Here is a 115,343-nt window from a genome sequence, read left to right on the forward strand (position 1 = left end):
TGTGTAGGCAAATCCGCACATCGTAAGGCTGGGCTGTGATGGGGAGGGAAATTTAAGTACCGAAGGTCATGAGTTCACACTGCCAAGAAAAGCTTCTAGCCAGGCGAAGGTGCCCGTACCGCAAACCGACACAGGTGGGTGAGAAGAGAATTCTAAGGCGCGCGGAAGAACTCTCGTTAAGGAACTCGGCAAAATGACCCCGTAACTTCGGGAGAAGGGGTGCCTCGGTAGGGTGAATAGCCCGAGGGGGCCGCAGTGAAAAGGCCCAAGCGACTGTTTAGCAAAAACACAGGTCTGTGCGAAGCCGCAAGGCGAAGTATACGGGCTGACGCCTGCCCGGTGCTGGAAGGTTAAGAGGAGTGGTTAGGGGCAACCCGAAGCTATGAATTGAAGCCCCAGTAAACGGCGGCCGTAACTATAACGGTCCTAAGGTAGCGAAATTCCTTGTCAGGTAAATTCTGACCCGCACGAATGGCGTAACGACTTGGGCGCTGTCTCAACGAGAGATCCGGTGAAATTTTAATACCTGTGAAGATGCAGGTTACCCGCGACAAGACGGAAAGACCCCATGGAGCTTTACTGCAGCTTGATATTGGACTTTGGTACGATCTGTACAGGATAGGTGGGAGCCTTTGAAGCCTGAGCGCCAGCTTGGGTGGAGGCATCGTTGGGATACCACCCTGATCGTATCGGAGTTCTAACCTGGTACCGTGATCCGGTATGGGGACAGTGTCAGGTGGGCAGTTTGACTGGGGCGGTCGCCTCCTAAAATGTAACGGAGGCGTTTAAAGGTTCCCTCAGAATGGTTGGAAATCATTCGCAGAGTGCAAAGGCATAAGGGAGCTTGACTGCGAGACCTACAAGTCGAGCAGGGACGAAAGTCGGACTTAGTGATCCGGTGGTACCGAATGGAAGGGCCATCGCTCAACGGATAAAAGCTACCCTGGGGATAACAGGCTTATCTCCCCCAAGAGTCCACATCGACGGGGAGGTTTGGCACCTCGATGTCGGCTCATCGCATCCTGGGGCTGAAGTAGGTCCCAAGGGTTGGGCTGTTCGCCCATTAAAGCGGTACGCGAGCTGGGTTCAGAACGTCGTGAGACAGTTCGGTCCCTATCTGTCGCGGGCGTAGGAAATTTGAGAGGAGCTGTCCTTAGTACGAGAGGACCGGGATGGACGTACCGCTGGTGTACCAGTTGTCTCGCCAGAGGCATCGCTGGGTAGCTATGTACGGAGGGGATAAGCGCTGAAAGCATCTAAGCGCGAAGCCCCCCTCAAGATGAGATTTCCCAGTATGTAAGACCCCTTGTAGACGACGAGGTTGATAGGTTCGAGGTGGAAGTGCGGTAACGTATGCAGCTGACGAATACTAATCGGTCGAGGGCTTAACCAAAATAATCCCAACCAAGTGAAGATAAGCTTTGTAGCGAATTCCGAATACTTGATTGGGGCCCAGAAAACCTAAGCAATTCTAACTTTACGTGAAGTTTCGTATCTAGTTTTCAAGGCGCAAACAAAACGCTTTGACTGTTTGGTGATGATGGCGGAAGGGATCCACGCGTTCCCATCTCGAACACGACCGTTAAGCCTTCCAGCGTCGATGGTACTTGAACCGCAGGGTTCTGGGAGAGTAGAACGTTGCCAAGCAGTACCCACTTGTGGGTACTTTTTTTTGCCGGTTTTAAAGAACACTTTGGGGCCATAGCTCAGCTGGGAGAGCGCCTGCCTTGCAAGCAGGAGGTCAGCGGTTCGATCCCGCTTGGCTCCACCATTGTTCCCTGATAGCTCAGTTGGTAGAGCACTCGACTGTTAATCGAGTTGTCACAGGTTCGAGTCCTGTTCGGGGAGCCATTGTTTTCTAGGCCCGTTGGTCAAGTGGTTAAGACACCTCCCTTTCACGGAGGTAACAGGGGTTCGAGTCCCCTACGGGTCACCACCAATTTTCAAATCCCATGGAGGCTTAGCTCAGCTGGGAGAGCATCTGCCTTACAAGCAGAGGGTCGGCGGTTCGATCCCGTCAGCCTCCACCATTTTATGGGTAGGGAAAGAGATTTCGGCGCTATAGCCAAGTGGTAAGGCAGAGCTCTGCAAAAGCTTTACCCCCAGTTCGAATCTGGGTAGCGCCTTTATATATAAGCCGGAGTGGCGGAATCGGCAGACGCACAGGACTTAAAATCCTGCGGTAGGTGACTACCGTACCAGTTCAAGTCTGGTCTTCGGCATGTTTTAATTAGCAGTATGCGCCCTTAGCTCAGCTGGATAGAGTATTTGACTACGAATCAAAAGGTCGGGAGTTCGAATCTCTCAGGGCGCGCCATCATTATTTCAATTGCGCGGGCGTAGTTTAATGGTAGAACTTCAGCCTTCCAAGCTGATCGCGCGGGTTCGATTCCCGCCGCCCGCTTACAAAAAAAGGACCACCTTCGGGTGGTCTTTTTCTTTGTATAGGTAGGGAAGAGAGCCCGCAGAGGGGTTCGACCGTCCGTGAACACTTCGATGAATAGGCTGGTTAGGACGAGCGTCCAAATATACCACTAGTTGCTTCCGTAGGAAGCCTTAAAATCCGAATTTGGAGGATTCCCGCCGCCCGCTTACAAAAAAAAGGACCACCTTCGGGTGGTCTTTTTTTATCGTTGTATGTAGAGGGCAAACATTTCAATACCTTGATTTCATTTGTTATACTAATAATTAGTAGGTACGGCGTGTAACGGAGGGATATCATGCAAAAAGGAGAAAGAACTCGAAAGCATATCATCGCTCAAGCAGCGGAGCTTTTTAACCAGAAAGGGTATGCAGGTTCATCCTTGTCTGATATTACGGAGCTAACAGGCATTAAGAAAGGCGGTATTTATCGCCATTTTGCCAGTAAGGACGAAATTGCTCTGGAAGCTTATGACTATGCAGGCAGCGTAGTGGGCGGGAAAATTAACGATGCCATTGGTGAGCAAGAGACCGCTATTGGCAAGCTGCTAGCTTTTTTACATGTGTATGAAAATGTGGTTGATACGCCGCCATTTATCGGGGGATGCCCGCTGCTTAACTTAGCTACCGAGAGCGATGATAGTCATCCTATCTTACGAGAACGAGCTCAGCGTGGGATGAAGGGGACGTTGCACAACATGAAAGCGATTATTTCCGAAGGTGTTCAAAATGGCGAATTCAAAGCTGATCTCGATGTGGATGCTTTAGCAACCTTTACGCTTTCTATCATGGAAGGCGGCATTATGATGAGCAAGCTGGAAGGCGACAATCGACACATTCGTATGAATATTGAGAGTCTTTCCCTGTATCTAAAAGAAGTTTGCATGAGCTGAAAGAAAGATGAATGGGGATGAAGGAATGGCGCGGCAGCGATATAGCAATTTGGATCCAAATGCGAAAACGAAAACGTGGAAAGAAGTACGCCGCTGGCAGAAGGAGCGGAAAGGTAAGGTAAAAGATGTATCCTACCGGATCGGACAAGCGGAGCACAAGCAGCAGGAGTTGCTGAGAAATAATCAGCATGAAGTTACGATCACTTGGATCGGGCATGCAACCTTTTTGCTGCAAATAGGTGGTATGACGATTGTGACTGACCCCGTCTGGGCCACTCGAATGGGCTTCACTCAGAGGCTCGAAGCACCAGGTTTATCAATAGAAGAGCTCCCGCCAGTCGATGTTATCTTGCTGTCACATGCACATTATGATCACTTGCATGTGGGTTCGTTGAAAAAGCTGAGAGGTACGCCATTCGTGCTTGTTCCCGAAGGACTTGCCTCCAAGGTGCGGAAGCTGGGGTTCAGCACTGTTTATGAATTGCCATGGTGGGGAAGTCAAACCATCGGCCAGCTAGAGTTTCATTTCGTTCCTGCACAGCATTGGACAAGACGTACGCTAACCGATACGAATACCTCGCTATGGGGCGGATGGGTGATTAAGCAGGCTGCAGCGTCTAACCCAGTAGGAGAAAAGGAAAACGATACGATTTACTTCGCTGGCGATAGTGGTTATTTCGAGGGTTTCCGAGAGATCGGAGCGAGATTTCCTGGCATTCGCTACGCGTTGATGCCGATTGGCGCCTACGAGCCGGAGTGGTTTATGGGGATGCAGCACGTTTCCCCGGAGGAAGCGGTGCAGGCTTTCCTGGATGTCGGAGCGAAGCAGTTCATTCCGATGCATTATGGAGCATTCCGACTTGCCGATGATACGCCGAAAGAGGCGTTAGACCGTTTGCTGGCGGATTGGCAGCGGAGAGGGCTTGATCGAAGCCTGCTGCGTTTGTTGAAGCACGGGGAAACCTTGATAGCGGAGCGGACAGAGGAATAGAGTGTGAAATAGAGGTGCTTGATTTCTTGGATGGGATCCAGAAATTAAGCACCTCTATGTGTTTGATAGGGTACATTTAGCTGCGAGTAAATGCCGCTGTCACTTTCGTTTTGTTCCACATGACTTCGATGAGATAATCCCCTACAGGCAAATTCATAAAAGTCTTCGAATCCGTATAAGATTGCCCCGGCTCCAAGTCCAAATAATCCTTGATCGCAACGGCGCCTTGTTCGAATACCGTATGGTCTTTCAAAAGGGTATACTTTGCTCCGCCAATGACAGTGATCATTTCTTTAGACTGATTTGTGAACGTATAGGTTACTTTTGTCTCCTTGTCTCCGTTGCCTACCGTCGCAGAGCCAAGCATCGCTGTGACGATTTCTTCTTTTGGAGATGAAACCACTGACTTTGTTGAGCTTTCTGGTACAACCTCGGTCTTTGAGCATCCAGTTAGGAGCAGCGCAGCGCTTAGTGCACCAAGTAAGGCGTAGTGCGTTATTTTCATCCGTCGACCACCTTATCCAATAGATTCTGTATGACAAGACTGACGGAAAGTTTTTCATATAAGTTGCATGAGTGAGTGACGGAAGTTTGTATAGGACCCCTTGAAGGGAGCTCTATATAGTTTTATTTTAATAGAGAGTGACAAAAATTAAAAAATGTCATTTGATATTTGTCATTTATGTATTATAATAAAGTTAAAAGGTAGGCGGCGGACAAAACAGCCGGTTAATTCAACTCACTCGAAAGGTGGACTAGGAAATGGAACGTAAATTAGAAGGTAAAGTAGCTTTGGTAACGGGTGCATCCAGAGGCATCGGTCAGAAGATCGCGGAAGAGTTGGCGCTGCACGGGGCTAAGGTTGTTGTGAATTACGCAAGCAGTCCGGGCAAGGCGGAGGAGGTCGTTAACGGTATTAAGCAACAAGGCGGGGAAGCTGTCGCGATTCAAGCGGATATTAGCCAAGTGGCGCAAGTTGAGCTTTTGTTCCAGAAGACGTTGGAGGCGTATGGGCAGGTTGATATTTTGGTCAATAATGCGGGAATCATGATTACGAAACCGATACTCTCCATTACAGAAGAGGATTTCGATAAGCAGTTCAATATTAATGTGAAAGGGACGTTCTTTGCGATTCAACAAGCGGCGCTGCATATGAAGGAGAATGGTCGGATCATCAATTTCTCTACTTCGGTTAATGGGCAAATGTTCCCTGGATACAGCTCATATGCAGGTACGAAAGGCGCTGTTGAGCAGTTCACACGTCAGCTAGCCAAAGAATTAGGACACAAGGGCATTACGATTAATGCCGTTGCACCGGGACCGGTGAATACCGAATTGTTCACAGTGGGGAAATCAGAGGAACAAATCAAAGCCGTTGCAAATATGAATTCGTTCGGCCGTTTGGGTGAAGCGGAGGATATTTCGCGGGTTGTACTTTTCTTAGCGAGTGAGGAATCACAGTGGGTAACGGGACAAACACTTCGAGTGAATGGCGGTTTTGTGTAAAATGACGAAGAATGAGTTGCCACTATCGAAAGATGAGATTTTGGACGCAGCTGAGCAAGTACTGCGGCGGTATGGACCTGACAAAACATCTGTTGTGGACATTGCCAAGGTGCTGCAAGTGAGTCATGGGACATTGTATCGGCATTTTGAAAGCAAAGCCGCGCTAAGGGAGGCCGTGACATCGCGTTGGTTGCATATGAGCATCGCTGTTCCTTTGGAGGCTATTGCGAGTGAGACGGGCGGTAGCGCCGTTGAGCGGTTGCGATTGTGGTTAGAGACATTGATTCAAACCAAACGAAAATTCGCCGCCGAGGATACTGAAATGTTCTCTATGTATGCCAATGTTACGGTTATTGAAGTTGAAATGATTAGCACCCATATGTATCGCTTAATAAAGCAGCTAGTACAGATCCTTAAGCAGGGGATGGCGAGCAAAGAGTTGAAGCAAGGTGACTCGGAATCGCTTGCTAGAGCCATTTTCATAGCTACCTCACGTTTCCATCATCCATCGCATGCCGGGGAATGGGGAATGCGGAGTGATGAGGACTTCGAGAGTGTATGGCAGTTATTGCTAGGGGGGTTAACATGATCAAACCCAAACGATTAAAGTCGGGATCCAAAGTAGCCATTATCTCACCTTCCAGTGGATTACCGTATTTGTTCCCGGATATTTACGAGCTAGGCCTGAAGCAGCTTAAAGAGGTATTTGGTTGGGAAGTTGTTGAAATGCCAACAGCTAGGATGTCACCGGAAGAGTTGTATAAGTATCCGCAACTGCGTGCTCAGGACATTAACCATTGTTTCGAAAATGAAGAGATAGCTGGGATCATCACTTCAATTGGTGGCTATGAATCGGTGAGGATTCTACCTTTTTTGAATAAGGAAGTGATGATTAATAACCCTAAATTTATTATGGGCTTTTCGGATGCGACGACATTCTTAACGTACTTAAATAATTTGGGGATGGTAACGTTCTATGGGCCCTCTGTTATGGCAGGAATCGCGCAGTTAAGAAATCTACCTGAAGCCTATACGGAGCATCTCAAAGCGATATTGTTTGAAGAGCAGTTCCCTTATCGCTATGCGCCATATCAAGCATGGACGAATGGCTATAAAGACTGGAGCCAGTTAGAGACCCTAGGCGAGTGTCAGCCGTTTATGGCGAACGAGAATGGATGGACGTTTATACAGGGCGAAGCGATTGAACAGGGGTATTTGTGGGGCGGATGTATTGAAGTTCTAGAGTTTATGAAATCGACGATCTATTGGCCGAAGGATGATTTCTGGCAGGATAAGATCTTATTTTTCGAAACATCGGAAGAGAAACCCTCCCCTATGCAAGTGGGATACATGCTGCGGAATTATGGGATGCAGGGTATCTTTTCACGTGTTAGAGGCGTCATATTAGGTAGGGCGAAGGATTATAGCGCAGCTGAGAATCAAGAGCTTAGAGAGATCCTGGTGAATATTATTGCAAAAGAGTTTGGGGCTGGTCATGTGCCGATTGTTGTTGACTTTGACTTTGGGCATACGGATCCGAAATTGATCCTGCCTCTCGGTGGGCGAGTGGAGTTAAATCCGAGGACGAATGACGTTATTTTGTTGGAGAGTCCTTTTGAATGATTGAAAAGTAGGAGGATTTTCATAAGTGAGTAAAGTTGAATGTGGCATCTACACAATGTGTTTAGTCCAAGATGGGAACAAGGTGCTTCTAATAAACCGTCCAGCGACTAAAGGGTTTCCAGGATTCCTAGGTCCAGGCGGTAAGGTGGATTTGGCGGAGAGTTTCACGGAGGGAACCGTCCGAGAAGTGTGGGAAGAAACGGGACTCTTAGTGAAACCCGAAGACCTGATCTATAAGGGGGTCGATGAATATTTAGTTCCCGAAAAGAATTATAGATATATGGTATTTAATTATCTTACTCGGACATTTTCCGGGGAGCTGTTGTCCAATCCACCTGAAGGAGAATTAGCTTGGGTTGATATAGACGAGGCTTTGCAGTTGCCCATGCAAGAATGGTTTAAACGTAGGTTTCCTTTATTCTTTGAGTCGGGAACTTTTGAGATTTCGGTTGTGTGGGATGAGAGTAATCAATGTATAATTGAGGAAAAGGTTAGGAAATTGGGTTGATACAAGTATCTTAAAAACAACATGAGAGGGTAGCAGATTAATATGAGTGAAACGGTAAGTTTGAGTCTTGGAGGTTCGTACGTTGTGGCACCAGACAACCCTAGAAAGACTAAGAATCGTGGTCGAAAATGTATGATTCTTTCTTTCGAGCTTAACAACGAGGAACTAGACATTAGGGTTATCTATCTCGATACGAGTAGAGAAGTATTGCTTAAGTTCAGTGATTTGAAGCCAATTAAGAGTGATTCAAATTGATCGGAGGTATTCTCATGGCTTCCCCAATTGTAGTCGTTGCGTACGATCCGGAATGGGTTCTGATTTTCGAGAATATAAGAGACTTCGTACTTCCCGCTTTAAGCGATCTAGTGATCGGAATTGAACATGTCGGAAGTACCTCTGTTCCGGGTTTAGCAGCGAAGCCGATTGTCGATGTGGACGTGGTGGTTGCTAACCAAGAGGATGTGCGAATAGCTGTTCAAAGGCTCACTGCGTTAGGATACGTACATGAAGGTGATTTAGGAATTAGGGGGCGAGAGGCTTTTATTCCTCCCAAAAGCATGATTTGGCATCATCTTTACATAGTAGCTGTGGATAACTTGGAATTAAAACGGCATATCCTTTTTCGTGATTATTTGAAAAGCCATCCAGAGGATGCTAAACAATATGGGAATTTAAAGCTAGAGCTTGCTCGGCGATTCCAAGATGATCGGTCAGCTTATTCCGATGGCAAACGAGAGTTTGTAACAGGGATACTGCAACGTGCGGGATGGAACGGATAGGGAGGGGCGGCCAGTGAGAATACAGTGGTTTCTTTTTGTGATCATCATGGTCATCATTCTAATAGGTGTAGGGTGTGGAAAAGGCGAGGCTTCAGGCAAACCTAAGCTTTCAGCAAAGCAATTAGAAGAATTTTATCCAGGCGACATGTCAAACGTTGATCATATTGAGATTAGAAGCGGTTCAACGGGAGCGCTAAAAATAATTAATGATAAACAAGTAGCGCAAAATTGGCTCGCTAAAGTTCGTCGCATGAAGCTTACGCCAGACCCGAATCAAGAAGGTAGAGTAGGTTATTTATTCTATGTTGATCTATTTGAAGGTCAAGAAAAGAAACTGCGATTTCTCCCTAATGAGATTGCAGGAAATTATTATGTGTACTCGGAGGAATTGGCGAAGGAAATTAGCGAGCTTTTTCAATCCAAGTAGCCTCTGCCGATTTCGGCGAGTCCTGCAGTGATGAAAATTAAGGTAGCTAGTATCAAATGAGATGCCTCCTACTTAAACTTTTGTATAGATCTAAAATTAATTATATTTATAAAAGTATAGATGGTTCAGGAGCTACTTGAAAGTAGCTTTTTTGCATTTTCTTTCCCCAGCATCGTTTCCGATGGCAACTTTCCGTCAGTGCTCTACGTCAAATGGATATGGGAAATATTATAAAATTGAACAAGGATTGGTGTATGCGATGGTCAGAATAGTTGGTTTTGGATTTCTTTTATCCGTCATGCTGCTACTGAACGCGTGTGAAGATAATACCCAGGATTCTGCCGTATCTGTATCACCACCACAAGGCTCCCCAGAGGCTTCACCATGGATAACGACGGCCCCTGCTGCCTCCGTCACACCTGTGAGCTATGCATTCAGCCCAAGCGCAGGTCGCGATGTTCCGCATGTTTTAGTATGGGCACGGGAGTATGCATCTCGATTGCTCCTCCCGGAGGGGGAAAGTTCGGTGGAGTTAGTATTTACGGAAGAGATGCTGAAGAACTTGCCGACAACGAATGAGGGTGTGCCTTTAGCAGCCCAATGGATCGACGCTAAACATCTGTTGATCCAGCTGGACAATATGCGGGCAGGAGAACATGGGACGAAAGAGCTGTATGTGCGAATGGATAACTTAAGGGACGTAAGCGGTAATCGTTTGGGAGAGGGTCGTGAGAGTCTGTTGGTTCAATTAGTACCCAAACAGGCATGGCGCTATGTCCATTCAGGCGAGTTGGCTGGGGACGGTCTGAGGGATCACTTCTACGACCAATTGGTTTTATCTGACGATAAACAAAGCTATATCGGGATTGTTCGCCTTGGCGGGGCCATGGGGGATGGGGACGGAACCAGCTACGCTTTTATTTTGGAGCAAAAAGGGAAGGTCCCTGTTGTCATTGAGGATGTGTTCTATTCCACGATAGAGCCAGATCAACAGCCCATCCAATGGATGGATGACAAAACCCTCATATATGCGTCTTACTATGGCGTTTATGCCTATGATATTGAGAAATGTGAGAAGCGCATTCTTCATGAGGCTGATCCTCAAGAAGCTCATAATATCAATTACGCTTCGTATGATACGACGAGAGGATTGCTTCATCTTTTAACCTATGAGAACCGACATGAGACGAGTGTATTGGAAAGACTCACTTACTCATCAGGAGACCCCGTACCCCAAAGAACACAAGGTTACACAACAACTGTTCAGGTAGCCAAATACTCCGCATTGGATATGACGATTACCCCAACGCCGGATGGGACGTATTGGACACGAATACAAGATGACGTTCCCTACACGGATTTTGTAAGCAATTCAGGAGCAAATTTTACCGCCAAAGGGATTGCTCGGCTCGTCACGAAGCAAGGCGTCTACTTACAGCAGTTTGAAAAAGGGGAATTTCAGCTGCAAGCCTCAGGGTGGACATTATGGCAACCTGGCCAAACCGCCAAAGGTATCGCTTCGCTACCAGAGGACAGCTTTATCTTTGCTAGCGGAATGGATTTATTTTCAAGGCAGGGTGATAGGTATGTGATCTATGATCTTCCACGCAATAAATGGGTAACATGGCAGGCGCCACATGGGGAGAAAACTGCTGAGCCTGTTCGAGGTAAAGATGGATTGTACCGCGCCAGTGTGGAACCAATCGTGAAACAATGAACGAGGGGGAATCGTCACTGTTTAATCGACTGTATCGTACGCTGTTAGGCATCATCATCATGAGCGGACTCACCTTTATTATGTATCTGATAGTGGAATCCTTTATTTTCGAGAGAGAACGCGGAATTCGGGTGAATATCTCCCAGTTGAACGAGCACGACTATGGCGAGCACTGGCAAGAGATTGCAACCAAGCTGGAAATAGATGCACAAGCGAAGCTGGAAGATTTGCATCTGTTTTATAATCAGCAGGGGGAAGTTCAAAAGCTATCGTACGAAGTTGTCGGGCGTAGCAAGGATGATTTCATTTATTATTATGTTGATTATGACCTTGCAGCTAGTAAAGCGATTGTCAAAAAGCAAAAGATTGGGACGTCATGGTTGCAGTATGACCGTTCGATTGCAGTAAAGTATTTTTTTGAGCGATTGGACGAAATAGATTTGCTGGTAATAAGACCTAACAATAACGATCCGATACGCCAAATGAGGGTTCATGTGAGTGGAACTCGTGTTAATTATGCTATGAAAGACACGAAGAAATACCGCATAGACAAGGATCAGATTCAAGAAATCTCTGACGCACAGCTTCCCGTTGAAGGGTATTGGTTATCTGTATGCGGCATGTCGGAGGAGGGGGCACCAGAGTTCATTTCGTCTTGTGAGGATCGGATTGATTATATCTTGGATGCTCGTACGAGCGATAATAAGTAAAAGTAGGCTGCCGATACAATGGAATCGGCAGCCTTTTTTATCTAAAAGCAAGGATGAATATTGCATACATATTTTATTTCCTTCACAATTTGGACATAATATCCAGAAAAGGGTGTTATTATTTACTTCGGTGAGAAAGAGTCGTGTTCGACGAATTGTCATTTGAAAATTTGACACTTTTGTGTAATGAAGCGCAGTTAGGACAACTATTGGTTGTTAGATTTGGATTAACTTTCATAAAGTATGTTATCATGAGACTACAAGAAGAAAATGCGAAAAGGTAAGTATATACTTGGAGGTAATTACCATTAATACCGATACTCTGAATGATGCAATGACGATGTTGAAGCAAACGAGCCGAACCTTTTATATACCGATCAGCAACTTGGACTTCGGATTAAAAGAGGCTGTAACATCTGCCTACTTATGTATGCGGGCCATCGATGAAATCGAGGATCATGAGGAACTCGCTGATCCATTGAAAATAGAGCTTTTGTCTGGGGTATATGAAGCTTTTCAAACCTCAGATATTATTGGATCCCTACAGAATTTGCTAGCGCCTCATAAGGAGGTTTTGCCGGAAGTTTCGCTGCGGCTGGATGAGTGGTTGCTTCTGTGTCCGCCATCGGCAACGCCAATCATTAAGCAGTACATTGCCAAAATGTCACTGGAGATGTCCGAATGGGTCCAAAATGGTTGGAACATTCATACAGAAGAAGATTTGGACCGCTATACGTATAGCGTGGCTGGGATGGTTGGCGAGATGCTGTCCGAGCTGTGGCTATGGCATGATGGGACGCAGTCTGATCGCGATAAGGCCATTGCCTTTGGAAGAGGACTTCAGGCGGTTAATATTCTCCGCAATAAATTGGAGGATGCGAATCGCGGCGTGAATTTCTTCCCGGATGGTTGGGGATTCAAGGAGATGCAGCAATACACGCGTCGCAATTTGCAACTGGCGGATGCATATATCGCAGATCTGAAGCAGGGTCCAGCGTTGAAATTTTGCAAGGTCCCATTAGCTCTAGCGCATGCTACGGTTAATCTACTAGCTGCTGGCGGCAACAAGCTGACGCGAGATGCGGTTCTGAAAATTGTGAGTAAAGTGACGTAAGTAATTGATTTACATAGAGAGATTTGAAGAGAAGTCTGCAGCGGTGCTGTGGGCTTCTTTTTTGTTTACATTGGGGGATGAGGGGGAAATAGGACGAAATAGGACGAAATAGGACGAAATAGGGAAAAGGCTGCCCTTAAGCAGACGAATCTACTTGGGACAGCCTTGAGGCTCACTTCATTTTGGATAGATGCTTACAATGCCCGCTTAATCACCTTCCGATAATGCTGAACGGACAGCACCCCGAACACGGAGTAGAGTGCCGTGTACAGCCCCATAACGATCATCATCGGAGTCCACAGCTCGGTTCCGAAGAAGAACCATCCTGACTGGATTGCGAAGTAGCTGTGAGACAACCCGACAATTAAGGGGATACCGAAATTAAAAAGCTGTTTAACCTGAATTCCCTTTATTAGATCACTTTGGGTAAAACCGAGTTTTCGTAGAATGGTATACGATGATTTCTCATCTTCGCTCTCATCCATTTGCTTGAAATACAGAATGCAGCCTGAAGTGATCAGGAAGGTGAGTCCTAGGAACCCGACGATGAACATCGTCAATCCCATGCGATTTTTTGCTTCACTAGCCATATCTTGGCGAGAATCACGGGAAGCGCGCTCATCCCATTGGATTTCGTGAAAAAGTTGATTGGCTTTCTCGAGTTCCTTCCCATCCACGATATCAATACCGAAATATAGCGATGATGTTCCTTGAATACGAGGATCGAGATCTTGCTTTAAACGCTGAAAGACCGACTCGTCTACGACGGCCACAGGCAGGCTGCTCATCGAGAAGCGCCGAGAAATGAGGGATCGTTCCTCGATGCCGGTATACGTTAGCGGGAAGGTGTTATTTAGGGTGATTAGCCCGGCTTGGCTGTTCGTTTTGAACTGTAGAAATTTTTGCATTTCATCGTTAGCTCCGGTAAAAAAGGTTTGGTCCTCAGTTAAATCGATGCCTGCAGCGGTATCGCTAATAGCGGCCATCCGATTGACATCTTGTCCTATATATAGTTCATTTTTCGTTTCCATGACTTGGCTAAGATCAGCCTTGATTTGAATAACCTCAATAGTTGTATCACGGTGTTTAATGCCATCCTTATCTAAGGCTTGCGTAAAACTCTCCGCATAGTGACGTTCTGTCACTGAGAAGTGTGCAGGCAAGTTCCTTTCGGCTGTCTTTTCAACCGAATAGTACGTTATATAGCTCAAGGAAAGCAATCCAATGGCTAAGGCGGATACCGTCGTGATCACCATCAAAAGCAAGGCGTTGGATTTCATCCGATACATGATGGAAGCGAGGGAAAGTACCTCTTGTACTTTTAAATAGCCATTTTTCCTCTTTCGGATCACATTTAAAATTAAGCGGACAGACCCTTTATAGAACAGATAAGTACCTAAGATCACAGAAGTAAGAATGAAAAGCATGCCGCTCAATAATTCAGGTGCTGTCGAAATGCTGCCTGAAAACAACCTAGAGGATACATAGTAGCCTAATAAAACGAGACAAAGCCCAATAAATCCAAGGGTCGCTTCCGTCTTCGACATTTGCTTCACTTTGGCTTCAGTGGAGGTTGCGACATGGAACAATGAAAGAATCGTCTGCCTTTGAATAAACAAATAATTGACCAGTAGGATTAATAAGTAGACGGCACTGAAAACAACAATAGTTTGGATAAACGCTTGTACCGAAAAGTGGAGCGTTGCATTAGCCTTAACCCCTGTAATTTGCAATAAGACCATGAGAATGAGCTTAGACACGGAGAATCCGATAAACGTCCCAACGACTAGCGAACCGAAGTATAGGATGAAATTTTCGGTACTCAGGATGCGAAAGATTTTCCCCTTCGTCATGCCGATGAGTTGCAGAAGACCGATTTCTTTACTGCGTCTTTTCACGAAAATGTTATTCGCATATAAATTGAAGATAGCAACAATGGCGATAAGCAGGATCGATGCAGACTTCAGCGCAGCGGCCCCTTTAATAGTCCCCTTGGTCGCGTCTAAAGCGGGATCAAACTGTAACGTGACAAAAGCGAAATAGAGCGCAACACTAAACATTAAGGCAAACACATACAAGTAGTAGTGTTTGATATTGGCCTTCAGGTTTTGGAGGATGAGCTGATTAATACTCATATTGCACACCGCCAAGGACGCCTTGGGTCTTCATAATGTCTTGAAAGAAGGCTTGTCTCGTTTCTTGCCCTTTATAGATTTGGGAGTAAATCTGTCCGTCTTTGATGAAGATTACTCTACTGCTGTAGCTGGCGGCAACCGGGTCATGCGTGACCATCACAATGCTCGCTTGGCGACTAACATTCATTTCACTGAGCTTATTAAGCAAATCAGATGCAGATTTGGAATCGAGTGCACCCGTTGGTTCATCCGCGAAAATAATATCAGGATCATGAATAAACGCTCGAGCAGCGGACGTTCGCTGTTTCTGCCCACCGGATATTTCATTCGGATATTTATCCTTCAACTCATAAATGCCGAGCTCTGTCGCAAGATCATGAAACCTCTGATTAGCTTCTATCTTGGACATTTTCGTAATCGATAATGGAAGCAGGATATTTTCTTTCACAGTCAGTGTATCCAACAAATTATAATCCTGAAAAATAAACCCTAGATGATGCTTCCGAAACTCAGCCAATTGCTTTTCCTTCATGCTCGTCGTTTCTGCCTTGTTAATCTGAATGGAACCATGACTCACTTTGTCGATGGAAGAGAGCACGTTGAGCAGCGTCGTTTTCCCAGAGCCGGAAGGGCCCATGATGCTGACGAATTCCCCTTTTTCGATAGATATATCTAGACCTCTAAGCACTTCTTGTTTGTTATGTTTATTGCCGAAGCTTTTATGAATTTTAACGGCTTGTAAGATAGACATGAATCACACACTCCTTTATACGATTAGCTTTATTATAAAAAGCTGGACCGCATTTATCCTTCGATTGGACGAACAAAGAAGAAAAGCATGTGACATTATTGTCACATGCCTGTAATCCGCGCGAATTCATTGGGCTGTGGAAAAGCGAGCGTGAACGTAGTTCCAACGCCAACCTCCGAATGCACAGTGACCTGGATGTGCAGCGTGTCAGCTGCTTTGCGGGCTAGATATAAGCCCATACCCGTCGCGGCGCTGTCCTGATGCCAGGTCGTGGAGGTAAAGCCCTTATCGAAGATACGGGGAAGATCCTTGGCATCTATGCCGCGTCCAAAATCCGTGACTTCTAGGAAGGTACGCTCCTGTGCTAAGAAGCTCCTGACAATAATATCGGACGAGAAGCTGTCGCTGTATTTCACAGCATTCGTCAAGAGCTGGCGCAAGATGAAAGCGAGCCATTTGGCATCACTTAGGACTTGGGGGGCGTCCAAAAGAACGTCAAACCCCATGCCTTTTTGAATGCACCAAGATTGCAGTGATTTAATCTCCATATAGAGGAGATCTTCGATCTTTATTTTTTCAATGTAGAGATCATTTTCAATCAAGGGAAGTCGCAGTTGGTGAAGTTGCTGGTCAAGAAGATGATGAATACGCAGCCATTCAAAGGTTAGGGACGCTTTCATCGGATCGTTATCCAATCGGCCAATCATCAAATGCATGGCGGTGAGAGGTGTCTTCACTTCATGGATCCAGGATAATTGCTCATCTTTCTCCTGTTCCAGAGCGATTTGCTGCCGCGAGGCCTTCTGATGGAGCTGTTCAGTTTGATTGACCAAAGCTGCTTCCATGACTTTCTCAAAAGGACTTGCCGCATCAGCGACACCGGATACATCAAGACTGGTTTCCCAGTCATTCAATCGCTTGATAAAAGCTGTTTCTTTGTGATAGCGAAAGACCAAGAAGATCACGAATAGCATCGTGGATAAGAAAACAATATACAGAACGGATCGGAATGGAATCGAGTGGTCGAGATAAGCAATTAGCAGCAGGAGGGCTTGACTGCAGAGGAACATGAGGATCCAGCTTATTCGCTCTCTGAGATACGCCTTAATCATAATGTGCGATCTCTTCTGTTGCGATGTAACCTTGCCCGACTTTCGTTTCAATGAAACGGCCTAAATCAAGCTCGTCCAGCTTCTTTCTGAGCCGATTCACGTTCACCGTCAAGGTATTATCACTTACAAAACGCTGATCATTCCATAAGCTATTGATGATGTCTTCTCGGCTGACAATCGTATTTTTATGCTCGATGAGGAGCTTCAATATATAGATTTCATTCTTAGTCAGTTCAACGGAACCAGAAGCATGATGAACTATGTTTTTTTCAAAATCAACCGTCGCCCCGCACCATGTTTTCAACTTCATTTGCTCCGTATTGTAATTGTAGACGCGGCGGAGAATGGCATGGATTTTGGCGATCAGCACGTCAAAATGAAAAGGCTTTTGGATGAAGTCATCCGCCCCAAGCTGCATAGACATCACCATATCTGTAGGATGATCCCGCGAAGAGAGAAATACAATCGGCACATTGGAATGCGTCCGAATCATGCGGCACCAATGAAACCCATCGAATTTAGGCAGTTGAATATCAATAATGACTAAATCAGGCTTTAATAGAATAAATGACTCAAGTACTTTATTGAAATCAGCGATGCCATGAACCTCGTAGGACCATTGGGCCAAACGCTCTTTGATCTCTGCGAACAAGGTTGCATCATCTTCAATAAGCAAGATCTTAAACAAGGGAAATCACCCACTTCTGGTCATTCTTTGAGTTTTAAACTTATTGTATTGTAAACTGGTTAACAGAGCTAAAATGATTCTGAAATATAATGACGGCTAGTCCCAAAACGATGATACCAATGCCGACAGGGACGGGGATTTGTTTAACGGTTATTTTACTTTTTTCGAGAAGGAAGAGAGACAATCCAATCAGCAATCCATAGATAATGGATTTGATCGTCAGATCATGTACCCACTTGATGATATAGGCATCGGATAGATAGCTGATGACCGAGCTTATAGTGAAATATATCGGAAAGCGGAGCTTCATCAGGTAATCCCCTTTCGTTCGTCCATTTTAGCAAATCATAACATAAATTCAAATAAGGAGTCATGGATGCCATGAAACAGAATAAATACGATGAGCTTGGATTTTTTGAAAAGTATAGCGAGATGCCTCGTTCCATTGGCGGCCTCAACGCCGCAGGGGAATGGCCAGTACTACGTACGATGCTGCCCACGCTGGAAGGCAAACGTGTTCTTGACCTTGGATGCGGTTACGGTTGGCATTGCAAGTATGCACGCGAGCAAGGGGCTGCGTCCGTAGTTGGTGTAGATCTCTCAGAGAAAATGCTGGCGTATGCCAGCGCGAATCATAGCGATTCGGGGATCACGTATCAGAGAGTGGCGATTGAGGACATCGACTTCGCAGCGGGCGAGTTTGACGTTGTCATCAGCTCATTAGCCCTTCACTACGTTGAGCAATTTGATGCGATTTGTCGTAAGGTGCAGCACTGTCTAGCCGCTGGAGGCACCTTCGTTCTCTCTGTTGAGCATCCGGTCTTTACTGCACGTGCTGCACAAGACTGGCATTATGGCCCTGGAGGCGAGCGTATGCACTGGCCTGTCGATGACTATCAGAAGGAGGGACAGCGGGTAGCGAGATTTCTTGATCATGATGTGGTCAAATATCATCGAACGATCGCTTCCTATATGAATGCATTAATTGATGCGGGATTCCTTATTACGAAGCTCGCCGAGCCCCAACCAACGCAAGAGGCTTTGGAGAAGTTCCCCGAAATGAAAGACGAAACGCGTCGTCCAATCTTTCTATTGATTTCAGCGGTTAAGCATTCGTGAAACATTATTTGGAAATTATCGTCTGATAGGTAGGAGATGTTTCAATGAAAGGGTGAAATTATGAGGAAGTTTGTAATGGCTCTTTCATTTGTAATGCTGCTTAGCTGTATGAGCCTCATCCTGCCAAGTAAAAGCTATGCTTGTAGCTGCGTGCTGCAACCGGATCCCATCAAGGCAGTAGAACAAGCAAAAGCGGTATTTTCGGGTAAGGTTTTAGAAATCAAATCCCAGGTTCTAGATATCAATGGCATTCTCGATTATAAAATTGCTGTTCATTTCGATGTAGGGGAGACTTGGAAAGGGGTTACTCAGACGCAAGTCATTGTCCTCACAACCTTGGGTGAACCCGCATGTGGCTATGATTTTAAAGTCGGTGAATCCTATCTTGTTTTTGCTTATGACTATGATCATAAGGAGAATATGCTGCAAACGAGCACTTGTTCATTAACAAAGAAGCTTTCAAATGCAACTGCGGAGCTGAGTAAAATTGGGCCAGGTGTCAAGCCGACTGAGCATGTGAGTTTGGAAGCAACGATGGACAAGATGGCGTATACGAATAAGCTGGCCTATCTCCAAGCTGCGTATCATAGGTTGATTTCCTATCATTTAACAGAGTTGATTGTGCTGATACTGATAGCAGCGGGAGTAGGGTTGCTGGTGATCAGAGTGAAAAGAAAATCGTGAATTGGCGTATTTGCGAAGTTAACATGGGTAGCAGCATTGACAAAGTACCTTGATAAGGCTATGATATCTCTTGTTGATTTATAAATGTAACTGGAGGTGTTTTGACTATGGCAGTTCCTCAACGGAGAACGTCCAAAACACGTCGCGATAAGCGCCGTACTCACTTTAAACTGGCTGTGCCAGGAATGGTGAAGTGTGAACAATGTGCTGAACTTAAAAAAGCACATCATGTTTGCAAAAACTGCGGTTCATATAAGGGTAGAGAGATCGTACAAGCTCAATAATCATATGAATCTTGCAATGAAAATGACACTTCTAATAGAAGTGTCATTTTTTTTATGAGCATTTTAAAATTTAAAGCTCAGCGTGCTTAACGAACCATGCTCGATGGTGTCGTGCAGTACACGGATTTCTCGACCAGGGGTTCCGCTTCCAAGAGCAATGAGCAAAGGCACGAAGTGCTCGGCGCGTGGAACTCCCAATGCTGCATGCGGAGCTAGCGTTTCGTAGCGGCTTAAGGATTCAATATCTCGGGCGAGTACTTTGTCTCGCATCCAATCTCTGAATTGCACAGCCCATTCGCGAGGCAGAGCTTCCTTATCACGGTCAATTTCGTTGAAATTGTGAGTTAAGAAACCGCTCCCGATGATGAGAATGCCATCTTGTTCAAGTCCCTGCAACGCTTCGCCGATGGCAATCTGCTGCCTAGCCGGCAAGAAGGGATTGACGGAAACGGGAACGATAGGAATATCGGCTTCCGGATAAGCGTGCATCATGATAGGGAATACGCCATGATCAAGGCCGCGATACATTAGCCTAACGGGGATATTATTTCGGCGGAGACGTTCTTCCACCATAGAAGCAACGATGGCTGAGCCTCTTGCGGGATATTGAACCTGATAATACGATGAAGGAAATCCATAGTAATCATAAACCATTTCATGAACATCGTCTGTCGCGGCAATGGTTGTTACTTCACTTTCAAAGTGCGCAGAGAAGATGACAATAGCTTTTGGTCGATTTTCCTTGCCGAAGCGATTAAGAAACGCAGTGAATTCAGATTTTTCGAAAATGGTATAGGGTGAGCCGTGGGGCAAAAAGACGGGTGCTAGCAAAGTAAGTCCTCCTATCCTAATTCCGTATTGCTTAAGTACTTCACTTACCAACGTCCAATAGCTACAAATAGTAATATCGCCAAGAAAATGATGTTCATCCCAATGGCTTGGTTTTCTTTCCTCTTAGCGTGTAATACAACAGCAAGCACCATGATTAAACCTAGTGCAATAGCGGCTATTGGCGTCAATATAGGTGCAATTCCTGTAGCATAAGGCACAATCAAACCTAGTCCTCCAAGCAGTTCGGATACCCCGATGAAAGTTACCGAGCCTTTTGACGAATCTTTCACCCAAGGCATACTAGCTTTTGCTTTCTCATACTGAAAAGATTTCATAGAACCAGCCATAATAAATGCCAAAGCTAGAACTCCTTGCGCGATCCACAGTGCGATATTCATAAAATAAATTACCTCCTTGAAATAAGTAAGTGTATAGACGTATAATAATCCCTAGGATCGATACTGAGAAGTAGTTACTCAAAATAAACCTAGTATACAAAAAGATACCTTAATAAACTCGGGGAGTGGATTCAAATGGAGGCACCGCATTGTAAATTAGAAACTGTGTTAGAAATCCTTGTTGGCAAATGGAAGCCTGTCGTTTTGTTCCACCTTTTTTCAAATGGCACGATGCGATTTAGCGAACTTCAAAGAACGATTCCAGATATAACGAAAAAAATGCTTACCCAACAATTAAGGGAATTAGAATATCACGATATTGTTCATCGGGAGATTTATCATCAAATCCCGCCTAAAGTCGAATATTCAATCACAGAATACGGTAAAGGAATGGCTACTGTCTTACAGGCAATGAATGATTGGGGAATGGCTCATGTCAATCATTTGAATGAGTTGTATGGGGAAGAGCGAGCCGTGGAATCCTTCGAAAGTCGATTAGATGAAGTCACCAATTGATATGATAATGGCGGTTTATCCAGAAGAAGAAGCCTCTCTCGGGGCTTCTTCTTTTTTGTTTGTTCCTAGAATAAACCACTCTACTTCACGAAAGGAGTTTGCCGTATCATTTGAATCAGGTTCGCCGCGGCAGCAGATAAAGGTTCGTTTTTCCTTGTACAGATGGCAATCGTATTGTTTAAATGGACCCCCTCGACATAAACGCGGCACAACTCTCCACGTTCGACATGCTCACGTACAACTAAGGAGGAGACGAAGTTGGCGCCGTAGCCGGCAATTACGGCTGTGATCGCTTCGTGTAGCCCGTTAAATTGCAGAGAGATCATAGGCACAGATGAATTAAAGGTGCGACATAACGATAATAGTCGCTCCCGCGTAGAGCTGCCTTCCTCACGCATGACGAATGGTTCTTTCATCATTTCAGACAACGCCACGTGTTGGTTCGCATAGCGGTGATGAGGGGCTACGACGAACCAGAGTTCATCCTGAAACAACTCTTCCGTCATAATCGTATCCGGATATTCTTCGGCGATCCCGCCATATATAGCGATATCTACTTCCACATCTAAAAGCAGCTTCAAAGCATCAGTCGAGTTGGTTGTCGTAATTTTCATTTCAACTTGTTCATACTGTTGTTTGAACTTAGCGATCCATGCGGGGATTAGGAAATGTGAAGGTAAATAGGTAGCGGCCAATCGGATGTTCCCGTTCGTACCATTCCGATAATTGTGAGCGAATTGTTCGATTTGTTGTTCCACTGCGAAGAGCCGCTTCGCAAGTACAACAAGTTCCTCACCTGCATCAGTCAGCGTAATTCCTCTTCCTTGTGGCTTAAATAGGGTGAGCTGCAACTCTTTTTCGAATTTTTTAATCTGAGCCGTGATAGCTGGTTGGCTTATAAGTAACAACTCAGATGCACGTGTGACACTCCTCGTCGATGCGACCACATGAAATAAACGCAAGGCATGTAAATTCACGGATATCCTCCTTTGTTCAATTCATATATTTAAAGTATGGATAGGTAAAAACAATATATTATATTTATCATTATAACTCATTTATACTCAGGCTATAAGGAAGTAACGAAGAGGAGCCGTGATTATGATGAGCAAAACGAATACTTGGGAAATGGTCGATCAGTATATTACGGAGAAATTGATTCCACACGATCCTATCCTGGATAGCGTGTTGTCCGCCAACCAGAAGGCAGGATTGCCACCCTATGATGTGAGTCCAACGCAAGGGAAGTTATTGAACCTGTTGGTTCAAATGCATGGTGCAAAACGCGTCTTGGAAATCGGCACATTAGGTGGATACAGTACAATCTGGTTGGCAAGAGCGCTGCCGTCTGACGGGCAATTAGTCACATTGGAACTTGACCCGATTCATGCACAGGTAGCACAGGCGAACCTTTCGCTTGCTCAGATGGAGGGACTTGTAGAACTTCGAGTTGGCGATGCGCTTGAACAATTGGCTCAGATGGATGAGGAGGGTACAGAACCTTTTGACTTCATATTCATTGATGCTGACAAACCGAATAATCCAAACTATCTGAGATGGGCATTACATTTCTCGCGCCCAGGAACCGTTATAATTGGAGATAATGTCATTCGCGAAGGCGAGGTCATGAACGAGAATAGTCAAGATGCTCGTGTACAGGGAGTCAGGAAGTTTTATGACTTGTTAGCGGAGGAGAGCAGAATTACTGCAACGGCAATTCAGACTGTCGGTAGTAAAGGCTACGATGGATTTGTATTAGGTATTGTTCAGACGGGCTTATTTGGCTAAAACTCATAAAAAATGATCATCAACTGTGGTAAATACTTCAATTAATTGACGTAAACTAGGAGGCGAAAGCTTCTGGAATAGGTGTAACATAGGAGGAAAGGGGAAATGATTACGTTTTTGAAGTTTGGAGGCGAACACATGAAACTTATTAGGTTAATTCCGCTTTTGATAGGAACAATACTCCTAATACTCTCGGCAAGCCCTTTGTATACAGCGGGGAAGGAGATGATGATTGGGAGTCGTGTAAACCATGATTATAAATTTGATCATATTTATGTGAACTTCATGGAGTTAGGTAAGGTGGAGATTCTCGGAAGAGGTGCACCTATCCCAGTCGATCGTATATCGGTGGAAAACGAATTATCGGACGGTAACGAAACGAAGAAAGCCATTCAAACAATGGCAGACTACGTGAACATGAATCAGCAAGCCAATCCAAATCGACTAACGTACACGAGAACATATAAATGGGCAGGTCAGATCATTGAAATTGCAGATCAATTCCAATCAGGCGAATTTACCGAATCCACTCGCGAGCAATCGAATTTACAAATGACGATCAATCAGAAGGATTGGACTATGGAGGGGCCGGTCCTAGTTAGGCCTAATTTTTTGGATGATAATCGGTATCATGGGTACTTTGGCGTTATGACAGTTGAGGAGAAAGGGATAGAAAAGTTCGTAATCATTCAAAGAACCTCTGGAACTGCGTTCACCCCGGATAAAAACCTGTCATGGCGCATACTAACTGTCGATAGCCGCGGTCAGGTTCAAGAGGATCGATTCACATATGATGAGCTGGGAGAGGTTCCGTACAGGGTGAATATGATTAATCTGACGTCAACTTCACCTTCTGCCGTGGGATATCATAGTGACATTCTGCTCGGCTGGCCATCCCTCATTTTCCCGCTAGCGTACCCGTTCGGCACGGTCTTGTTAGGGCTTCTATTCGTTGTCGTCGGGCTAGTAATCGGATTTCGCACCTATCGGCAATAAGGAGATTGGTATATCCAGAGGTATAGCATAATAGCACCAAGTGATACGAATGCTGAAATAGGCGGTCGAAAGGAGCATATGTGCTTGAAGTTCATGTATTATTTCATGGTATTTACCTTCACGGTAGTTTTGTCTGTGTGCCAAACAATAGAGCCTACAACCGTTGTGCCGAGTGTGAAGGCAGATGAGACATTGGCTTCAATCGTCGTGAAAAAGGATAATGCAGCCCCAAAGCTTAACGAGGTTAAAGATGTAAAAGGTGTAAAAGAGGCAACATCGCTTATTCCTCAAGGGTGGCAGTTGCTAGTTCGACAGAGTGGCCCTGAGAAGGTAGAGGGTGACTTGAACAAAGACGGTATTCAAGACGTCGCCATGGTCATCGAAAAGATTGAAGCCAATAAAGATCAAGCACCTGAGAGGGCACTTCTGATTGCTTTTGGGCATATAGACAATACCTTTACACGCTCAATTATCGCAGATAAGGCGATTCTAAAAGCCGACGAAGGCGGGATATGGGGCGATCCACTCGCCGGTATTTATATCGATAGAGGCTCTATTATCGTCAGTTTCTATGGGGGAAGTAACTTCAGATGGTACGGGAATTACCGATTCAGATTTCAAAATGAGGACTGGTACCTGATAGGTGCTACCGTTGGATCCTATTTTTCTGGGACAATGACAGAAAAGACGGGTGACGAAGAGAACTATAACCTGCTTACAGGTGATTATGTCAAACGAATCGTCGACGATCCAAAGGCCGAGAAGCCTACTTCGCATACGATAACCGGCAACATAGGGAAGAAGAAGCTGCTGAGGCTGAGTGATTTTGTAGCGACGGGTTCGACGGATCAGTTTTTAAAATAAGGCGCGTTAGCGGCTGTGGGATGCATCAGTTGATGCTGATGCTTCTGGCTGTGTAAAGACTGCTGATTAGGAGCTACAGAATAGATGGATTTCCTCCGTATATTTTTGCCGCTAATAGCCCGAATCTCACTTTAGATGTATAAGCTACAGCTAATTGGTATCTATCCTCCTTTTTAGCCGAAAACAGCTAAATTTAACTGGAGTTTTTCCATCTAATGCGGTATTTCTTTGAAATCAATCGAAATTAGCGGGAGAAAATCCAGTTAGTTGGATTGACATGGCACGGAACCGGGGGAAATCCCTAACCTCCTTATCAGTCCTAGCATCCATTCTTCCTCTACACGAATTACCAATCCCCCTTTCACCCACCTCTCCTCTCTACTTGAATCACCATGCCAACCAATCCCATCTATCTACCCAGGCTCTCTCCCTCTTTTTGGCCCTCTTTTCGCCATCAAAAATCCCCAAAAGCATACTTATCCCCAAAGTTACCCACAGTATCAACATGTCCACAAATCAGACTGTGCATAAGATTCTAACATTCTTATACACATATCCACAGATGAACTTATCCACAAGTGGAGAGTGGTGTGCCACTTGGCCAAGATGCCAACTTGTATCGCTAATTGCTGCGCAGGGTGGTAGGAGGGATATTATCCTCCGTGAGTTCAAAGGATGTGCTTTTCCGCGTGTGATTTGGTATGCTGTATTATGTTGTAACATTTTCGTAATAATATTGTAATAATGAAACTAAACATTAGCTTCAGCTCTATATGCACCTAAGGATGTGGACAACTCCGCCTTTGGTCTAGGTTTTGTCACGACCTTTGGCTAACGAAAGACAGTACCTTGGTGCGTTCAGTAAATGGCCGTACTCCTTTATGATAGAGGTAACGTAGAGGAGAGCGAGGATTTGGCATGAGAACAAAAGCTTGGATGTCCTATTTGCTAGCGTGCAGCGGACTACTTTTGATCCCGTTAGTAGGGCTCATTTATATACATTTAAATCAAGATACAGGAACAGCGTACAGCTTAATGACAGATCTCGATCGACAGATACCTTTTATCAAAGGCTTTGTGGTCCCGTATTTAGCCTGGTATGGTTTTCTTGCTGTAGGATTCCTGTACTTAGCGTATCGAGATCGCTCGAACTATCTCCAAACACTCGTGGAATTTATCATAGGTTTGCTTTTGTGTTATGGCGTCTATGCTGTATATCAGACGACAGTTCCGCGGCCGGACATCGTAGGCAATGATTGGCTGCTGCAGACGGTGCAGTGGGTGTACAGATCAGATCAACCGTTTAACTGTTTTCCCAGCACACACGTGCTAACGGCCTATTTGATGATGAGAGCCTATCTCCGATCGGTACCAATTGCGATAAGCTTTAAAATCATAGCGGCGGGTATGGCCATTTTGATTATTGTGTCGACACTGTTCGTTAAACAGCATGTGCTAATGGATATTGTGGGTGCAGTAGTAGTGGCTGAAGGCGTCGTCTATGTAGTTAGTAGAAGTAGAAGAACGTGGTTGACAGGATCGATGGCTGCTGGTGCACGGCAAGATAAGCTCGAAAGGGGACTAAAGCAATGAGACGAAAAGGAAAGCTTTTGATACTGACGGGCAGTTTGGGCGATGGGCACAATAAAGCAGCACAAGCGATACTTGAAGCCGTGCGCATGTATAGGCCGGATATGGAAGTGAAAGTGGTCGATTATTTGGCGTGGACGCATCCCTATCTGCATGGTTTCGGGAAATACTGTTATATGCAATGGGTAAAAAGCTTGCCCTCCGTCTATGGCTTTCTATATCACAAGACCAGACATGATACCGCGTTATCCCATTTGTTCAAAAGAATGAAGTCCTTCAGCACCGACCGGATGCTGGATTTGTTAGAAGAGGAAGCGCCTACGGAAGTCGTGTGCACGTTCCCAGGTGCTGCGGCAGCAATGTCTTATCTAAAATGTAACGGCCTTACGATCGTGCCGACCGTGACGGTCATCACCGACTATACCGATCACAGCTACTGGATTCATCCGGGGACGGATAAGTATCTGGTAGGGGCGGAGCATGTGAAGCAGGCGCTTCTGAAGTATGCGATCCCTGAGCAGCGTATCGTCGTGACGGGGATTCCGATTCGGATGCCCTTCACACAAACGTACAATCGAGCCGAGCTTCGTGATAAATATGGCTTGCACCGTGACATGCCTACAGTCCTTGTGATGGGCGGGGGGCATGGCCTGATCGGAAAGTCGTTCAAATCCGTGCTGCAATCGGATGAACTGGCGGTGCCCGTGCAATTTGTTTTCGTCTGTGGTCGCAACGAGAAGCTGAAGCAGCATCTGGAAGAGGAGCTGGGCGGCTCGAATACGCATCATCATGTTATGGTGACAGGGTTCGTTGATCATGTTCATGAGCTGATGGCGCTGTCCGATTTGATCGTGACGAAGCCAGGTGGGCTCACCGTATCCGAAGCGCTTGCGCTGGAACTGCCCATGATGCTGTACAAGCCGATTCCTGGCCAAGAGCAGGCAAACGCCGCTTACCTCGTGGGGATTGGCGCAGCTGTTGAAGTCAAGAACGCCGCTGAGATGAAAAAACAACTGCTCGAGGTCATCGCGAATCAGTCTGTGTTGCTCAAGCTGAAAAAAAATGTACAGCAAAGTCATCGCCAGCCAGATGTGCTGCGCACGTTGGATGCGATTTTGGAAACAGAGCATCATTACCTTCCTGTTCAGGATGGCATGCAATTTTCTTATGCGAATGTTTAGAAAAAAGCTCGACCCTTACTCCTCCCTCTTTTTGGCGTGGAATAAGGGTATTTTTTTTGTCGCCACTCAACCTGATTCGATTTACTGAAAGAGGGAGTAGCAGCTGCTGCTACTTATCCTCTTGCATCGTCACAATGATATCCTGTGCATAGTTGCCGAATTGTTTGCCGAACAGCGTGACGCCGCCGCAATTCGTTGCCGTTTCTAAGGAGGCAAGACGAAAATGAATATCTTGCGAAAAAGAGATGTTCAGATCGTGAATCGTGGTCGTCGATATTAGCGTGCCATCCAGAAAAGAACCCTGCGGATTCACCGTAATTATTTTCAGAAGACCGTACTGCGTGTTACTATTTCCCCACCAATCGGGGGACAGCACACCTCTGTGCTTGCCGAAATCACCAGGGCAGGTCCACTGGCCAAGTAGCTTGTCGTTGATGGAAAAGGAAATATCCGAAGGCCAATTCTCGTTATAACCAGGAGCTTCCGAGCAGATTTCAAACGAAATCTCCAGCGTACGAAGCTTCTGGTTGCTGTGGAAAAAATTCGGGATACGGTACTCGACATAGCCGCTACCGAACCAGAGAATGCCAGCTTGTACATGCTGCGGGTCCGCAAAATACCGCGGATCATCCAGCACCCCAATCAGTTGGGTAGGGGAAGCCAAGCCACACGTCGGTTTCACATCGAAGGCCGAGTATTGGCCGATGGGGATCGCAACCGTCGTCGTCGGATGCTCGTAAGGCTTCTTCGATTTGAACTGAAGCGTGGCTTGTTCAAGCTGCAGGTAGCAGATCTTTTGGGTGCCGCGCACACCGGTCACGTTCTCCGAACGTACGATGCCAGCTTGCTCCAGCTTCTGAATATGTTTCGTCACGATCGCCGACGAAATCTCCAGTCGCTGGGACAGCTGTTTAATATTTAACGGCGCTTCGCCTAGTAGTTCAATCATCTTCACGCGAGTCTCCGAGGAGAAGCATTCCAGGAAGGGCATATTTTTGGATGAAACCTCAATTTGCATAGGGGGACCTCGACTTTGCTTGCATATTTTCTTTATTGTATAACCTGTAGGTTATTTAAACAACTTGTTTGTGAGTTTTGGGGAGACAGGTTGGAGCTTGAGGGTTGCACGAGTCAACAACCCACTAGCTAGTTGGGAAAATTGAGATTATTTGAGGTGGAATGTACTTATTGTTGGAGAAGGAGGAGGGTGTAAAGTAGTTAAACTGTTCCTTGGTAACATGGTGTTGCGACCCACCATCTAATAGTGAGACTTGTTATTACCACGAGAATCGTTAATACAGCTGTGAAGCATGCAAAAATGCATCCTTTTTTATCGAATTAACCTCTTAATCCGAAATGCGTGCAAATAAGCAACTATTTCTGCCGGCACTCATCATTTTGGCACCTTGTGGGTCATAAAGGTTGCACTTTCGCACTAATTTATCTATGTGTAGCCGTTTTCCTTGAAAACGAGTGTATTTTAGCATCTTTGCCCCCGCTGAAGCCACAATGAATGACCTTCATCTCTATCAAGCCAAAATAAAACTCGCTAACTCCGCTTCCTTTGCATCCGATAACGGCTCCGAATTATCCCAATAGCGGAGAGATGACGGCGCCATCTGCCAAGAAACCTCTCTGCGCTGCAGCGATGGGCGAAATTGCTGCCAATTGTCCAGCTTCCAAACATCCAAAGCCGATCCTCTTACGCGAATTCGCTCCTGGTAAGCGTCCTCACTCGGTAAATACACATAAATCACCTTAACGCTGACATCCTGTATCGTAGCGCCGATACGAGCCAACTCCCCTTCCAGCCACAGCGGATCCCCCTGCTCCTTAGTAAAAGGTCCAATCACGATGGCATCCTGATCAAGTGTGAGCTGTTCAAGCGCCGCATCCATCGTGATGCGATATCCCAAATCGCGGCAGTGTGCCTTGTAAAATGGCGAATCCCGATCGCTCGGATCTTGCCCGGCTAGGGTCATGATAGCTTCTGCGGCCGGACGCAGCAAGGTGTCCATATCCAAGAAAGCCCCGCCGTGTCGGCGCACCCAAGCCTTCGCTAGGGTTGTTTTGCCTGCACCTGCAGGACCGATAAAAAAGATTAATTTACGCATAGGTAACCTCCGATTAAATACTATATATATGACGTTCATAAGATTGTAACATAAGAGCGGTTACAACTCAGATTTTCAGGAAACTTTCAGCTAGTTTAAGCTTTCTTTAAGATTCCTACCACATTTGCTTCACACTTTTTCTGTATATTACAGAAAAAGAGGGAAAAACCAAACTGGAAGGATCGATTTTGTGTTAACAAATGTGATTAGTCAACTTCGAAGTAGTATTAGAGCAAGATCCCTTTCATCGGCTCAATGGGGGACGCATGGCTGGCCCATATCAACGCCTGAGGCACAAGGATTATACTCAGCTACATTAGCTAAGACTTTTGACGTTTTCCATAATCAAGGCGTGCACAGTATAGCGGTTATTCGGAACGGTGTATGGGTGGCAGATGCTTGTAAAGAAGGGATTCAACCTGGAATCCCGCAAGATATGAAATCTGTTACCAAAAGCGTGACATCAGCAGTAATCGGAATTGCTTTAGCAGAAGGAAAACTGAAGACAATTGAGCAGCGACTGGCTGCTTTTTTTCCAGAATTAGAAAAAGATCCCTTAAAATCCAAGATTCGTTTGAAGCACTTGCTTAGCATGACTTCAGGGCTTTCATGGGATAACGATGAGGAACAATCATCCACCGAAATGATGCATGCATCGGATTGGGTAGCGTATATTCTAAATCGCCCAGCCCAACATGAACCTGGTGAAGTGTTTAACTATTCCAACGGCGACGCTCATTTACTCTCGGCAATTATAGGGAAAGTAACAGGTATGTCCATGTTTGAGTATGCGAAGTCTCGGTTATTCGAACCGCTTGGTATTACGAATGTGAACTGGAATGATGATCACCAAGGCATTACAATTGGTGCGTGGGCATTGGCTTTAACACTGGAGGACATGGCGAAGCTAGGATTGCTTTATCTGAATGAAGGACAATGGGAAGGGAAGTCAATTATTCCCCCATCTTGGATTCATACATCATTAATGAAGCGAATTACTTTAAATTATAGTAATGGCACCCAAGGTTCTTTTGGCTATTATTGGTGGTCCAAATCCCTTGCAAAAGGTTTAAATAGAGGAAGTCGCAAGGAATTGGATATCTTCTATGCATCTGGTTCAGGGGGTAGACGCATCTTCGGCATTCCAGATTTGAATCTGATTGTTGCATTGACAGCGAATACGGGTGATGTGGATATGCCAGAAAGTCTGTTGCAACATGTGGTACAGGCTGTACGATCGAGCAAACAGCTTAGTGAGAACCCATTAGCCTTTGCGCAATTGCAGCAAGCAATTCAACTATTCGAAGCAACACCACAGATATAAACATAGTATAATAGAGGAAAGCTGCGTATCACGTGATACGCAGCTTTCCTTATGTTCATTTGCAAAAAGAAGATTTACTGGTTTTGGAACGAAATGAGTATGCTTAAAAATGGATGATATGTTTGCTGATTGAGGTGATCACCATCGCACATCTATATACTACCGACTTCAACGATTCCCCCAGAAGCCGTCGCTGAAGGACTAGGCTAAATTTCAGAAGAGAAGCGGGCACGTCTGCATCGCTTTCGTCACCGAGAGGACCTGATCCGAGGGAGGATTATGGGCGGATATGCTCCTGCGCAGCAGGAGCATAGAGGATCTTCACATGGACAATGCTCGCATCCAATTCGAGTTAAATGCCTATGGCAAACCGCGGCTCAGCGGGGTGAGCAACTACCATTTTAACGTGTCACATGCCGGGAATTGGGTGGTTTGTCTCGTAGACAGTGAACCCGTTGGCGTCGATGTAGAACGCGTGCAGTCATACGAAGGGGGGATTGCCCGATCCTTTTTTACAGAGGATGAGTACCGCTACGTGATGGAGGCCGCTCAAGGCAGGGAGCAGCAGCGTTTCTATCAGATTTGGACAGCCAAAGACAGCTATATTAAAGCTGTTGGCCGAGGGCTGTCACTGCCGATAACCGACTTCTCGGTCATGACCGCAGAAGGGGTGGAGGGGCATAAGTGGATAGGCGGTGAAGCGTGGCAGATGAAATCCTTTGAATTGAGCTCGCACTCAGGCTTGAACGAGACCACCTACTTCATAACGACCTGCTGCAAACGGTCCGCTGGTGTAAATGAGCCAGTATGTGCAGATGCAAACCATATTTTAACAAGTATAAGGTCTGCCAATCGTTGACAGGTTTTCACTTTGTGTGCTAAATTTGTATTGATAATGATTCTCATTTTCATATAAGAGAGGGGCCTGCTATCTTGTCTGAAGTATTTACTAAAGATGGAGACACGTTCCTTTGCCTTGATCATACATGGCTTAAATTCCGTACAGCCCAGCTCGTACAAGAGGGGAAATTGACGCAGCAGTTTATGTCTTCCTATTGCATGATGGTTGTCAAGCAAGGTGAAGGCCATTTGAGAATAGATTTGGAAACCTATCGAATGCAACCTGATACGGTACATGTCGTGGAGCCTGGACAAACCATAGGCTTTTGTGATGGCCAGAAGTCAGAGTTGTATTTAATTGCGTTTGATATTCAGGGTGATACTTCTCAGGATGAGGTCAATTTTCCACTTTTGGGTGAGCTCCCCGTCCATATGGAGAGTACGCTAAATCAGTTCTGTGAGCAGCTCTGTCTTTGCAGCCGAAGTGAAAGTGCCGTAGAACGATTTCGAGGACAGGCCGTTTTTCTAGAACTGATATATTGGGTGATGACGCATATTCGTCAGAATCCCAAATCGGATTCACGCGCCGCTATGGACCGTACCAAGAGCTATATAGAAAGCCATTTTCGGGAAAGTATGACGATTGAACAGCTCGCGCGCATGGCGGAGATTAGTCCGAAATATTACGTGAGTTTATTCAAAAAAACGTACGGCAAAACCGCCATCGACTATTTGACGCAAGTAAGGGTCAACATGGCGAAGCAGCTTATGCTGCAAACCGATGTGCGTTTAAAGGATGTCGCCTACCAAGTGGGTTACAATGATGAGTTTTATTTTAGCCGCATGTTTAAGAAAGAGGTTGGTGTCTCGCCGACTGTTTATTTGAAAAACCGAAGACAACGAATCGTTGCTTACTCTGTGGCGGTGCTTGGACAACTACTCGCGCTCAAAATCATGCCCTTCGCAGCCCCTTTACACCCGAAATGGAGTTCTTACTATTACAACAACTATCGCACAGATATCCCATTGCACTTGAGTGGGTATCGTTTTAATGAAGATTGGGAGACGAATGTGGACGCTCTGGCGAATAGTCAAGTGGATTACATCATTAGTACGGATCAACTGGAAGTACAGGAGAAGGAGCGCTTGTCGCAAATTGCCCCCGTTCATATCGTCCCTCTGTATGATAAAAGCTGGCAGGAACAGCTGCACGCAACAGCGCAGATTGTAGGTGCTTTAGATGAAGCCATCGTCTGGATAGATGGCTACAATCGCAAAGTAAAGCTCGTGCGAGAGCGACTGGAAGATGAGCTGCAGGATGATACCGTATTATTTGTCAGCCTATTAAGCGATAGCTTCTTCTTATTTCCGACACGCGGAATGAGAGATGTGTTTGAAGATCTGGCCTTGCAGTCACCAGCCGGACTAGAGCAATATGAGGCTAATCAAAGCTTGACGCTCGAAGAGCTGGCTCAGCTCGATACGGATCACTTGCTACTCAATATTCGGCAGGAATCCGAGACCTTGCAGCATTGGGAACGAATCAGAACCTCTATGCTATGGCAGGACTTGAAGGTTGTCCGTAGAAATTGCGTACATTTAATCTCATCGGATCCGTGGAGAGAGTACTCAGCTTATGCCATGGAGCGCATGGTCCAAGATATTCATGAGCTCTTATGTGACAATCGTACATGAGAACTTCCGTATATTGTCCATGTTCGGCATGGGCATCTTCTTTTATAATTTGATGAGAATGATTATCATTCGTAGCGGATAGAGAGGGGATTTAAGAAAAATGAAAAAGTTAGCAACAATCGGTATTACGACATTGGTTCTATTAGGGTTGACGGCATGTGGTGGAGGGAAAACAGAAACGGCTCCTGCAGCAGCAGGTACAACAGCTCCAACTGCCACAGTTGCACCTACGGCTGCTCCCGCAGCAACACCTCCAGGACCAAGAGTCATTAAATACGTTGGCAAAGAGTACACGGTTCCTGCGAAAACGGATAAACTCGTTATTACGGGTGCGCTTGAGTCCTTGGAAGATGCTTTGCTTCTAGATGTGAAGCCAGTTGGTGCACTAACGGTTGGTGGCAAATTCCCAGCTGTCTTTGCGCCAATCACGGATAAAGCAGAGGGCGTAGGCGAGAAAACACAGCCGAACCTCGAAACGATTTTGAAGCTGAAGCCGGATGTTATTCTCATGAGCACGAAATTCCCTGCAGAAACCATTGAGAAAATGACGAAAGTAGGCCCAACGATTCCGGTATCTCATATTGCAACAGACTGGGAAAATAACTTGAATTTGCTTGCAGAGCTGACTGGTAAGCAAGATAAAGCGAAGCAAGTACTGGATAAATACAAAACGGATTCAGCAGCGTTGAAAGCGAAAATCGGTCCTATTTTTAAAGACAAAAAAGTATTGGCACTTCGCGTACGTTCAGGCAGCTTATTCATCTATCCGGAGGATGTATTCTTTAATCCATCCATCTATGCCGAATTAGGTGCAACGGTTCCAGCGGAAGTAAAAGCAGCGAAAGCACAGGCCAATATATCACTTGAGAAGCTCTCTGAGATGAACCCGGATTACTTGATCGTGGAATTCTCTGAGGAAGAGAATAAGGATACACCGAAAGTGTTTGAAGATCTGAAGAACAACCCTATTTTCAAAAACATTAATGCCGTTAAGAATGGCCAATTGTATACGAATTTAGTAGATCCACTTTTACAAGGTGGTACAGCTTATAGCAAAATTAAATTCCTAGAAGCGATTAATGGCTCTAAATTAGTTGGAGCAAAGTGAGTGTAGAGCTATGAAATGGAGAGTACCCGCACCAACCCTCATCTTATTGGCAGCTCCTTTCGCGGTGTTTTTCACGATCGTGCTGTCCATTACGTATGGGGCAAAAAGCATTGATATTAGCCGAATTATCGAGGCTTTTGTTCATTTTGATCCGGATAATGTCGATCATCAAATTATTATGCATGCTAGACTACCCAGGGTTATTGGGGCGCTGCTTGTCGGTGCTTTCCTGGCGGTGCCGGGCGCTCTCATGCAGGGGATGACCAGGAATTATCTGGCATCCCCTTCAATCATGGGCATATCTGATGGCTCGGCATTCGCAGTAACTGTGTGTATGGTAATTGCACCCTATTCCTCTATGATGGCCATGATACTGGCTTCTTTTGCAGGCTCGGCGCTTAGCATCGTCATTGTATTCGGGCTAGCTTCGCTATTGCCGGGGGGATTGTCACCCGTAAGATTAGCGATTCTGGGGACGCTGATTGGAACGTTTCTGAGCAGTGTGTCTGCGGCGATTGCGATGTATTTTCAAGTTTCCCAAAATATTAGCTTCTGGTATAACGCACGTCTGCATCAATTGGACCCGCAGCTGATTATGCTGGCGGTTCCTTTTGCTGTTGTTGGCTTGGGGCTTGCCATATGGATGTCCAAGTCGGTGACGATCTTCTCATTAGGGGATGAAATCGCCGTATCATTAGGGCAGAAAACAACGCAAGTCAAACTATTAACGACATTAAGTGTCGTTTTGCTGACGGGGATTGCTGTGGCTATTGCCGGTAAAATTGGATTTGTAGGCTTACTGGTACCCCACATTACTCGTTTTCTAACGGGGCTCGATTACAAATGGATTATCCCATGCTCGGCTGTCATCGGTGCCGTATTCTTGGGGCTGTGCGATGTGCTGAGTCGATTCCTCAACTATCCGTTTGAGATGCCAATTGGTGTTGTCACCGCTATACTCGGCGTTCCGTTCTTCCTCTATCTCATACGTACGCGAGGAGGGGAGTCCCATCGATAAAAGAAGTGATCGATACTATGTGTTACAGGTATTGTTAGGGATAGGACTCCTGCTCTTGACGGCCTATATCTCGTTGACAAATGGAGCCTTCGACATCACGTTGAAGGATGTGTTTAAAACCCTATTGAGGATTGATCCGCAGCATGATTATGATCTGGTTATCTTAGAGTTCCGGCTCCCACGTATCGTCATCGCTATGTTGGTAGGGATGGGGTTAGGGATGGCTGGAACAGTTGTGCAGAGCCTGACAAGGAACAATTTGGCCGATCCTGGCATTTTGGGCATCAACGCGGGAGCGGGGATGGCGATGGTTATCTTCCTGTTTTTCTTTCAAGGGAAGGTGAAGGGAACGGGTTGGGCGGCGATTCTGGCGATGCCGGTCGTGGGTTTGGTCGGGGGGCTGGGCGCAGCGCTGCTGATCTATATCTTCTCCCAAAAGGACGGGAGGTTAGATTCGCAACGGCTGCTACTCACGGGTATCGCGATTGCATCAGGCTTATCCGCAGTGACGGTGTTCATTACGCTCAAAATGAATGCCAAAGATTTCGAGATGGCCGCCGTCTGGGTATCCGGCAGCATCTATAATGCGAACTGGAAGTACATCATCTCCATGCTGCCATGGTTGATTGTACTGACGCCAGTTCTTATCTGGCGATCCCTTGTGCTGGACGTGTTCCAGTTGGGTGAGGAGAGCGTCCGCGGGCTTGGCGCAGCCGTGGACAAAGAGAAAGCGATACTACTGCTGAGCAGCATCGGTATTGTTAGTGCCTGCGTGTCCGTCTCGGGCGGCATCGGCTTTATCGGCCTCATGGCGCCGCATATCGCTCGCCGACTCGTCGGCATAACGCATCGCCGGCTGCTGCCCGTTAGCGCGATGGTAGGCGCGCTGTTGGTGATGATCTCCGATTTCATCGCCAAGATGGCGTTCGCGCCGGTGGAGATGCCTGTCGGCGTTGTCATCGCCATTATCGGCGTGCCGTACTTCGTTTGGCTGCTCTATCGGAATAAGCATCGCCGATAATGGAGTGAAGCCGTCCCTGGGAGGGGGAGGTTTTTGAGTTGTTTGGGGATGTGAGGGCAAGGCATGGCGAGGTTAGGCATGAGGTGAGGTGAGGCGCGGTGAGGTGGGGCATGGCGAGGTTAGGTGAGGCGTGGTGGGGCAGAGTAGAGAGAGTAGAGCAAGGCAAGTCAGATGCGGTCAGAGCAAAGCAAGGCTGGGCGGTGCTGGGCAAGCCTAGATGCTGTGCGAATTGTCTCTCGCACCCACCTCTGAGCGGATTAGATGGATTTCCTACAGTTAATTTGGCGGAAAATCGCGCTTCCGAGCAAATAGATGGATTTCATGTGGCTAATTTCGGTTGGAATCACGGATATCAGTGAAATCGGCTGAAATAGCTGTAGGAAATCCAGTTAAACATGAATATCGAGTGATTCGAGAGAAATTAACTGGAGATTTTACAGTTAATTCGCCGACGGAAGGGGGGAGGGGTAATCAAACACAAATTAGTTACATAACCCCCTCGTCTCCACCAACATAGCAATCCTAACGCCCCCCATTCTCGGCTGCCCCCCACAAACTAGCTACTTAACCCCCTTGTTTCCACCAATATAGCATCCTAACGCACCCCATTCTCGCTACCCACCACAAACTAGCTACTTAACCCCTCGTTTCCACCAACATAGCATCCTAACGCACCCCATTCTCGCTGCCCACCACAAACTAGCTACTTAACCCCCTCGTTTCCACCAACATAGCATCCTAACGGACCCCATTCTCGGCTGCCCCCCACAAACTAGCTACTTAACCCCCTCGTCTCCACCAACATAGCAATCCTAACGCCAGCCACTTCTTCGATCTGAACATTCTCCATTTCAATATGTGGATATCGTTCATGGTCGATGTGTTTACCTTACCCTATAATCAATGATGAGAATTATTATCAATTGAATTATCGATTATCTATTTTCTATGATCCGTCATCCATCAATAACCACCCTAGATCCAGCCTTATCGTTGACTACGTGACGAAAGGAGAAGAGAGGAAACCAAATGACCCGTTTACCCCACTCATCCATCGAGACTACTACGCCTTCGAGGGAAGTAGTCCGACAAGCTTTTACCTTACCGAACACGGAGCAATATCTCCTGCATAGCCCAGCTAGAGAGCAGCCTTATCAAATTTACGTTTCCAAGCCTTCGAAGGAGGCGCCGCCGGAAGGATTTCCAGTCATTTATTTACTGGATGCGAATGCCCTCTTTGCCACGATGGTAGAAGCGCTGCGCGTACAATCCCGCGTTCCCGAGAAGACGGGTGTCTATCCGGCAATCGTTGTTGGTATCGGCTATCCGACGGAGGAGCCGTTCGATTCTTCGCGGTTTTATGATTTTACGATGCCGACGCCTAAAGAGGTGCTCGATGCTTTACCGGTGCGCAACAAAGACAACGTTAGGCCGCAAGTGGGAGGCGCAGATGCCTTCCGAGCTTTCATTGAACAGGAGCTTAAACCGCGCATCGAACGCGATTATTCGATTAATACGAAGCAGCAGGCAATTTTCGGTCATTCGCTGGGTGGACTTTTCGTGCTGCAAACCTTGTTCACACAGCCGCACACTTTTCAAACCTATATCGCGGGCAGTCCTTCCGTCCACTGGAACAAATCGATGCTACGCGAGCAGGAAGATCAGTATAAGGCTGATCCCCAGCAGGGGCAAAGTCATCATAAGCTGCTCATCACTATCGGTGAACTCGAAAGGAATCACCCGAGCAATATGAGCGAGAATGCCAAAGAGCTGTATGAGCGCTTAGCGCTTTTACCAAGTGAGAGGTTGGATGCTGACTTCTATGAGTTTGAAGGCGAGGGGCACGTTTCTGTGCTACCGGCACTGGTCAGTCGGGCAGTTCGCTTCCTGCGAAGGGGGTGAGATTGCTCATGAATCCGAACGAATTTAAGTGCAAAATCGTGCTCATAACCGGAGCGGCAGTCGCCCAAGCCTTCTCGGAGCAGGGCGCACGAGTCGCGCGGCCGGGTTCCTTTTGGTAGCGTGGGGATTCTCCCTCACGCTACGGGAGCAGGACACCGCGGGCGTGCAGTACAAGAAGCCCGCGGTGAGTAGCACTGGCAAAGAGAAACAAACGGTCAGCGTCTAGCATTGCCCCGCATGCGTTACAGCTGCGAGCTTGTCCTTATGCGTCACCACCCACGCCTCTCTACACAAAAAGCTCCTGAATTCCTACGTAGTTGCAGGAATTCAGGAGCTTTTTGAGCTATTCACAGGTGCAGCAATTCTACTCAGTGGTGTCAGTCCCCCTTCAGTCCCTGGGGGGAGGTTGGGGCATGGTGTGTACGGGTTGAGAGTTGGGCACGAAGGAAGGAGAGGTTTTTCAGCTACTTCCTCAATACCGGTATCCAAATCTCACTTCTAAACGTAGGAGAGGTCGTATCCTTATCGGCATTCCACAGCATCTCCGGCCCCGCGACTTGTTCATACCCGGAGGAGGGGAACCATTCGGAGTAGATTCGTCCCCATACATTTTGGAGTGTTTCAGGGAAAGGTCCGATGGCTTCGAAAACCGCCCACGTTGAAGCAGGTACGTCGAGTTGTGTGAGATTTTCAGGACACGGGTTCGTTGTGGCAACGCCAATATAGTGATCAAGCTCTCCTTTTTCCTCCATGCGGCCTTCTGAGAAGTTGGTAGAGGCACTGAGGAGTCCAATGGGCTCGACATTAGAAAGTTGTTTAAGGGTGTTAATTAAGTCCATATTTAAGCTTTGCCACATCGCGGCAATTTCAGGATTAACGCCATTAAAGATAATTGGCACTCGTTTGTGAATACCGACAATATGAAACGCTTCTTTTTCCTCAATCCGATAATTCATTTCATTTCCCCCTTGGATGGTAATTTGGAAGGTCATAGGTGGATAGGCTTTCAACGATTGCCCATTATTTCTGGCCTCTGACGGTGTAACCCCATGTAAATTGTGAAAAGACCGCGTAAATGAGTCGGGCGAGTTATACCCATATTTGATCGCAATATCAATGACCTTAACGTTGCTGTCTCTCAGCTCAAAAGCGGCAAGGCTTAGACGCCTGCGGCGGATATACTCCGAAAGGGGAATGCCTGTGAGAAAGGAAAACATTCGTTTGAAATGATATTCCGAGCATAAGGCTAGCCGCGCTACTTCTTTTGTGTCAATCGTATTCGTCAGGTTTTCTTCAATGTACTTGATCGCACTGTTCATGTTTTTAAGCAAATCCATCGTTCTGACCTCCTATATCCATAGAATAGCAGTAATCGCAGGAGAGTATCCGACATTTCGTGCACAAGTATGCAGGACTTTCAGGGGTGACGAAAAGGAAATACTGGTATATCATAGATAAAACTTAATTCACCCTATGAAGTAGAGGAGCAGATACGATGGAGATTACGTGGAAGCAATTTGTCATCAGCGATAATAAAGAACTGCTAGATTTAGATGTAATCAAAGGTTTCCTCTCACGAAGCTATTGGGCGAATAAACGACCGGAGGAGAGGACGTTGCGCGCGATCGAGAACTCTGTATGTTATGGCGTGTATGAGGGCCGTAAGCAAGTTGGCTTCGCTAGAGTCATAACTGACAACGCGACGATGTATTATTTATGCGATGTATTTATTGATGAAGACTACAGGGGAATGGGGATCGGCAAGAAGCTAGTTGATAGCTTGACTACTTCCGATGACTATAAAGATCTTGTAGGCTTGTTGGGGACAAAGGATGCGCACGAATTGTATAAGCAGTTTGATTTTGAGCACGATACGGAGCGATATATGCGAAGGATGCCTGATTATGTGAGGAACATGAAGCGGCATGAGTGAAACGACCACTATTTATATGATTAGACATGGCCAAACAACGTGGAACGTTGAGCGTCGCTTGCAAGGTCATCAAGATTCTCCACTAACGGAGTTAGGCATGAAGCAGGCTCAGTGGTTAAGTGATTCTCTGCAGAATGAAGAGATCGATATGATGTATGCAAGTTCAAGTCCCAGAGCGATCAAAACAGCAGAAATCGTTCGTGGTCATCGTAAGATTGCGATTATCGAGAGTGAAGCGTTGAAAGAAATTAACCTTGGCGACTGGGAAGGTAAACTGCAATCGGACGTGAAGGAAGGATACCCGGAGCAATTTGATCATTTTTGGAATCAACCAGATCGGTTCTATGTCCCTCATAGTGAAACTTTCGCCGAAGTGTCTGAACGGGCAATTGCCATGCTGCAACGAATCCAAGAAGCTCACGCGGGGAAATCAGTTGCCATTGTGACCCATACGGTAGTTGTGAAATTGATTATGGCATTTTATGAGCAACGGTTGATGAATGAGATCTGGCATCCACCGTATATACATCCCACTTGTTTGAGCAAAATTGTCATTACCGCAAAGGGTCCCCAGATTATGCTGCATGCAGATGTAAGTCATTATCAGGAAGCGCCAACGACCGACTAAGCAGATTGAATCATTCATTTCTCTATAGAAGGAGCTGAGCAGCGATGACCCTACCCATCAGAGAAGCAACCATTGATGAATCCGAACTCATATATCAGCTCATGATAGCATCTTTCAAAGAATACGACGGTAAGCTTAATCCACCCTCGGGTGCGCTTATGGAAACGGTAGACCGTACAGTCCATACGTTTAACATCGGTGGTGGAGCCGTACTTGCATGCGAAGGCGATAAGCTAGTCGGGTCAGCTAGGTATGAACCAGCAGCCGGTTATATGTATATTGGCAGGGTGTCCGTACTTCCTGAATTTCGGGGAAGGGGCATCTGCAAGGCGCTATTAACATTCGTGGAAAACAAAGCGCGAGATCAGGGACTTATGGAAACTCGTGTCGGAGTGCGACTATCCATCCCAGAGAATATTAGGGTGTACGAGCGGTTGCATTACGAAGTCATCGAGCACAAATTTTATCCGGATCGGACAGATAGTTGGTATGTCATGCGCAAAAAGCTATAAAGGTAAATGACTGCTAAGTTTATGCTAAAATAAGGTGGATCTTATTTTAGAATGAAGAGGGATTTCATGTATCGAATCATGATGGTTGAGGACGATGATAAAATTAGACGGATTGTCGCGGATACGTTGAAAAAGTGGCAATATGATGTGGTGGAAGTCACTCAATTTGACCAGGTTCTAAAGGATTTTCAGCAAACGGATCCGCATCTCATCCTTTTAGATATTAATCTTCCGGTGTTTGATGGATACTACTGGTGTCAGCAAATACGTGCGGTCTCAAAGGTGCCGATTATTTTCCTGTCATCCAGAAATCAGAATATGGACATTATTATGGCGATCAACATGGGTGGGGATGATTTTATCCAGAAGCCCTTTGATTTGGATATCCTAGTCGCCAAAGTCAGTGCGCTGATCCGCCGGAAATATACCTATCAGGAAGAGGAGAGCCTGCGATTCGTCCATCGGGGTTTGAAATTAAATGTCACCAATTCCACCATGGAATATAAAGGACAAGTGACGGAATTAAGCCGGAATGAATTCATTCTTTTACAGTTGATCATGCGGAATATTGGGAAAATTGTTTCACGTGAGGACCTCATGCAGGCACTATGGAATGAAGAGCAGTTCGTTGATGATAACACACTGACTGTGAACGTAAACCGGATGCGTAGGAAAATCGCTGCACTCGGACTGGAGGACTTCATCGTCACCCGGAAAGGAATGGGGTATTTGATCGAATGACCTTTCTGCGCTATCTTGCCTATGAAAAGTCTTATCTGTATCTCTATCTAGCTGGGTTCCTAATCCCAGCTGCTGTATTTTATACCGGTAGTCATGGTGAATGGGCATGGGGGACCTTCTTCTATGCCTTCGCTTTGTCCTCAATTGTTTTGCTGGGATTTTTATTATTTCGCTACCAACAGCATGTGCGTGTGATCCGACAAATGAAAAATGAGGATTACGAAAGCTTGTCGTTGGATGGAGAATTCGCCCGGCAACACATCGAGGAGATGAAAACACAGCACATCCATGAGTTGAATCGGATTCAGGAGAGGCAGCATGAGCATTATGATTTTATCGTTTCCTGGTTCCATGAGATCAAAACACCGATTGCGGTACTTCGTTTATTGCAGCAAACCGATATGGACGCTTCAAGTTTAAGGGAAGAGATCGCAAAGATCGAGAATTACGTCGATCAAGCGCTCTATTACGCCAAGCTGGATAGTTTTAACCAGGATTACGCGATTCAAAATTGTGATGTCATCCAGATATCGAAAGAGATCGTGAAGTCACATTCGAAAACCTTTTTCTCCAAAAAAATTCGCATTGGCCTACAAGCAGAAACGCTTGTGGTTCAAAGTGATCCGAAATGGCTGCAGTTTATCATTAATCAGCTTTTGACGAATAGTCTGAAATACACCGAACACGGCGGTGAGATTACGATATCCGTATTTGAAACGCCGCAAGAAAAACAGCTGCTGATTCGGGACAGCGGGATTGGCATTAGCCAAAAAGACCTTCCGCGAATCTTCAATCGCGGGTTTACGGGAGAAACAGGACGATCGCATCCAAAGTCGACCGGAATGGGTTTATATTTGGCTCAGCAATTATCGAACAAGCTCGGCCATTATATTGACTGCACGTCGGAGGCCTCTGTATATACCCAATTTATTGTTCATTTTCCGAAAGATGACGATCCGTACTTATCGCTGCAGCAAACAACGCAATGACTAGGTCATTGCGTTGTTGAACTTACAATTTTGTAGTAAATACTCGTAGAGGATAAATAAAACAACGTATAGATGGCGAAATACAGGATCAGGACCGCTGCAATAATCGATGTGATTTGCGGCATATCTTTGACTTCCGCCATGCTGGGATAAACTAAAAGAAACCAACTGTGCAGCATACCGAGGAGTACCGGAGGCAAGAACACAAATAACAGCTGCTTGCGAATGATCCCTTTTATTTCACTGTCATCGACGCCCATTTTTCGTAAAATGGCATATTGCCTTTGTTCTTCAGTCGCTTCTCGCAATTGCTTGAAATAGATGATGCTTCCTAAAGCGAATAAAGCGATAACCGCAAGAAATGCAATTGAAAATAGCAGCAAGGATGAACTTTCAATATCAATTGAATACATAACGACAAACGCTGCGTAGTAAGATCCAGGCATTTTTGAAACAAGGGCATACACTTTATCGGATAAAGCCATCGAATTTCTGGCATCTTTGATTTGATAGATGTCGAACGAGGCGAGGACTTCCCCTAACTTCAGTCTTGCGAATGCTTCATCGGAAATAATCATCATCGCAGGTTTCTTGCCTACATCGCTGTCTGCGTCCGTAGCCTTGCTTAGTAAAGCATAGTCTTTCAATTCAACGAGATTAAAAGTCGTTTCTTGCTTGAGTTTTACAGTGAATTTGGGTTGGTTGCCTTCGGTATACTTGATCGGATTAGGTACGCCTTGTGATAGGACAACCGCTTCTTGATCCTGTAAATTCACTTGGCTATTATCGCCGCGCAGGCTGACGACGTTATTAAATTGTGACTCTGGGACCAGAAGAATTTGTTCTGAGAAATTATTTAAATATCTGCGATCATAGGCGATTCCCCTGTCTGTAATCGGGCTTGCAGACAGCCCTTCGATCCGTTCATGATGGATGATAGGATGAGCTTCCTCGATGAGTTGTTCAATTTGCTTCTGGGTTTGTTCATCCTGCGATGTAAACGCAAGGTGGTTCGGAAATTCTCTCTCCGCCGAGTAAAAATGAGCTGTATAGTTAATCGAAACGAACCCAACCAAGAAAATGAGCAATGCACTAAATAATGAAATGAAGGTAAGATTCAACGTATTTCCACGAACTGAAAAACGCAGCGAGGAAATCCATAGCATCTTATTGCCTTCAACATATTTTTTCCTGAGGCTAATCTTCTCCAGCACCCAACCGAAAAATTGGCGGAAAAATAAATACGTCCCCCCGATCAATCCCACGGTTACGGCAATCATACTCATCAAGGTGTAATCCATCCAGAAAACTGAATCTCCCTTCCGAGTAATGAGAAAGAAGGCTGTTCCTAACAACAGGATGGATAATATGGCAAGCCATGCGGAAAACTTTAGCGGCTTCTCCATCTTTGCTTTGGCATGAAATAATTCCACCAGTTGGACCCGACGCACACTTACGTAGCTTTGGACACTAATAATGCCAATAAGGATTACGAATAAAAGAATAATCGATCCTACGGCCTCAATGGGGAAGGAAAAGGAAATGACCTCATCGTATTGCATCAGATTCATAAGCAGCATGCCAAAGAATTTGGACAGCAATCCCCCGATCAAAATCCCGCTGACGAGTGAAATCGCGCTTAGAAATAAAGTCTCTAGAAAGACCATCGAGGCAATTTGCCCTTCACTCATACCGTAAAGCAAATACATCCCAAATTCCTTTTTGCGCTGTTTCATAAAAAACGAGTTCGCATAAAGGATAAAGAAAATAATAAACAGGAATACGACAAAAGATGCAATGGACGCGCCAAGTTGGAAATTTTGTTTATGGTTAATGGCTGCTAGAATATCGTCGTTGAACATTAAGGATGAGAACGTAAAGTGAATAATAACCCCGATTAGCATGGAAATAAAATAGATCGCATACAGTCGGAAATCACGTTTAATGTTGCGCCATGACAGTTGAATTAAACTCATCGCCGGTCGCCCCCTATGGCGCTTTGAATCGTCAGGATTCGGTCGAAGAATTCTTTTTCTGATTGTTCTCCTTTGAACATTTCATTGACGACTTTGCCGTCACGGAGAAAAATGACGCGCCGGCAATAGCTCGCTGCATACGGATCGTGCGTAATCATCAGAACCGTTGCCTTAAAGGTTTGATTGAGCAATTGGATTTGTTCCAGCAGCTGGGTAGCGGACCGGGAATCCAGCGCACCCGTAGGCTCATCGGCAAACACAATCGCTGGATTGGTTATGATTGCGCGTGCGGCAGCCGTGCGCTGCTTTTGTCCACCGGAAATTTCAGACGGGTATTGCTGTAAAATCGATTCAATATTTAACGCTTCCATCAATTTCGCTAATCGCTGCTCCATTTCCGCGACAGGTGTTTTTTGCAACGAGAGGGGCAGCAGGATATTTTCTTTGACCGTTAAGGTATCCAGTAAGTTGTAATCTTGAAAAAGGAATCCCATTCGTTTTTGACGGAATTGTCTGAGGTCTTTCTTTTTCAAATCTAACAGTGATTTTCCCTCGATCCAAACTTCCCCGCCGGTAAAGGCGTCAATCGTGGAGAGCATATTCATTAATGTTGTTTTCCCAGAGCCAGATGGCCCCATTATTGCGGTGAATTCCCCTTGTTCAATCGTTAAATCAATATTTTTTAAAACTTGTGTTTTTCCATATGCTTTGGATAAGTTCTTAGTTTGAATGATCGTAGTCATGGTTTCGCCCTCCTTCACCACTTACTATACCGATTCATTTACTTGCTATCCATCGAACTACCAATCTCTAAGGTGACAATTTTGTCATATTGCAGGAAGACGTTCTGCAGAGCAGTATCATTTGTTGAATCGGGTCATAGGCCTAAAATAAGAAACGATTAACAAACCTACAGGTAAGAACAGCCCGATGGTTAGGGCAAACGGAGGCCATATGTTTGATGCGAAATCCCGGAAATAGACGATGTTAGGGTAAACGAGGAACGCGAGCGCAAACATCATAAGTGCACTCGGCACAATGAAAGGGCGATAGGTACGCAAGTTTAGAATCTGCGAAAGTCCAATCAGTGAACTGTAGAAGCACATAACGAGCTTGAAATAGATGGTGACAAACCAGATGACGGCGACCAATACTTCGATTCGTTGGATGAATCCTCCGACATGTATTTTTTTCGCTAATGTGTAACTGGGAAACGTATGACGTGATGTGAAATCCCAACCAAGTACGGCGATGCATAAAGTAGTAATGATAAGTATGAAAAGTCCACCCATAAGTCCTGCTTGGATAAATCCTTTGCTAGTCTTCAATTTGGTATGAATAGCTGGATAGATGACAAGAAAGACGACCATTTCCAAATAGGGAATAGAAAGAACGGACAAGCTTCCATGAATAATGGCTTTGGCGCTGGCTTCAAATAGAGGTGGCAAGCGCTCAATTTTAATTTGTGGAATCAGAAAGCAAATAAGCACACCGATAAACAGCAGTACCCATGGAAGAAACACTTCCCCAGCGCGTGCAAACACCTCTAAGCCCAGCCCTGCCCCCAACATAATAATCAACAGGAATACAAAGTGAATGACTTGGATCGGTGTCTCTGGCATGATGATAGTCGTAATAAAGTCACCGACATTGCGAAGAACCAATGAGGCTATGATGATGAAATAGAAATAGAAGATGATCCCGACACAAGTACCCAACCATTTTCCAAGAATGAGCTTACTGTACTCCATGATGGAATGATTCGGATACCGATTAGCTAAGACCATGTACAGGCACATCACCCCACATCCACTAACAATACCTAGAATGGCAGACATCCACCCATCTTGATGGGCATAAGCCGTAAGTACAGACGGCACGATTAGGATCGTACTTCCCAAGCTAAAAAGCAATACTAATATTTTAAATTGACGCAGACTAATTTTCTCATTATCGAACATCGCTGACTCCTTTGACTAACAACTACGTTAATAAAGCTGTGATCATTTTGCCCATGGGTCTGAATAGGTAGGTGATAACATCTAATGGATTGAGTACGGGCAATTGTAGATTCACTGCCATGCTGAATAGGGCAGAGGCACTGATGGATACAAGAAAGATCCAGAGCTCTTTATGCTGTTTCTTTTTTCTTAAACGAGGGACTTCAACCTTCAAAGCCCACAGCGAAACAAGCAAAATAATCAGACTCCATATCATGCGTTATCACTCCATTTGATTAAGAAAGGATTCAACAATCGAGCCAGTACGACGAATTCTGCTGTGTACAGTCACTTGCACGGGTAGATCCACAAAGGCTTGATCCCAGTTATCTTTGATGAGATTCCATTGCTTATAATTGGCACGATGGAGGGCGTTTCCGAATCCGAAAATATCTGATTTATAAGACTTCGCTTTGGCAACCGAGTCAAGGATCGTCTGCTTAATTTCTTCATTTAGCTGTTCTTCGATGGCTTGTATCGTATAGGTGGAATTTAAGTTCATTTTACAGGCTACCTCTCCGATATTCGCCTCGACTTGAACATTGACGAAGCCCTGAGGTTGATTATTTAGAAAGCTTGCTCTGAGTTTTGACCTCGTGCTCATCAGTTCTATGGACATTCGGCCTCCAGATTGACACGGAAGAGCAACAATCGTACTTTGAAGGTTACTCAGGGCATAGTTTAAGCCTTTGCTTTCTCTGTCCGTTAACCATCCAACAAACTGATCTTTATGGAATACACCTAGGCTTTTATACTCCAATGTTGCAGATGGGAGAACAGAATTTAAATTTTCGCGAGACTTTGCTAATTGCGGGTCCCCTTTGATATGAATACTAGAAAGGACGGGATCTTTCCCTTGATCCACTAAATCGAAAATAAGTTGATGCAAGTCAACATTTGTGGTAACTCCCCAATTTCTCTCGGAAGAGATGAGAGAAGAATAGAGCTTGTTAGCTGGAATTTTCTCAAGCGGTGTCAACACTTGTAAGATATCATTGGCTGTAGCATTTCTAGCTAGTAAAATATTGAAGTCCGAGCGCAGCTCATGATCTCTTGATAAGATATCCAGCACCTTGGAGATACCTTCTTCAGCCATTTCTTCTCCTAGGACAAGTATGCGCAGATGGGAAGAAAGGATTTTGCGCGGTGAGCTCATTGTCAGCTTACGAAATGACTCGAATATCGTATTTCCGCTACTCATCTGAAGTGTCACAACAGGCATTCGTTGCCCGGCGCCTCTATTTGACGCGATTTCTTCGGAGTTAAGTAATTGGACGGAAATACTATAATTATCCCCCTTTTTATCAATACCAAGGGCTGTTGCTATGGAAATCTGGTCAAGTTCCTTGCGATTCCAACACCCCGTTACGATCAGCATGATGAGGATAATAAGTACAGCTCGTTTACACATTCGTATCGATCACCTTCCCCAGATTTGGCTGTTCTCACTTAGGATTCTGGTTTCTGTGGGGGATTGTAGCTCTGTTTCTGCCTATTGTTTGGACTAATGAAATTAGGACGCTTCAATAAGGCCCATTGCGGGAGACGAATGACATTATCCTTCTGATCCTCTAAGTTGTAGGGAGCGAATGGAGCCAGATAGGGAACGCCAAAAGAACGCAAGCTGCATAAATGCAGGACCAAGGCAATGACGCCAATCAGGATCCCGAATAAGCCTAAAGAAGCAGCAAGCATCATAAGTGCAAAACGGATCATACGAATGGAAATCCCCAAGTTGAAGGAAGGGATAACGAAGGTGGAGATAGCTGTAATGGCAACAATAATGACCATCGCAGGACCTACTAATCCAGCTTCGACTGCAGCTTGTCCAATGACAAGCGCACCAACAATGGAAATCGCCTGCCCAATCGCTCGAGGCATTCTTATTCCTGCTTCGCGTAATATTTCGAACGTAACCTCCATGAGTAGTGCTTCTACAAACGCAGGAAAAGGGATCCCCTCTCGATGAGCGGCGATGTTTATTAGCAGCGTTGTCGGAATCATCTCTTGGTGAAAGGTCGTTACCGCAATATAGGCGGCAGGAGCCAGTAAAGCAATCAATAGGGAGAAATACCGGAGAATGCGGAGCAAGGAACTAATATCTGCCCGTTGGTAATAATCCTCTGCTGCTTGGAAAAAGTGTGTAAATACAGCAGGTACAAGGAGGACAAATGGTGTACCATCAACCAGAATGGCGACTCGCCCCTCGAGTAGTGCAGCTGCAACCACATCAGGCCGCTCTGTATTGAAAATAGTCGGGAATGGGCTGTAGGCTTCATCCTGGATAAGCTCTTCGATGTAGCCGCTCTCCAGGATTCCATCAATATCGATTCTAGCTAGGCGGGTACGTACTTCCTCGACAATCGTGTCCTCCACGATTCCCTTGATGTACATGATAGCAACATCGGTCTGGGTCACACGGCCAATCTGCCTGGTTTCCATCCATAGATGAGGATCTTTAATTTTCCTTCGAACCAATGCGGTGTTCGTGCGCAAGGTCTCAGAGAATCCCTCGCGAGGTCCTCTTACAACGGTTTGAGAGGAGGGCTCGGTGACCCCGCGATCTTTCCAGTCACGTGTACTCGCGCAGATCCCTTCGTTATAGCCATCCACTAAAATGACCGTATCGCCTGATAAAATCATATGATAGAGCGTTTTGAAGTCGGAAGTACTCGTGATTTCACCTATTTTTAATAAGTACTCTTTGATTAGAGGCAACGGGAGAATGTCGTCTAGCAAAGGAAGAACAATATCTCCTGACTTGTAATCACCCAAAAGAGAATCCAATATATCTCTGACATTCGCTAGTCCATTCATGTAAATAATGGCAGCCTTGCAAGAAGGGGTGGATGGAATCATCATTCTTCGAATAACAAGATCCGTGCTATGCCCCAAACCTTCACTTATCGTGAGCAGGCTCTCTTCAAGCTTATCAGGTATAGAGTGAATCATATTTACTGCGCTATTCGTTGCTGTATCTGGATGATGCTTTTGTTTCAGTAATTTTTGCATGAAGGTAAAGATGGAGTTCTTCATGAGCGAACCACCCTGATTTGTTTTTGTTACTATTACCGAATCTTGGGTATTTCACTCATGCCTTTTTTCTTTTCCGCCTCCAGATGTAGTAGAATAGAGCCACAGCAACAAGAAGGGGAGTCAAATCGTGACGACAAGAAGCTTTAACGATTATCAATTAAGTGAGGATATCACGCGTGCGCTAACCACATTAGGTTACACGCAGCCGACAGATGTACAGCATAAGGTGATTCCGATTGCGCTTCAGGAGCGGGACCTGACGGTCAAATCCCGCACGGGAAGCGGGAAAACCGCGGCTTTCGGCATACCGATCTGCGAGCTGGTGGAGTGGGAAGAGAATAGGCCGCAGGCACTCATCCTGACGCCAACCCGGGAGCTCGCCGATCAAGTGAAGCAGGATATGACGAACATCGGGCGCTTTAAGCGAATTAAGGCGGTGGCCTTGTATGGGAAGCAGCCATTTGCCAAACAGAAGATTGAGCTTCACCAGAAGTGCCACGTGGTTGTTGGTACACCAGGCCGCGTGTTGGACCATATCCAAAAAGGGACGCTGGACGTAGAGCGCCTGAAATATCTAGTTATTGATGAGGCGGATGAAATGCTGCGAATGGGCTTCATTGAGCAGGTAGGAGCGATCATTGATGAGCTGCCGACGGATCGGATGACGATGCTCTTCTCGGCAACTTTGCCCAAGGATGTGGAGCAGCTGTGCCATCAGTACCTGCGGGGGCCCATCGATATTGAGATCGAAACGCCGGAAGCGGCGAAGGTTCAGATTGAGCACTCTCTTATCACTGTCCGGGAGAACGAAAAGTGGCCATTGCTTCAGAATGTGCTCGTGATGGAGAATCCAGAGAACTGCATTATCTTCTGCCGGACACAAGAGCATGTCGATAAACTCTACACTCAGCTAGATCAGTTGGATTTCCCGTGTGATAAAATCCATGGCGGCATGGTTCAGGATGATCGTTTCCTCGTTATGAATGCATTCAAGCGCGGCGAGTTCCGATTCCTCGTGGCCACGGATGTCGCGGCGCGTGGGATCGATGTGGAGGACATCACGCATGTCATCAACTATGATCTTCCGATGGAGAAAGAGAGCTATGTCCACCGCATCGGAAGGACAGGGCGGGCAGGCAAGACGGGCAAGGCGATTACGTTCGTAACGCCGCATGAGGACAAGTTCCTGGCGGATATCGAGGGCTATCTTGGCTTCGAAATTCCAAGGAAGGATGCACCGGATTCCGAGGAGGTTGCCGCGAAGCAAGCTGCTTTCGATCAGAAGATGCAGGCGACGCCTGTCATCAAGCGGGACCGCAGCGACCAATTGAACAAGGGCATCATGAAGCTCTATTTTAACGGGGGCAAAAAGAAAAAGATTCGCGCTGTCGACTTTGTCGGCACCCTCGCTAAGATTGAAGGTGTCACCGCAGAAGATATCGGCATCATCACGATTCAGGATAATGTGTCGTACGTCGACATTTTGAATGGCAAAGGGCCGATGGTGCTCAAGATCATGAAGAACACAACCATCAAGGGGAAACTGCTGAAGGTGCATGAAGCGAATAAGTAGGGATGTGAACCAGAAGGCCTCATAGCTTTCTGGTTTTTTGTTGTGAGCTGTTACGTTGTTTTTCACGCCCACCTCGACATAGGAATCCCTGCCTAAGGTTAAAATATTACTCGAAAGGGTCAATTCTGTGACTTATCCATGAAACGCTCACAAGGTAGACTATAGAAAACACGACATGGGGTGAATTTCATGGCTAACCATATACAATCGCAAGCAGGTAGTATCCCAACAACTAAAGTGAAGCCGAAGCAGTCAAAGCAGCAAATTCGAGAGAATTTGGCCGGATATATTTTCGTTAGTCCCATGGTCATCGGCTTATTCGTTTTCACGTTATTTCCAATTATCGCTTCATTCTTCTTAGCCTTCACGGATTGGAACTTTGTTGCCGGGTTTTCGAAGGTGAAATTTCTCGGGTTGGACAACTTTACTAAACTAATTCACGATAGTGTATTTCTACTTTCACTCAAAAACAACATGATTCTGTTGGTCGTTGTTCCGCTAACACTCATCGTTTCACTGGTTTTAGCGGTGCTGATTGATAAACAAGTGTATTTCAAAGGTGTTTTCAAAGTTATTTACTTCATTCCATATATCTCCAGCGTAGTTGCTGTAGCGATCGTATTCCAAGTTCTCTTTCACCCAACGTACGGACCTATTAACCAAACATTAATCGATTGGGGAATTGCGAATCCGCCGAAATGGCTAGCTGATCCTGATTATGCATTGTACTGTGTAATGGGACTCATGGTTTGGATCAATATTGGGTACAACATGATTATTTTCATGGCAGGACTTCAATCCATTCCGAAAGATCTGTACGAAGCAGCTGATATTGACGGTGCATCGAAATGGAAGCAGTTCTACAGCATTACTGTGCCTTTATTATCACCAACTACGTTCTTCTTGCTCGTATCGGGCATTATTGGAACGTTCAAAGTATTCGATGTCATTTCCGTACTGACCAATGGTGGACCGGCTAACTCAACGAGTGTTGTCGTGTACCGCTTATACGAAACAGCTTTCGTGAATCTGCAATCTGGCTATGCTTCTGCTATGGCGATTGTGCTGCTGATTCTCGTTCTCTTAATTACGTTAATTCAATGGTTCGGCCAACGTAAATGGGTCAACTATTAAACTAGAATGGAGGTTAACACATGGATAACAATAAAAGTCTCAAAAAGATTATCGTAACGATTGTGATGGCCCTCTTCGGCATCCTGTTCATGACTCCATTTCTGTGGATGATATCAGCATCCATGAAGCCAGAAGCCGACGTATTCATCTTCCCGATACAGTGGATTCCTAAACATTTTAACCTGATTGAAAATTATAAAACGGTATGGACGACGAAATTCCCTTTATACTACTGGAACTCGATTAAGGTTTCTGTCATCACAACGGCCTTGTCTGTTCTTTTCTCATCCATGGCTGCTTACGCCTTCTCCAAAATTAAGTTCCGCGGCTCGAATGTACTCTTTATTCTCGTTCTTGTTATGTATATGGTTCCAAGTCAGGCGATTCTCGTACCACAATTTCTTTTGCTCCGTTCGATGCATCTGTACGATACGCATCTAGGACTTATTCTTCTAGGATCTTTCAGCGTACTGGGGACGTTCATGCTGCGTCAGTTCTATCTAGGTATCCATGATGAGTATATGGAATCTGCTAGGATCGACGGGGCTGGTCATGGCCGAATATTCTGGTCGATTTGTACACCGCTTGTGCGCCCTGGGATTGCAACGTATGCGATCCTGCGCTTTATCTGGACCTGGAATGATTACCAGAATCCATTGATTTTCTTGAGAACAAAATCGTTATTCACACTTCCGTTGGGGATTCACTCCTTTGCCGATTTAAATGGTGAATTCTACTCCCTGATCATGGCGGCTTCCGTTTCTGCTATCTTACCTTTGCTTATCATTTTCATCATTGGTCAGAAGCAAGTTATCGAAGGTATATCCATGGGTGGCGTTAAGGGTTAATCTCCGGTTTATAAGCAAGATGTCAAAATAAGAGTGCATGAGGTTAAAATATTGCCTCGTGTGCTCAAACTAAGTTTGTTACGATTCGTCATGTAAAGGTTTTCAGTTATCGCAGCATATACAAATATCTTCTTGGAGGGGTTTATATGAAAAAGAGTTTACTCGTATTAAGCGGTGTTCTAGCAATCAGTACTGCGCTTGCAGGCTGTGGCAGTAAAAGTGAAGATAAACCAGCTGAAACAGCTGGCGGTGCAGCAACTTCTTCAACGAAAGCACCTGTTACAATTAAAGTACAAGCATGGTATACAGAAGCGCAAGGTAACTGGAACAAAACTGTTGAAGCCTACAATGCAACTCACCCGAACGTTAAAGTTGTTTATGAGAGCATGTCCGAGAAAGGTGATTCCCAAGAAGGGATGAAAAAGCTTGATCTACTAGCTGCTTCCGGCGAGCAAATGGACGTTGTTATGTACTCCAGTGCTTCCGATTTCGCACAACGTGTAGGAGCAGGCATTCTTGAGCCGCTTGATGCTTACTTGAAAAAAGATAACATTGTAGTTAAAGATGAGTATAAACTTGATCCGGTTGTTAACGGTAAATACTATGCTTTGCCTGGTAAAATGATCGAGTGGTTCGTTCTTTTGAACAAAGATAAATTAGATGCTGCTAAGCTTCCAGTTCCAACAGAATGGACTTGGAATGACTATGCGGAATACGCGAAAAAATTAACTTCAGGCGAAGGCGCTGCGAAACAATATGGTTCTTACTTCCATAACTGGAAAGACTATGCGCTTCTTGGTTTGAACAACAACATGGATAACCCTTACCTTGTGAAATCTGATGGTACAGAAAACATTGATAACCCACAAGTTCGTTTCTCCTTGAACCTGCGTAACCAAATGGAAAACATCGATAAAACATCCGTACCTTACTTCGAAGTTGTTTCGCAAAAAATGGCTTACCGTGACGTATTCTACGCAGGTAAAACAGCGATGCTAGCAACGGGTAACTGGATGGTTGGTGAGCTAGCGCAAAACGCGAAGTTCAACACGGTATTTGCTCCATATCCGAAATATGATGCAAAAGATACAAACGGTCTAACTGAAGTAGGCGCTGACTTCATGGGTGTAGCAGCAAACTCCAAGAACAAACAAGCGGCTTATGACTTCGTTAAATGGTACACAACTGAAGGTATCCAAACACAAGGTCTGTTCTTCTCCGGTTGGAAAAAAGCAGATATTAACAAAAACGTAGAAGCAATCCTTGCAAGCGGCAAGCCAGATCAAGTTAAGTTCATCGACAAAACGTCCTTGCTATCTACTTTGAAAGTGAACAAATCTACAAAATTGGTTGTTCCTCCGACTTACGCTTTGCAACAAGAGAAAGAATACTTAACGCAAGTTGAGTTGTTCTTGACTGGCAAGCAAGATCTGGAGAAAACAATTTCTACAGCAAAAACAAAGCTTGAAGACATCAGAAAGAGCAATGCGAAGTAATCGGTAACGATTTCCATAGCTTTACTGTTATAATGAGTTGAGGAAGCAAGAGGAGGCCTATGGGCCCCTCTTTTTCCCATTTTCAACGGGAAAGGCGGGACACCTTGGTGCTGAACTGGCTTCGCACGTTATCCCTTCGCAACAAATTAATGCTTACGATTCTGACTTGTCTAGTTCTACCGTCGATTGTTTCAATGAATGTATCGATTTTTTTTACTAGAGATGCTGTGCGCACCCAAGTGACAGACAGCTCACGAGAATCCATGCGGATTGTGAATCAGATTGTTTCCAAGCAAATGAAGGACATGCTTTATATCATGAATTTCATGCAATTTGACGAGGATCTACAGGAACCCATTCTGAATTTAAGTCATGTGGATGCTAGCACCTCGATTGGGGACATTTTTGTAGCTAAAAATACAATTATTAAAAGACTCGGAACAGTCATGAGTCCGCTAGGAAATATGTATGTCACGTTACTACTCCCAAATGGGCAGTATGTGGCTACGTACACAACCATTAATTTCGATCCCAGAACCTTTATGGACAAAAGTTGGTTTCCAGAAGTCGAAGAGATATCTGGTTATAATGTGAAATGGATTGGCGCAGAACCTAACTACAGTAACGGGTCGAATCAGCCTTACTTATTGTCTGCAGCGAAGAAGCTGACGTTGAATGGATTGACAAAGGGGTATGTGATTGTTGGTCTAGAGATGAATACGCTGCAGCAGCTTTTCAATCAATATGAGAAGACGGAATCCATGGCGATCATTGATGAACAGGGACGAATCCTGGTAGATCGAGACAACTCGACGATAGGTCAAGCATTTCCCTATTACGACCAATTGCCTGATCAGGATGGTTCGGCTTTCGTGAAGGTAAATGGGGAAGATTACATCTTACTCAGCTCTCAGGTAACGACCGAATGGAAACTGGTAAATTTGACCCCGTATAAGAATGCTGCCCAACAAATCCAGTCATTTCGGAAAACGGACTTTATTATTCAACTCTTCTTTTTGATTTTGTTTGCTGTTGTGCTCCTTTATGTGGTAGGAACGCTGACTAAGCCTATCGCGAAGCTTGTACAAACGGTTGTCCGGATTGAATCGGGTCAGTTGAGTGAACGATCTAACATTAGTGGCGGGGATGAAGTCGGTCGACTGGGGTATGTATTTGACCGCATGATTGATCGCATCGAGCTGACACTCTTCGAGAATAAGCGAGAGCAGGAGCTCAAGCGGAAGGCTGAACTGGCGATGTTGCAGGCACAGATTAATCCACATTTTCTATTTAACGTATTGAACTCGATTCGGTTGAAAATCATGATGAAAGGCGACGAGGAGAACGCTGAATTGATCAGCTCATTGTCCGCTCTTTTGCGCATGACCATTAATCGGAATAACGCCTACATTTCGCTACATGAAGAGATCGGGATCAACGAACACTATGTGCGTCTTTTGAATTCGAGGCATGGCGATCGGGTTGTCCTGCGAGTATCCGCGCCTTCTGATACCCTTCTTATTCAAATTCCGCGATTCCTTTTGCAGCCACTTATTGAGAATGCGTATATTCATGGCCTCAAAAGTAAAGCAGGCGAAATAACGATTGCCTCCCGAATAATTGCTGAGGATGGCAGATTACAGGTGGAGATCAAGGATTCCGGTGTTGGTATGACGCCCGAGCAATTGTTGGCGCTTCGAGATCACTTAGAGGTTACACCGACAATAGCCGTAGAGGAAGAAGCAAGCAGTCCTGCCCTATCGGGGATTGGTTTACATAATGTATTTGAACGACTTCGGATGATTTATGGATATCGATTCGATTACGATATTGAAAGCAGTCTAGGACACGGCACTCAAATTACTTTGCGCTTTCCACAGCAACCAGAGAAGGAGGTGTGACCTTGTATACGGTTATGATAGTAGATGATGATATCCCGGTTCTTGAATTTTTGAAAACGACGATAAAATGGGAGGAGCTCGGCTATCATTTGACTGGCGTTTATGCCAATCCGTTGGAAGCCTTGAAAGCCGGGCAGCAAGCCAAGACAGATGTGCTGATCAGCGATATCGGGATGCCGGAGATCAATGGGCTGGAGTTGATCAAGTCCCTCCGTGAGGAGGATCCGAACGTGAAGGCCGTCATTCTTTCCTGCCACGACGAATTCCACTACGCGCAGGCGGCGGTTAAGCTTTCGGTGAGTGAATATATTTTGAAGGAAACGATGAACGTAACTAATATTACCGAAGTGTTAGTCAGGCTCAAAGAGCAGCTGGATGCCGAGGGTCGGCAGCAATCGAAGAGCCGCAAGCTCGAGAAAGAGGTGTCGCAGCAACGCGGCGCGTCTAAGCGCCAGTTCATCCGAAGCACGGTGAATGAGCCGCTATTTGATGCTGTTGAATGGAGTGCCAAAGCAGGTGACTTCGGCATTCATCTGAACAAGCATGCAGTACTACCTGTATTCGGCTATGCCAACCGGGTGAAAGAGGCGAATAGCCGGTTTCAATCGACCGACTTGTTCGAGTATACGATTCAGAATATCGTGGAAGAGCTGCTCGTGGATCAAAAGGAAGTGACCCTATTCACCTACGATACGGGAGAAATCGTGCTGCTATTCCCGCATTTCTCTGAGCTGCATGTGAACAATAGCCAGAAGATGGAGCAGACGCTTCGACAGTTGCAGTCCTGCTTGCAAAAGTACGCGAAAATCTCCTTTTCGTTCATCACCGGGACTCCGGTGAAGGATGTTCGGGCGTTGAAGGATCAATTGATCCGCATGGTAGAGGCCAAGACTATACGATTCTATATGCCAGAGTCCTCGATCAGCAAGCTTGAACATTTGCGGGAGGGATTCGGGGACGGGGGAGAGCTGCTCGCACAGTATGCTCAGGCGTTGGATGAATTCCGCAATGTGGTGTTCGATGAGCGTGTAGAAATGATTGATTCGTTCGTCTCGAAGTGGGTCGATTTTATCCAGTACAATCGATTCCGTCCCTTAGAGGTGAAGGACTGGCTGCTCAAAATGATTCTCGATGTGCGTATGCGCCTCAAGTCGCTGCAGCACTATCAATCGACGTTTTCTTCGGAGCTGCTGCACCACGATGTCCACGAGCTGTCCTCCATCCGCGAAATGGAGCTATGGCTCAAGGATTATTTGCAGCAGGCTATTCAGTGGGCGGGACAGGTGTACCGGGAGTCGCATAATCGTGAAATCCTGGAGTGTCAGCGTTTCGTGTATAACCATCTTGATACGAAAATATCACTGGAGGATGCCGCGGCGCATCTGCATTTGCACCCGAGCTACTTGAGCCGCTTGTTCAAGCGGGAGACTGGCGAGAACTTCATCGAATACGTGACGCGGATGAAGATGGAGAAAGCGAAAGAGCTATTAGAAATCACGGATAAAAGCGTGGAACAAATCTCCGACATGCTCGGCTATGAGAATAAGAACTACTTCGGCAAGCTCTTCAAGGCGCATACCGGCTTCGTGCCGAATGCGTATCGGGGGCAGACGAAGGGAAGCTAGCAATCCCCGCTGTGAAAGCACAAAATCCTGCCAAATGCAGGATTTTGTGCTTTTTTCAAGTGATAGCTTATTTACCTGTTCCGAAAAAACGCTCAGCCGCCTCGCCTACATGCTGCACAGTAAACGTAGCAGCCGTAGTAGAGCTTGCCTCACAGTTGCGGATCAAGATCGTGGTTCCGATTCCAGCCCGCAAACCTGCTTCGATGTCACTCTCTTTATCACCTATGATCACGGATGAGGCTGGATCCAGCTGGAACTCCTGGATGGCTTGCATAATCATACCCGGATTCGGCTTGCGGCAACATGCATCCAACTTGTATTCGCCGATGCCATGAACCGGGTGATAGGGACAAAAATATACTTTGGCTATCCGGATGCCGTGATCTTCGAATTGCCCGGCCATCCACGTCGTTAGCGCCCAAAAATCGTCCTCCGTGTAATATCCCCGTCCAATACCGGCTTGGTTAGTCACGATGATGAGTAAAAAGCCCGCTTGCTGAAAATGTAAGAGAGTCTCGAATATGCCTTCGTTAAACTCGAAATCCTCCACTTTGTAAACATACGATTTATCAAGGTTAATGACACCATCTCTATCGAGCAAAAGTGCCTTCGGTCTCATCCGTCCTCACCTCCGGTGCCAAGCTCGGACTTCGCACGCGCATAGTCTTCCGGAATACCCATATCGATAAAATAACCTTCACTAGGGAAGCCATACATGTTCAGCTTCTGTACGCCGGGATTTTGTAGAAATTGCTCAAACGAAAATTTGGCAGGCAGCTCGAAGGGATCCCACAAATCGGTACGAGCTACGTAGACACCACCATTAATCAACCCGGATTCACACATCCGTTTCTCCTGAAAGCTCAACACGCGACAGTCCGAGCTTACGATAACGGCACCATATCGGTCAAACTGTCTCATCGGTTTAAGTGAAAGCGTCAAGTCCGCAGCGCGGTCTTGATGAACCAGTACGAGCTGCGGGATATCGACGTGGAACATCGTGTCTCCATTTAATAACAGCACCTGATCGCCGGAAATTTGACTCATCGCCTTCTTAAGAGCCCCTCCAGTTCCTAGCGGTTCTTCTTCCACCGAATAGGCGATACTTATTTCTCCGAAGCGGTGGCCGAAATAAGAGCTAATGGTTTCATGTTTGTATCCTACCGCAAGTACAACCCTGCGAACCCCTTGCATCTCCAATCGCTCAAGAATATAACGAAGGAATGGTTTGCCCCCTACAGGAGCCATCGGTTTGGGTAAGTCCCATATAACCTCCCGCAAACGTGTCCCCAGTCCGCCAGCTAAAATGATTGCTTCCATAGGGTTAGAATCCCTTACCAAATATAGATTCTTCTACAATCGCGCACAAAATATGGCCAATCATAATATGCGCTTCTTGAATTCTCGGGGTTTCTTGGGATGGTATACGTATGCATATATCGCATAGGGCAGCCATACGGCCTCCCAATTCACCGGTCAAACCAATTGTCGTGATGCCCATAGCACGGCACATTTCTAAACCTTTGATCACATTGGGAGAGTTACCGGATGTGGAAATGCCAACAAATAAGTCTCCACTTTGGCCGTTAGCTTGAATTTGCCGTGCAAACAGCTGTTCATAACCGTAGTCGTTTCCGATTGCAGTAAGAATGGAGGTATCCGTCGTAAGCGCGATGCACGGCAGGCCGGGACGGTCGAAATAAAAACGGCTGACGAATTCGCCAGCAATATGCTGGGCATCGGCTGCACTTCCTCCATTGCCGCCGAGCATTATTTTATTACCTTTTCGGTAAACCTCAATCATTTTTCTTGCTGCCTGCTCGATTAAACTAAGCATAACGCTATCCTTAGCAATCGCTCGTTTAATCTCCATCGCCCGTAAAATTTCACTGCTAATATACGTCTTCAAACTTATACCCTCCATCCTTGCGTTCCGCTCTTGGTAAAATGGAATTGAAACACTTTACCTCCTAATTCGTTCAATCGCTGTACGACCTGTATGCGTTTGACGGGGTCCACGATAAACATCATAAATCCGCCGCCTCCTGCCCCGGATACTTTGCCTGCTAATGCACCGGCATTCATCGCCGTATTGTATATGAAGTCAATTCGTTCGTTCGTTATAGAGGCGGCCATCTTTTTTTTTGCGCTCCAGGATTTCCCCAAATGCTCAGCAAACTTGTTGATTTCTCCCTTTAAAATACATTCCTTAATCGCATAAGCCTCCGCTTTCAATATATGGGTCGCTTTTAGGGCTGACTGTTTTTTATCCCGTGTATTGCGGACTTGTTCGTCAATGATCTTGGCAGATTCCCTTGATGCTCCTGTGTAATATAAAATCATAGAGCTCTCCAATTCACTGATAATCCAGTTTTTTACCCGCAGCGGGTTCACAATGACCCGATTATTTTCGTAAAACTCAATAAAGTTGAATCCACCAAAGGTGGCTGCATATTGATCCTGTCTTCCGCCACCCCATCCAACATCGATACGCTCGATTTCATAGGCAAGTTGGGCAATTTCATATTCCCCGAGCGGCAGATTAAGCCATTCTACGTAAGCTTTCAGCATAGCGACTACCATCGTGGATGATGAGCCGAGACCGGATCCTGCGGGAGCGTCAGAATAGGTGGTCATCCGAAAAGAAAGCGGCTCGTCCTGCTTAAACTGTTTGACAATCCGGTTATACACGCCTTTATGCAAGCTTAGACAGCCATCCAACTCCAACCTTGGGAGAGCGACAGAATGGAATTCTTCATTGAGATCCGCAGCGACAAAAGTAAGGTTACCGTCATCGATGACCTCAATCGTACAATAGGCGTACAAATCAATCGTCGCATTGAGTACGCATCCTCCGAATAAGTCGCAGTAGGGCGACACATCCGTTCCGCCTCCGGCTAGTCCCAATCTTAAAGGGGCTTTAGATCTAATGATCATGTGCTTCCTCCGTTCATTGTTGTCCAATATACTTCTTAACCAATTCAGCATATGTTCGAATAAGACAACTTGTATGGACGGATGGTGCAGAGTCAAATATTTTCCACCCTCCGTGTTAGTTGAAAATAAACGTTTGTCCCATTCACACCTTTTACAGAGGGAATAGTATAGCTATGTGATAATGATGTGCGCCGGGAGGTATTGTGATGAAGCTAAAGGCTAGGAGACAGAAAAGAAAGATATTGGGGTCTACACGCGTGCGTAAGCTTCGTAGATATAAAGCAGGCCGGCGATTTGTGCTCAAACGTGGAAAATCCGTACGTGCTCGATGGAAGAATCGGAGAAGACGGTCAGTTATGAAACTTTATAAACGCAACAGGATCGGTCGTTTGAAACGTCGGCGGATCCATAAAGGATTACGACTCGTGAATAAGCTGGTGGTACCGAGCTCTTCTCATCCACTGGTCAGTATTATTATTCCGGTTTACAACAAATGGGATTTCACTTACAAATGCTTGGTGTCCATCGTTAAGAACACACATGGAATTCCTTATGAGATCATCGTGATGGACGATCATTCAAACGACTTAACAGCCCGATTAGGACATTTCGTCAAACATGTCACTGTCGTCCGCAATAAGGTGAAGAGGGGCTTTGTTTATAATTGCAATCATGGGGCAGCGATTTCCAGAGGAAAGTATGTATTATTTTTAAATAACGATACTGTAGTGACTCCCGGCTGGTTGGCGCATCTGCTGTCTTTACCCGAGAAAGATCCAACCATCGGAATTATAGGCTCCAAGTTGATTTATCCGGACGGAAGACTTCAGGAGGCCGGCGGTATTGTCTTTAGTAACGGGTATGCATGGAATTACGGTCGATTAGATAACCCGGATAAACATGAATACAACTATGTCAAGGAAGTAGATTATATCTCAGGGGCATCGATCATGATTCGTAAAGACGTATGGAATAGAATAGGTGGTTTTGACCAGCATTTTGCACCTGCTTACTCAGAAGATGTGGACATTGCATTCAAAGCAAGACAACAAGGCTACAAAGTTATCTACCAACCCAAATCCGTTGTCGTGCACTACGAGGGAGTATCACACGGCACAGACCTTAACTCCGGAATAAAGAAATATCAGGTGATTAACCAGCAGAAATTTATAGAAAAATGGGCAGGCGTATTGCAGCGGGATCAACTTGCTAATGGTGAGCACCTCTTTTGGGCAAGGGAACGCTCAAGAAATAAAAAGACCATTCTGGTCATTGACTACGGCGTTCCAAGTTTCGACAAAGATGCGGGCAGCCGAACGACGTTTATGTATCTGAAACTATTTGTTGATATGGGCCTTAATGTAAAGTTCATACCTGACAACTTCACCAAACTGGAACCTTATGGTTCTGAACTCGAACAGCTAGGCATTGAGGTTCTTTATGGACCACAGGACCGCAGGTACTATGAGCATTGGATAGTCAAGCACAAGAACTATATTGATTATGTCCTGTTGAACCGGCCTAACATTTCAAATCAGTATATCGATCTAATTAAAGCCCATACCCGTGCGAAAATTCTTTATTATGGCCATGATATGCATTATATTCGTGAGCTGAAGCGATTCGGATTGGAGAACAACCGCGAACTGCTTCTAGCATCCGAGTTCTACAAAAGGCTGGAGTTCGACATGTTCAGCAAAGCGGATACCGTTTTGACCTGCAGCGACTCAGAAAAACGAATTATCGAAGGGAATTTTCCGAATAAAAATGCTGTATTGCTTCCGGCCTACTACTTTGACCATACGATACCGACAACAAGGCAGTGGAGTGAACGCAACGGTCTGCTGTTTGTTGGCGGCTTCAGCCATAGTCCTAACACCGACGGTATTTTGTGGTTTTGTCGGGACATCCTGCCTATTGTGCGACAAGCCATACCTCATATCCACTTGTTCATCGCTGGTTCCAACCCAACGCCCGATGTAATCGGATTACAGTCGGATCGGATTACTGTCACCGGATTTATACCAGACCATGTGCTTAAAGAGCTGTATGGAAACACTAGAATTGCCGTCATTCCTCTTCGGTACGGCGCAGGCGTGAAAGGTAAAACAGTGGAAGCCATGCGCCATCAGATGCCGGTAGTTACGACAAGCACGGGGATTGAAGGGCTGCAGAATATTAGGCAGATGATTGAACCTAAGGACAACCCTCATGTATTCGCCGAGGAAATCATCCAGTTATATCACAATGACGGTCTATTAGCGCATAAGGCCGAACAAAGTAAGGTGTACGTGGAAACGTACTTCTCCAGAGCAAGAGCCTTAGAGAGTATGAAATCAGCTTTATAGTGCAGGATAAAAATATAGGAAAACGATAAAAAGTGACTGAAAGTTTCGACTTTCAGTCACTTTTTTGTTTTTCACACCCTTTTAGCAAAATAACGTTCCATAACAGCTGGATGATTCCCAGTAAAAGGCGTCGTCACGATGTCATATTCGATACGATCAGCCGGTTTCCCTAAGTATTGATCGACATCACGGCGGCGGTTATCGTTCGCTTTAACTTGGGAACCGAAAGCATAATGGTAATGGAAGGCTGAAATCGGCTCAGCCTTATTGGGAATTTCCCACATGAAACGTCCGAATAGATGCACTTTGCAGTGATTCTTGGCATCGTCGTACCGTATGCCAATATGATTGCGCCACATGAACCATTTATTTACAGACCAGTGTTCGTCGTTCGGTGCACTTAATCGTAATGTCTGGGGATTCATCCAGAATTGCACCCACGGGAATGAGATGGCATCCGCCTCTTTCTGGGACATAAGCCCAGGTAAGGCATCACGGAAGCTATCATCCATGATCTCATCTGCATCGATCGCCATAATCCAATCTCCAATAGCCTGGTCGACTAGGAAATTCCTTACGATGGACTCGTTCCAATCATCGGAGTAGGGTAAGCCCGTCTGCTTAATATGGAATAGCCGAATATTCGCGCGGTTTTTCCACTGATTGATGATGCTTACACTGTCGTCGGTGCTTCCTCCGTCCACAATAAGAATTTCATCCGCATAGGAAGCGACACTTTCTAGAAACAACGGGAGGAACTTTTCCTCATTCAAGATCGGCACAATGACCGAAAGCTTGGGCTTCGGCTCCAATAGCGGAGCGTGTGGAACATTCAGCGGTTCATAAGCGAAAGGAACGTTTATTAAAGGAGGAGGAGGCCGCTTTGCCTGGGGAGTCGATCGCAAAGATTTGCTTGTTCGCAGGCGTTTTTTAACTTTTCGCAGTAGACGCTTGCGAAGTTTTATGGTTCGTAAAGGACGCTTGCGTAATTGTATTGTTCTCCGAATTCGTTTCATTTTGATCCCATTTTTACTGCGGCTTCTTTTAAGCAGCTTTTGTTTCCGGTTCGTTTTGGCCGCCTTTCTAGCTACCTGCCGGAGAACTTTTTTCATTGAGCACCTCCTTCGCGGTAATGGTTGGAACGATCTACAATATCACAAATTGGTTACATGGCCATTCCTGTAATCCAACTTAGTATATTCAGGTACCTCTGCCTACGAATGGACGAATAACTACATATGAGTTTTTGTCGGCCCAATCGCAGCTAAAGAAAACAAAAGTGGATACCAAAACAAAGGAGCTAAGCACATATCTGCTTAACTCCTTGTTCATTCATGTATCCATATTGGGATTTATTCTGGGATATGTTCGTTGGAGCTTTCGTAAGCATTGAGGATCGCACCTAGCAGACCAGGGAATCTTTCTTCTAAATCATCTTTTCGTAATGACAAAAATCGCTGGGTGCCTTGCACGCGGACATGAACGACACCTGCTTCACGCATGGTTCGTACATGATGAGACAAGGTCGATTTAACGACGGTCACATCAATGCCGCCGCATGTGATTTCCCCTTGTTTGTGAATTTCTGAGACAATGGATAAACGGACGGGATCGCTTAGCGCATAGAGGACGGACGAGAGATGCATAGCCTCTTTGTCTGGGTGAAATAGTACTTTCAAGATGCTTCCTCCTCGTTAAAGCGTAGTGATTGCATTTTACCACATTGCGTGATATATTTCTATTGTTCGATAACAATCGAATTAAAGGAAACAAGTGCGATAACTGCATGTCATAAGCAAACAAAATAAATAAATGAAGTGGAGGAACGACCATGTCTACTACAAATTCCAACCCATCGACAAAGTCTCATTCTGTTGAGGCGTTGTTCAAACCATTTACACTAGGCAATCTCAATCTAGCGAACAGGGTCGTCATGGCCCCGATGACGCGAAGCTTCTCACCAGGGGGCGTGCCAGGACCAGATGTGGTGGATTACTACCGCCGCCGGGCTGAGAATGGCGTTGGTCTTATTATTACCGAAGGCACACTAATCAATCATCCAGCGGCTACCAACGATCCACGAGTCCCTAACTTCCATGGAGAAGCTGCGCTAGAGGGCTGGAAACGTGTAGCTGATGCTGTGCACGAAGCGGGAGGACGTATCATGCCTCAGCTCTGGCATATTGGGATGACTCGCCCAAATGGTTCACTTCCACATCCGGAAGCACCATCGATTGGACCATCAGGCCGCAATTTAGCTGGCGAACAAGTGAATGAGCCGATGACACAGGCGGAAATCGAGCAAGTCGTGCAAGCCTACGCACAAGCGGCAGCTGATGCGAAACGAATTGGCTTCGACGGCATCGAGCTCCATGGCGCCCACGGTTACTTGATCGACCAATTCCTATGGGAGAAAACGAATCAACGTACGGATAAGTACGGTGGCAGCCTACTGGCACGCACACGGTTTGCTGTCGAGGTTATCGAGGCTTGCCGCCGCGCGGTTGGTCCTGACTTTCCAATTATGATTCGGTTGTCACAGTGGAAATCCAGCGAATATACGGCCAAACTCGCCGCTACACCGGAACAGCTCGGTCAATTGCTTGCACCGCTCGTAGAAGCAGGCGTAGATATATTCCATTGCTCGACGCGCAGGTTCTGGGAACCAGAGTTCGAAGGATCTAGCCTCAATTTCGCAGGCTGGGTGAAGCAGTTATCGGGTAAACCTACGATCACAGTTGGATCAGTCGGTTTAGATGATGAATTCTTGGGATCCTTCAGAGGAAAAAGCGCTGGCACGGCTGACATCAACGAGTTACTTGTTCGTCTAGAGCAGAACGAGTTCGATCTCGTTGCCATTGGACGCGCGCTGTTGGTTGACCCTGCTTGGGTGGAAAAAGTGCGAGACGGTCGATTCACGGAATTACTTCCATTCACTGTTGATGCTTTAAAACGTTTATATTAAGCCGTCAGACTTGATGAATTTGCTGTCTGGCAACAACGAAACAAGGCAACCGGACGAACCGGCTGCCTTGTTTTTCTTTTTACCGCTAACGGCTGCTCAGTAATTCGTGCGCGTAAACGTCGCATCACTTTTCACGGTTGCAGTGCTAGAAGCGTTGATCACTTCGACTCTCAGTACGTAATTGTAGTGACGGATGTAATAGGTAGGGGCGCTGTAGGATTGGAAAGAGACCTTGCTGCTGTCGGCCCAACCGGCTACGAGGTTGAATGTGGCATCCTGATTAAAAGCTGTCGTCCCATCATATTGGGCAAGGACGATCTGATTGCTCGCATTTTTTCGGATAAAATAGCCTGGGAAATTGATGGATTCGAGTGAAACGCTAGATGCGTTAGCTAAACCGGGCACCACGCGAAATTGTGAATCCAGAGCAGGGGAAACGTTAGGATCTATGCGAAGCGTATAGTTAGAATGACGTATGAAGTAAGTAGGGAAATTGTACGACGCAAATTTACTATAGCCAGTGGCATCGGCAGTCGAAGGCCCGAAGAGACGAACCTCGTACAAGGTCGGCGTATACCAGTTGCTCGGATTGTTGAACAGCACAGCATTCACGAGGTTAATCCGTACATATCGCGCCGTGAAGTGTACCTTATCTGTTGTAAAACCATAAGCCGTATTCGTTGTGCGATCAATCGCGGCGTAGTTGACGCCATCGTTGCTGATTTCGATTTTATACTTGTGATAGCCTTCTGAGCCTTTGTATAAAAACCAGGAGATATCGACCTCGGTAATCGTCTTCGGCGCTCCGAAATCGACCTGCCACCAAGCTGGCCATGTACTGCTGGAAGCGGCCCACGAGCTTTGGGCATTACCATCCAACGCATTAGCAGCAGAAGAGCTGGCTGCGGTTGAGCTTGCTGTAGCAGTTTTGCCTGTGGCGTGGTTCACGTGCGTTGGCAGTGTGACGGTGCCGGTTACGGCATCAATGTTCCAAGAACTGTACCAGTTCAACGTGGCTGAAGCGCTCGTATCATTTAGTGTCAGTGGCAGCCAAATGTATTTATGATCACTCAAATTGAGCGGATTCCAACGGTCAGCCATATAAATGTAGCTGGTCGTAGAGCTGCCGGAGACAGTCATAATGTTCTCGATTTGCGTAGCGTAAGCCGCAGGGTCTCCGAACGGCGAAAGCGCAGACCAAGTGCCTGTCATCGAAGTCGCCGTCGCATACGCGCCTTGATTCGGATACCAACCGGAAGCCTGTGAGGTGAACAGGTAGTAGGTATTATTCTTTTTCACGACAGCAGGCGCTTCGCGATAGCCGTTCTCGAAAATCCAGCCAACGAAGGAAGACACGTTCGTGTAGCTGGAGTTAAGCTGGAAGATCGCCATCGTGTCGTTGGCGCCGCCATTTTTGCGGGAAGCCGTCACGAGGTAGGCGGAACCGTTGGTATCAGCGAATACCGTCATATCACGGGATTCATAGTTAAGCGGACGGAAGCTGCCTTGGTAGGTGAAGTTTCCGTTTGGTGTGGAACTCGTAGCAACAGCTACGCGGCCTAAGCTATAATCGGTGCCATTTTCGTAATGTGCCCATAGGACATACATGCCGGTAGAGGCATTGTAGATGACTTTAGGACGCTCGATTTTGCTGGAGTTCAGCTCGGTCGATGAATTTTTTGTGAGGATGGCGTTGCTGAAGGTCCAGTTCTTGAGATCCGTTGAGGTATACACATTTACACTATCAAACGTTCCGCTCACCGCATGCTCGCCGTACCAGTAATACGTCGATCCTACTTTTAAAATATTGCCGCTTCTAGCCTGAATCTCGTTGCCTGCCGTATCGGTCCAGTTTGAGCCATTCGAGATGGTGACACTTGCAGCACTTGCCTGATGCGGGACAAGGGCAAAAAACAAGGCAGCCAACAGTGCATACATCAGTGCGGTGAGCGTTCGTCTTGTGTAGATATTCATTCGTTAATTTCCTCCTTTAATGGATGGGATGACCGTGACTCAGAAATCTCTGAGCTGGGGTCTCCACTTCATCGTACGGCCATATGTAAGCGTTTACAACTGAAAGAAGGTGATATTCATGAACAATGTTGCTCAGCGGCGAGTGAAAGATTGTGCAGGAAACTATAAATAACTGATTTGTTGTCATCCCCCCAGCCACGAATGACTTAATAGTCAGCCAACCCATGCACCCCACGGACACGAATAATTCAATAGTCAGCCAAACCCATGCACCCCATGGACACGAATGGCTCAATAGTCAGCCAAACCATGCACCCCACGGACATGAATAATTCAATAGTCAGCCAAACCATGCACCCCACGGACACGAATAACTCAGTAGTCAGCCAGACCATGCACCCCACGGACACAAGTAACTCAATAGTCGGCCATACCTGCCCCCAGGGACATGAATAACTCAATAGTAGCCAAACCATGCACCCCACGGACACAAGTAACTCAATAGTCAGCCAACCCATGCACCCCACGGACACGAAAAATTCAGAAATCAGCCAATCCGCGCACCCCACGGACACGAATAACTCAATAGTCAGCCATACCGGCCGCCCTCCCCACGCAGCAACGATTAACTGGAAAAACTACATCTAATTTTGCGGTTTCCATAGTTTTATATGAAATAACTGGAAAATATGTAGTTAATTGCAGCCAATCTCTCTCTTTTCGCCGAATCAGACGGAATTAGCTGTATAATTTCCATCTAAATCCACTTGGCGGAGAGGATCTCCCGAATTAACTGTAGATTTTCCATCTAATTATGGGGCTTGGGGGAGGCGCATGTGCAGATTCAGGCTCGGTACGTTGTTATACCTATAGATAGCCATGTTCACAGACAAGATACTTCTCAGATCAGTCCCGGCAACGCTTCTTGAAATTTTCAAGTCGATACTGCTCAACACGCAGGCGAACCCCAGCTCCATCCCTAAAAAGTCCCTGAAAATAGATAGATACCAAGCTCTTTTGGAAAACCATCTAGTTATTTGGTATCCTGCACAAATTTCCATGTCTTTACAATAAAATAGCAAATTTCGCAATTATCCTATGGTAAAATAAGATGGTTCTCAAATGGCTTGTCTGTCCGATAAGCAAGCGCTTATGTTGAAAAGATTTTGACTCAGCCAATAAGCTAAGGAGGAATTGTAATGAGCAAGCTCAAGGGATGGAAGACGAGATTATGGAAGACTACGTTGGCGTTGACAGTAGCTATACCGTTCCAAGTGCTAGCTACGAGCAGCTGGCAGACGGTGATGGCGGAAGGACCGACGGATCCAGCGCCGTTCATTGAAGCCAAAGTCGTGAACGGAAATGCAGGGAAGAAAGTGCTTTTTGACAATACACACGAGCAGACAGCTGGAGCAGCGGATTGGGTCATTGATGGGGCTTTTTCGGATTTCGGCAATGCGTTAGCGAATAATGGGTATTATGTAAAAGAACTGCGCAAAACGACGCCAATTACGTTGGCCGATTTGAGCGGTTATGATGTGTTCGTGGTAGCGGAGTCTAATGTTCCGTACAAAACAAGTGAGCAAAACGCCTTAGCCCAATACGTGGCCGGAGGCGGCAGTATATTCTTCATCGGCGATCATTACAATGCCGATCGGAACAAAAACCGCTGGGATGGCTCCGAGGTGTTCAACGGCTATCGCCGAGGTGCCTGGACGAACCCAGCAGCAGGGATGAGCACGGAAGAGGCAGCCTCCTCCGCGATGCAAGATGTAGCAAGCTCGGACTGGCTGGCGACACAGTTTGGTCTGCGTTTTCGCTATAACGCGCTCGGCGACATTAATGCGAATAACATCGTAGCACCTGCGCAAGCTTTTGGCATTACGACGGGTGTCTCCAGTGTAGCGATGCACGCAGGATCGACGCTGGCCATTATTGATCCGACGAAGGCGAAGGGCATTGTGTACTTGCCGCAAACGAATGAAGCTTGGGCGAGTGCGGTTGATCAAGGTGTCTATAATGGTGGCGGCGTTGCGGAAGGTCCGTATGTGGCCATCTCGAAAGCGGGCGCAGGGAAGGCAGCCTTCATCGGTGACTCCTCACCAGTCGAGGATGCAACGCCGAAATATGTGCGCGAGGATACAGGCGCGAAGAAGACGACGTATGACGGTTTTAAAGAAGTGGACGACGGAACGCTGCTCGTAAACATGGTGAACTGGCTTTCGACCAAAGAAAGCTATACCAGCCTATCTGAAGTAAGCGGCTTGCAGCTAGACCAGCCGACGGCTTTGCTGCCTTTTGAAGCGCCAGCGGCATCGACGGAACCGCAGCCAGAGCCTTGGGCAGCTCCGAATGCCGGCTACAAATGGTACGACCGCAGCACGTTCAAAGCTGGCTCGTATGGCGGACCTGCAGCCACAGCGAATACGACGTACAGCTTCGTGAAACAAGCGGTATTGCCGAATGCGGCGGACTTCCCGATCAGAGTCGTTGTGGATAACTTACCGCCTTCGACAACTGTAACGGGCTTCTCCCTAGGGATCTATCTGGTCAGTGGTGGTTCACAAATCGCCAAAGTACAAAATGCAGATGGTACCTGGCCCACGGCTTACGCGTATAGCTCCGCATTTAGCGTAACTGCAGATATCAACGGACATGCGACGAAGGATCTGAATGTACGCGTTCTTCCAGGAACGACCGCACCAGCGAATCTCAGATTGCGCCTGAATGGCACGAATCTGAAAACCGAAGCCGTAACGCTAGGGAATGTACCTGCAGAAAACTTGCCGGAAGAGGAAAATCCGATCCCAGCCAAGATCGCCATCTCTGAAGCACGTGCGAAGGCAGCAGGGACTTTGGTGACTGTTGAGGGTGTTGTTACGACGGAGCCGGGTGCTTTTGGCGGACAAGCCTTCTACTTGCAAGATGCGACAGGCGGCTTGTATGTGTTCCAAAGCTTGAGTGGCTTCCATCAAGGCGATACAGTAAAAGTAACAGCCTCAACCGCGCTATTCAACACGGAGTTTGAGCTTGCTGACCCTGTGGAAATTACCAAAACAGGCGTCGCTGCGCTGCCAACACCAACCCCAGTATCCGCTGTGACAGCGGACAACCAAGGGCAGCTGCTCACGCTTAATGATGTGACAATCAACAACATCATTACGGCAACACCGACGGGTTCTTTTGAATTCGATGCTGTCAAAGACGGTGTAAGCAACCACATACGTGTGGATACACGAACTGGCTTATCCTTAAGCACCTTCCCCTACACAGCTGGGCAAAAGGTGACGATTCAAGGTGTTGGCGCGATTTTCAAAGGTGTATTCCAATTGAAGCCAAGGGGCTTGAGCGATTTCAGCATGACGGCGGACACGGTAGCACCAGTAACAACTGCAACCTTATCCAGTACTCCGAATGGGGCAGGTTGGTTCAAGGAAGACGTTACCGCAACGTTAACTGCTGTAGATGATCAAGCGGGTGCAATGGTCACTCAATATGCTATCAATGGCGGAACTTCAGCGGCTTACACAGCGCCAATCGCGCTTGGAACTGAGGGCACAACAACCGTGAGCTATTCCTCTACGGATGCTGCGGGCAATGTTGAGACAGCACAGTCTTTGCAAGTGAAGCTGGACAAAACAGCACCTTCAGCGACCCTCACCGAATCGGGCCATATAGTTAAGGATGTGACGAACACGGCTTCAGTGACATTCGTCTTGGCTAGCAGTGATGCACTTTCCGGTGTTGCGGAGCAATCCCTGACCTTGGATGGCATCAGTATTACAAGCGGTCAAACGATTGCCGCAGGAACCCTAGCTGTAGGTGCACACACAGTGGCCTATCTTGTAGCGGATGTTGCAGGGAACACGACGAGTGCGTCACAGACATTTAATGTGGTTAAGCCATTATCCATCGGCGCTCCTGGCCAGCCTGTTTTATCCTCCAATAACGGCTATTCTGGTTTAAAAGATGGCAACTACACGATCACGATGAACATGTGGTGGGGGAATAATGGTACGATTTTCAAACTGTACGAAAATGGTGTTCTCATCAGTACAAAAACACTCTCGGATGCGTCTCCAGCGGCTCAAATCGCCAAAGTGGATGTATCTGGTAAACCAAATGGCACGTACACATACACAAGTGAACTTATTAATTTATTCGGAACGACAACTAGTCAGCCTCTTGTAGTCACAATCACAGACGCATCTCCAGGTAAGCCCGTCTTATCGCAGAATAATTGGGATGGGGATGGCAGCTACAATGTGAGCATGAACATGTGGTGGGGCACCAATGCAACAGGTTATCGCCTCTTCGAAAATGATGTACTCATCGATACGAAAAGCCTGCAAGCTGCTTCACCTAGTGCACAAAGCGCAGTTACAGCAATCGCTGGTCGCGCAATCGGCGTCTATCAGTATCGCGTCGAGCTGTTCAATGCAGCTGGCGTAACATCCAGCGATGTGTTGAGTGTTACGGTTACGAAGTAAGCGGAGGCATCGAAGGTATAGAGCATGAAAAACAGCCCTTCTGGTCTTAGACCAGAGGGGCTGCTTTTTGTTTTGGCCCCACAATAGCGCACCTAGGTTCCCCTTCGCATCCCCTCAGGGCTCAAAAATGGCAGGTTTTCCCTTGGTGATGAACCAGCTAGACAAAAACATATCCCGATGGTAGGTTAAATGGATACTTAGGAAAGTAAGTGATCTCATATGTCCATTGCTTCGCAAGCCAAAGAAACAACAAGCGGCAGCCGATTATGGATGGTACTGGTGCTCGGTTTACTCGCATCTTTCGGACCGCTTTCTCTCGATATGTACTTACCGGCGCTGCCTGTCATTGCGGGTGACCTCCATACAACAACTTCACTTGCCCAGATGAGTTTAACGGCTTGTATGCTCGGTCTCTCGCTAGGTCAGCTCATAGCTGGATCGGTGAGTGATGTGCGCGGAAGACGCATGCCTCTGTTGGTCGGACTTTTGATTTATGGTGTCGCCTCCGCACTTTGCATGGTCGCTCCTTCCATCTGGGCGTTCCTCATTTTGCGCTTTGTGCAGGGGATGGCGGGAGCAGCAGGGATCGTCATTTCCCGGGCTATCGTCCGTGATATGTATGAAGGTGTGGCGTTGACGAAGTTTTTTGCGCTGCTGATGCTCGTTAATGGTTCAGCACCTATCCTAGCTCCAATTATCGGGGGCCAGCTGCTGCAATTCACTTCATGGCGCGGCGTGTTCCTTGTGCTCAGCTTGATCGGTGTCGTGATGCTAATCATTGTAGTACTTGGGCTAAAAGAAACACATCCACCTGAACGCCGCTCCAAGGGTGGGCTTACGAATACGCTGCGTATTTTCCGCGGATTGCTCACAGACCGTTTGTTCATGGGCTATGCGTTAACGCAGGGGCTCGTTTTTGCCGGCATGTTCGCTTACATTTCGGGATCGCCGTTTGTTTTGCAGGAGATATTTGATGTTTCTCCACAAATGTTCAGTGTTATCTTCGCGGTTAATGGGGCTGGCGTGATCCTTGCTGGCCAAATAACGGGGCGACTAGCTGGCAAAGTCAGCAATCACCGTCTGTTAGCAGGAGGCTTGGCGATAGCTGTTCTAGGAGGACTGCTGCTGCTCGTTGCAACGCTGAGCGGGGCTGGGCTCATTTTGATATTGCCGGCGTTCTTCCTCATCGTCTCTTGTATTGGTCCAGTATCGGTGTCGACCTCTTCCTTGGCGCTGCAAAATCAAGGCAAAACAGCCGGCAGCGCCGCAGCCTTGCTAGGTCTTATGACTTTCGTCATCGGCGGCTTAGTGGCGCCGCTTGTCGGTATTGGCGGCAGCCAGACAGCCGTACCTCTAGGCATTATCATCGCCGTTATGGAGCTTGGCGGCGTGCTTTGCTTCGTTTTCCTGACGCGAGAAAAAGCGTGATCGGCCATCACTTTTTTTAGAAAATTCAAAGATTTTTCACAATTAACATTTATAATGAAGAAGAATCGACCAATTTTTGAAAAAGGTGGGTAATACGCATGAAGCGCATTCATAAAACGTGGCTTATCGGCACACTGGCAGCTGGATTATTAATCAGTGGCGGCTTCGTACTTCAGTATAATCAAGCATTTGCTAACGACACAGACACGGCGACACCTGCACCTAAGAAGTTTCAGGATAAACATAGATTTGAGAAGCAACCAGCGTCACCAAGGGGCGGCTTTGATTTCGGTCATGGCGGTATTGGCGGCGTAATCGATTTTTCTTCCATCCTTGGTATAGATAAGGGCGTCCTTAAAACGGAAATTGATGCGGGTAAAACACTCGTACAAATCGCGCAGGAGAAAGCCAATCTAAGTGAAGAAGCGCTGCTTGCCAAACTGACAGAGGCGGAAACGAAGAAAATCGATACAGCGCTTAGCGCGGGGAAAATCAAGCAAGAGCAGGCAGATAAGCTCAAAGCGGGGCTTACTGATCGGTTGAAAAAAATCGTGGAAGCCAAGCCGCACGCGATGAATTTTGATAAAAAGCCAATGCCTCGCGGCGGAAACATGCCAAACATGCCTATGCCTGGCGGTGTATGGGGCGCTCCTCACGAAATCGCAGCGATTCTCGGCATCACTGAGGATGAGTTGGCTGCTGAACGCAAAGCAGGCAAATCGCTTGCCGAGATCGCGGAGGCGAAAGGCATCACGGAAGATCAGTTAATCGCCAAGCTCAAAGACAATATGACGGATGAGCTGAAAAACTTCGTCGAGCGCAAAGGCGGAGTTCCGCACCCAGCGCCGCAGCCACGTGGCGACGGCGGTTCGTTCAAAGGTAAGCCTGGTCGCGGCGGGGAGCATAGACCAGCTCCAGCAGCAGTGCCAGCGACGCCTTCGGCTACGTAATTCATTTTTGGATAAATAATGAGCGATCCTTTAGGGATAGCAGAAGGTTGCCCTTTCGAGCACATCGAGCGAGGGCAATCTTTTTTGTTGCGTATGGGGGAGATGGAGGGAAGTGGCAAGGTGGCGTAGAAGTTTCTCGCAGGAACATCATGTTGGGTAGAGTTGAACGGCACCATGCGTCGGTGCCACAACGCGCGCATTGGGAAGAGTAAATTAGATCTGAGAAGAGAAGTACTGAAGGAGGAGTAGCTGAATGGAAGAGCTCATTGGACATTGTCGTACATGTGAGAAGCCGATTTATTGTAAAATGGGGTTTCTAGATGGCGTCGTGCAAGCGGATAAATCCTTAGTATGTTTTGAATGCTCGGGTGAGGAGCACGAGGAGCAAGTGGTTATGAAACCGTAGAAGTAAAGGGGGACGTTAGGTGGCATAATCGAAAGAGTGGATCCCCGGCAGTAACAAATTAGCATGCGCACTACTCCCGATCTACGTTTGAAGCAACTTAGCGTGCACGGAACCCTCGATCCAAGTCTAAAGCAGCTAGCATGCACGGAACCCGCGTTCCTAGCTAATAATAAATTAGTTTGTTGCAAACCGCCGTTCTCCGACTGAAGTTAGTTGAATCCAGCCACCTTTACGCTCCCCTGACCACAATAGATGGAAAACGTACAGTTAATTCTTCTCAATTTCACTGATATTAACATTTAACTGGATAAGGTACAGGTAATTTAATCACTTTAGCTCAAAAGGGTCATACACCGCGAAATTAGCTACATGAAATCCAGTTAATTGATTCAAAAACAGCAATTCACCGAATTTAGCTGTATAAAATCCAGTTATTTCGCCGGCGACGGGGTGGGCGATGCTAAGGGGAACGCACTTGGTGACGCTCATCCCCTTGGGGGACGTACTCGGGGACGCCCAGCGGTCGCGCCTCGGGTAGCGCGACCTGCTGCCGCCTTCCGTACGCAATGGCCGCACGTAAGGCGGCAGAGCGTGTCCGCACCGCGGACCGCACCCAGCGCCGCGTCAACCGCACCGCGGACCGCTCTGCGCTCCGGCAAGCGGAATCGGCGGTCGCGCCGCACCGCCCTCACGCAGCGTGGCGCCAACCCGCCGCCGCTAATACAAGACCCGCCACAAGTAAAACGTGGCGTAGGCTTCCCAACCCCGCCAGCCCTCGGCTAGCTGGCGGATCTCTTCAAGCGAGGGCTTGGCCTCAAGCCTAAGCACATGCTTCAACGCGTTATGCAGGCCGACATCGGCCAACGGGAACGCTGCGGGGTTGCGCAGGCAGCGCATCAGCACATAGTTGGCCGTCCAGGGGCCAATGCCGCGAATGCGCAGCAGATCTTTTTCCATGGCAAGGAAATCGCTCATCGCAAGCAGCCCAGCCTTGGACAACGATCCATCCGCCATGAGATTGGCAACGCCAATAAGGTACTCCGCTTTTTTACCCGTGAATTGTAAAGCGGTTAAATCCTCAGTCGTGAGCGCAGCGACTCGCTCTGGCGTCGGGAACGCCCAATAGGTCCGTCCCTCCCAATGCAGTGAGGTACCGAAGTGCTCGACTAGCCGTCTTTTGAGCGTATAGGCAAAAGCCAAGTTAATCTGCTGACCGATAATCCCCCAGCTCATCGCCTCAAACAAATCGGGAATCCCCATCAAGCGCAGCCCTCGGAATTCCTCCGTCACTTGCCGCAGGATCGAATCCTCCATCTCATAAAATGGCATCAAATCCGTCCCTAAATCAAACCACTCCCACACATAGCGAGCGATATTTTCGCGGACCTCAGAGGTTAAACTAGCGCCACTATAGTGGACAATTTGGATATGAAGCACCTCGTCATCCTCACTGTGGACAGCGATAAGTGCTAGGTTATCCCCAACCGGCAGCAGCTTATAGATGCTGGAGTTATCCACAACGAATAGGCACTCATTGGTTGAGCGGCTTAAATAGCCGATATTTTGCTCGTATCGAAAAGGCTCAGGCAGAGCTAGCGAGAGCGTGCTCGATTGTTCGTGCCATTGTAGGCTGGACGGGTCAAAAGCTTGCAAGTGTGGCATCGTCATTCTCCTTATCGGTAGGTCGTTATATGCATTATCGCCGAGAGCGGCTTTTGTAATCTTGCTTTCTCATCTTGGAACCCTTACAACCACAGGTCTGTTTGGGTATACTGAGCTTATTAAAAGCAACACAAGGAGAGGGGCATCCGGTATGCAGGAGCGGTTTTGGCAAGCCATCGTAGCGAATGATGCGGCGTATGATGGGACGTTTTATTATGCGGTGGCGACGACAGGGATTTTCTGCCGGCCTTCCTGCAAATCGAGGCTTCCGAAGCGGGAGCATGTGCGTATTTTTCCTCATAGTCAAGCAGCTATTGCGGAAAGTTTTCGTCCTTGTAAAAGGTGTCGGCCTGACGGCAACAGGCTTCCCGATGAAGCATGGGTTGCGGAAATGAAGGCGCATATCGAAGAACACTTCGCCGAACCGCTGTCGTTAGCGACGCTTTCGGAACATTTTTATGCGAGTACGTATCATCTGCAAAGGACTTTTAAACGAATAGCTGGCGTGACGCCGCTTATGTATATACAACAGGTCAGGTTGGAGGCGGCTAAAAAGCTTTTGATCACCTCGGATACAGCCGTACATGTGATCGGAGCGCAGGTGGGGATGGTGAATGCTGCCCATTTTGCGACGTTGTTCCAGAAGAGAACCGGGCTTACGCCGACGGAATTCCGTCAAAAGTTCGTTCATTAACCATAACCGACAGGGGTTCGTTGATGCAAGAAGAGCTGGTTGTGCTAACTAGCATGAAGAATTGGAGGGGGGCAAGATAGATGCGAATGCAGCAGAAAAGCGAGATTGGAAATAGGAATGGTGTGGGAATGGAGATCTACTGGGGAGCGTTCGCTCTACATGGGAGTAACTTTGTGATGGCCGTGACAGATAGGGGATTGTGTTACTTGCAATTTCAGGAGGGCAATGGGCAAGAAGGGATGGATGAGCAGGCGTATCTGTCATTCACCCAATGGGCTATTAGGAGCGGTCAAGCGAGCAGTTGGTTATACGATGTAGATAGGTTGAGACCCTATATTCAGCAGCTGGACGAGTACTTGAGTGGGGAGCGAAAAAGCTTTACGCTGCAATTGGACTTACGTGGTACAGCGTTTCAACAGGCGGTATGGAAAGCACTGCATGACATTTCTCATGGAGAAACGGTGAGTTATTCACAGGTAGCCAATACGCTGGATAGATCCAGCGCCGTACGTGCGGTAGGTACAGCCATTGGGGCAAATCCCGTGCTCATCGTTGTGCCTTGCCATCGGGTGGTAGGGAAAAATGGAGCACTGACAGGCTATCGTGGCGGGTTGGAGAATAAGGAGAAGCTTTTGCAGTTGGAGCGGCAAGGAAAGTAGGACAATGAATTTTAGTAAATTCACTCTCATTTATTCTTCTATGCATAGAATCTCAGATATGGATAAAAATACGGGGAAGGAAATGAATGGGAATAGGAAGCTGGAATCATCATGAGCGTATTTACTGGGGGCGAATAGCGTGACCATGTGGAGTTGGAATAAGCTACGGACAAGACAAACATCTCCAAGTCAGCAGCCTCGGATGATTCCGCTGAAGAACTCACCTGCTCATCAGGTTATGGAAGCCAATAAAGAGGCGAGTATCAGCACGCAACTTGAAGCGACGATTACATTCGTTCAAAAGTTACTCGGTGAAAATGACGATTTCATCATACGCAGGTTTTGCATATTTAACGATCAACCAGCTGTTGTGATGTATTTCCCTGATTTAATTGATAAACAGTATCTGAACGATCACATTTTAAAGCCTTTGATGTTAACATCCTCTCAAGATTATGCCAAAGCAGTAAGCCGCCCTATGAAAGAGTTTCTTTTAAACGATACCCTTTATGCGTGTGAAGGAAGAACGGAAACACAGCTGAATGAAATTATCCAAGCCATCGTAGAAGGGAAAACGGTTCTTCTAGTTGATGGAGTAACGGATGCGTTTATTTTCAGTACACGCCATGTTGACAAGCGATCGATCACGCAACCAGAGACTGAACAGGTGATCCGAGGCGCACGGGAAGGTTTTATCGAAATGTTGGGTACGAATCTGGCCCTGCTTCGCTACCGTCTCCCGACGCCGGATTTACGGATAAAAACGATTCGAATAGGACGTATCACCAAATCCAAAGTGGCGATTTGCTACATTGATGGCATTGTGAGTCCTGCACTTGTAGAAGAGGTGTTCAGACGTTTATCGTTGATTGATATCGATGGCATCTTGGACGCTGGGTATCTGGAACAGTTTATCGAAGATAACCATGTATCCCCGTTCCCGCAAATTCAAAACACCGAACGACCGGATAAAGCAGTCGCAAATCTCTTGGAAGGCAGAGTTATCCTCCTTGTAGATGGATCTCCGTTTGCCCTCATATTGCCTACCGTATTCAGTCAATTTTATCAAACAGTCGAAGACTATTCAGAAAGGTATCTCCTCGTCAGTTTCATACGACTGTCACGTTTGGTAGCCCTGATTTTCTCACTGATTTTCCCATCGTTATATGTGGCGTTAATTTCGTTCAATCCGGAGCTGATCCCTACTGAGTTTGCGGTAGCGGTAGCGGGGGGAAGAGCGGGAGTGCCTTTCCCTTCTGTCATAGAAGTGTTGATCATGGAGATATCCATGGAAGTATTGAGGGAAGCAACACTTCGTCTGCCGCAGCAGGTTGGTGGAGCACTCTCCATTGTTGGTGTGCTTGTCGTTGGGCAGGCAGCGGTTGCGGCAGGATTTATCTCTCCGATCACGGTTGTTATCATCGCTTTGACAACGATCGGTTCCTTTGCAACACCGGCTTACAATGCGGCCTTGGCCCTGAGACTGCTTCGGTTTCCACTTGTGATTTTATCTGGCATATTCGGCTTATATGGGGTAATGATCGGGTTGATTCTGATCGCCAACCATATGCTTTCTTTAAGATCGTTCGGTGTTCCTTACTTGAGCCCGCTAGTCCCAGGTAATTTTCAAGGGATGAAGGATACGCTGGCACGGCTGCCGCTGTGGAGCATGCCCAAGAGACCCGCACTTTTACACACACCGAATGACACCCGTCTAGGGAAAATAACGAAAGATATGAGTGAAGAAGCGCCAAACAACACATTAGACCCTTTGAAGTAAGAGATACAAGGAGGAACGTAACCGATGGAGCATCCTCGCCAGATTACAGTCATTCAAGCAGCGATCATACTGATTAGCACAATCATCGGGGTGGGCGTATTAGCCCTCTCGCTATTTGCTGTCAGAGCTGCCGATTCCGGGGCGCCGCTTGTAACACTGTTAGGTTTTTTGGTTGGTTTATTCGGACTATGGCTTTTGACGAAGCTTGGTATGCGTTTTCCTACGCAATCCATTATTCAATATAGTGAGGATTTGATAGGTAAATGGGCCGCGCGCGGATGCAGCGTTGTGATTATCGTTTTTTTTTGCTTGCTTACCGCACTGGCATCACGTGAATTTGGGGAGGTTGTTGTCACTTCCGTCTTAACCAAAACACCGCTAGAGGTGACGGTGATCGTCATGCTGCTTCTAGCAGCGGTTTCCTCTCGCGCAGATATAACGACATTTACGTATTTTCACCACTTTTATTTCCCGATTATCGTATTTCCGGGACTATTGATTGTCGTGCTCTCGCTAAAAAATGCACAATTAATTAACCTTCTACCCCTGTGGGGGAATGAACCAACCGGCATGTCAGGGGGAATTATTACGATGGCAGCCTTATTTCAAGGCTCCTTTGTCATGACCATCGTCATACCTGCGATGCGCAGGCCAGAGAAAGCCATGGTTGCGGGGTATGTTGGCATGGTAACATCCGGGGCGTTATATATTCTTATCGTGATTGCTACAGTAGGCGTATTTGGAGCAGAGGAAATTAAAAAACTAGTTTGGCCAACGCTGGAATTAGCCAAGACGACTTCACTGCCTGCCAACATCCTGGAGCGTTTAGATGGCGCATTTCTTGCGGTATGGGTTACTGCAGTGTTTACGACACTGTTGTCTAGCTATTATTTAGCCATAAATTTTTTAAGCCAGCTGTTGCGCCTCCGAGATCATAAAATGTTCGCCTTCTTTCTTGTTCCCTTTATCTATGTCATCGCGATGTTCTCGCAAAATCTGATGCAGATGTATGAGATTATTCAAATTGTCGGCCGCTTGGGACTCGTATTCACAGTTGCGTATCCATTTGTCTTATTGGTAGTGGCCATGATTCGAAAGAAAAAAAACCGGGGTGATCAACTTGTGGCAAAGTCTGATTAAACAGATTCTTGTTTTCGTGTTGGTTGCCCCTTTGCTTACTGGCTGCTGGGATCGCCTAGAAATCGAAGATCGAGCCGTCATCCTAGCTATTGGGATTGATAAGGCGAAACCGGGTGATGAGAAAGAAAACAGCAATGCTACGCATATTCTCAAACAGGATGCAGAGACCAATAAAGGACTCATTCGTATCACGGTCCAAATTGCTGTTCCCGGCCGCATTCCGTTAGGTACAGGGGGCGGATCCAGCAGCACTTTAGGGGAGAAACCGGTCTGGGTGCTGAGCAGCGTTGGCTATACCGTTGAGGATGCTTTAATGAATCTTCAGCAGCAACTCGCAGACCGGTTGTTTTTTGGCCATTTGCGGGTCATTGTGCTTTCGGAAGCCGTAGCCAAAAATGGAATCGAGAATGAAAACGACTTCTTTCGGCGTCAACCTCAAGTCAGAAGAACCGTTTGGATGGTCGTATCCAAAGGAAATGCGGCTGACATCATGAACGCCACACCGCAATTGGAGCGTGTTCCGACTTTATATTTGCTCGCCACCTTGGAACATGCCAGAGAAATGGGCAAGCTGCCGAATATATTCTCGGGTGTCTTTTTCAGTGCCAGTTCTGCCAAGGGGCAGGAAGGGATTCTTCCCTATTTGGAATTAAAGAAGGAATCGAACATTGAAATTGCCGGGATGGCCTATTTTAAAAAGGATAAAATGGTTGGCACCTCAACAGCTTTGCAAATTGGTCATTATATGGCGATCAAAGAAATCAACCCAGGGGGGTATAGTGTCCTTCAGGAACTGCCAGGTGTGAAAACGGCGGTTATGTTCAAAACCACGCATCGGAAGTCGAGAATAACGACAACAATTAGAAATGGAAAGGTACATACCATTATAAAATGCCAAGTCGAAGGGGATTTAACGGAGAAATCGAATGAGAAGGTGCTCATTACTAAGGAAAGTTTGAAGAAACTTGAGGAGAAAATTCAAAAAGACGCTAATATCGGTTTTGAAAAATACATTCAACAGACTCAAAAGGATGGCAGTGACATTTTCGGATTCGGGGAATATGTGCGAGCGACACAGTCCGCCTACTGGAACAAGAAAATTAAAACCAAGGAAGGCTGGGAAGATAAATATAAAGAGATGACCGTCGATATTACGGTGCAGGTTAGGATTAGACGAATTGGGGCGAAAACCAACTAGGAAGGATTCGGCTAATGATTACTTTTAACAATTACACGGTTTTGCTTCTGTTGATCTCTGGGTTGCTCGTTTTAGTTTTCGATGTAAAAATATATGCTAAGGCCAACATGCTAAAAGAAAGAAAAGGAGCTTTAATTGTAGGATGGTTCAATATCTCTTTAGGAGTTCTTTCGTTCTTTGGCTATATGGTGTATGAGAAGTGGTTCTGGAAATAAAAGGAGGTACACACATGGCCAAAGTGCAGCGCAAGCAATCGAAGTCCCTGCTGACCAAGGCGAGCGGCTTTCTCGAGGGCTACTCGCATACGTTAAATCCGTATACGGGCTGCGCCTTCGCCTGCTCCTATTGCTACGTGCGGCAAATGCCCGTGGCCTTATTTCGCAACGAAGCCTGGGGGAGCTGGGTCGACGTGAAGGAGAACGCGCCCGCGCTTCTCGCCAAGGAGCTGGCGAGGGCTAAGAGCAAAGGGCCGGTCACGATCTTCTTCTCCTCGGCGACGGATCCGTATCAGCCGATCGAATATAAGGAGCGGCTCACCCGCGCGCTCCTCGAGGTGATGTCCGTGCAGCAGCCGGACTTTTTGTTCGTGCAAACCCGCAGCCCGCTCGTGACGCGGGATGCGGACCTGCTTCAGCTGCTCGGCGATCGCGTCCGAGTCAGCATGACGGTGGAGACGGACCGCGAGGACATCCGCCGCGCGTTCACCCCGTCTGCGCCACCGATTGCGGCGCGGCTAGAAGCACTGCGCGAGCTCACGGCTCGCGGAATCCCGGTGCAGGCCACGATAGCGCCAGCGCTGCCAAGCTCGGACGGCTTCGCCGAGCGGTTGGCGGGCATCGTGGATCGGGTGTGCATCGACGATTATTACATGGGCGATGGTGGTGGAGGCAAGCGCACGGAACGCATTGGCGTGCGTGCGATCTATGACGCGCTGGAGCTGTCCGACTGGTACAGTCGGGATGCGTATCGGCGCGTGCACGAACAGCTCCTGCGGCATTTTCCGCAGGAGCGTGTCTTCATCAGCCAGAAGGGGTTCCTCCCCTGAATGCCTCACTTGACTTCGGGCTTACCTGGCTGTTCATCCTGCAGCTCAATCTGATCCCTGAGCCGCTGCTTAAACTCCTTCGGCGAGCATTGATTATATCGCTTGAACAGTTTATAGAACTGGGCCATGTTCTGAATACCGGCCTCGTAGCTGATTTCCATAATGCTGAGATCCCCTGTGAGTAGGAGGCGCTCGGCTTTTTTGATACGTTTGTAATTCACATAGTCAATAAAGGATAGTCCCATCACTTTTTTAAAATACTTAATAAAGTAATGATAGCTCAAATTCAGTATACGGCACACATCTTCGACGGTTATTCGCTCTGTCAAATGCTCGTCTATATAAGTAAGCGCTGGCCGCAGGCGTGAGATGCCTGAGTCCTCAGTCAGCCCAGTAAGATCACGTTTATCATTGCGAAGTAGAAGAAGCAGGAGGTGCTTAATGGCAGCAACAATGGCTAGCTCATAGCCGATTTGGCGAGATTGTGATTCCTCATAAATTTGCTTGATGAGCTGAAAAGCGCTTGCTCTAACGGTCGCATTTGAACGAAAAAGCGCATTAAAAGGCTCAAGCGAATGTGTTAGCTCTGAAAATAAATGCAAATAAGCAAGTGTACTCAGATCAAAGTGCTGCGTAAGATCAATTTGAAATACAATTTGATGCAGGGGCTCTTCTGAGTATTTATGTGTGCGATGAGGCTGTGAGGAGCCGAGCAGCATGACATCCCCTGCCTCCATGATCGTATAGGCATCCTTGGTTTGGATGGCGAGATGACCCTGAGTTACGACCAGAAACTCAACTTGCTTATGCCAATGCCATGTCCAAGGGTCGGGTAAGTCGCATTGGGGGTAGTCATGTTTGATTTCCCATATTTTTAAGAAAAGAAGCGGGTTCTGATACACGACTTCTTCATTTCTAATTTCAGTTAAGTTTGTAGGACTAAGAGTAGGGATCATAGGTAAGAATACCTCACTAGGACGAGACATTTTTGGATAAACGAATCGATAAGGATTATAAGAGTTAATCCTATTAAGTATAACATTGCGGGACAGCAGATGACACTATTGAATAAGAAATAGGCACAATTCTGCCTTTCCTCGATGATTGGGAAAACCTATACTCAGAAGTAAGAATGAATACGTTATCTTGGAGGCATGGAATGATGAGTAAACCATTAAATGTAACCGTTTGGAACGAATATCGTCATGAAAAAGAAAGTGAGATCGTCCGCGCTGCCTACCCACAAGGGATTCACACAGCAATTGGTGAGGGCCTGACTGGTTCCGTCCAAGTCACGTATGCAACATTAGACGATCCCGAGCATGGTTTGTCAGAAGAAGTCTTGAATAATACGGATGTCCTCATCTGGTGGGGGCACAAAGCACACGGTGAAGTGCAAGATGAAATCGTAGCGCGTGTTCAAAAGCGTGTATGGGCTGGCATGGGCTTAATCGTTCTTCACTCGGGTCACTTCTCGAAAGTGTTTAAAACGCTTATGGGCACATCCTGCGATCTCAAATGGCGCGAAGCTGATGAGAAAGAACGCCTATGGGTCGTTGCTCCAGGCCATCCAATCGTGGAAGGCATTGGCGAGTACATTGACCTTGAGGCAGAGGAAATGTACGGTGAGCATTTTGATATCCCACAACCGGATGAGCTCATCATGGTTTCCTGGTTCGAAGGCGGCGAAGTATTCCGCAGCGGTTGCACATTCCACCGTGGGAACGGGAAGATTTTCTACTTCCGCCCAGGTCACGAAACTTACCGCACATATTACAATGAGCAAATCCGCCGCGTGATCAGCAATGCGGTTCAGTGGGCTGCACCATCGACGCGTGAGTATCCGAAATACGGCAACCACAAGCCGTTGGAAGAGATTAAAGCGAAGGTTAAAGCATAATTGCATAGCGTCCTATCGAGCATGCTCCCCATTCATTGGGGGCATGCTCTTTGTATATAGCAGCAATTCCTGTTCTTTCCTGCTGCTGCCTTCAGCCACTTGCTTTTACAAAAAAAGTGGTCTATAATTCATTACACGATCGTTGAACGAAATAATGAGAGCGAGATTCCATGTATGAAAAGAGTGCCGAAAACAAGCCGCGATCTGCAAGCGGTCGAGCGTAGAGAGCAGATTTTACTTGGCGCGAAGCAAATGTTTGCGCTGCATGGCTATCACGGGACGTCGATCCGCGCCATGAATAAGCATATTGGGATTACCGATGGTTTGTTGTATCACTATTTTCCTGGGGGTAAGCAGGAGATATTGGAGACCATTTTCCATGAGGCTCAGCAAGCTCGCATGGAGCTCATGGATCAGTTAATTAAAGGAATTCATCCAGGTCAGCCGTTGGAAGAAGCGTTATATCTTTTTATCTCACGATTGGTGGGTACCCTCATTGGGGATCCGGATTTTATGAAAATTATGCTGCGCGATTCGGATAATATCTTATCTGAGGATAAGAATTTTATGACCCAATTGATTTTGCAGCGGCACCAAGCATTAACGGAGGCATTGGCGAGAAGAGCTGAGGCTGGGGAAATCAGAGAGATGGACTTCGGCTTAGCAGCCAAACAAGTTATTTCCGTCGGTATGATGGCGGTTCTCGGACAATTCACAGCAGTGAATATGATAGAGACCGATGTCGATAGTTATTTAAAAAGAATGGTCGCTTTCACCGTATCACTTTGGAGAAAGTGATTCTTTTTTAGCAATTTCGTTCACACAACGTTGAATGAAACATAAGAATTACATCAATTAGATGAATCTAAGGAGGCAATACAATGAATCATTTTTTTAAACAGAAACACCCGTATTTAGCTATCATTGTCGTTTTCCTTGTTATCCTTCTATTAGGGCTTGCTCAACTCGGTTCGACGGTAAATCCAACGCCAAAGAATCTTCCAGTGCTGCTCGTTCAAATGGATGCAGGTGAGAAGCTTCCAACCGGCCAAGAAATGAATTTCGGCAAGCTGATTCAGGAGAAAATAACCGCTGCGCCAGCTCAAGCCGATACAGTATCTCCACTCCAGTGGACGACTTTAGCCAGTGAACAAGAAGCCATCGATGCGATGGATCGCGAGCAAGCTTATGCAGCAATCATCATTCCAGCAGACTTCAGCCATAAGCTAGCAAGCTTATTGTCACCTGCGCCGCAGGCTTCTTCCTTAACGCTTTATGTGAATCAAGGGATGAATAACACAGCGGCTACGATGGCGAATCAGGTATTAGGTCAGATCCTTAATGGCATTAATGGTCAAGTAAGAGAGCAATTGCTGGCGCAAGTCAGTCAAAAAGGCGGAACACTTACCGTTGATCAAACCAAAGCATTCGCATCACCGATCGTCATCACGAGCAAAAACATAAATGCCGTTGGCACGCATAGTGCAAATGGTAATGCACCCGTTGTGTTGACACAGCTGGCTTGGTTTGGAGCCATGGTGACGACGTTACTCCTTTTCATGGCGGCGGGCAAAGCAACCCAAACGGGTTCCCGCTTGCATCGTTTCGGCATTCAAGTTTCTCAAATCCTTAGTGGTGTCGTGATCACCGCGGCTTCGGCTGTTAGTATATTACTCGTAGCAGGTAAATGGTTGGGTTTATCGATCCCGAACTATTGGGAAATGGGTTTGTTCCTCACTTTCGTAGGATTCATCTTCTTCTTGTTGCAAACGGCTGTTGTCAGCTGGCTTGGGCTAAAAGGAGTGCCACTGTTCGTGCTCGTGTTCTTCTTCGGCGCACCCGTGCTTTCGCTGCCTCCAGAACTACTGCCATCGTTCAGTCATGACTGGCTCTATGCGTGGCTGCCACTTCGCTTCTCAGCAGAAGGACTTCGTGACTTGTTCTACTTCGGTCAGAATTTGAATCTGAGCAGTCCGATGTGGACATTAGGTGCTATTGGCGCAGTAGCCATTGTGGTTATGTTCTTATCCCTGTTGAAAAAGCACGAGCAACCAGCAGCTAAGGTAGAGGCTTCTCGTTCTATGTAACAGCTCCCCCAATTACAAAAAGCCTCCAACCTGACGATAGGTTGGAGGCTTTTCCGCTTTTAACATCAACGCAAATCATTATAATGCTGCATCTTCATAAAGTGAATGGTAACCGCAGTCCCTTTCCCCTCGGAGCTGGTGATGGAGAGATCATGTCCCAGCTTGATCGCCATTTGCTTGGCTAAGTAAAGCCCCATCCCCGTAGAGCGGCTATGCGTTCGGCCATTTTTCCCCGTGAATCCTTTATCGAAAACCCGACTCAGGTCAGCAGGATCAATCCCTATCCCTGTATCTTGAATAATCAGCCGCTTCTCGGAATCGGTTTCCTCAGAGCGGAAGCTGATGCTGCCACCATTGTCCGTGTAGGTCACGGCATTCGCTACGATCTGGTTCACGATATAGCCAAGCCACTTGCTGTCACTATTTACGTAGTGGGTAAGTTCCTCGATGTCGGGACGTATCCGTTTGGTAATAAACAGCTTGGCAACCTTCTTGACACTCTCCTTCACAAGAGTGTTAAGCGATAATTCGGAAATGAAATAATCTCGTGAGAAGGAGTCAATACGGGAATAGTAGAGCGCTTGCTCGACATAGCTATCGATCTTGCTCAGCTCATCTTCGAGCTTGTCTACGAGATATTCAGCGGTCTTGCCAGCGCGGTTCTCCATGATTAGGCGGCTTGCCGCGATGGGCAGCTTGACTTCATGAATCCATGAGAGGATGAATTCCTGATGATTGCGGATCTCCGTATGCAGGAGATTCGTTTCGTTGGCTTGGTTCTTAGCAAGCTGAATCAACATTTGGAGATGGAGCTCTTGCTCGTTGTTTTGAGGTTCAGGCATTGCTGCGGCGACCCAATCTTGTTGTTCGCTTTTGCTTTGAAACTCATGTAACTCCTTGTAGTAGGACTTCCGATAGAAGTAGCCAACTGTTACATAGGAGGCAGCAAATAGGAAGCAACCGGCATTCGTATAAGTGATATTATTAAGGGCATCTTGGCCTTTTACACTGACAAGCATAATCAGCGAAACGAATACCATCGTCACCGCGTACATCCCCATGAAATAACGTTTATCCTTCAAATAGGAGAGAAAGCTCATGGGATCATGTACCCTTGCCCCTTCTTGGTTGTGATGAAATCATCGCGTCCAAGCTCTGCAAGCTTTTTGCGCAGGCGGGTAATATTAACGGTTAATGTATTGTCATCGACAAAGCTTTCATCTTCCCAGAGGCCTCGCATCATCTGCTCACGACTGACAATGGCGCCTTGATGCTGCATGAGAATGGTGAGAATTTTGAACTCATTGCGCGTAAGCTCAGCCTTCTGATCTCCGCAAGCAATGTCTCCATCCTTCAAATTCAGGACGACACCATTATGCGTCATCACATTGGCCGATGTCTCCATGTAAGAGTAGGTTCTGCGCAGCAGGGCATTGATTTTGGCCACTAGGACATCTGTGTAGAAAGGCTTCTGGATAAAATCATCGCCCCCCATATTCATAGACATGACCATATCCATCGGCGTATTACGGGAAGAGATGAAAAGAATAGGCACATTCGATATTTCTCTGATTTGGCGGCACCAGTAGAAACCATCGAACGCCGGTAAATTGATGTCCATCAACACGAGATGGGGATTCTCGTTGACATAAACCGTGAGTACGGCGTCGAATTGCTCGGCGATCACCGTTTCAAATCCCCAGCGGCCTAGTGCTTCAGCCACCGTATCCCGTATGGTTTTATCATCTTCCACGATCATAATTTTCACAAGCGGCGCCTCCTAAGTCCTGACAATTGTTGCATTACCAGAAATGGTAGCACAATCATGACAAAATTGTAAGGTACGCAAAGGACTTGTAAGTTACTTCGATGGTTGAGCAATCGAGGAGGTTGTAAGATAGTGTTATCAAGAATCAATCGATGCTTATTGGAGGAATAACCGATATGAAAACCATTGTTGAAGCGAAACAGCTGAAGAAGGTATATGGGTCCAAAGGAAATGTATTTACGGCGTTGCAGGATATCGATTTAACCATCACCCAGGGGGAATTTGTGGGCATAATGGGGCCATCGGGTTCAGGCAAAACGACCTTGCTCAATATGTTGGCCACGATCGACCAGCCAACCTCAGGGGAAATCATCGTCGACGGAATGAGTCTGTTGAAGATGAAGGAGGCAGAGCTAGCAACGTTTCGCCGCGAGAAGCTGGGTTTCATTTTTCAGGATTACAATCTGCTGGATACATTGACTGTGAAAGAGAACATCCTGCTGCCGCTCGCCCTTGCAAGAACGAATGTGGCTGAACTGGAGCGCCGCGTTGCTGTGATCAGCAAGAAATTCGGCATCGATCCACTGCTTGACAAGTACCCATACCAAATTTCGGGTGGGCAAAAGCAGCGTACAGCTGCGTGCAGGGCTATCGTATCGAATCCCAGCCTCGTACTTGCCGATGAGCCAACGGGGGCACTGGATTCCAAGTCGGCGACAGAGCTGCTAGAGAGCTTGCAGAGCTTGAATGTGCAGGATCAGTCAACGATCCTCATTGTGACACATGATGCTTTTGCAGCAAGTTACTGTACACGTGTCGTTTTTATTAAAGATGGTAAATTATTTACGGAGTTAAATAAAGGGACGTCATCACGCAAGGAATTTTTCAATAAAGTTATGGATGTGCTCTCGGTGCTAGGGGGTGGGGCAAGTGACCTTATTTAGTCTGGCCAAAAGGAATGTACTAGGTAATCTGAAAAATTATTTGATCTATTTCATCTCGATGATTTTCAGTGTCGTGATCTACTATACGTTCGTATCCTTACGTTACAGCCAGGAGATTGCAGCGAATGTACAGAAGTGGGAGGGCATGAAGTCCGTCTTTACGCAAGCCTCCATTATTCTTATCTTGTTCGTAGCGGTGTTTATCTGGTATTCCAACTCTTTTTTCACCAAAAAGCGGAAGAAGGAAGTGGGCTTATACGCCTTGCTCGGTGTTAGGAAGCGTAAGATTGGTACGATGTTATTTTATGAAAATATGATGATGGGAATTGGCGCTGTTACGGTGGGGATCGTACTGGGCACGTTATTGTCGAAGCTGTTTGCGATGATGTTCCTCAAGCTGTTGGATTCGACGGTTGAAGTCAGTTTCAGCATTTCGTCCGAGGCGATTGTGAACACACTCATTGTGTTTGCGATTATCATCGTAGTGACTTCGATCCATAGTTACCGCTTGATCTACCGATTTCAGCTTGTGGAATTGTTCAAAGCGGAGCAGGAAGGGGAGCAGGTACCGAAGCCGTCTGCGTTCTCAGCAGTGCTGGCCATCATCCTATTAGTCATTGGCTATTGGGCGGTATTCCAACCGATGACGACAGGGGCGCAAATGGGTAGGAATTTCCTTATTATCTTCGGCAGCTTGATCGCCGGCACCTATCTGTTATTTCGGTATGCACTCATTTATATCTTGAAAATCGCCCAGAAGACGAAGTCACGCTACTATAAAGGCATGAACATGATCTCCACAGCTCAATTGATTTATCGCATTCGCGGGAATACGCGGATGTTCACGATGATTGCGCTGCTCAGTGCGCTAACGCTCTGCGCGGTTACGGTAGGCTCAAGCGCCTATTTAACAGTCACCAACGACGCTAAGGATGAAGCACCTTTTAGCTACATGCACATTTCGCAAGGAGCTAGCTTTGACGGGCAGGTTAGCGCCATGTTGGAGCAGGATAAAGAGCATCCGATCTCGGAAAAGCTGGATGTACCTATTATCCGAGTTACGGCGGACGTGACGAATTTCTTCTATCATCCGTCGAGTCATTCGCCGAGTTCAGTTCCAATCAAGCTTGTGTCAGCAGCCATGTACAATCGTACCTCCGAAGTGTTAGACAGAGAGGGTCAGGTTGATCTCAAAGATAACGATATCGCGGTCATTCAGCCGAGATATTCAACGTTCACTTTGGATGAAGTGAAGGGAGACACGATTTCCTTTGACGCTCAGGCAGGCAAGCAAACGTTAACTGTCCAGCAGCTTATTGTAGGAAGAATTCTGCCTTGGGGGTTCCCAGATCTAGTTTTCATTGTCAGTGACAGCTTGTATGCCAAACTGCTCCCAGGATCACAAGAAGTAACCTATAAAGGCTATGTCGTGGAAGACCAGGGCTCAACGAAGCTAACTTCCGATACTTTGATGAAGCTGAAAACGGAACAGAACGGGATGTCTTCGTACTATTTTCAATATCGCCAAAACATGGAGTCAGCAGGCTTGGATATTTTCACATTAGGGTTCCTTGGACTTGTCTTCCTAGCCGCCACGGGTTGTATGATTTACTTCAAACAGCTTACGGATGCTAATGAAGATAAAGAACGGTATACGATGCTGCGCAAAATCGGTGTTAGCCGGAAGGAAATCCGGACGACCATCGCCAAGCAGACGCTGTTTGTGTTCATGCTGCCTCTTTTGCTAGGCGTTGTACACAGCATCATGGTTCTCAAGGCGCTAGCGACAATCCAGTTGATTACCGGAAATCTTCTCATTCCGATTCTTTCTACAACGATCATTTACGCAGCCATGTATTTCTGCTATTTTGTGTTATGTCTTGGAGCCTCTAACCGTATTGTCAGCAGGTAATATGGTAAACGCGACACCATCACTTTCATTCACAGCACGAACGCTCATCCCGTGATGATCCATAATTTGTTTCACGATGGCCAGACCGAGACCGAATTGCCCTTTGCCACCGGTGCGGAATGGTTCGAACAGATTATCCGCGATGTCTTGATCTAGCAGCGGCCCATCGTTACTCATCTGAATTTCAAAATGAGGAGCGGGCTTAACGCTGATACGAATGCAGCTCTCGGCATAGCGAAGCTGATTATCGAGCATGTTTTCCAAAGCGATTTTCCACTGTTCTTGGTCACCGATAAGGGTGTGTGGAGTAAGCTGCAGCTCCCAGTCTATCTCGGGACGCCGATAGCGGAGTCGTTCAACGACATCTTCGATGACGGCTTTGATATCAAAAGGATGGAAAGGCTTCTCCTTGGCCGTGAAATAATTCAATTTGTTCAACAGTAACAGATCGCGAATGCGCTTCTCCAGGCGTTCGCCTTCTTTCATTATGACGCCGATACTCGCGCTCAACGTGCCTTTCGGAAAAACACCGTCTTGAATGGATTGCGCATAACTGCGAATCACCATGACAGGTGTTTTTAGTTCGTGCGAGGTGTGCTGCAGAAAGAATTGCTGCGCGCGATCTTGCTTCACAAGCCGTTGGCGCATCAATTCGATGGCTTTGCCTAGGCGGCCGATCTCATCTTTGCGGCGACCCGTATCGATGGGCTCATGCCAATCGCGCTCAGCCATCCGTCCCACATGCTGTTCCATCTGGACGAGCGGGCGTGTGAAATAGCGCGCCAGTAATAAGCAGGGCAGCCAACTGACGACAATTAGGCCAACCATCAATAGGATTAGTCGGAAGAACATCGACATGATCAAATCATTGCGGTAGTTACCCCACGCATAGGAAACGATGAAATTAGGTGCTCCTTGGACGACTTCTTTGCGAATCACATAAAAGATACTGTTATTATCGATACTTCGGGTATACTTTGCCACGGGCTGCATCTGGGATAGCGCATCTTTCTCCATGGCTGCGATGAATGGTTCAGTGCTCGAAGTTGTTGCCGAGATAGCTTGAGCAGCTTGTGCACCGTTAATCATAAAATGACGTATGGATGGGCCGGTTATTGTGGCTTGAACAGGCAAGGTGAGCTGTGTGGCCAACATAGAGGGATCTAACGCTACGCCAGCTTCCGTAAGAGCCTTAGTTGGTACAGCTTGACCACTACCAATAGTAGTACTGGTGAATTCTTGTCCTTTCTGTGCGACGATCACACGGCTTTCAAGCGAAGGTTTCAATTCCAGGGGCTGAGGGGACAACGGGATAGCAAATACAGGGCTCGCGACCGTCGTCGTTGCCTCTACCTGCAGCCCGCTTTGGGTATCCATCAAAATATCATACAACTGCTCGGTGAAAAATCCTTTCAGCGTCCAAGGGAGCAGCACCGCGAGCAGGGTGAAAATAAATAGAGTTAATGCGGCGAAGGCTCCCCATAATTTCATGGCGAGCGGCCACTGGCCTAGTCGAAGTCTCATGCTTTCACCATCCTATACCCGTATCCGTATACGGTTTCTAAACGCATATCAGGCAGCTTGCGGCGCAGTCTGCGTACTAAATCGTCGACGACACGATCGGTGCCGAAGTAGTCGATGCCCCATACAGAGCGCAAGACTTGTTCGCGTTCTAGCACTTGCCCTTGATGCTGAACGAAGTAGAGCAGCAGCTCATATTCCTTCGAGGTCAAGTCGAGAGTCGTGCCACCACTATCAGTTACCGTACGCGCGGGCTCGTCGATCGTATAGGCACCTAACGTGGTAAGTTGCCCGCGGCGCTCCATCGAAGCACTTAGCACGCCGTTCGCTTGTCTGGCGTAGACGCGTTCCAGCAGCTTGCGACAACGAATCACGAGTTCGCGCGGCAGAAACGGCTTCGCCAAGTAATCATCGCTCCCAAGCTCAAGGCCAATAATGCGATCGATATCGGCATCGCGGGCCGAGATAAAGATGACCGGCTGCGTCGGCTGATCCGCTTTAATTTCTCGCATGAGCTGGAAGCCGTCTACGCCAGGCAGCATAATATCGAGGACCCACAAGTCCGGCCGCTCCGAGATTGCATCTCTGGCTGAGGTTCCATCGGGGAACGAACGCACTTGCCACCCCTCTTTCTCCAAATAGGCAGCTAGCACGCCTCGTAAATGCTCTTCATCTTCTACTAAATAGATGCTGTACATCGAATACCCTACCTTCCATGCCTAACAAAATGGGGAAAAGTGGAGCCGAATCGCTTTGTTGCGATCGGTTCCACCTTATTCAAGCCGTTAACCTATTTTTTCTCAGCTTCAGTTGCTTGCTGATCTTTGATTTTTTTAGTGATGTCGCGCATGTTTTCTGTTTGCTTTACAAAATCCTTCAATAAATCTGGCAGGATAGCACGGATCGCTTCTGCGTCATCCGCTTCTACCGCCTCAGTTAACTTTTGTTGAAGGTTGATAGTTTCAGACTCCACAGGCTTAGCTACCATTATATCACTCGCAACACCAGCCTCAACTGGAAGAAGACGGGTAATCTGCTCTGGCGTCGTTCCATCGGCCTGCGTAGCACGTGTGATGAAGACTTGTTTCGGTGCGTCTGCCCCTTGTGGGAGGTTTTTGATCTCCTCAGGTGTTAGAGCAGGCAATGAAGGTAGAGCTTCGATAGCTTCCCCGCGTTCAAATTTCGTAATGAAAGTAGCATCCGAAGATGGGAATACTTGCGCTTTACCTTCCACGGCATCTTTGGAAATGGTTAATGTTTGAGCGAAAGTAGGTTTTGGCAGTTCCGCTTCTGCTTGCTTCCGATCGTCGAGTGCTTTCTTCCAGTCAGTTAGCGTATCTGGAGCGTATGTAGTGGCAAGCAGCTTCAAATAGTTGCGTTCATGAGTAGGTTGGTTAATCAAGCCTGCACTCGAGGACCTGATGTGAAAGGCTGGTGCTGCTCCAACAGCTTTAACCATTTGAATAGATTTAGTAGTCTTCGCTTCGCTTGTCGTATCTGCCGCAGATGCACTTACAGCACCGAATGCAATGGTTGTCATAATAGCTAGCATGCTCGTTTGAACGGCGCGTTTTTTCCATGTTGTTTTCATCGTGAGAAAACTCCTTTCGATTTGTGTTGCAGTTAGGGATGTTGATTTCCCTTACACCCTTACTGTACCGAAACATTATGGACATCCTATCGCAACATTGTGGGAAATTATGTGTTTGATGCAAAAACACCACCTAGAGGATTGACCTCTTAGGTGGTGTCGGCATTCGCAGCAATTGGGATCGCCCGGTGCTCCGATTTTACATATTCAAATGCAGCTTACGCGTGTTCAGCATACCCGCAAGACCTGTTGGATCTTGGCTTACTTTATACTGCACAAAAGCTTCCGCTTTCTCAGAAGTACGTAGGCGGAGCGGTTTAGGCTCCATCTCAGTCACAAGCTTCACGACAACGTCAGCAACAGACTCGGAGGTTTGTGGGACTGAATTACGTTTAGCGAAGGTATCCATATATTGCGTAAGAATTGGTTTATAGTCATCTTCGAGAATGCCGCCGGTTTTCTGAACGTGGCTCATCACCGTAGCGTTAAAATTGGTCGCGATCGCTCCAGGCTCTAGCAATGTAACGTCGATACCAAAGGCAGGTTTATAGTAAGTGGCTAAGCTTTCAAGCAAACCCTCAACAGCGAATTTCGCTGCGCAGTAGATTTCATTGAAGGGTTGACCAACCAAGCCGCCAACACTCGTTGTTGCGATGAGATGAGCGGAATCCGATTTGCGTAGCAGGGGAAGTCCAGCCCGAATCGTATGCATCACTCCGTACACATTCGTATCGAAAACAGCTTGAATTTCCTCGAAAGTCGCTTGGCCAAGCGCTCGAAGGAAGCCAAATCCGGCATTACAGAATAGCACATCCAGATGACCATGCTTGGCTTCAATCTCGCCGAAGGCTTTTTCCATAGAAGCAGAATCAGTTACTTCCATTTCCATAAAATGAAGATTTGCAACGTCTGCATACTGCTCTTGATCACGAGCGACATGACGTGTACCCGCATAGACTGTCCATCCAAGTTCGGCAAATTTCAAAGCTGTTGCAAGTCCGATACCAGATGAAGCACCGGTAATCGCCATAATTTTATGCATAGCAAACACTCCTTTTGTGTTTATTTGATCAACTGTTTAGAAACTAAACAATATACATTGGGGACAAATTCGTCAACTGGAAAATGAAAAATCCCAAGCTAGTTGGGATTTTAGACAGGCATTTTCGTTATCAGCTGTTGCAAAGTGGCTAGCTCTTCTTTCGAGTAGGAAGTAAAGAGTTGCTCGATTTTCGTATTATACGCAGCGAGAATGCTAACTATGAGCTCGTTCCCTTTATCCGTCATCTGTAGAAGATGACTGCGGCGACTGGTCGGATGGGGTTTGCGGACGAGGAGTCCCTGTTCCTCCATTTTATCCAACAGTTGAGTAATCGCTCCACGGGTTAGCCCGAATTCGTTGGCAATATCCACGGCGATGCAATCGGGATGCTTACGCAGGTACTCTAAGACATACATCATGATCGGTGATATCTGAAATTGAGGCAGCACCTGCGTTAAGTAGGAGGAAATGACATTCTTGATCTCGCGAAATTTGGTCGTCATCCATTCATGTTCAGGTGTCATACAAAGCCGCCCTTTATGGTTTATAGTCTAAACCAGTATGCCAAAAAAAATGACCCACAGCAACGGGCTGTGGGTCTAAGTTTATATATTTTAAAGGGGGGTTGGTCTTTATTATAGGCAAGTTACATTAAAACAACATGAAAGTTAGATTTCATTTTCATTACAAATTTTACAGTGGTAAAATAAGTTGGAAAGCTAAGCAAAAGCTTGTGATGGAGAGCGGGGTATTTTCCTATTGAAGCATTATTCCATGAGGTCACATTTAACGATTACATTTGCCCTAATGGCCTTGATTCCGATCCTGATTCTAGGCGGCTTCCAGGTTTCTCAAATTAAGCATATCACACAGGAAACGAACCAAAACCAGCGCCAGACGACGTATCGACTCGGAGACGCAGTAGAAGCATATATGTCTTATCATCGTAATGCCGTAGAAACCTTAGCGGCAACGATCTCGGCTTCGGATGCGGCTTTTCGAAATCGGGAGAGTCTGACTTTGAAGCTGCAATCACTCCAAGAGAATTTGGAGGGGTTCGCAGGCATTTATGTGGTGGATGATAAGGGAACCATTAAAGCCGCACATCAGATGTCCACGGACCTAATTGGCACGGATGTCAATAACCAGGACTATACAGCACGTGTAAAGGCTGGTCAGAAAGCTATTATTTCTTCGTTATTCAAGGGTCCCGAAAGCTTGAATCAACCAGCTATAGCCATTGCTGTACCTATTTACAAGGGCAGCAAGCAGGTGGATGGCTTCGTGCTGGCTGTGCTAGAATTAGCGCCAATCAAGACGCTCGTTACCAAATACGATTATGGGACAGAGGCGTATCCTGTCGTGCTGGATCATGCAGGCAAGCCGATTTATCATCCGAATGCGGCACTGACAGAATCCATGGCCGATTTAGCGAAAGAGCCGGTCGTAGCTGATGCCAAAATGTTAAAACAAGGCGAAGGCACCTACACGCTAAGTACGTCATCGCATAAAGAGCTCATTACCTACAAGCTGATCCCAGACTTGAATCTTATCGTTTGGGTAAGCAGGTCGACAGCGGCTGTCAACGCAGCCTTCACGGAATCTTTACGGATCACGCTGCTTTTACTCGTGTTCACGCTCATCTTAACTGTGCTGCTAGGCAGTCTGTTGGCCAAACGATTAAACGGCACGATCCACGCCTTAGTCGGCTATACACAGCGATTAGCTGGAGGCTCGTTCGCACAGCCTGACCAGAAGGTTGTGCCGCGCGGAGCGCCCTCGGAGCTGCATCAGCTCGCAGAGCATTTCTTTCGCATGGCAGCGCAGGTCAAAGAGAACCAGCGCGCCTTGCTGCAGCTGAATAGCGAGCTTGAGCATCGCGTGGAGGAGCGAACACAGCGATTGCAGGACGAGCATGCGACGCTGAATGCCGTCTTGGAAAGCATGTCCGATGCGATTGTGCTCATTGATGTACAGCATAATGTGCTGTATGCCAATCACCAGATGGCGGAAAGCTTCGCGATTCCAATGGGCGACTTAGCCCATATGCCTGAGGCTGACCTATTCGAGCGAATCGCTGAGCTTTTGACGGAAGACCAGGATAAATTACAGTTGAGCAAGCTGACTGCTGAGCCTAGGGTACAGAGTGCTTTGACCGTAAAAACAGAGCAAGGCAAGTCTCGCTTTATGATGGTATCTGCGTTTCAAGTTGCGCGCGAGGGGCGGGTTTTTGGCCGCGGTTACGTGTGGCGTGACAGAACGAAAGAGCATGAAATTGACGCGCTCAAAAATGATCTCATCTCATTAGCTTCTCATGAATTCAAAACGCCCATTACGAGTATTCGCGGCGGTGTGGAAACATTACTGCGCAGGGATGCTCATTGGGAGGAGGACTTTAAGCTCGAGCTGCTTGAAGGCATTCATGAAGATATAGGCCGTATTCAAGATCTAATCGACGAGTGGCTGGATATATCCAAAATAGAATCAGGGGCGATGGGGATTCATCCGCAACCGTTGAAGCTAGCCGCCGTGATCGAAAGTGCTAGACATAGACTGCCTGAAGATATCAGCGCTGCTCGGCCCCAGTTCGAGGTTGAGCTGCCTTCGCATACACCTCTTGTGTTTGCAGATAAGCTCCGTATGGAGCAGGTTTTCTTGAACTTGTTTATCAATGCGGTTCGCTATAATGAGCGGCAGCCGATCATCAGGGTAACCACCCATGCGGATGATCAGTATGTATACGTTCACGTGCAGGATAATGGCATCGGTATTGCAGAGGAACATTTGGCTAAACTGTTTGATCGCTTCTATCGTGTAGATGTGTCATCCAGCCGCCAAACGGGGGGAACAGGACTTGGTCTGGCCATTTGCAAAGGGATTATGGATGCCCATGGTGGAACCATTCAGGTTGAAAGCCAGCTGGGTGAGGGAAGCCGATTCACACTGATGATTCCGCGGTTTAATGGGGGAGATGAGCTAACATGAGCGCAAAGAAAATCATGATCGTTGACGATGAGCCCAAAATCATTCGTTTCATCGCAGCGAATCTGAAATCGTTAGGCTTCGAGACGGTGGCCTGTCAAAGCGGGGCGGAGGCTTTGGAAAAAGTGGAAGCCGCTGATCCAGATCTAATTTTGCTGGATCTAATGATGCCGGGAATGGATGGCTTCGAAGTATTGCGAAGACTACGCACCTATTCGAGTGTGCCCGTTATTATGCTGACAGCAAGGAGCAATGGTGCGGATAAAGTGCAGGGATTGAATCTCGGTGCAGATGATTATTTGACCAAGCCATTCTCGTTGGACGAACTGTTCGCCAGAGTCAATGCTGTGCTGCGACGATTGGATGGACGCATGCCTGCACCATCTACGGTTAGCGAATTGACTGTTGGACCCGTTAACGTCAATTTAGCTCAGCGCCGGATTCGACTAGGTTCAGCGGAAGTGAAATTTACGGAGACGGAATATAATCTGTTCGTGCTTCTCTTGCAGCATGAAGGCAAAGTGATGACGCATGAGCAGTTGTTGGGCGAGATTTGGGGAAGTGAGTATCGCGATGAGGTCGAATATTTGCGTGTTACAATCGCGCGGATTCGGCAAAAGCTGAAGGCCCACACCGAAGGGCAGGAACTCATTGTAACCTACCCTGGTGTTGGTTATATGGCGAATGGGGATTGAGGGGTGCCCAAATAAGGGGATGGCACCTTCCTTTATTTGGGAGTATACTAGAGTGGTAATAATTTAATAGACCTAGGCGTATCTTCTAACGTATGCTAGTCCGTCTTATTGGCGATACAGCTACTTAGGGAGGTGTGCGAGTTGTCTGATAAAAAAGGTGATGATGGAGAAATGATTAACAAAAATAAAGAGGAGCAAGTTCCACAAGTGACGACTGTTACTGACGAACAAGCCATGAAAGCGGCTCTGGAACAATTTAATAATTATCGAGATACTTTCAAAAAGTTGGCGAAGAATTAGTGTACATAAAAGTCACGCTCGAACAAATTATTAAGTTTGATCTGGGACAAGCCTTTTCATCATTTCTTCGGAAAAGAGTTGTATCCAGGACTATCATATAAGGCAGCTATTTATTTAGAATCCATAGCGTAAGCTCATGCTTTCAATGATGCTAATAAGCGTACTTCTGTCCTTGTTATGCTAACTTTTCTCGCCTTGAATGGTCGACCTCTTGTCATAGGGGAAGAAGAATTGTTCGCCATGATTATTTCTGTAGTAACTCACGAAGTTGATATTCCAACCCTTACGGAATGGATCGAAAATAGAATATAAAACAATAAATATCCTATCGTCCATTTGCCATCTTACGGTATAATGGCTTTTTTTGTGGGAAGCTGAAGGCCCACACCGAAGGGCAGGAACTCATTGTAACCTACCTTGGTGTTGGTTATATGGCGAAGGGGGATTAAGGGCTGGGGCTATGGGTTCGTCAGAAGCTGCACATCCAGTGGGTAATCGGGCAGCTCGAATTCGCGTGTCGTATCTGCTGTCAGGTCGACCACCGTCATCCCATTCCAGCCCGTATCAGCATAAGTGACGCCACCTGTGAGATAGGCATAACGACCATCGGCACTGCTAGCTACCATTTGGTGCATACGGGCTAACGGCATAATCTTTTCCTTATAGGTATTGGCGTCGAGTACGGTCAAATTCGGCTTGCCCGTTGCGCTGCCTGCCGAACCGATTCCAACGATCAGCAGCTGCTTGCCGTCCGGGGTAAGCGTGACACCCTCCTGGTGTGTGTTGCCCGTCAAGGGTTCGGTCGTGTAGCTGCCACTCTTAGGGTCAAGCACCACAAGGCCGCGGCCTTGGTAAGGCAGAAGTAAGCGGCCGTCAGCACGGACGGCGGCATAGTGCGGCTTCTCGAAACCGCCTTTACCGAAAGGAGCAGCCTCTAACGTGCGGCCTTTTAGGTTAAAAGGATCGACAGCAGTTACTGTGTAGCCGTCGTGGTCGATACTGTATACTTCGCGACCGTCTAAGCTAGTCACAACATCAAAAGGTCGAACACCAACTGGAACTCGTCCCGTCATTGCGAGCTTTTCCGTGTCCAAGATTTCAAGCTGACTCTTACCACCGTCCAGATACACACCGACATATGCGAATTTACCATCAGGCGATACCGCAATCCCCATGCCGCCCGAGCGATATTCACCAAAGCGTGGTTTACCCACATTGGCCTGATAAGGGACGAGAGCAATCCGTGTACGGAGTTTTGTATCGATGACGGCTACACCTTCGGCTGTCGACACGTAAGCGCGATGATTCGGTCCCTCTGCGATGGCAAAAGGGGCTTTCCCTACGGCAAGCTTCTCCAACCGGCCTGAAGTGGGATCAAGGAAGGACATATAATCACTTTTCGAATGCGTCACCATTAAGGTTGTAGTCGTAATCGCTGAAGGCGAAGGGCTCGTAGTCGCAGGTAAGGAACTTGTCGTTGGCGTTTGTGTTGCAGCTGCAGAGGTAGGAAATGGCGTTGATGTCTTCGTCGGGGTGACGTTGTTGACTGGGTTCGGTTGTTGGCTGCTACAGCCAACTAAAACAAGAAACAATGTAATCGGCGTTAATCGTACGAATAGGGATCTATTTGTGAATATCATATAGATGGTCACCTCTGGATTTAGAGTATAAGAAGCTAAGGAAACAGTACCTGTGGATAAGTTTAGCAAACGAAGGTAAGGAAGAGAACCTGCTCGCAGGTCATCTTCCTTATCTTTTTGTCATTCGGTTGTACAGGTTACATTTACTTTTTTAAGTTTAAAGTGACACCTGAAGCCGTAGCCCATGCACCAACTGGCGCAACTGTGTACGTTGTATCTGGAGCCAGTTGAGCATTATTGAGAAGTGTGAACGTACCAACGGCACCTTTGCGTGTCGTCAAGCTGTATTCAGCAGTCAGAACTGTGCCATCTGGAGCAGTTAGCGTTACGCGGCGTGAAACGAAGATTTCATCCTTCGGATCTTGCGTTAGCGTCACTGCTATCGTCTTCGCATCTACGGCAGCAGCGGATTGAAGCTGGAGCGGAGCGATTTCTTTTGCCGTAAAAGTAGGATTCTTCAGTGTCGCCCAGTCAGCGGAAACCGTATACGTCACACCAGGGTGGAGGGTCTCTCCGTTAGGCAAAATGAACTTAGGCGCTTGGCGACCATCCGTTGCTTGAGTGAATGGCAAGTAATTAGCCGTCATCGTTGCACCACCCTCAGGGGTGATTTGGACTTGGCGATTGCGCATGGAAGATAAGATTTGGTAGGTCGTGCCGTTGTAACGATTCCATGCGTCAACGATAAATGAACCAGGACGGCCTTTGCTGTAAGCAGCGATGACATAACCATAATCCGCGACACCGTCAGTTAAATGGGATTCAACTTCGAAGAGATCATTGGCAACCTGAGCTGTAGAATCCAGACGGATTTTCTCTGTGCTAGCTGTGAAAGTAACGGCAGGTTGACCTTTATAAGTCAGCGAGTACGTCGTACCTGCTTTCTGTGTTGGAACCGGAACAATATATGTGGATACAGAGCCTGTTTTTAGGCGCGGTACGTTATTGATGGCAAGACCGTTGTCAAAAACAAAGTTTTTGGACGCAGGCTCCAGCTCTAATTCTGCCGTCGGAATCGGTGCCGAGAAGGTCACCTGCAGGGAAATTGCGTTTAAAACCTCCAGCTTCGTCACACGAACAGGAGCCACTTGTTGAGCTTCAACAAGAAGTAATGCAGCTTGGCCGCGAGTCACTTGGCTGCTTAGTGAAGTGTAGCTTGGCAGCTGGCGGATCGTTGATGCATCTACTTGGAGTACTTTTGCGATAACGCTGCTCAGTTGTTCAGAAGTGATTGACTGCGAACCAGCGAATTGCTGGCTGGCCACACCATTCATCGCACCAAGAGCTTGTAGGGAAACCGCGTAGTTATAGTACCAATCTTTTGAAGTCACATCTTGAAAAGGACTAGCTGTTGTTGCATCCACAGAAGTGTTTACGTGGAAAGCGAGGGCTACCATTTTGGCAATCTCACTGCGTGTGACCGCTTGATTAGGTTTGAAGGTATTGTTCTCATAACCAGACAGCACCTGCTGCTGAGCTAATTGCTCAATCGCAGTCTGGATTTGTACAACACCTGCGGAATCCGTGAAAGGATTTGCTGCTAGCGCATGGTAAGGAAGAATGGCGGACAATCCGACAGTTGCTGAAATGGTGAGAGCGGCAAGAACTTTTTTATTATTTTTCATCGAGAAACACTCCTCAAGTTTATTGGATTTGTTTGTTGCGCTGTTGTCTACAGGACTAAGCTTACTAATTCGCGCATAACAATCGCATAAAAATGAAGGGTGAGACATTACAATTTCGTAAAAATGATGTGTTGGTCGACCCCGACTTAAAGGTAACTCCGATGCAACCGCAGCGAACCCAGACAGCAATAGCGAAGCTGAAGCTTAACCCAACCGCAATCTAGAACTAGAAGCAGAATCTTAACCATAACCATAACAACAACCATAACCATAACCATAACCATAACCATAACTACACCACAAACCACACCACAAACCACACCACAAACCACACCACAAATCACACCACAACAATAACCGCAAGCAATGAGCTTGAGCCCAACCAACTCCACACTTTTCGCCCCATCATCTGCTGCAGAAACTCACGCTGCAATGAGATGAAAGGTTTTCAGTAAGTAATTATAGCTACTTGGAGGTGTTGTTTGGGTAGTTTTGCGGTAACGAGGTAAGGTGGGAGGGGGAGTTGAGCGAGATTAACTGGAAAACATACAGCTATTTTTGCGAGTTTAGGCTGGAAGTGGCATTTAGGTGGAAAAGGTACAGGTAATTTCACCGGATATTCGAGTTTCTGTGAAAATACGCTGAAATAGATGGACTTTTTCCAGTTAATTCGAGGAAAGAGCATTGAAAGATAGAATTAGATGGACTTTTTCCAGTTATTGCGCAAAAAGAGCTATCCTCAAGTAGCCGCAGCTACTATGAAGAAAGCCCTTAGTTGGTTTGAACATAAATGATAAATGATAAAGTTTAGTTGATGAGTGCATCTGGTTTATTTTCATTTTGAACGACGCTATGTGAAGATGATCCAGTAAGACGCTGCGGAGGGAAGACTTGGCGAACAGGCGCAATGATGAGCGCAGCTACGACCGCTTTAATCGCATCTCCAGCGAGGAATGGATAGCAGGCAGCGACCATTGCTTTCTCTAACGTATAGGAAGGAACCTTATACATTAACCAAGGTACACCCGCTAAGTAAAGAATCAGTGAGCCGAAAACTTCGAGAACAAGAAACGCAGCAACATAACCCATGATGCCTTTCAAGCGAATACGAGGTAAAATAAAACCAATGAGCATCGCGGAGATCGGCCAGATCATAATAAAGCCGCCAGTAGGTCCGAGGACAACGCCTAGACCGCCACTTCCATGAAGAAGTGGAAAGCCAATGGCAGTAAGCACAACAACAAGGGCCATACTTAGAAATCCATAACGCGCGCCTAGTAAACCTCCAGCGAGCATAACAGCTAATGTTTGAAGCGTAATGGGTACTTCTGTGCCAACGGAGATTTTGAAAAAGCTGAATAACACGAGAATAGCTGCAAATAAAGCACTGAAAATAACACCGCGTAGCGTAAGTTTCATATTGTTGATCACTCCTGTTTCTGGTATTGTTAATGTATTGTCAACCTAATTAACCAAAACCAAGTTGACAATAAAGATGATAGCACAACTGCTAGAAAAGTGAAAGGAACTTTTTTACATATGCCTACAAGAGAAAAATTAATGTCATTAAAGAACGCTTCGATCGTCTATCGAATGGAGTCGGGAGAAGGGCGCCGCGTGTGGTCGGGCGTTTCGCTAGACATTCATAGAGGTGAGTGGATAGCGGTTGTAGGCCCGAATGGAAGCGGGAAAAGTACACTTGCTAGCGTACTGCTAGGCTTGAACCCGTTGTCGGAGGGGCAAATGCAGCGCAGAACGAATGAGATGATTTCGACGACACGAGGCGTGCTCCAATTGCCAGAGGCACAGTTCATAGGAGAAACGATCGCGGAGGAGTTAGATTTTCTACCGCAAGCGCAGCAATTATCAGCTGATGAACGCGTGGGCTGGTACTCGGACGTCTTAGCTGCTGTAGGCCTAGCGCTCTCACCTGAGCGAACAATGGCTACCTTGTCAGGTGGGCAGAAACAGCTAGTCAATCTCGCTGCAGCTCTAGCAGCAAGCCCAGAGATTCTGCTTTTGGATGAACCGACAGCGATGCTAGATCCAGCTTCTCGGATAGAAGTTCGCGAAGCGGTACGTCTTGCGCATCAACGTGGAACGACGATTGTTTGGATTTCACATCGGCTGGAAGAGGTGGCGGATGCGACTCGTGTGATCGGTTTTGGCGCGGGGAGGATTACCTTTGATGGGGAGCCGCGCAAGTTCTTTTATGGAGAGTCCGAAGGCGCTGGGGAGAAATCTGAAAAGTCATCGCCTTGTTTGGAGCTTGGCTTTGATCCGCCTTTTGCTGTCCAAACGGCGATGCATCTACTTGAGCAGGGACTCACCTTACAACCCCTTCCGCTGAATATGGAAGAACTAGCGGAGGCGATCTCATGTCGATAGCATTGAAGGGAGTCGGGGTCACAGCTCCAGATTCACCAGAAGTGACGCTGCTCCAAGATATAAGTTTTACCTTGCAAGAGGGGACCGTGACGTTGCTTATCGGGCATGCCGGATCTGGGAAATCCACGCTGCTGCAAGTCATGTCGGGTCTACTCCAGCCGCAAGCTGGAACGATTACACTGGATGAGCAGCCGATTTGGCTCAAGAATAACAAGGCTGATTCAAAGCTGCTGCTTCGCTTCGGGTTAACGTTCCAATTCCCAGAGCAGCAGCTGTTCGCGCGGAGCATACGCCAAGAATTCGCGTACTCGCTCAGGTCTTACAAGCTGCCTGCGGCAGAGCGGGAACGCCGCATCCGTGATGCGACGCATGCGCTCGATCCCCATGGCGTATTCGCCATGGATCGCTCGCCGTTCGCGCTCAGCGGCGGCGAGCAGCGCCGGCTCGCGCTGGCGACCACCTTCGCCACGGCGCCGGATTGGCTCCTCATGGATGAGCCAACTGCCGGCCTCGAGGCGGCCGCCGTGCGCGAGCTGCTGCGCATGCTGCGCGAGCGAACCCGTGGCGGACTCGTCATCGCCACGCACGATCTGGACACGTTCTTTCCGCTAGCGGACCGTGTCCTCGTTCTAGACCATGGCGAGCTCGTCTTCGACGGCTCGCCGCAAGAGCTCTGCCGCGCGCCCGAGGTGCTGGCGCGCGCTGGCGTTGGCCTCCCGAGCTGCGCGGAGGCCGCCGTAGAGCTGGCGCGCGTTGGCATCGCCATCGCGCCGGATCGGCTCTCGCCGGCGCTGGCCGCGTCGGCGATCTTGGCTGCGCTGAGCGAAGGCGGCAGCGCTTCGGCGCCAGCCGCGGCAACGCGCGCAGCAAGCGTGGCGCAGCCAGCGCAGCGGCCGCCGCTGCAGCCGCCTAAGCCGCAGGCTGGGTGGCTACGGCTGGACCCGCGCGCAAAATGGCTGCTCTACCTGCTGCTTGCCATCGGCACGATGGGGCAGCAGGGGTGGGGCAGCCTCGCGGTGGCCGCCGGGATCGTGGGCTGCGCCTTCCTCGGTCTCCCGCGCAGTGTGCTGCGCGGGATCAGAAAAATCGCGACGTCCTATGCGATTTTCTTGATCTTTTCCGTCGCGCTGGCGGGGCTTCAATTCTCACCGCTCGGCTATTCCGTTGACAATGGCTGGAGCACAACCTTCATTCTGGCACGTTTATTTGTCGTCTTGATGGCAGGTTACTGGCTCGCGATGTCCACACCATATAGTCAGCTCGTACAGGGATTGAACTGGGCTTTGAAGTACTTGTACAAGGTGAAGCTGCCCGTAGCATCCTTTTCCTTAGCGGTTTCGTTTGTTTTTCGCTTCATACCGCTCATCATGCGGGAGTGGCAGCAATTCTCAGCCATTGTGCGAGCTCGAGGCAAAGCTTCGGTCCGTCCAGGGAGTGTTCGCGTGCGAGATATCCCTGCACTGGTTGTTCCACTATTACTAGCGATGTTCCACAAAGCAGAGCAAATGACGGTCGCGATGGAGATGAAGCAAATCGACGGCAAGACATTGCTCCTGAGGAAGGACAACCTGCAGTGGCAGCGGGGGGACACTTTCTTAGTTATAGGTGCTGTTCTTGCATGGGGACTATTGCTTTATACGTAATTACTTGTCTAGTAAAATAATGATCTTATCCTACGAAATAGTTCAGAGGGTGTCCCGAAAGCGTTGTATGTGGCGGGGGCCCTCTTTTTGCTGTGATAAATTTACACTAGTAATGATCTTTGGGGAATATCCCTCAAAATCACCCTGTTCGTGTCGTGAGTACAGCTGGAGCATGCAAAAGAGCATCCTTTTTTATCAAAGTAACCGCTCGATCTGAAATGCATGCAAAAGAGCAACTATTTTTGCCGACATTTATCATTTTGCACCTTTTTGGTCCTAAAGGTTGCACTTATGCACGAATTCATCTGTGTTTAGCTGTTTTTCCCGAAAATGAGTGTATGTTAGCATCTTTGACCATTTACTCCTACACCGCTCATCCGAATCTAGGAATATTTCTCTCAACCATTGCTTACAAATAGAGTAATAGACTATTACTCTAGAAATGGTTGGTGAGCTATGAACATCCAAAGAAAGAGATTCCTACTTTACTCGCTATTAGCTGGCCTCTTTACCTTACTTTTTCTCCTTTACATGAGTGGGCTTAACCCCTCATCGGCTCCGATTCTCATAGAAGCACAAGCAGAGGAGTTAATCGAATCTCCCGCGCCAACACCTTCGTTTGAGATTCCGATCTTTTCACTGGACAAGCTCCAGCAGCTACTTCAAGGTAAAGTAGATACAGGCTCAGCTCAGGCACCATTCGTAAACACTGATACAGCCCCAGCTCCGATCGCATCCGTTACCTCTGACACAGCTCCAGCCCAGATCTCATCCATCACCGTAGAAACAGCCCCGGCCCAGAAGCCATCCGTTACGACAGACACCTACATGCCCGTTGTGGTAGGCACAACTTCATCCAAAGTCAGCATCCCTGTGCTTAACTACCACAGCGTCACAATTGACCCTGGTAATGTGGTCGTTATTTCCCCCGCTAAGCTGGAGGAGCAGATGAAATATCTGCATGACCATGGTTATACCCCAGTTTCGCTCTCTACGTTCATTGGTCTTATTGCAAATGAAAGCGGGCTCGCGGCCCCCAAAAATCCAATTCTGCTCACGTTTGATGATGGCTATGTGGATAATGTGGAGGAGGCTATGCCTATTTTGGCAAAATACAATTTCCCTGCTACACTCTTCATGTCACCAGGCATGGTCGAGGACGCCAGTTATTTGAATTGGGAACAGGTCAAGCAACTGCAAGAAGCCGGCTGGGACATTCAACCTCATGGCATGACACACCCGCATCTTCCTCAGCTCACAGCGGAACAACAAGCATTCGAGATCACGGAAGCTAGAAGGCTAATCGAGGAAAAATTAGGCACACAAGCAGACGTATTCTGCTATCCCTATGGTGAATATAACAAAGCGACTTTGAAGCTCTTAAAAGATCACGGTTTTCGTTACGCTTTTACAATTGACCAAGGCTACACGACCAATCAACAGTCCCCTTATTTGCTGAAAAGGCTGTTTATCAACGGAGAAGAAAGCCTGAAAGCTTTCATAAACAAGCTCCCGAAAACCAATTAGGGAGCCGTTTCCCATCCTAATGATTTCAACCCCACCAAACGTGTATAATACAACTAACCATCCCCATAAAGGAGAGTCCATGCATGAAAGAAACCAAAACAGCCTTCGAATCCATCGATGCCTATATAGCAACTTTTTCCCCTGAGCTTCAGGAGAAGCTTCAAACAATCAGATCGGTCATTCAAGAGTCCGCGCCAGAGGCCACGGAAAAGATCAGCTATCAAATGCCTACCTTTGACCTGCATGGCAATCTGGTGCATTTTGCGGCATTCAAAAATCATATTGGGTTTTATCCTACACCTAATGGTATTGATGAATTTGAGGAAGAGTTGGCGCAGTACCCGAGGTCCAAAGGAGCTGTACAATTTCCACATCATCGACCGCTGCCTCTAGCGTTAATTAGCAGGATCGTGCAGTATCGAGTAGAAAGGAATATTGAAAAAGCCCAGTTGAAGCCACCGAAAAAGAAATGACCTAGCGCAGCTGGGCGGGTTACTCCTCATGAATCCGCATCCTTTCAAGTAAGAGAGATATAAGTAATCTATCCAATGGCGGTGAAGTCATGGAACAGTCGTATACAATCTACGAGCAGCAAATGCAGAAGAAGCTGAAGCGTTGGGAAATCCGTTTGCAAAAGAAACCCAACCTGATTGAGCGCGCCTCCAAATCTGTTCAAAACCGAATCAACCAAGTGATTCCCGATAAAATACATCAAACCATCACAGCAACGGTCAAAGGGATTGTGCAAACGACCTTGTTTGGCATCAATTATATGCCTGCGACGGAGCCGCTGAAGGGGGTATCCATGGCGGATCGCGATGCGAAGGCAGAGGAACTGCTGTCTCTTTATAAAAAAATCGCCGCCGCCGAGGGAGCTGGGGCTGGGGCTGGCGGTATTTTGCTCGGGCTGGCAGATTTTCCGATTCTTATAGGGATTAAGCTGAAATTCCTTTTTGAATTAGCGCATATTTACGGGTATTCGACTCGGGACTATAGAGAAAGATTGTTCATCCTCTATGTGTTTCAGTTGGCGTTCTCCAGCTCCAAGAAGAAGCCGGATCTGCTTCATACGATTAAGAATTGGCCTGCCATTTCGCAGACATTTCCCCCTGCCGCCGATTACATGAAGCAAGTGAACTGGTTGCAGCTCCAGCAGGAGTACAGGGATACAATTGATTTTCGTAAAATGCTCCAGCTCATTCCCGGCATCGGGGCGGTGGTGGGTGCTTGGGCAAACTTCGGCTTGCTCGAGGAACTCGGGATTGCAGGCATGAACTGCTATCGGATGCGCAATTTGCAAGATAAAGCGGCGCAATTGGATGCAAACTCTGAGACGTAATAGGCGCAATTGCTCTAATTGTTTTTCACGCCTTATTTTCAAAAATAGTCAAACCACAGTTATTTCTGAGGAAAATCACGCATACACTAGTAGAGAGTCGGTTACCGGCTCACCTTGTGAAGATTTGTGATTATTTTCACAAGCATATATGTGATTAATTTCACAAACGGAGGAGTGTTGAGGCAGTGAGTAAACCCAAAATCGTTATTCTAGGCGCAGGCTATGGCGGGCTGGTCACAGCGATAAGGCTGCAGAAGAAGATGAAAAGAAATGAGATGGACGTGACACTGGTTAACAAACATGATTATCACTTTATTACGACACACTTGCATATGCCGGCAGCCGGTACGGATCATCATGATAACGCGCGCGTGACCATTTCGAGTTTAATTGATGAACGGAAAATTCGATTCGTGAAGTCGACGGTAAGAGAAATTGTGCCTAGTGATAAAAAGGTTGTGTTGGAAGATGTCACGCTTGACTATGACTATCTCGTGGTTGGATTAGGAAGTGAGACAGAAACCTTCGGGATCCCGGGTATGCGTGAATATGCGATGTCGATCAAAAGCATTAACAGTGTCCGCTTCATTCGGCAGCACATTGAATATATGTTCGCCAAGTCCAAGATGGCTCCGAAGCGCAAGGATTATTTGACCTTTGTCGTTGGCGGCGCAGGGTTCACGGGTACGGAATTCGTCGGAGAGCTAGCGGACCGCATCCCCGTCTTGTGCAAGACCTATGATGTCGATCCTGCGGATGTCCGGATTTATAATGTGGAAGCCTCCCCGTCGGCACTGCCTCCCGGGTTGCCGGAGGATCTGATCGAATATGGCATGGAAGTGATGCGCCGCAAAGGGGTGCAGTATAAGCTATCAACCGCGATCAAGGAATGCACATCGGAAGGGGTTATTCTAGGCAACGGCGAGTTCATTCGCGCAGGCACAGTCGTCTGGTCAGGAGGAATACGCGGCAATTCCTTGCTGCAGCAAGCGGGGTTCGAGGTTCAGCGGGGCCGGGTGAAGGTAGATAGCTGCTTGCGTTCCTATCAATTCCCGGAGGTCTTCATCACCGGCGATTGCTCGATCGTCACGAGCCCAGAAGGTACGCCATATCCCGCTAATGCCCAAATTGCTGTCCAACAGGGCTATAATGCAGCGAGGAATCTGATTCAAACGGTTCGAGGTAAGGAACTGAAGCCATTTGTGTATGATTTCAGGGGGACGGTCGCATCCTTGGGCCGAGGTGAGGCTGTGGGATTGCTTAAAGTCAAGAAAGTGAAAGGACGTCTGGCCTCTTTTATTAAAAAAATGATCGATGCCCGTTATTTATTTCTCATCGGCGGTATACCACTCATTTGGAAGAAAATGATTTGGAAGCAGAAATCCACGACCCGCAATTATCATGTGCCGAATTAATAGCTTTATAACGACAAGAAAGCTGAATTGAGAAGCCCGAAGAATGGGATCTCAATTCAGCTTTTTAATTTTGCTTATTCGATTACACCTGAGCGAATAGGTGCTTTTCCAACTGCCTCTGGTGCCGTACGGCTCTTGTTCGAATAACTCTTATATAAGATGGAGCTGCCAATTGTTAGTAACGCGATAACCGCCATACCCCAGATGAGGTTGTCAAAAGCACGTGCGAGCGGCAGCGACTTCTGCCAGACCAGTGCACTCCCCGAGAGCGCGACGGCGAATGCGCCGCTGAAAAATTGCAGTAATTGGAACAAGCCCATGCCAGAGCCGACGCGATCCTTGGTCAATTGTCGAGACAGCTCATTGGATACAGCGCTGGAAAGTGTCGTAAAGCTGATGCTGACTAGGATATAGAGCGCAGCAATCCAGTAATAGGAATAGCGGGCAGTCAGGGCTAGAAGTACCGTAGATAACAGCATCAACCAAGGCACATAGCGAAGTAATGCTGTATTCCCATAACGGTCGATGATGCGGCCCACTCGGTTGGATACTAGCATCGCAAGCAGAGCACCCGGGAAGAGCAGCAGTCCAGAAGTGAGTGGGGCTAAGCCGAATACACGAGCAAGCATCTGAGGTGCTAGGAACAGGAAGCCGAAGCTGATCATATAGGATGAAACGCCGATCGCGCTAAGCGCCATATAAGGTCTATCGCCGAACAGGGCAGGCAGCACGAACGGCTGCGAAGCCAGGCGAATGCGCAGAGCGAACAGAGCAATCGCGAGAATGCCTACTATGAGGGCAACGAGACTCTTAGAAGTTAGGAAGAGCAGCAGCCCGGTCGTCCCAATCCCGAGGAGCAGAGCACCGATGAAATCGAACGAGCCGCTTTCTGGTTTTTCTTTTGGGAGTAGGAGAAGAAATATAGGGATAAGCAGAAGCGTAACGCCGGTAATGACGAACAGGAAGTGCCATCCCAAATACTGTACGATGGAACCGCCTGCGACGGGACCGAGTCCTAAGCCAAGTGAAGCCGCGGATAGGATCAGCGACATGGCTCTGCCTCTACGAGACAACGGAATGTAGCGGGTTACGAGCACGATACCAAGCGATGGGATCGCGCCTGCGCCAGATGCTTGAATCAGTCTTGTAATCAGCAAGAGTCCGAAGCTGTTCGTGAACAGCCCTAGGATGGATGCACCGCCTAGTGAAAGCAGAGCAATGACGTAGAGCCTGCGAATTGGCACGAAGTCGGACAAGCGGCTATAGGTGATCGAAGCAATGGCGAAAATGATCGAATACCCTGTGACAATCCACGACGCCGTCGAGGGGCTGAGTTCGAATTGGACTGAGATTTTGGGCAGTGCCAGATTGAACATCATCGTGTTCATGATCACAAGTACAATGGTAAAACAGAGCAACCAAGAGACCGGTGTTTCACGTAAGCGACTAGGCGTCTCTGGTGGCGTAGGCGTTGTTTCTTGATGTGAGTGGTTGGTCGTATGACTTGACATGGTACACCATCCGATCTATAACTATAATTTTAATTGTTACAGTTTATCATGGCGGGTATGTCGTGTCAATGAATTGACCTGTATGAAACCAATTCAGAATTGAATATTTATCCATATGGATGTATTATTATTCAAAAAAAAACATACAGGGGGATACGATGGCACACGTGATAAGGAAAGTGGAAATGGAAGATTTGGAGGCATTAACAGAGTTGATGTATGCCTATATTGTAGGCTTTTATAAGAAGCCACGGCCGGAGACAGCTGCAATTCACCGACTGATTCGTAACCTGCTTCAGGAACAAGGCGGTATACAGTTTGTTGTTGATAAAGAGGGGGAACTCATCGGCTTTGCGACGCTATATTTTGCCTGGAGTACGATGAAAGCTAGTCCCATTACGATCATGAACGACCTCTTCCTTCTAGAGCCGTTTCGGGGAACCGCTGCAGAAGAAGATTTGTTCCTGAAGTGCCGTAGCTATTCCAAGGAAAACGACTATGCCTACATGTCATGGATTACCGCACCGGACAACCATCGTGCACAACAGTTTTTTGATAAAATGGGCGGAATTCGCGCGGATTGGGTGAATTACACGATTGTATAAGGGCAGCCGTTGCCAAATAACTGATTTTTTTCATTAATTCAATGTAAAAAGCTAGATAAACTAGAATTAACTAGATCTTTTTGATGGAATTGACGGAGCGCTTATCAGATATTCGCGTTAACAAGGTAGTGTGTTAAAGATAAAACGCCCTTCATCCAACGGATTGTTGGTACTAATCAGTAACCTTAGAAG

107 protein-coding genes, 8 tRNA genes, 2 rRNA genes and 1 pseudogene are annotated in these 115,343 nt (G+C 47.0%); 78 read left to right on the forward strand and 40 right to left on the reverse strand.

What is annotated here, in order from left to right; translation table 11 throughout:
• From AC58QG_RS20155 to AC58QG_RS20210, 12 genes are all read left to right on the forward strand, one after another.
• Positions 1–1,393: ribosomal RNA gene (locus tag AC58QG_RS20155) — 23S ribosomal RNA — on the forward strand; the annotation flags it as partial.
• A gap of 137 nt (positions 1,394–1,530) precedes the next feature.
• A 5S ribosomal RNA gene (gene rrf / locus AC58QG_RS20160) occupies positions 1,531–1,647 on the forward strand.
• Between the two features lie 48 nt (positions 1,648–1,695).
• Positions 1,696–1,771 (forward strand) — tRNA-Ala (locus AC58QG_RS20165).
• A 4-nt stretch (positions 1,772–1,775) separates the two neighbouring features.
• Positions 1,776–1,851: transfer RNA gene (locus tag AC58QG_RS20170), tRNA-Asn, on the forward strand.
• Between the two features lie 10 nt (positions 1,852–1,861).
• A tRNA-Glu gene (locus AC58QG_RS20175) sits at positions 1,862–1,936 on the forward strand.
• Between the two features lie 18 nt (positions 1,937–1,954).
• Positions 1,955–2,030: transfer RNA gene (locus tag AC58QG_RS20180), tRNA-Val, on the forward strand.
• A 25-nt stretch (positions 2,031–2,055) separates the two neighbouring features.
• Positions 2,056–2,126, forward strand: a tRNA-Cys gene (locus AC58QG_RS20185).
• A 10-nt stretch (positions 2,127–2,136) separates the two neighbouring features.
• Positions 2,137–2,222 (forward strand) — tRNA-Leu (locus AC58QG_RS20190).
• An 18-nt stretch (positions 2,223–2,240) separates the two neighbouring features.
• A tRNA-Arg gene (locus AC58QG_RS20195) sits at positions 2,241–2,317 on the forward strand.
• Between the two features lie 16 nt (positions 2,318–2,333).
• Positions 2,334–2,404: transfer RNA gene (locus tag AC58QG_RS20200), tRNA-Gly, on the forward strand.
• A gap of 316 nt (positions 2,405–2,720) precedes the next feature.
• On the forward strand, positions 2,721–3,314 hold the full coding sequence (locus tag AC58QG_RS20205) for a TetR/AcrR family transcriptional regulator (RefSeq protein WP_497363932.1): 594 nt from the start codon (positions 2,721–2,723) through the stop codon (positions 3,312–3,314).
• 7 nt (positions 3,315–3,321) lie between these two features.
• Complete coding sequence (locus AC58QG_RS20210; RefSeq protein WP_497363933.1) at positions 3,322–4,305, forward strand: MBL fold metallo-hydrolase; 984 nt, start codon at positions 3,322–3,324, stop codon at positions 4,303–4,305.
• Positions 4,306–4,381: 76 nt separating this feature from the next.
• Here the strand turns inward: AC58QG_RS20210 and AC58QG_RS20215 are convergent, their stop codons facing one another.
• On the reverse strand, positions 4,382–4,810 hold the full coding sequence (locus AC58QG_RS20215) for a hypothetical protein (RefSeq protein ID WP_497363934.1): 429 nt from the start codon (positions 4,808–4,810) through the stop codon (positions 4,382–4,384).
• Between the two features lie 257 nt (positions 4,811–5,067).
• Between AC58QG_RS20215 and AC58QG_RS20220 the strand changes: the two genes are divergently transcribed.
• From AC58QG_RS20220 to AC58QG_RS20260, 9 genes are all read left to right on the forward strand, one after another.
• On the forward strand, positions 5,068–5,811 hold the full coding sequence (locus AC58QG_RS20220) for an SDR family oxidoreductase (RefSeq protein ID WP_497363935.1): 744 nt from the start codon (positions 5,068–5,070) through the stop codon (positions 5,809–5,811).
• A gap of 1 nt (position 5,812) precedes the next feature.
• Positions 5,813–6,400, forward strand: a complete 588-nt coding sequence (locus AC58QG_RS20225; protein ID WP_497363936.1) for a TetR/AcrR family transcriptional regulator — start codon at positions 5,813–5,815, stop codon at positions 6,398–6,400.
• Positions 6,397–7,434: a S66 peptidase family protein gene (locus AC58QG_RS20230; protein ID WP_497363937.1), complete on the forward strand. Its 1,038-nt coding sequence runs from the start codon at positions 6,397–6,399 to the stop codon at positions 7,432–7,434. The genes AC58QG_RS20225 and AC58QG_RS20230 overlap by 4 nt, the downstream gene beginning before the upstream one ends.
• A gap of 55 nt (positions 7,435–7,489) precedes the next feature.
• Entirely contained in the window at positions 7,490–7,942 is a 453-nt protein-coding gene (locus AC58QG_RS20235; protein WP_497364355.1) for an NUDIX domain-containing protein, read from the forward strand.
• 269 nt (positions 7,943–8,211) lie between these two features.
• A complete protein-coding gene (locus AC58QG_RS20240) occupies positions 8,212–8,721 on the forward strand; it encodes a GrpB family protein (RefSeq protein WP_497363938.1) in 510 nt (169 codons plus the stop codon).
• Between the two features lie 13 nt (positions 8,722–8,734).
• Positions 8,735–9,148: a hypothetical protein gene (locus tag AC58QG_RS20245; protein WP_497363939.1), complete on the forward strand. Its 414-nt coding sequence runs from the start codon at positions 8,735–8,737 to the stop codon at positions 9,146–9,148.
• A gap of 136 nt (positions 9,149–9,284) precedes the next feature.
• Positions 9,285–10,865 (forward strand): hypothetical protein, encoded by a 1,581-nt coding sequence (locus AC58QG_RS20250; RefSeq protein WP_497363940.1) that lies wholly within the window; start codon positions 9,285–9,287, stop codon positions 10,863–10,865.
• Complete coding sequence (locus AC58QG_RS20255; RefSeq protein WP_497363941.1) at positions 10,862–11,575, forward strand: hypothetical protein; 714 nt, start codon at positions 10,862–10,864, stop codon at positions 11,573–11,575. Before AC58QG_RS20250 ends, AC58QG_RS20255 begins: the two co-directional genes overlap by 4 nt.
• Before the next feature lie 292 nt (positions 11,576–11,867).
• Positions 11,868–12,689, forward strand: a complete 822-nt coding sequence (locus AC58QG_RS20260) for a squalene/phytoene synthase family protein (RefSeq protein ID WP_497363942.1) — start codon at positions 11,868–11,870, stop codon at positions 12,687–12,689.
• 194 nt (positions 12,690–12,883) lie between these two features.
• Here the strand turns inward: AC58QG_RS20260 and AC58QG_RS20265 are convergent, their stop codons facing one another.
• From AC58QG_RS20265 to AC58QG_RS20285, 5 genes are all read right to left on the reverse strand, one after another.
• Positions 12,884–14,824 carry an FtsX-like permease family protein gene (locus AC58QG_RS20265; RefSeq protein ID WP_497363943.1) on the reverse strand — a complete coding sequence of 647 codons (1,941 nt, stop codon included), beginning with the start codon at positions 14,822–14,824 and terminating at the stop codon, positions 12,884–12,886.
• Positions 14,814–15,575: an ABC transporter ATP-binding protein gene (locus tag AC58QG_RS20270; RefSeq protein WP_497363944.1), complete on the reverse strand. Its 762-nt coding sequence runs from the start codon at positions 15,573–15,575 to the stop codon at positions 14,814–14,816. The genes AC58QG_RS20265 and AC58QG_RS20270 overlap by 11 nt, the downstream gene beginning before the upstream one ends.
• A 101-nt stretch (positions 15,576–15,676) precedes the next feature.
• Positions 15,677–16,687 (reverse strand): sensor histidine kinase, encoded by a 1,011-nt coding sequence (locus AC58QG_RS20275; protein WP_497363945.1) that lies wholly within the window; start codon positions 16,685–16,687, stop codon positions 15,677–15,679.
• The gene (locus AC58QG_RS20280) at positions 16,680–17,375 is read right to left on the reverse strand and encodes a response regulator transcription factor (protein ID WP_497363946.1); all 696 of its coding nucleotides are present in this window, start codon (positions 17,373–17,375) and stop codon (positions 16,680–16,682) included. Before AC58QG_RS20280 ends, AC58QG_RS20275 begins: the two co-directional genes overlap by 8 nt.
• A gap of 40 nt (positions 17,376–17,415) precedes the next feature.
• On the reverse strand, positions 17,416–17,685 hold the full coding sequence (locus tag AC58QG_RS20285; protein WP_497363947.1) for a hypothetical protein: 270 nt from the start codon (positions 17,683–17,685) through the stop codon (positions 17,416–17,418).
• Positions 17,686–17,756: 71 nt separating this feature from the next.
• Here AC58QG_RS20285 and AC58QG_RS20290 point away from each other — a divergent pair, with 71 nt between their 5' ends.
• From AC58QG_RS20290 to rpmF, 3 genes are all read left to right on the forward strand, one after another.
• Positions 17,757–18,494 carry a class I SAM-dependent methyltransferase gene (locus tag AC58QG_RS20290; protein ID WP_497363948.1) on the forward strand — a complete coding sequence of 246 codons (738 nt, stop codon included), beginning with the start codon at positions 17,757–17,759 and terminating at the stop codon, positions 18,492–18,494.
• A 75-nt stretch (positions 18,495–18,569) separates the two neighbouring features.
• Positions 18,570–19,178: a hypothetical protein gene (locus tag AC58QG_RS20295; protein ID WP_497363949.1), complete on the forward strand. Its 609-nt coding sequence runs from the start codon at positions 18,570–18,572 to the stop codon at positions 19,176–19,178.
• Between the two features lie 107 nt (positions 19,179–19,285).
• Positions 19,286–19,462: a 50S ribosomal protein L32 gene (rpmF, locus tag AC58QG_RS20300; protein ID WP_047680282.1), complete on the forward strand. Its 177-nt coding sequence runs from the start codon at positions 19,286–19,288 to the stop codon at positions 19,460–19,462.
• A 63-nt stretch (positions 19,463–19,525) separates the two neighbouring features.
• On the opposite strand, the gene AC58QG_RS20305 is transcribed toward rpmF, so the two are convergent.
• Positions 19,526–20,293, reverse strand: a complete 768-nt coding sequence (locus AC58QG_RS20305; RefSeq protein ID WP_497363950.1) for a DODA-type extradiol aromatic ring-opening family dioxygenase — start codon at positions 20,291–20,293, stop codon at positions 19,526–19,528.
• A 44-nt stretch (positions 20,294–20,337) separates the two neighbouring features.
• Positions 20,338–20,691, reverse strand: a complete 354-nt coding sequence (locus tag AC58QG_RS20310) for a DoxX family protein (protein WP_497363951.1) — start codon at positions 20,689–20,691, stop codon at positions 20,338–20,340.
• Between the two features lie 135 nt (positions 20,692–20,826).
• Between AC58QG_RS20310 and AC58QG_RS20315 the strand changes: the two genes are divergently transcribed.
• Positions 20,827–21,207, forward strand: a complete 381-nt coding sequence (locus AC58QG_RS20315; protein WP_497363952.1) for a winged helix-turn-helix transcriptional regulator — start codon at positions 20,827–20,829, stop codon at positions 21,205–21,207.
• 80 nt (positions 21,208–21,287) lie between these two features.
• Here AC58QG_RS20315 and AC58QG_RS20320 read toward each other — a convergent pair whose 3' ends face one another.
• Positions 21,288–22,184, reverse strand: coding sequence for a LysR family transcriptional regulator (locus AC58QG_RS20320; protein WP_497363953.1), 897 nt, complete (start codon positions 22,182–22,184; stop codon positions 21,288–21,290).
• Between the two features lie 127 nt (positions 22,185–22,311).
• Here AC58QG_RS20320 and AC58QG_RS20325 point away from each other — a divergent pair, with 127 nt between their 5' ends.
• The 5 genes from AC58QG_RS20325 to AC58QG_RS20345 all read left to right on the forward strand — a co-directional run bounded on the left by AC58QG_RS20325 (position 22,312) and on the right by AC58QG_RS20345 (position 27,626).
• Positions 22,312–22,995 carry an O-methyltransferase gene (locus AC58QG_RS20325; protein ID WP_497364356.1) on the forward strand — a complete coding sequence of 228 codons (684 nt, stop codon included), beginning with the start codon at positions 22,312–22,314 and terminating at the stop codon, positions 22,993–22,995.
• A 138-nt stretch (positions 22,996–23,133) separates the two neighbouring features.
• Positions 23,134–23,991, forward strand: a complete 858-nt coding sequence (locus tag AC58QG_RS20330) for a hypothetical protein (RefSeq protein WP_497363954.1) — start codon at positions 23,134–23,136, stop codon at positions 23,989–23,991.
• Between the two features lie 84 nt (positions 23,992–24,075).
• On the forward strand, positions 24,076–24,855 hold the full coding sequence (locus AC58QG_RS20335) for a hypothetical protein (RefSeq protein ID WP_497363955.1): 780 nt from the start codon (positions 24,076–24,078) through the stop codon (positions 24,853–24,855).
• Positions 24,856–25,773: 918 nt separating this feature from the next.
• Positions 25,774–26,448: a phosphatase PAP2 family protein gene (locus AC58QG_RS20340; RefSeq protein WP_497363956.1), complete on the forward strand. Its 675-nt coding sequence runs from the start codon at positions 25,774–25,776 to the stop codon at positions 26,446–26,448.
• Complete coding sequence (locus AC58QG_RS20345) at positions 26,445–27,626, forward strand: MGDG synthase family glycosyltransferase (protein ID WP_497363957.1); 1,182 nt, start codon at positions 26,445–26,447, stop codon at positions 27,624–27,626. Before AC58QG_RS20340 ends, AC58QG_RS20345 begins: the two co-directional genes overlap by 4 nt.
• A gap of 109 nt (positions 27,627–27,735) precedes the next feature.
• On the opposite strand, the gene AC58QG_RS20350 is transcribed toward AC58QG_RS20345, so the two are convergent.
• Positions 27,736–28,644, reverse strand: a complete 909-nt coding sequence (locus tag AC58QG_RS20350; RefSeq protein WP_497363958.1) for an ArsR/SmtB family transcription factor — start codon at positions 28,642–28,644, stop codon at positions 27,736–27,738.
• A 511-nt stretch (positions 28,645–29,155) separates the two neighbouring features.
• Positions 29,156–29,740, reverse strand: coding sequence for a P-loop nucleotide/nucleoside kinase family protein (locus AC58QG_RS20355; RefSeq protein ID WP_497363959.1), 585 nt, complete (start codon positions 29,738–29,740; stop codon positions 29,156–29,158).
• Between the two features lie 190 nt (positions 29,741–29,930).
• Between AC58QG_RS20355 and AC58QG_RS20360 the strand changes: the two genes are divergently transcribed.
• The 8 genes from AC58QG_RS20360 to AC58QG_RS20395 all read left to right on the forward strand — a co-directional run bounded on the left by AC58QG_RS20360 (position 29,931) and on the right by AC58QG_RS20395 (position 38,648).
• The gene (locus AC58QG_RS20360) at positions 29,931–31,064 is read left to right on the forward strand and encodes a serine hydrolase domain-containing protein (protein ID WP_497363960.1); all 1,134 of its coding nucleotides are present in this window, start codon (positions 29,931–29,933) and stop codon (positions 31,062–31,064) included.
• Positions 31,065–31,389: 325 nt separating this feature from the next.
• Positions 31,390–31,923, forward strand: a complete 534-nt coding sequence (locus AC58QG_RS20365; RefSeq protein WP_497363961.1) for a 4'-phosphopantetheinyl transferase family protein — start codon at positions 31,390–31,392, stop codon at positions 31,921–31,923.
• A 74-nt stretch (positions 31,924–31,997) separates the two neighbouring features.
• Entirely contained in the window at positions 31,998–33,599 is a 1,602-nt protein-coding gene (locus AC58QG_RS20370; protein ID WP_497363962.1) for an AraC family transcriptional regulator, read from the forward strand.
• Between the two features lie 100 nt (positions 33,600–33,699).
• Complete coding sequence (locus AC58QG_RS20375) at positions 33,700–34,707, forward strand: ABC transporter substrate-binding protein (RefSeq protein WP_497363963.1); 1,008 nt, start codon at positions 33,700–33,702, stop codon at positions 34,705–34,707.
• A 10-nt stretch (positions 34,708–34,717) separates the two neighbouring features.
• Positions 34,718–35,725: a FecCD family ABC transporter permease gene (locus tag AC58QG_RS20380; RefSeq protein WP_497363964.1), complete on the forward strand. Its 1,008-nt coding sequence runs from the start codon at positions 34,718–34,720 to the stop codon at positions 35,723–35,725.
• Complete coding sequence (locus AC58QG_RS20385) at positions 35,718–36,746, forward strand: FecCD family ABC transporter permease (protein WP_497364357.1); 1,029 nt, start codon at positions 35,718–35,720, stop codon at positions 36,744–36,746. The genes AC58QG_RS20380 and AC58QG_RS20385 overlap by 8 nt, the downstream gene beginning before the upstream one ends.
• A gap of 110 nt (positions 36,747–36,856) precedes the next feature.
• On the forward strand, positions 36,857–37,105 hold the full coding sequence (locus tag AC58QG_RS20390) for a hypothetical protein (RefSeq protein ID WP_497363965.1): 249 nt from the start codon (positions 36,857–36,859) through the stop codon (positions 37,103–37,105).
• 670 nt (positions 37,106–37,775) lie between these two features.
• Positions 37,776–38,648: an alpha/beta hydrolase gene (locus AC58QG_RS20395; RefSeq protein ID WP_497363966.1), complete on the forward strand. Its 873-nt coding sequence runs from the start codon at positions 37,776–37,778 to the stop codon at positions 38,646–38,648.
• A 464-nt stretch (positions 38,649–39,112) separates the two neighbouring features.
• Here the strand turns inward: AC58QG_RS20395 and AC58QG_RS20400 are convergent, their stop codons facing one another.
• A complete protein-coding gene (locus tag AC58QG_RS20400; RefSeq protein WP_497363967.1) occupies positions 39,113–39,985 on the reverse strand; it encodes an AraC family transcriptional regulator in 873 nt (290 codons plus the stop codon).
• 158 nt (positions 39,986–40,143) lie between these two features.
• On the opposite strand from AC58QG_RS20400, the gene AC58QG_RS20405 reads away from it, so the two are divergent.
• The 5 genes from AC58QG_RS20405 (at position 40,144) to AC58QG_RS20425 (ending at position 43,451) form a co-directional block, all read left to right on the forward strand.
• Positions 40,144–40,581 carry a GNAT family N-acetyltransferase gene (locus AC58QG_RS20405; RefSeq protein ID WP_497363968.1) on the forward strand — a complete coding sequence of 146 codons (438 nt, stop codon included), beginning with the start codon at positions 40,144–40,146 and terminating at the stop codon, positions 40,579–40,581.
• Complete coding sequence (locus AC58QG_RS20410) at positions 40,574–41,209, forward strand: histidine phosphatase family protein (RefSeq protein ID WP_497363969.1); 636 nt, start codon at positions 40,574–40,576, stop codon at positions 41,207–41,209. The genes AC58QG_RS20405 and AC58QG_RS20410 overlap by 8 nt, the downstream gene beginning before the upstream one ends.
• Before the next feature lie 44 nt (positions 41,210–41,253).
• Positions 41,254–41,721, forward strand: a complete 468-nt coding sequence (locus AC58QG_RS20415; protein ID WP_497363970.1) for a GNAT family N-acetyltransferase — start codon at positions 41,254–41,256, stop codon at positions 41,719–41,721.
• A gap of 66 nt (positions 41,722–41,787) precedes the next feature.
• Positions 41,788–42,462, forward strand: coding sequence for a response regulator transcription factor (locus AC58QG_RS20420; RefSeq protein ID WP_497363971.1), 675 nt, complete (start codon positions 41,788–41,790; stop codon positions 42,460–42,462).
• On the forward strand, positions 42,459–43,451 hold the full coding sequence (locus AC58QG_RS20425; protein WP_497363972.1) for a sensor histidine kinase: 993 nt from the start codon (positions 42,459–42,461) through the stop codon (positions 43,449–43,451). Before AC58QG_RS20420 ends, AC58QG_RS20425 begins: the two co-directional genes overlap by 4 nt.
• A 5-nt stretch (positions 43,452–43,456) precedes the next feature.
• Here the strand turns inward: AC58QG_RS20425 and AC58QG_RS20430 are convergent, their stop codons facing one another.
• The 6 genes from AC58QG_RS20430 to AC58QG_RS20455 all read right to left on the reverse strand — a co-directional run bounded on the left by AC58QG_RS20430 (position 43,457) and on the right by AC58QG_RS20455 (position 50,463).
• Positions 43,457–45,427: an FtsX-like permease family protein gene (locus AC58QG_RS20430; RefSeq protein WP_497363973.1), complete on the reverse strand. Its 1,971-nt coding sequence runs from the start codon at positions 45,425–45,427 to the stop codon at positions 43,457–43,459.
• On the reverse strand, positions 45,424–46,170 hold the full coding sequence (locus tag AC58QG_RS20435; protein ID WP_497363974.1) for an ABC transporter ATP-binding protein: 747 nt from the start codon (positions 46,168–46,170) through the stop codon (positions 45,424–45,426). The genes AC58QG_RS20430 and AC58QG_RS20435 overlap by 4 nt, the downstream gene beginning before the upstream one ends.
• Positions 46,171–46,287: 117 nt before the next feature.
• On the reverse strand, positions 46,288–47,388 hold the full coding sequence (locus AC58QG_RS20440; RefSeq protein WP_497363975.1) for a GerAB/ArcD/ProY family transporter: 1,101 nt from the start codon (positions 47,386–47,388) through the stop codon (positions 46,288–46,290).
• Positions 47,389–47,410: 22 nt separating this feature from the next.
• A complete protein-coding gene (locus tag AC58QG_RS20445; RefSeq protein WP_497363976.1) occupies positions 47,411–47,644 on the reverse strand; it encodes a hypothetical protein in 234 nt (77 codons plus the stop codon).
• Positions 47,645–47,650: 6 nt separating this feature from the next.
• Positions 47,651–48,838 (reverse strand): Ger(x)C family spore germination protein, encoded by a 1,188-nt coding sequence (locus AC58QG_RS20450; protein WP_497363977.1) that lies wholly within the window; start codon positions 48,836–48,838, stop codon positions 47,651–47,653.
• Between the two features lie 38 nt (positions 48,839–48,876).
• Positions 48,877–50,463 carry a spore germination protein gene (locus AC58QG_RS20455; RefSeq protein ID WP_497363978.1) on the reverse strand — a complete coding sequence of 529 codons (1,587 nt, stop codon included), beginning with the start codon at positions 50,461–50,463 and terminating at the stop codon, positions 48,877–48,879.
• 127 nt (positions 50,464–50,590) lie between these two features.
• Here AC58QG_RS20455 and AC58QG_RS20460 point away from each other — a divergent pair, with 127 nt between their 5' ends.
• From AC58QG_RS20460 to AC58QG_RS20485, 6 genes are all read left to right on the forward strand, one after another.
• A complete protein-coding gene (locus AC58QG_RS20460) occupies positions 50,591–52,036 on the forward strand; it encodes a DEAD/DEAH box helicase (RefSeq protein ID WP_497363979.1) in 1,446 nt (481 codons plus the stop codon).
• Between the two features lie 189 nt (positions 52,037–52,225).
• Positions 52,226–53,170 (forward strand): carbohydrate ABC transporter permease, encoded by a 945-nt coding sequence (locus AC58QG_RS20465; RefSeq protein WP_497363980.1) that lies wholly within the window; start codon positions 52,226–52,228, stop codon positions 53,168–53,170.
• A 20-nt stretch (positions 53,171–53,190) separates the two neighbouring features.
• A complete protein-coding gene (locus AC58QG_RS20470) occupies positions 53,191–54,018 on the forward strand; it encodes a carbohydrate ABC transporter permease (RefSeq protein ID WP_497363981.1) in 828 nt (275 codons plus the stop codon).
• A 146-nt stretch (positions 54,019–54,164) separates the two neighbouring features.
• On the forward strand, positions 54,165–55,514 hold the full coding sequence (locus AC58QG_RS20475) for an ABC transporter substrate-binding protein (RefSeq protein ID WP_497363982.1): 1,350 nt from the start codon (positions 54,165–54,167) through the stop codon (positions 55,512–55,514).
• 107 nt (positions 55,515–55,621) lie between these two features.
• A complete protein-coding gene (locus AC58QG_RS20480; protein ID WP_497363983.1) occupies positions 55,622–57,415 on the forward strand; it encodes a cache domain-containing sensor histidine kinase in 1,794 nt (597 codons plus the stop codon).
• A 2-nt stretch (positions 57,416–57,417) separates the two neighbouring features.
• Complete coding sequence (locus AC58QG_RS20485; protein ID WP_497363984.1) at positions 57,418–59,040, forward strand: response regulator transcription factor; 1,623 nt, start codon at positions 57,418–57,420, stop codon at positions 59,038–59,040.
• Positions 59,041–59,107: 67 nt separating this feature from the next.
• Here AC58QG_RS20485 and AC58QG_RS20490 read toward each other — a convergent pair whose 3' ends face one another.
• The 4 genes from AC58QG_RS20490 to AC58QG_RS20505 are packed head-to-tail and all read right to left on the reverse strand — an operon-like array spanning position 59,108 to position 61,977.
• Positions 59,108–59,659, reverse strand: coding sequence for a D-glycero-alpha-D-manno-heptose-1,7-bisphosphate 7-phosphatase (locus tag AC58QG_RS20490; protein ID WP_497363985.1), 552 nt, complete (start codon positions 59,657–59,659; stop codon positions 59,108–59,110).
• Positions 59,656–60,360 carry a nucleotidyltransferase family protein gene (locus AC58QG_RS20495; RefSeq protein WP_497363986.1) on the reverse strand — a complete coding sequence of 235 codons (705 nt, stop codon included), beginning with the start codon at positions 60,358–60,360 and terminating at the stop codon, positions 59,656–59,658. Before AC58QG_RS20495 ends, AC58QG_RS20490 begins: the two co-directional genes overlap by 4 nt.
• Positions 60,361–60,364: 4 nt before the next feature.
• Positions 60,365–60,949, reverse strand: a complete 585-nt coding sequence (locus tag AC58QG_RS20500; RefSeq protein WP_497363987.1) for a D-sedoheptulose-7-phosphate isomerase — start codon at positions 60,947–60,949, stop codon at positions 60,365–60,367.
• Between the two features lie 2 nt (positions 60,950–60,951).
• Complete coding sequence (locus AC58QG_RS20505; protein ID WP_497363988.1) at positions 60,952–61,977, reverse strand: GHMP family kinase ATP-binding protein; 1,026 nt, start codon at positions 61,975–61,977, stop codon at positions 60,952–60,954.
• A 356-nt stretch (positions 61,978–62,333) separates the two neighbouring features.
• Between AC58QG_RS20505 and AC58QG_RS20510 the strand changes: the two genes are divergently transcribed.
• A complete protein-coding gene (locus AC58QG_RS20510; RefSeq protein WP_497363989.1) occupies positions 62,334–64,325 on the forward strand; it encodes a glycosyltransferase in 1,992 nt (663 codons plus the stop codon).
• A gap of 71 nt (positions 64,326–64,396) precedes the next feature.
• On the opposite strand, the gene AC58QG_RS20515 is transcribed toward AC58QG_RS20510, so the two are convergent.
• On the reverse strand, positions 64,397–65,437 hold the full coding sequence (locus tag AC58QG_RS20515; protein ID WP_497363990.1) for a glycosyltransferase: 1,041 nt from the start codon (positions 65,435–65,437) through the stop codon (positions 64,397–64,399).
• A 240-nt stretch (positions 65,438–65,677) separates the two neighbouring features.
• Positions 65,678–66,004 carry an ArsR/SmtB family transcription factor gene (locus tag AC58QG_RS20520; protein WP_497363991.1) on the reverse strand — a complete coding sequence of 109 codons (327 nt, stop codon included), beginning with the start codon at positions 66,002–66,004 and terminating at the stop codon, positions 65,678–65,680.
• Between the two features lie 152 nt (positions 66,005–66,156).
• Between AC58QG_RS20520 and AC58QG_RS20525 the strand changes: the two genes are divergently transcribed.
• Entirely contained in the window at positions 66,157–67,290 is a 1,134-nt protein-coding gene (locus AC58QG_RS20525) for an NADH:flavin oxidoreductase (RefSeq protein WP_497363992.1), read from the forward strand.
• A 96-nt stretch (positions 67,291–67,386) separates the two neighbouring features.
• Here the strand turns inward: AC58QG_RS20525 and AC58QG_RS20530 are convergent, their stop codons facing one another.
• Positions 67,387–69,228: an AbfB domain-containing protein gene (locus AC58QG_RS20530; protein ID WP_497364358.1), complete on the reverse strand. Its 1,842-nt coding sequence runs from the start codon at positions 69,226–69,228 to the stop codon at positions 67,387–67,389.
• Between the two features lie 1,235 nt (positions 69,229–70,463).
• On the opposite strand from AC58QG_RS20530, the gene AC58QG_RS20535 reads away from it, so the two are divergent.
• From AC58QG_RS20535 to AC58QG_RS20550, 4 genes are all read left to right on the forward strand, one after another.
• A complete protein-coding gene (locus AC58QG_RS20535; protein ID WP_497363993.1) occupies positions 70,464–73,754 on the forward strand; it encodes an OmpL47-type beta-barrel domain-containing protein in 3,291 nt (1,096 codons plus the stop codon).
• A 219-nt stretch (positions 73,755–73,973) separates the two neighbouring features.
• Positions 73,974–75,182: a multidrug effflux MFS transporter gene (locus AC58QG_RS20540; RefSeq protein WP_497363994.1), complete on the forward strand. Its 1,209-nt coding sequence runs from the start codon at positions 73,974–73,976 to the stop codon at positions 75,180–75,182.
• Positions 75,183–75,280: 98 nt separating this feature from the next.
• Positions 75,281–76,132 carry a hypothetical protein gene (locus tag AC58QG_RS20545; protein ID WP_497363995.1) on the forward strand — a complete coding sequence of 284 codons (852 nt, stop codon included), beginning with the start codon at positions 75,281–75,283 and terminating at the stop codon, positions 76,130–76,132.
• A 253-nt stretch (positions 76,133–76,385) separates the two neighbouring features.
• A complete protein-coding gene (locus AC58QG_RS20550) occupies positions 76,386–76,538 on the forward strand; it encodes a hypothetical protein (protein WP_497363996.1) in 153 nt (50 codons plus the stop codon).
• A gap of 327 nt (positions 76,539–76,865) precedes the next feature.
• Here AC58QG_RS20550 and AC58QG_RS20555 read toward each other — a convergent pair whose 3' ends face one another.
• Positions 76,866–77,114, reverse strand: a complete 249-nt coding sequence (locus tag AC58QG_RS20555) for a hypothetical protein (protein WP_497363997.1) — start codon at positions 77,112–77,114, stop codon at positions 76,866–76,868.
• Positions 77,115–77,255: 141 nt separating this feature from the next.
• Positions 77,256–78,200 carry a DNA-3-methyladenine glycosylase family protein gene (locus AC58QG_RS20560; RefSeq protein ID WP_497363998.1) on the reverse strand — a complete coding sequence of 315 codons (945 nt, stop codon included), beginning with the start codon at positions 78,198–78,200 and terminating at the stop codon, positions 77,256–77,258.
• A 151-nt stretch (positions 78,201–78,351) separates the two neighbouring features.
• On the opposite strand from AC58QG_RS20560, the gene AC58QG_RS20565 reads away from it, so the two are divergent.
• From AC58QG_RS20565 to AC58QG_RS20595, 7 genes are all read left to right on the forward strand, one after another.
• Complete coding sequence (locus AC58QG_RS20565; RefSeq protein ID WP_497363999.1) at positions 78,352–78,894, forward strand: bifunctional transcriptional activator/DNA repair enzyme AdaA; 543 nt, start codon at positions 78,352–78,354, stop codon at positions 78,892–78,894.
• Between the two features lie 80 nt (positions 78,895–78,974).
• Positions 78,975–79,553 (forward strand): methylated-DNA--[protein]-cysteine S-methyltransferase, encoded by a 579-nt coding sequence (locus tag AC58QG_RS20570; RefSeq protein WP_497364000.1) that lies wholly within the window; start codon positions 78,975–78,977, stop codon positions 79,551–79,553.
• Positions 79,554–79,755: 202 nt separating this feature from the next.
• On the forward strand, positions 79,756–81,333 hold the full coding sequence (locus AC58QG_RS20575; RefSeq protein WP_497364359.1) for a spore germination protein: 1,578 nt from the start codon (positions 79,756–79,758) through the stop codon (positions 81,331–81,333).
• A gap of 24 nt (positions 81,334–81,357) precedes the next feature.
• Positions 81,358–82,473 carry a GerAB/ArcD/ProY family transporter gene (locus AC58QG_RS20580; protein WP_497364001.1) on the forward strand — a complete coding sequence of 372 codons (1,116 nt, stop codon included), beginning with the start codon at positions 81,358–81,360 and terminating at the stop codon, positions 82,471–82,473.
• On the forward strand, positions 82,454–83,671 hold the full coding sequence (locus tag AC58QG_RS20585; protein WP_497364002.1) for a Ger(x)C family spore germination protein: 1,218 nt from the start codon (positions 82,454–82,456) through the stop codon (positions 83,669–83,671). Before AC58QG_RS20580 ends, AC58QG_RS20585 begins: the two co-directional genes overlap by 20 nt.
• 14 nt (positions 83,672–83,685) lie before the next feature.
• Entirely contained in the window at positions 83,686–83,886 is a 201-nt protein-coding gene (locus AC58QG_RS20590) for a CLC_0170 family protein (protein WP_497364003.1), read from the forward strand.
• Positions 83,887–83,900: 14 nt separating this feature from the next.
• On the forward strand, positions 83,901–84,716 hold the full coding sequence (locus AC58QG_RS20595) for an SPL family radical SAM protein (protein ID WP_497364004.1): 816 nt from the start codon (positions 83,901–83,903) through the stop codon (positions 84,714–84,716).
• Positions 84,717–84,721: 5 nt separating this feature from the next.
• Here AC58QG_RS20595 and AC58QG_RS20600 read toward each other — a convergent pair whose 3' ends face one another.
• A complete protein-coding gene (locus AC58QG_RS20600; protein WP_497364005.1) occupies positions 84,722–85,672 on the reverse strand; it encodes a helix-turn-helix domain-containing protein in 951 nt (316 codons plus the stop codon).
• A gap of 206 nt (positions 85,673–85,878) precedes the next feature.
• On the opposite strand from AC58QG_RS20600, the gene AC58QG_RS20605 reads away from it, so the two are divergent.
• The 3 genes from AC58QG_RS20605 to AC58QG_RS20615 all read left to right on the forward strand — a co-directional run bounded on the left by AC58QG_RS20605 (position 85,879) and on the right by AC58QG_RS20615 (position 88,703).
• Positions 85,879–86,616 carry a ThuA domain-containing protein gene (locus AC58QG_RS20605; RefSeq protein ID WP_497364360.1) on the forward strand — a complete coding sequence of 246 codons (738 nt, stop codon included), beginning with the start codon at positions 85,879–85,881 and terminating at the stop codon, positions 86,614–86,616.
• Between the two features lie 174 nt (positions 86,617–86,790).
• A complete protein-coding gene (locus tag AC58QG_RS20610) occupies positions 86,791–87,414 on the forward strand; it encodes a TetR/AcrR family transcriptional regulator (RefSeq protein ID WP_497364006.1) in 624 nt (207 codons plus the stop codon).
• An 83-nt stretch (positions 87,415–87,497) separates the two neighbouring features.
• On the forward strand, positions 87,498–88,703 hold the full coding sequence (locus AC58QG_RS20615) for a YhgE/Pip domain-containing protein (RefSeq protein ID WP_497364007.1): 1,206 nt from the start codon (positions 87,498–87,500) through the stop codon (positions 88,701–88,703).
• Positions 88,704–88,768: 65 nt separating this feature from the next.
• Here the strand turns inward: AC58QG_RS20615 and AC58QG_RS20620 are convergent, their stop codons facing one another.
• Entirely contained in the window at positions 88,769–89,803 is a 1,035-nt protein-coding gene (locus AC58QG_RS20620; RefSeq protein WP_497364008.1) for a sensor histidine kinase, read from the reverse strand.
• Complete coding sequence (locus AC58QG_RS20625; RefSeq protein ID WP_497364009.1) at positions 89,800–90,471, reverse strand: response regulator transcription factor; 672 nt, start codon at positions 90,469–90,471, stop codon at positions 89,800–89,802. Before AC58QG_RS20625 ends, AC58QG_RS20620 begins: the two co-directional genes overlap by 4 nt.
• 176 nt (positions 90,472–90,647) lie before the next feature.
• Here AC58QG_RS20625 and AC58QG_RS20630 point away from each other — a divergent pair, with 176 nt between their 5' ends.
• Entirely contained in the window at positions 90,648–91,415 is a 768-nt protein-coding gene (locus AC58QG_RS20630) for an ABC transporter ATP-binding protein (RefSeq protein ID WP_497364010.1), read from the forward strand.
• Positions 91,402–93,327, forward strand: a complete 1,926-nt coding sequence (locus AC58QG_RS20635) for an ABC transporter permease (protein ID WP_497364011.1) — start codon at positions 91,402–91,404, stop codon at positions 93,325–93,327. The genes AC58QG_RS20630 and AC58QG_RS20635 overlap by 14 nt, the downstream gene beginning before the upstream one ends.
• Here the strand turns inward: AC58QG_RS20635 and AC58QG_RS20640 are convergent.
• The 5 genes from AC58QG_RS20640 to AC58QG_RS20660 form a co-directional block, all read right to left on the reverse strand.
• Entirely contained in the window at positions 93,289–94,851 is a 1,563-nt protein-coding gene (locus AC58QG_RS20640) for a sensor histidine kinase (RefSeq protein ID WP_497364012.1), read from the reverse strand. The two genes, AC58QG_RS20635 and AC58QG_RS20640, sit on opposite strands and share 39 nt — an antisense overlap.
• On the reverse strand, positions 94,848–95,546 hold the full coding sequence (locus AC58QG_RS20645; protein ID WP_497364013.1) for a response regulator transcription factor: 699 nt from the start codon (positions 95,544–95,546) through the stop codon (positions 94,848–94,850). The genes AC58QG_RS20640 and AC58QG_RS20645 overlap by 4 nt, the downstream gene beginning before the upstream one ends.
• A gap of 92 nt (positions 95,547–95,638) precedes the next feature.
• Positions 95,639–96,439 (reverse strand): hypothetical protein, encoded by an 801-nt coding sequence (locus tag AC58QG_RS20650; RefSeq protein WP_497364014.1) that lies wholly within the window; start codon positions 96,437–96,439, stop codon positions 95,639–95,641.
• Positions 96,440–96,638: 199 nt separating this feature from the next.
• Positions 96,639–97,481 (reverse strand): SDR family oxidoreductase, encoded by an 843-nt coding sequence (locus tag AC58QG_RS20655; RefSeq protein WP_497364015.1) that lies wholly within the window; start codon positions 97,479–97,481, stop codon positions 96,639–96,641.
• Between the two features lie 110 nt (positions 97,482–97,591).
• On the reverse strand, positions 97,592–98,005 hold the full coding sequence (locus AC58QG_RS20660) for a MarR family winged helix-turn-helix transcriptional regulator (protein WP_497364016.1): 414 nt from the start codon (positions 98,003–98,005) through the stop codon (positions 97,592–97,594).
• 250 nt (positions 98,006–98,255) lie between these two features.
• Between AC58QG_RS20660 and AC58QG_RS20665 the strand changes: the two genes are divergently transcribed.
• From AC58QG_RS20665 to AC58QG_RS20680, 4 genes and pseudogenes are all read left to right on the forward strand, one after another.
• On the forward strand, positions 98,256–100,466 hold the full coding sequence (locus AC58QG_RS20665) for a sensor histidine kinase (RefSeq protein WP_497364017.1): 2,211 nt from the start codon (positions 98,256–98,258) through the stop codon (positions 100,464–100,466).
• Complete coding sequence (locus AC58QG_RS20670) at positions 100,463–101,158, forward strand: response regulator transcription factor (RefSeq protein ID WP_497364018.1); 696 nt, start codon at positions 100,463–100,465, stop codon at positions 101,156–101,158. The genes AC58QG_RS20665 and AC58QG_RS20670 overlap by 4 nt, the downstream gene beginning before the upstream one ends.
• Before the next feature lie 141 nt (positions 101,159–101,299).
• Positions 101,300–101,458 (forward strand): hypothetical protein, encoded by a 159-nt coding sequence (locus tag AC58QG_RS20675; protein WP_497364019.1) that lies wholly within the window; start codon positions 101,300–101,302, stop codon positions 101,456–101,458.
• 147 nt (positions 101,459–101,605) lie between these two features.
• A pseudogene (locus AC58QG_RS20680) lies at positions 101,606–101,770 on the forward strand (hypothetical protein); the annotation flags it as partial.
• 146 nt (positions 101,771–101,916) lie between these two features.
• Here the strand turns inward: AC58QG_RS20680 and AC58QG_RS20685 are convergent.
• The 4 genes from AC58QG_RS20685 to AC58QG_RS20700 form a co-directional block, all read right to left on the reverse strand.
• Complete coding sequence (locus AC58QG_RS20685; protein WP_497364020.1) at positions 101,917–103,098, reverse strand: hypothetical protein; 1,182 nt, start codon at positions 103,096–103,098, stop codon at positions 101,917–101,919.
• A gap of 143 nt (positions 103,099–103,241) precedes the next feature.
• Positions 103,242–104,723 (reverse strand): S-layer homology domain-containing protein, encoded by a 1,482-nt coding sequence (locus AC58QG_RS20690; protein ID WP_497364021.1) that lies wholly within the window; start codon positions 104,721–104,723, stop codon positions 103,242–103,244.
• 146 nt (positions 104,724–104,869) lie between these two features.
• A complete protein-coding gene (locus tag AC58QG_RS20695; RefSeq protein ID WP_497364022.1) occupies positions 104,870–105,115 on the reverse strand; it encodes a hypothetical protein in 246 nt (81 codons plus the stop codon).
• 415 nt (positions 105,116–105,530) lie between these two features.
• Positions 105,531–106,142 (reverse strand): biotin transporter BioY, encoded by a 612-nt coding sequence (locus AC58QG_RS20700; protein WP_497364023.1) that lies wholly within the window; start codon positions 106,140–106,142, stop codon positions 105,531–105,533.
• Positions 106,143–106,283: 141 nt separating this feature from the next.
• Between AC58QG_RS20700 and AC58QG_RS20705 the strand changes: the two genes are divergently transcribed.
• The 6 genes from AC58QG_RS20705 (at position 106,284) to AC58QG_RS20730 (ending at position 113,035) form a co-directional block, all read left to right on the forward strand.
• Positions 106,284–107,111 (forward strand): ATP-binding cassette domain-containing protein, encoded by an 828-nt coding sequence (locus AC58QG_RS20705; RefSeq protein ID WP_497364024.1) that lies wholly within the window; start codon positions 106,284–106,286, stop codon positions 107,109–107,111.
• Entirely contained in the window at positions 107,102–108,754 is a 1,653-nt protein-coding gene (locus AC58QG_RS20710; RefSeq protein WP_497364025.1) for an ATP-binding cassette domain-containing protein, read from the forward strand. The genes AC58QG_RS20705 and AC58QG_RS20710 overlap by 10 nt, the downstream gene beginning before the upstream one ends.
• Positions 108,755–109,285: 531 nt before the next feature.
• Positions 109,286–110,281: a polysaccharide deacetylase family protein gene (locus AC58QG_RS20715; protein ID WP_497364026.1), complete on the forward strand. Its 996-nt coding sequence runs from the start codon at positions 109,286–109,288 to the stop codon at positions 110,279–110,281.
• Positions 110,282–110,364: 83 nt separating this feature from the next.
• Complete coding sequence (locus AC58QG_RS20720) at positions 110,365–110,754, forward strand: iron chaperone (protein WP_497364027.1); 390 nt, start codon at positions 110,365–110,367, stop codon at positions 110,752–110,754.
• An 89-nt stretch (positions 110,755–110,843) separates the two neighbouring features.
• Positions 110,844–111,620 (forward strand): EcsC family protein, encoded by a 777-nt coding sequence (locus AC58QG_RS20725; RefSeq protein WP_497364028.1) that lies wholly within the window; start codon positions 110,844–110,846, stop codon positions 111,618–111,620.
• Positions 111,621–111,805: 185 nt separating this feature from the next.
• Positions 111,806–113,035, forward strand: a complete 1,230-nt coding sequence (locus AC58QG_RS20730) for an NAD(P)/FAD-dependent oxidoreductase (RefSeq protein ID WP_497364029.1) — start codon at positions 111,806–111,808, stop codon at positions 113,033–113,035.
• 74 nt (positions 113,036–113,109) lie between these two features.
• On the opposite strand, the gene AC58QG_RS20735 is transcribed toward AC58QG_RS20730, so the two are convergent.
• Complete coding sequence (locus AC58QG_RS20735) at positions 113,110–114,546, reverse strand: MFS transporter (RefSeq protein ID WP_497364030.1); 1,437 nt, start codon at positions 114,544–114,546, stop codon at positions 113,110–113,112.
• Positions 114,547–114,704: 158 nt separating this feature from the next.
• Between AC58QG_RS20735 and AC58QG_RS20740 the strand changes: the two genes are divergently transcribed.
• Complete coding sequence (locus AC58QG_RS20740; RefSeq protein ID WP_497364031.1) at positions 114,705–115,151, forward strand: GNAT family N-acetyltransferase; 447 nt, start codon at positions 114,705–114,707, stop codon at positions 115,149–115,151.
• Positions 115,152–115,343: the final 192 nt, after the last annotated feature.

The organism is Paenibacillus sp. J22P169, assembly GCF_059691995.1.

What these genes read in the sequence shown, in the direction of transcription:
- AC58QG_RS20205 (WP_497363932.1), top strand. Translation starts at nt 2,721, where the DNA reads ATGCAAAAAGGAGAAAGAACTCGAAAGCATATCATCGCTCAAGCAGCG.
- AC58QG_RS20210 (WP_497363933.1), top strand. Translation starts at nt 3,322, where the DNA reads ATGAATGGGGATGAAGGAATGGCGCGGCAGCGATATAGCAATTTGGAT.
- AC58QG_RS20215 (WP_497363934.1), bottom strand. Translation starts at nt 4,810, where the DNA reads ATGAAAATAACGCACTACGCCTTACTTGGTGCACTAAGCGCTGCGCTG.
- AC58QG_RS20220 (WP_497363935.1), top strand. Translation starts at nt 5,068, where the DNA reads ATGGAACGTAAATTAGAAGGTAAAGTAGCTTTGGTAACGGGTGCATCC.
- AC58QG_RS20225 (WP_497363936.1), top strand. Translation starts at nt 5,813, where the DNA reads ATGACGAAGAATGAGTTGCCACTATCGAAAGATGAGATTTTGGACGCA.
- AC58QG_RS20230 (WP_497363937.1), top strand. Translation starts at nt 6,397, where the DNA reads ATGATCAAACCCAAACGATTAAAGTCGGGATCCAAAGTAGCCATTATC.
- AC58QG_RS20235 (WP_497364355.1), top strand. Translation starts at nt 7,490, where the DNA reads ATGTGTTTAGTCCAAGATGGGAACAAGGTGCTTCTAATAAACCGTCCA.
- AC58QG_RS20240 (WP_497363938.1), top strand. Translation starts at nt 8,212, where the DNA reads ATGGCTTCCCCAATTGTAGTCGTTGCGTACGATCCGGAATGGGTTCTG.
- AC58QG_RS20255 (WP_497363941.1), top strand. Translation starts at nt 10,862, where the DNA reads ATGAACGAGGGGGAATCGTCACTGTTTAATCGACTGTATCGTACGCTG.
- AC58QG_RS20265 (WP_497363943.1), bottom strand. Translation starts at nt 14,824, where the DNA reads ATGAGTATTAATCAGCTCATCCTCCAAAACCTGAAGGCCAATATCAAA.
- AC58QG_RS20270 (WP_497363944.1), bottom strand. Translation starts at nt 15,575, where the DNA reads ATGTCTATCTTACAAGCCGTTAAAATTCATAAAAGCTTCGGCAATAAA.
- AC58QG_RS20275 (WP_497363945.1), bottom strand. Translation starts at nt 16,687, where the DNA reads ATGATTAAGGCGTATCTCAGAGAGCGAATAAGCTGGATCCTCATGTTC.
- AC58QG_RS20285 (WP_497363947.1), bottom strand. Translation starts at nt 17,685, where the DNA reads ATGAAGCTCCGCTTTCCGATATATTTCACTATAAGCTCGGTCATCAGC.
- AC58QG_RS20290 (WP_497363948.1), top strand. Translation starts at nt 17,757, where the DNA reads ATGAAACAGAATAAATACGATGAGCTTGGATTTTTTGAAAAGTATAGC.
- AC58QG_RS20295 (WP_497363949.1), top strand. Translation starts at nt 18,570, where the DNA reads ATGGCTCTTTCATTTGTAATGCTGCTTAGCTGTATGAGCCTCATCCTG.
- rpmF (WP_047680282.1), top strand. Translation starts at nt 19,286, where the DNA reads ATGGCAGTTCCTCAACGGAGAACGTCCAAAACACGTCGCGATAAGCGC.
- AC58QG_RS20310 (WP_497363951.1), bottom strand. Translation starts at nt 20,691, where the DNA reads ATGAATATCGCACTGTGGATCGCGCAAGGAGTTCTAGCTTTGGCATTT.
- AC58QG_RS20315 (WP_497363952.1), top strand. Translation starts at nt 20,827, where the DNA reads ATGGAGGCACCGCATTGTAAATTAGAAACTGTGTTAGAAATCCTTGTT.
- AC58QG_RS20325 (WP_497364356.1), top strand. Translation starts at nt 22,312, where the DNA reads ATGAGCAAAACGAATACTTGGGAAATGGTCGATCAGTATATTACGGAG.
- AC58QG_RS20330 (WP_497363954.1), top strand. Translation starts at nt 23,134, where the DNA reads ATGAAACTTATTAGGTTAATTCCGCTTTTGATAGGAACAATACTCCTA.
- AC58QG_RS20340 (WP_497363956.1), top strand. Translation starts at nt 25,774, where the DNA reads ATGAGAACAAAAGCTTGGATGTCCTATTTGCTAGCGTGCAGCGGACTA.
- AC58QG_RS20345 (WP_497363957.1), top strand. Translation starts at nt 26,445, where the DNA reads ATGAGACGAAAAGGAAAGCTTTTGATACTGACGGGCAGTTTGGGCGAT.
- AC58QG_RS20350 (WP_497363958.1), bottom strand. Translation starts at nt 28,644, where the DNA reads ATGCAAATTGAGGTTTCATCCAAAAATATGCCCTTCCTGGAATGCTTC.
- AC58QG_RS20355 (WP_497363959.1), bottom strand. Translation starts at nt 29,740, where the DNA reads ATGCGTAAATTAATCTTTTTTATCGGTCCTGCAGGTGCAGGCAAAACA.
- AC58QG_RS20365 (WP_497363961.1), top strand. Translation starts at nt 31,390, where the DNA reads ATGGACAATGCTCGCATCCAATTCGAGTTAAATGCCTATGGCAAACCG.
- AC58QG_RS20375 (WP_497363963.1), top strand. Translation starts at nt 33,700, where the DNA reads ATGAAAAAGTTAGCAACAATCGGTATTACGACATTGGTTCTATTAGGG.
- AC58QG_RS20380 (WP_497363964.1), top strand. Translation starts at nt 34,718, where the DNA reads ATGAAATGGAGAGTACCCGCACCAACCCTCATCTTATTGGCAGCTCCT.
- AC58QG_RS20390 (WP_497363965.1), top strand. Translation starts at nt 36,857, where the DNA reads ATGGCGAGGTTAGGTGAGGCGTGGTGGGGCAGAGTAGAGAGAGTAGAG.
- AC58QG_RS20395 (WP_497363966.1), top strand. Translation starts at nt 37,776, where the DNA reads ATGACCCGTTTACCCCACTCATCCATCGAGACTACTACGCCTTCGAGG.
- AC58QG_RS20400 (WP_497363967.1), bottom strand. Translation starts at nt 39,985, where the DNA reads ATGGATTTGCTTAAAAACATGAACAGTGCGATCAAGTACATTGAAGAA.
- AC58QG_RS20405 (WP_497363968.1), top strand. Translation starts at nt 40,144, where the DNA reads ATGGAGATTACGTGGAAGCAATTTGTCATCAGCGATAATAAAGAACTG.
- AC58QG_RS20410 (WP_497363969.1), top strand. Translation starts at nt 40,574, where the DNA reads ATGAGTGAAACGACCACTATTTATATGATTAGACATGGCCAAACAACG.
- AC58QG_RS20415 (WP_497363970.1), top strand. Translation starts at nt 41,254, where the DNA reads ATGACCCTACCCATCAGAGAAGCAACCATTGATGAATCCGAACTCATA.
- AC58QG_RS20420 (WP_497363971.1), top strand. Translation starts at nt 41,788, where the DNA reads ATGTATCGAATCATGATGGTTGAGGACGATGATAAAATTAGACGGATT.
- AC58QG_RS20425 (WP_497363972.1), top strand. Translation starts at nt 42,459, where the DNA reads ATGACCTTTCTGCGCTATCTTGCCTATGAAAAGTCTTATCTGTATCTC.
- AC58QG_RS20430 (WP_497363973.1), bottom strand. Translation starts at nt 45,427, where the DNA reads ATGAGTTTAATTCAACTGTCATGGCGCAACATTAAACGTGATTTCCGA.
- AC58QG_RS20435 (WP_497363974.1), bottom strand. Translation starts at nt 46,170, where the DNA reads ATGACTACGATCATTCAAACTAAGAACTTATCCAAAGCATATGGAAAA.
- AC58QG_RS20440 (WP_497363975.1), bottom strand. Translation starts at nt 47,388, where the DNA reads ATGTTCGATAATGAGAAAATTAGTCTGCGTCAATTTAAAATATTAGTA.
- AC58QG_RS20445 (WP_497363976.1), bottom strand. Translation starts at nt 47,644, where the DNA reads ATGATATGGAGTCTGATTATTTTGCTTGTTTCGCTGTGGGCTTTGAAG.
- AC58QG_RS20450 (WP_497363977.1), bottom strand. Translation starts at nt 48,838, where the DNA reads ATGTGTAAACGAGCTGTACTTATTATCCTCATCATGCTGATCGTAACG.
- AC58QG_RS20455 (WP_497363978.1), bottom strand. Translation starts at nt 50,463, where the DNA reads ATGAAGAACTCCATCTTTACCTTCATGCAAAAATTACTGAAACAAAAG.
- AC58QG_RS20465 (WP_497363980.1), top strand. Translation starts at nt 52,226, where the DNA reads ATGGCTAACCATATACAATCGCAAGCAGGTAGTATCCCAACAACTAAA.
- AC58QG_RS20470 (WP_497363981.1), top strand. Translation starts at nt 53,191, where the DNA reads ATGGATAACAATAAAAGTCTCAAAAAGATTATCGTAACGATTGTGATG.
- AC58QG_RS20475 (WP_497363982.1), top strand. Translation starts at nt 54,165, where the DNA reads ATGAAAAAGAGTTTACTCGTATTAAGCGGTGTTCTAGCAATCAGTACT.
- AC58QG_RS20490 (WP_497363985.1), bottom strand. Translation starts at nt 59,659, where the DNA reads ATGAGACCGAAGGCACTTTTGCTCGATAGAGATGGTGTCATTAACCTT.
- AC58QG_RS20495 (WP_497363986.1), bottom strand. Translation starts at nt 60,360, where the DNA reads ATGGAAGCAATCATTTTAGCTGGCGGACTGGGGACACGTTTGCGGGAG.
- AC58QG_RS20505 (WP_497363988.1), bottom strand. Translation starts at nt 61,977, where the DNA reads ATGATCATTAGATCTAAAGCCCCTTTAAGATTGGGACTAGCCGGAGGC.
- AC58QG_RS20510 (WP_497363989.1), top strand. Translation starts at nt 62,334, where the DNA reads ATGAAACTTTATAAACGCAACAGGATCGGTCGTTTGAAACGTCGGCGG.
- AC58QG_RS20515 (WP_497363990.1), bottom strand. Translation starts at nt 65,437, where the DNA reads ATGAAAAAAGTTCTCCGGCAGGTAGCTAGAAAGGCGGCCAAAACGAAC.
- AC58QG_RS20525 (WP_497363992.1), top strand. Translation starts at nt 66,157, where the DNA reads ATGTCTACTACAAATTCCAACCCATCGACAAAGTCTCATTCTGTTGAG.
- AC58QG_RS20530 (WP_497364358.1), bottom strand. Translation starts at nt 69,228, where the DNA reads ATGTATGCACTGTTGGCTGCCTTGTTTTTTGCCCTTGTCCCGCATCAG.
- AC58QG_RS20535 (WP_497363993.1), top strand. Translation starts at nt 70,464, where the DNA reads ATGAGCAAGCTCAAGGGATGGAAGACGAGATTATGGAAGACTACGTTG.
- AC58QG_RS20540 (WP_497363994.1), top strand. Translation starts at nt 73,974, where the DNA reads ATGTCCATTGCTTCGCAAGCCAAAGAAACAACAAGCGGCAGCCGATTA.
- AC58QG_RS20545 (WP_497363995.1), top strand. Translation starts at nt 75,281, where the DNA reads ATGAAGCGCATTCATAAAACGTGGCTTATCGGCACACTGGCAGCTGGA.
- AC58QG_RS20550 (WP_497363996.1), top strand. Translation starts at nt 76,386, where the DNA reads ATGGAAGAGCTCATTGGACATTGTCGTACATGTGAGAAGCCGATTTAT.
- AC58QG_RS20560 (WP_497363998.1), bottom strand. Translation starts at nt 78,200, where the DNA reads ATGCCACACTTGCAAGCTTTTGACCCGTCCAGCCTACAATGGCACGAA.
- AC58QG_RS20565 (WP_497363999.1), top strand. Translation starts at nt 78,352, where the DNA reads ATGCAGGAGCGGTTTTGGCAAGCCATCGTAGCGAATGATGCGGCGTAT.
- AC58QG_RS20570 (WP_497364000.1), top strand. Translation starts at nt 78,975, where the DNA reads ATGCGAATGCAGCAGAAAAGCGAGATTGGAAATAGGAATGGTGTGGGA.
- AC58QG_RS20575 (WP_497364359.1), top strand. Translation starts at nt 79,756, where the DNA reads ATGATTCCGCTGAAGAACTCACCTGCTCATCAGGTTATGGAAGCCAAT.
- AC58QG_RS20580 (WP_497364001.1), top strand. Translation starts at nt 81,358, where the DNA reads ATGGAGCATCCTCGCCAGATTACAGTCATTCAAGCAGCGATCATACTG.
- AC58QG_RS20590 (WP_497364003.1), top strand. Translation starts at nt 83,686, where the DNA reads ATGATTACTTTTAACAATTACACGGTTTTGCTTCTGTTGATCTCTGGG.
- AC58QG_RS20595 (WP_497364004.1), top strand. Translation starts at nt 83,901, where the DNA reads ATGGCCAAAGTGCAGCGCAAGCAATCGAAGTCCCTGCTGACCAAGGCG.
- AC58QG_RS20600 (WP_497364005.1), bottom strand. Translation starts at nt 85,672, where the DNA reads ATGATCCCTACTCTTAGTCCTACAAACTTAACTGAAATTAGAAATGAA.
- AC58QG_RS20605 (WP_497364360.1), top strand. Translation starts at nt 85,879, where the DNA reads ATGAGTAAACCATTAAATGTAACCGTTTGGAACGAATATCGTCATGAA.
- AC58QG_RS20610 (WP_497364006.1), top strand. Translation starts at nt 86,791, where the DNA reads ATGAAAAGAGTGCCGAAAACAAGCCGCGATCTGCAAGCGGTCGAGCGT.
- AC58QG_RS20615 (WP_497364007.1), top strand. Translation starts at nt 87,498, where the DNA reads ATGAATCATTTTTTTAAACAGAAACACCCGTATTTAGCTATCATTGTC.
- AC58QG_RS20620 (WP_497364008.1), bottom strand. Translation starts at nt 89,803, where the DNA reads ATGAGCTTTCTCTCCTATTTGAAGGATAAACGTTATTTCATGGGGATG.
- AC58QG_RS20630 (WP_497364010.1), top strand. Translation starts at nt 90,648, where the DNA reads ATGAAAACCATTGTTGAAGCGAAACAGCTGAAGAAGGTATATGGGTCC.
- AC58QG_RS20640 (WP_497364012.1), bottom strand. Translation starts at nt 94,851, where the DNA reads ATGAGACTTCGACTAGGCCAGTGGCCGCTCGCCATGAAATTATGGGGA.
- AC58QG_RS20645 (WP_497364013.1), bottom strand. Translation starts at nt 95,546, where the DNA reads ATGTACAGCATCTATTTAGTAGAAGATGAAGAGCATTTACGAGGCGTG.
- AC58QG_RS20650 (WP_497364014.1), bottom strand. Translation starts at nt 96,439, where the DNA reads ATGAAAACAACATGGAAAAAACGCGCCGTTCAAACGAGCATGCTAGCT.
- AC58QG_RS20655 (WP_497364015.1), bottom strand. Translation starts at nt 97,481, where the DNA reads ATGCATAAAATTATGGCGATTACCGGTGCTTCATCTGGTATCGGACTT.
- AC58QG_RS20660 (WP_497364016.1), bottom strand. Translation starts at nt 98,005, where the DNA reads ATGACACCTGAACATGAATGGATGACGACCAAATTTCGCGAGATCAAG.
- AC58QG_RS20665 (WP_497364017.1), top strand. Translation starts at nt 98,256, where the DNA reads ATGAGGTCACATTTAACGATTACATTTGCCCTAATGGCCTTGATTCCG.
- AC58QG_RS20670 (WP_497364018.1), top strand. Translation starts at nt 100,463, where the DNA reads ATGAGCGCAAAGAAAATCATGATCGTTGACGATGAGCCCAAAATCATT.
- AC58QG_RS20685 (WP_497364020.1), bottom strand. Translation starts at nt 103,098, where the DNA reads ATGATATTCACAAATAGATCCCTATTCGTACGATTAACGCCGATTACA.
- AC58QG_RS20690 (WP_497364021.1), bottom strand. Translation starts at nt 104,723, where the DNA reads ATGAAAAATAATAAAAAAGTTCTTGCCGCTCTCACCATTTCAGCAACT.
- AC58QG_RS20700 (WP_497364023.1), bottom strand. Translation starts at nt 106,142, where the DNA reads ATGAAACTTACGCTACGCGGTGTTATTTTCAGTGCTTTATTTGCAGCT.
- AC58QG_RS20705 (WP_497364024.1), top strand. Translation starts at nt 106,284, where the DNA reads ATGTCATTAAAGAACGCTTCGATCGTCTATCGAATGGAGTCGGGAGAA.
- AC58QG_RS20710 (WP_497364025.1), top strand. Translation starts at nt 107,102, where the DNA reads ATGTCGATAGCATTGAAGGGAGTCGGGGTCACAGCTCCAGATTCACCA.
- AC58QG_RS20715 (WP_497364026.1), top strand. Translation starts at nt 109,286, where the DNA reads ATGAGTGGGCTTAACCCCTCATCGGCTCCGATTCTCATAGAAGCACAA.
- AC58QG_RS20720 (WP_497364027.1), top strand. Translation starts at nt 110,365, where the DNA reads ATGAAAGAAACCAAAACAGCCTTCGAATCCATCGATGCCTATATAGCA.
- AC58QG_RS20725 (WP_497364028.1), top strand. Translation starts at nt 110,844, where the DNA reads ATGGAACAGTCGTATACAATCTACGAGCAGCAAATGCAGAAGAAGCTG.
- AC58QG_RS20735 (WP_497364030.1), bottom strand. Translation starts at nt 114,546, where the DNA reads ATGTCAAGTCATACGACCAACCACTCACATCAAGAAACAACGCCTACG.
- AC58QG_RS20740 (WP_497364031.1), top strand. Translation starts at nt 114,705, where the DNA reads ATGGCACACGTGATAAGGAAAGTGGAAATGGAAGATTTGGAGGCATTA.